The organism is Pseudomonas putida NBRC 14164 (assembly GCF_000412675.1).
In the GTDB taxonomy this organism is placed as follows: domain Bacteria; phylum Pseudomonadota; class Gammaproteobacteria; order Pseudomonadales; family Pseudomonadaceae; genus Aquipseudomonas; species Aquipseudomonas putida.
In genome coordinates this window covers 3,364,898-3,479,492 of record NC_021505.1, presented here as the reverse complement: position 1 = coordinate 3,479,492, position 114,595 = coordinate 3,364,898, and the positions used below count along the sequence as shown (strand labels likewise).

General features: G+C 60.6%; 104 protein-coding genes and 5 pseudogenes (2 of these 109 cut by a window edge). 65 read left to right on the top strand and 44 right to left on the bottom strand.

Annotated elements, in window-relative coordinates; all coding sequences use genetic code 11:
* The 4 genes from PP4_RS15475 to PP4_RS15460 form a co-directional block, all read left to right on the top strand.
* Positions 1-1,102, top strand: the 3' portion of a protein-coding gene (locus PP4_RS15475) for a mechanosensitive ion channel family protein (RefSeq protein WP_016500136.1). 527 nt of this gene lie to the left of the window's left edge; the window shows 1,102 of its 1,629 coding nt (coding positions 528-1,629); the start codon falls outside the window, past its left edge; its stop codon occupies positions 1,100-1,102.
* 197 nt (positions 1,103-1,299) lie between these two features.
* Positions 1,300-2,286: a DUF1852 domain-containing protein gene (locus PP4_RS15470; RefSeq protein WP_016500135.1), complete on the top strand. Its 987-nt coding sequence runs from the start codon at positions 1,300-1,302 to the stop codon at positions 2,284-2,286.
* Between the two features lie 24 nt (positions 2,287-2,310).
* Complete coding sequence (locus PP4_RS15465; RefSeq protein ID WP_016500134.1) at positions 2,311-3,354, top strand: methionine synthase; 1,044 nt, start codon at positions 2,311-2,313, stop codon at positions 3,352-3,354.
* Between the two features lie 16 nt (positions 3,355-3,370).
* On the top strand, positions 3,371-4,315 hold the full coding sequence (locus PP4_RS15460) for a LysR family transcriptional regulator (protein WP_016500133.1): 945 nt from the start codon (positions 3,371-3,373) through the stop codon (positions 4,313-4,315).
* 7 nt (positions 4,316-4,322) lie between these two features.
* On the opposite strand, the gene PP4_RS15455 is transcribed toward PP4_RS15460, so the two are convergent.
* Both PP4_RS15455 and PP4_RS15450 read right to left on the bottom strand, forming a co-directional pair.
* Positions 4,323-5,330 (bottom strand): zinc-binding alcohol dehydrogenase family protein, encoded by a 1,008-nt coding sequence (locus PP4_RS15455; RefSeq protein WP_016500132.1) that lies wholly within the window; start codon positions 5,328-5,330, stop codon positions 4,323-4,325.
* A gap of 173 nt (positions 5,331-5,503) precedes the next feature.
* Entirely contained in the window at positions 5,504-6,301 is a 798-nt protein-coding gene (locus PP4_RS15450; RefSeq protein ID WP_016500131.1) for an SDR family NAD(P)-dependent oxidoreductase, read from the bottom strand.
* Between the two features lie 106 nt (positions 6,302-6,407).
* Between PP4_RS15450 and PP4_RS15445 the strand changes: the two genes are divergently transcribed.
* Both PP4_RS15445 and ku read left to right on the top strand, forming a co-directional pair.
* Positions 6,408-7,358, top strand: a complete 951-nt coding sequence (locus tag PP4_RS15445) for a GlxA family transcriptional regulator (protein WP_016500130.1) — start codon at positions 6,408-6,410, stop codon at positions 7,356-7,358.
* A 141-nt stretch (positions 7,359-7,499) separates the two neighbouring features.
* Positions 7,500-8,336, top strand: a complete 837-nt coding sequence (gene ku / locus PP4_RS15440) for a non-homologous end joining protein Ku (RefSeq protein WP_016500129.1) — start codon at positions 7,500-7,502, stop codon at positions 8,334-8,336.
* A gap of 21 nt (positions 8,337-8,357) precedes the next feature.
* Here ku and PP4_RS15435 read toward each other — a convergent pair whose 3' ends face one another.
* The 9 genes from PP4_RS15435 to PP4_RS15395 form a co-directional block, all read right to left on the bottom strand.
* The gene (locus PP4_RS15435) at positions 8,358-9,017 is read right to left on the bottom strand and encodes a glycosyltransferase (RefSeq protein ID WP_016500128.1); all 660 of its coding nucleotides are present in this window, start codon (positions 9,015-9,017) and stop codon (positions 8,358-8,360) included.
* Positions 9,014-9,613 (bottom strand): class I SAM-dependent methyltransferase, encoded by a 600-nt coding sequence (locus PP4_RS15430; RefSeq protein ID WP_016500127.1) that lies wholly within the window; start codon positions 9,611-9,613, stop codon positions 9,014-9,016. Before PP4_RS15430 ends, PP4_RS15435 begins: the two co-directional genes overlap by 4 nt.
* Before the next feature lie 10 nt (positions 9,614-9,623).
* Complete coding sequence (locus tag PP4_RS15425; RefSeq protein ID WP_016500126.1) at positions 9,624-10,379, bottom strand: PIG-L deacetylase family protein; 756 nt, start codon at positions 10,377-10,379, stop codon at positions 9,624-9,626.
* The gene (locus PP4_RS15420) at positions 10,376-11,398 is read right to left on the bottom strand and encodes an acyl-CoA dehydrogenase family protein (RefSeq protein WP_016500125.1); all 1,023 of its coding nucleotides are present in this window, start codon (positions 11,396-11,398) and stop codon (positions 10,376-10,378) included. The genes PP4_RS15425 and PP4_RS15420 overlap by 4 nt, the downstream gene beginning before the upstream one ends.
* Positions 11,398-13,866 carry a DNA ligase D gene (gene ligD / locus PP4_RS15415; RefSeq protein ID WP_016500124.1) on the bottom strand — a complete coding sequence of 823 codons (2,469 nt, stop codon included), beginning with the start codon at positions 13,864-13,866 and terminating at the stop codon, positions 11,398-11,400. The genes PP4_RS15420 and ligD overlap by 1 nt, the downstream gene beginning before the upstream one ends.
* 110 nt (positions 13,867-13,976) lie before the next feature.
* The gene (locus tag PP4_RS15410) at positions 13,977-14,441 is read right to left on the bottom strand and encodes a DoxX family protein (RefSeq protein WP_016500123.1); all 465 of its coding nucleotides are present in this window, start codon (positions 14,439-14,441) and stop codon (positions 13,977-13,979) included.
* Positions 14,442-14,451: 10 nt separating this feature from the next.
* Complete coding sequence (locus PP4_RS15405) at positions 14,452-15,207, bottom strand: HvfC/BufC N-terminal domain-containing protein (RefSeq protein WP_016500122.1); 756 nt, start codon at positions 15,205-15,207, stop codon at positions 14,452-14,454.
* Positions 15,204-16,037: an MNIO family bufferin maturase gene (gene bufB / locus PP4_RS15400; RefSeq protein ID WP_016500121.1), complete on the bottom strand. Its 834-nt coding sequence runs from the start codon at positions 16,035-16,037 to the stop codon at positions 15,204-15,206. Before bufB ends, PP4_RS15405 begins: the two co-directional genes overlap by 4 nt.
* A 16-nt stretch (positions 16,038-16,053) precedes the next feature.
* The gene (locus PP4_RS15395) at positions 16,054-16,341 is read right to left on the bottom strand and encodes a BufA1 family periplasmic bufferin-type metallophore (RefSeq protein WP_016500120.1); all 288 of its coding nucleotides are present in this window, start codon (positions 16,339-16,341) and stop codon (positions 16,054-16,056) included.
* Between the two features lie 182 nt (positions 16,342-16,523).
* Between PP4_RS15395 and PP4_RS15390 the strand changes: the two genes are divergently transcribed.
* Together PP4_RS15390 and PP4_RS15385 are read left to right on the top strand one after the other, a co-directional pair.
* Positions 16,524-17,111 carry a sigma-70 family RNA polymerase sigma factor gene (locus PP4_RS15390; RefSeq protein WP_016500119.1) on the top strand — a complete coding sequence of 196 codons (588 nt, stop codon included), beginning with the start codon at positions 16,524-16,526 and terminating at the stop codon, positions 17,109-17,111.
* The gene (locus tag PP4_RS15385) at positions 17,098-17,739 is read left to right on the top strand and encodes a DUF1109 domain-containing protein (protein WP_016500118.1); all 642 of its coding nucleotides are present in this window, start codon (positions 17,098-17,100) and stop codon (positions 17,737-17,739) included. The genes PP4_RS15390 and PP4_RS15385 overlap by 14 nt, the downstream gene beginning before the upstream one ends.
* 23 nt (positions 17,740-17,762) lie before the next feature.
* Here the strand turns inward: PP4_RS15385 and PP4_RS15380 are convergent, their stop codons facing one another.
* The 3 genes from PP4_RS15380 to PP4_RS15370 form a co-directional block, all read right to left on the bottom strand.
* The gene (locus tag PP4_RS15380) at positions 17,763-18,782 is read right to left on the bottom strand and encodes an AraC family transcriptional regulator (RefSeq protein ID WP_016500117.1); all 1,020 of its coding nucleotides are present in this window, start codon (positions 18,780-18,782) and stop codon (positions 17,763-17,765) included.
* Positions 18,779-19,708 (bottom strand): GGDEF domain-containing protein, encoded by a 930-nt coding sequence (locus PP4_RS15375; protein ID WP_016500116.1) that lies wholly within the window; start codon positions 19,706-19,708, stop codon positions 18,779-18,781. The genes PP4_RS15380 and PP4_RS15375 overlap by 4 nt, the downstream gene beginning before the upstream one ends.
* 93 nt (positions 19,709-19,801) lie before the next feature.
* Positions 19,802-21,202, bottom strand: a complete 1,401-nt coding sequence (locus PP4_RS15370; RefSeq protein WP_016500115.1) for a purple acid phosphatase family protein — start codon at positions 21,200-21,202, stop codon at positions 19,802-19,804.
* Between the two features lie 370 nt (positions 21,203-21,572).
* Here PP4_RS15370 and PP4_RS15365 point away from each other — a divergent pair, with 370 nt between their 5' ends.
* The 6 genes from PP4_RS15365 to PP4_RS15340 all read left to right on the top strand — a co-directional run bounded on the left by PP4_RS15365 (position 21,573) and on the right by PP4_RS15340 (position 28,539).
* Positions 21,573-24,038, top strand: coding sequence for a TonB-dependent receptor (locus PP4_RS15365; RefSeq protein ID WP_016500114.1), 2,466 nt, complete (start codon positions 21,573-21,575; stop codon positions 24,036-24,038).
* A gap of 28 nt (positions 24,039-24,066) precedes the next feature.
* Positions 24,067-25,959, top strand: coding sequence for a phytase (locus tag PP4_RS15360; protein WP_016500113.1), 1,893 nt, complete (start codon positions 24,067-24,069; stop codon positions 25,957-25,959).
* Positions 25,960-26,026: 67 nt separating this feature from the next.
* Positions 26,027-26,737 (top strand): protein TolQ, encoded by a 711-nt coding sequence (tolQ, locus tag PP4_RS15355; protein ID WP_016500112.1) that lies wholly within the window; start codon positions 26,027-26,029, stop codon positions 26,735-26,737.
* Positions 26,738-26,750: 13 nt separating this feature from the next.
* Positions 26,751-27,194, top strand: a complete 444-nt coding sequence (gene tolR, locus PP4_RS15350) for a protein TolR (RefSeq protein ID WP_016500111.1) — start codon at positions 26,751-26,753, stop codon at positions 27,192-27,194.
* A gap of 2 nt (positions 27,195-27,196) precedes the next feature.
* Positions 27,197-27,952: an energy transducer TonB gene (locus PP4_RS15345; RefSeq protein ID WP_041167761.1), complete on the top strand. Its 756-nt coding sequence runs from the start codon at positions 27,197-27,199 to the stop codon at positions 27,950-27,952.
* A gap of 125 nt (positions 27,953-28,077) precedes the next feature.
* Positions 28,078-28,539, top strand: coding sequence for a hypothetical protein (locus PP4_RS15340; RefSeq protein ID WP_016500109.1), 462 nt, complete (start codon positions 28,078-28,080; stop codon positions 28,537-28,539).
* Positions 28,540-28,611: 72 nt separating this feature from the next.
* Here PP4_RS15340 and PP4_RS15335 read toward each other — a convergent pair whose 3' ends face one another.
* The 4 genes from PP4_RS15335 to PP4_RS15320 all read right to left on the bottom strand — a co-directional run bounded on the left by PP4_RS15335 (position 28,612) and on the right by PP4_RS15320 (position 32,160).
* Positions 28,612-29,571 (bottom strand): lysylphosphatidylglycerol synthase domain-containing protein, encoded by a 960-nt coding sequence (locus PP4_RS15335; protein ID WP_016500108.1) that lies wholly within the window; start codon positions 29,569-29,571, stop codon positions 28,612-28,614.
* Positions 29,571-30,773, bottom strand: a complete 1,203-nt coding sequence (gene clsB, locus PP4_RS15330) for a cardiolipin synthase ClsB (RefSeq protein WP_016500107.1) — start codon at positions 30,771-30,773, stop codon at positions 29,571-29,573. The genes PP4_RS15335 and clsB overlap by 1 nt, the downstream gene beginning before the upstream one ends.
* Entirely contained in the window at positions 30,770-31,543 is a 774-nt protein-coding gene (locus PP4_RS15325; protein WP_016500106.1) for an endonuclease/exonuclease/phosphatase family protein, read from the bottom strand. The genes clsB and PP4_RS15325 overlap by 4 nt, the downstream gene beginning before the upstream one ends.
* A gap of 200 nt (positions 31,544-31,743) precedes the next feature.
* Entirely contained in the window at positions 31,744-32,160 is a 417-nt protein-coding gene (locus PP4_RS15320) for a low affinity iron permease family protein (protein WP_016500105.1), read from the bottom strand.
* A 233-nt stretch (positions 32,161-32,393) separates the two neighbouring features.
* Here PP4_RS15320 and PP4_RS15315 point away from each other — a divergent pair, with 233 nt between their 5' ends.
* From PP4_RS15315 to PP4_RS15285, 7 genes are all read left to right on the top strand, one after another.
* Positions 32,394-33,245 (top strand): STAS domain-containing protein, encoded by an 852-nt coding sequence (locus PP4_RS15315; RefSeq protein ID WP_016500104.1) that lies wholly within the window; start codon positions 32,394-32,396, stop codon positions 33,243-33,245.
* 4 nt (positions 33,246-33,249) lie between these two features.
* Complete coding sequence (locus PP4_RS15310; protein WP_016500103.1) at positions 33,250-33,612, top strand: STAS domain-containing protein; 363 nt, start codon at positions 33,250-33,252, stop codon at positions 33,610-33,612.
* Entirely contained in the window at positions 33,609-34,013 is a 405-nt protein-coding gene (locus PP4_RS15305) for an anti-sigma regulatory factor (protein WP_016500102.1), read from the top strand. The genes PP4_RS15310 and PP4_RS15305 overlap by 4 nt, the downstream gene beginning before the upstream one ends.
* The gene (locus tag PP4_RS15300) at positions 34,004-35,020 is read left to right on the top strand and encodes an ATP-binding protein (RefSeq protein ID WP_016500101.1); all 1,017 of its coding nucleotides are present in this window, start codon (positions 34,004-34,006) and stop codon (positions 35,018-35,020) included. Before PP4_RS15305 ends, PP4_RS15300 begins: the two co-directional genes overlap by 10 nt.
* A complete protein-coding gene (locus PP4_RS15295; RefSeq protein ID WP_016500100.1) occupies positions 35,013-35,885 on the top strand; it encodes a sensor histidine kinase in 873 nt (290 codons plus the stop codon). Before PP4_RS15300 ends, PP4_RS15295 begins: the two co-directional genes overlap by 8 nt.
* Positions 35,875-37,821, top strand: a complete 1,947-nt coding sequence (locus PP4_RS15290; protein WP_016500099.1) for a response regulator — start codon at positions 35,875-35,877, stop codon at positions 37,819-37,821. The genes PP4_RS15295 and PP4_RS15290 overlap by 11 nt, the downstream gene beginning before the upstream one ends.
* A gap of 150 nt (positions 37,822-37,971) precedes the next feature.
* Positions 37,972-39,315, top strand: a complete 1,344-nt coding sequence (locus PP4_RS15285; RefSeq protein WP_016500098.1) for a cation:proton antiporter — start codon at positions 37,972-37,974, stop codon at positions 39,313-39,315.
* A 37-nt stretch (positions 39,316-39,352) separates the two neighbouring features.
* On the opposite strand, the gene PP4_RS15280 is transcribed toward PP4_RS15285, so the two are convergent.
* Positions 39,353-39,589, bottom strand: coding sequence for a hypothetical protein (locus tag PP4_RS15280; RefSeq protein ID WP_016500097.1), 237 nt, complete (start codon positions 39,587-39,589; stop codon positions 39,353-39,355).
* Between the two features lie 186 nt (positions 39,590-39,775).
* On the opposite strand from PP4_RS15280, the gene PP4_RS15275 reads away from it, so the two are divergent.
* Positions 39,776-40,048, top strand: coding sequence for a PepSY domain-containing protein (locus tag PP4_RS15275; RefSeq protein ID WP_016500096.1), 273 nt, complete (start codon positions 39,776-39,778; stop codon positions 40,046-40,048).
* A gap of 68 nt (positions 40,049-40,116) precedes the next feature.
* Here the strand turns inward: PP4_RS15275 and PP4_RS15270 are convergent, their stop codons facing one another.
* Positions 40,117-40,581 (bottom strand): hemerythrin domain-containing protein, encoded by a 465-nt coding sequence (locus PP4_RS15270; protein ID WP_016500095.1) that lies wholly within the window; start codon positions 40,579-40,581, stop codon positions 40,117-40,119.
* Between the two features lie 139 nt (positions 40,582-40,720).
* Positions 40,721-41,578: a glucose 1-dehydrogenase gene (locus PP4_RS15265; protein WP_016500094.1), complete on the bottom strand. Its 858-nt coding sequence runs from the start codon at positions 41,576-41,578 to the stop codon at positions 40,721-40,723.
* Positions 41,579-41,774: 196 nt separating this feature from the next.
* Here PP4_RS15265 and PP4_RS15260 point away from each other — a divergent pair, with 196 nt between their 5' ends.
* Positions 41,775-42,299, top strand: a complete 525-nt coding sequence (locus tag PP4_RS15260; RefSeq protein WP_016500093.1) for a hypothetical protein — start codon at positions 41,775-41,777, stop codon at positions 42,297-42,299.
* A 55-nt stretch (positions 42,300-42,354) separates the two neighbouring features.
* On the opposite strand, the gene PP4_RS15255 is transcribed toward PP4_RS15260, so the two are convergent.
* The 5 genes from PP4_RS15255 to PP4_RS15235 all read right to left on the bottom strand — a co-directional run bounded on the left by PP4_RS15255 (position 42,355) and on the right by PP4_RS15235 (position 48,115).
* Positions 42,355-42,894 carry a type 1 glutamine amidotransferase domain-containing protein gene (locus PP4_RS15255; protein ID WP_016500092.1) on the bottom strand — a complete coding sequence of 180 codons (540 nt, stop codon included), beginning with the start codon at positions 42,892-42,894 and terminating at the stop codon, positions 42,355-42,357.
* Positions 42,895-43,031: 137 nt separating this feature from the next.
* A complete protein-coding gene (locus tag PP4_RS15250; RefSeq protein WP_016500091.1) occupies positions 43,032-44,234 on the bottom strand; it encodes a zinc-dependent alcohol dehydrogenase in 1,203 nt (400 codons plus the stop codon).
* Between the two features lie 157 nt (positions 44,235-44,391).
* Positions 44,392-46,590, bottom strand: coding sequence for a xanthine dehydrogenase family protein molybdopterin-binding subunit (locus PP4_RS15245; protein ID WP_016500090.1), 2,199 nt, complete (start codon positions 46,588-46,590; stop codon positions 44,392-44,394).
* Positions 46,587-47,588, bottom strand: coding sequence for an FAD binding domain-containing protein (locus PP4_RS15240; protein WP_016500089.1), 1,002 nt, complete (start codon positions 47,586-47,588; stop codon positions 46,587-46,589). The genes PP4_RS15245 and PP4_RS15240 overlap by 4 nt, the downstream gene beginning before the upstream one ends.
* Complete coding sequence (locus tag PP4_RS15235; protein ID WP_016500088.1) at positions 47,585-48,115, bottom strand: (2Fe-2S)-binding protein; 531 nt, start codon at positions 48,113-48,115, stop codon at positions 47,585-47,587. The genes PP4_RS15240 and PP4_RS15235 overlap by 4 nt, the downstream gene beginning before the upstream one ends.
* 306 nt (positions 48,116-48,421) lie before the next feature.
* On the opposite strand from PP4_RS15235, the gene PP4_RS15230 reads away from it, so the two are divergent.
* From PP4_RS15230 to PP4_RS15220, 3 genes are read left to right on the top strand one after another with little or no spacing between them, the layout of a single operon-like run.
* Positions 48,422-49,018 (top strand): hypothetical protein, encoded by a 597-nt coding sequence (locus PP4_RS15230; protein ID WP_016500087.1) that lies wholly within the window; start codon positions 48,422-48,424, stop codon positions 49,016-49,018.
* On the top strand, positions 49,018-49,446 hold the full coding sequence (locus PP4_RS15225) for a phage holin family protein (RefSeq protein WP_016500086.1): 429 nt from the start codon (positions 49,018-49,020) through the stop codon (positions 49,444-49,446). Before PP4_RS15230 ends, PP4_RS15225 begins: the two co-directional genes overlap by 1 nt.
* On the top strand, positions 49,443-50,249 hold the full coding sequence (locus tag PP4_RS15220) for a DUF3618 domain-containing protein (protein ID WP_016500085.1): 807 nt from the start codon (positions 49,443-49,445) through the stop codon (positions 50,247-50,249). The genes PP4_RS15225 and PP4_RS15220 overlap by 4 nt, the downstream gene beginning before the upstream one ends.
* Before the next feature lie 127 nt (positions 50,250-50,376).
* Here PP4_RS15220 and PP4_RS15215 read toward each other — a convergent pair whose 3' ends face one another.
* The 3 genes from PP4_RS15215 to PP4_RS15205 form a co-directional block, all read right to left on the bottom strand.
* A complete protein-coding gene (locus PP4_RS15215) occupies positions 50,377-51,558 on the bottom strand; it encodes a PAS domain-containing sensor histidine kinase (RefSeq protein ID WP_016500084.1) in 1,182 nt (393 codons plus the stop codon).
* Complete coding sequence (locus tag PP4_RS15210; protein ID WP_016500083.1) at positions 51,548-52,363, bottom strand: alpha/beta fold hydrolase; 816 nt, start codon at positions 52,361-52,363, stop codon at positions 51,548-51,550. The genes PP4_RS15215 and PP4_RS15210 overlap by 11 nt, the downstream gene beginning before the upstream one ends.
* Positions 52,364-52,508: 145 nt before the next feature.
* Complete coding sequence (locus PP4_RS15205) at positions 52,509-54,296, bottom strand: thiamine pyrophosphate-requiring protein (protein ID WP_016500082.1); 1,788 nt, start codon at positions 54,294-54,296, stop codon at positions 52,509-52,511.
* A 146-nt stretch (positions 54,297-54,442) separates the two neighbouring features.
* Here PP4_RS15205 and PP4_RS15200 point away from each other — a divergent pair, with 146 nt between their 5' ends.
* Complete coding sequence (locus PP4_RS15200; RefSeq protein ID WP_041168057.1) at positions 54,443-54,967, top strand: cupin domain-containing protein; 525 nt, start codon at positions 54,443-54,445, stop codon at positions 54,965-54,967.
* Positions 54,968-55,481: 514 nt separating this feature from the next.
* Here the strand turns inward: PP4_RS15200 and PP4_RS15195 are convergent.
* The 4 genes and pseudogenes from PP4_RS15195 to PP4_RS15185 form a co-directional block, all read right to left on the bottom strand.
* Positions 55,482-55,943 carry a type II toxin-antitoxin system YhaV family toxin gene (locus tag PP4_RS15195; protein WP_016500079.1) on the bottom strand — a complete coding sequence of 154 codons (462 nt, stop codon included), beginning with the start codon at positions 55,941-55,943 and terminating at the stop codon, positions 55,482-55,484.
* The gene (locus PP4_RS15190) at positions 55,943-56,260 is read right to left on the bottom strand and encodes a type II toxin-antitoxin system PrlF family antitoxin (RefSeq protein WP_016500078.1); all 318 of its coding nucleotides are present in this window, start codon (positions 56,258-56,260) and stop codon (positions 55,943-55,945) included. The genes PP4_RS15195 and PP4_RS15190 overlap by 1 nt, the downstream gene beginning before the upstream one ends.
* A gap of 194 nt (positions 56,261-56,454) precedes the next feature.
* Positions 56,455-56,577: pseudogene (locus PP4_RS29715) on the bottom strand (peptidoglycan-binding domain-containing protein); the annotation flags it as partial.
* A 6-nt stretch (positions 56,578-56,583) separates the two neighbouring features.
* Positions 56,584-57,501, bottom strand: coding sequence for a LysR family transcriptional regulator (locus PP4_RS15185; RefSeq protein ID WP_016500077.1), 918 nt, complete (start codon positions 57,499-57,501; stop codon positions 56,584-56,586).
* 109 nt (positions 57,502-57,610) lie between these two features.
* On the opposite strand from PP4_RS15185, the gene PP4_RS15180 reads away from it, so the two are divergent.
* Positions 57,611-58,363 (top strand): SDR family NAD(P)-dependent oxidoreductase, encoded by a 753-nt coding sequence (locus PP4_RS15180; RefSeq protein ID WP_016500076.1) that lies wholly within the window; start codon positions 57,611-57,613, stop codon positions 58,361-58,363.
* Between the two features lie 39 nt (positions 58,364-58,402).
* Positions 58,403-58,882, top strand: a pseudogene (locus PP4_RS15175) (MMPL family transporter); the annotation flags it as partial.
* Between the two features lie 69 nt (positions 58,883-58,951).
* On the opposite strand, the gene PP4_RS15170 reads toward PP4_RS15175, so the two are convergent.
* Together PP4_RS15170 and PP4_RS15165 are read right to left on the bottom strand one after the other, a co-directional pair.
* Positions 58,952-59,335: a MerR family transcriptional regulator gene (locus PP4_RS15170; protein WP_003253954.1), complete on the bottom strand. Its 384-nt coding sequence runs from the start codon at positions 59,333-59,335 to the stop codon at positions 58,952-58,954.
* Between the two features lie 166 nt (positions 59,336-59,501).
* A complete protein-coding gene (locus PP4_RS15165) occupies positions 59,502-60,080 on the bottom strand; it encodes an NAD(P)H-dependent oxidoreductase (protein WP_003253953.1) in 579 nt (192 codons plus the stop codon).
* 751 nt (positions 60,081-60,831) lie between these two features.
* Between PP4_RS15165 and PP4_RS29550 the strand changes: the two genes are divergently transcribed.
* From PP4_RS29550 to PP4_RS15150, 3 genes are all read left to right on the top strand, one after another.
* Positions 60,832-61,011, top strand: a complete 180-nt coding sequence (locus PP4_RS29550) for a hypothetical protein (RefSeq protein WP_016500074.1) — start codon at positions 60,832-60,834, stop codon at positions 61,009-61,011.
* Complete coding sequence (locus tag PP4_RS15155; protein WP_016500073.1) at positions 61,011-63,761, top strand: DEAD/DEAH box helicase; 2,751 nt, start codon at positions 61,011-61,013, stop codon at positions 63,759-63,761. The genes PP4_RS29550 and PP4_RS15155 overlap by 1 nt, the downstream gene beginning before the upstream one ends.
* Before the next feature lie 322 nt (positions 63,762-64,083).
* Positions 64,084-64,968 carry a type I restriction enzyme HsdR N-terminal domain-containing protein gene (locus tag PP4_RS15150; RefSeq protein ID WP_016500072.1) on the top strand — a complete coding sequence of 295 codons (885 nt, stop codon included), beginning with the start codon at positions 64,084-64,086 and terminating at the stop codon, positions 64,966-64,968.
* Positions 64,969-65,262: 294 nt separating this feature from the next.
* Here the strand turns inward: PP4_RS15150 and PP4_RS28030 are convergent.
* The 4 genes and pseudogenes from PP4_RS28030 to PP4_RS28025 all read right to left on the bottom strand — a co-directional run.
* Positions 65,263-65,488 (bottom strand): annotated as a pseudogene (locus PP4_RS28030) (transposase); the annotation flags it as partial.
* A gap of 129 nt (positions 65,489-65,617) precedes the next feature.
* Complete coding sequence (locus tag PP4_RS15140; RefSeq protein WP_016500070.1) at positions 65,618-66,286, bottom strand: hypothetical protein; 669 nt, start codon at positions 66,284-66,286, stop codon at positions 65,618-65,620.
* A gap of 2 nt (positions 66,287-66,288) precedes the next feature.
* Entirely contained in the window at positions 66,289-66,846 is a 558-nt protein-coding gene (locus tag PP4_RS15135) for a hypothetical protein (RefSeq protein WP_172488780.1), read from the bottom strand.
* Between the two features lie 510 nt (positions 66,847-67,356).
* Positions 67,357-67,760, bottom strand: a pseudogene (locus PP4_RS28025) (type II toxin-antitoxin system YhaV family toxin).
* Between the two features lie 198 nt (positions 67,761-67,958).
* Between PP4_RS28025 and PP4_RS15130 the strand changes: the two are divergent.
* The 6 genes from PP4_RS15130 to PP4_RS15115 all read left to right on the top strand — a co-directional run bounded on the left by PP4_RS15130 (position 67,959) and on the right by PP4_RS15115 (position 74,368).
* On the top strand, positions 67,959-69,431 hold the full coding sequence (locus tag PP4_RS15130; RefSeq protein WP_016500068.1) for a DUF262 domain-containing protein: 1,473 nt from the start codon (positions 67,959-67,961) through the stop codon (positions 69,429-69,431).
* Positions 69,431-69,571 (top strand): hypothetical protein, encoded by a 141-nt coding sequence (locus PP4_RS29270; RefSeq protein ID WP_016500067.1) that lies wholly within the window; start codon positions 69,431-69,433, stop codon positions 69,569-69,571. Before PP4_RS15130 ends, PP4_RS29270 begins: the two co-directional genes overlap by 1 nt.
* Before the next feature lie 30 nt (positions 69,572-69,601).
* Positions 69,602-70,267, top strand: coding sequence for a DUF262 domain-containing protein (locus PP4_RS28020; RefSeq protein WP_016500066.1), 666 nt, complete (start codon positions 69,602-69,604; stop codon positions 70,265-70,267).
* Positions 70,246-71,388 carry an HNH endonuclease family protein gene (locus PP4_RS28015; RefSeq protein WP_049824897.1) on the top strand — a complete coding sequence of 381 codons (1,143 nt, stop codon included), beginning with the start codon at positions 70,246-70,248 and terminating at the stop codon, positions 71,386-71,388. Before PP4_RS28020 ends, PP4_RS28015 begins: the two co-directional genes overlap by 22 nt.
* A 248-nt stretch (positions 71,389-71,636) precedes the next feature.
* A complete protein-coding gene (locus PP4_RS28010) occupies positions 71,637-72,893 on the top strand; it encodes a hypothetical protein (RefSeq protein ID WP_016500064.1) in 1,257 nt (418 codons plus the stop codon).
* A 326-nt stretch (positions 72,894-73,219) separates the two neighbouring features.
* Complete coding sequence (locus tag PP4_RS15115) at positions 73,220-74,368, top strand: hypothetical protein (RefSeq protein WP_041167759.1); 1,149 nt, start codon at positions 73,220-73,222, stop codon at positions 74,366-74,368.
* Between the two features lie 361 nt (positions 74,369-74,729).
* Here the strand turns inward: PP4_RS15115 and PP4_RS15110 are convergent, their stop codons facing one another.
* Positions 74,730-75,188, bottom strand: coding sequence for a hypothetical protein (locus tag PP4_RS15110; RefSeq protein ID WP_016500062.1), 459 nt, complete (start codon positions 75,186-75,188; stop codon positions 74,730-74,732).
* 277 nt (positions 75,189-75,465) lie between these two features.
* Here PP4_RS15110 and PP4_RS15105 point away from each other — a divergent pair, with 277 nt between their 5' ends.
* The 5 genes from PP4_RS15105 (at position 75,466) to PP4_RS15085 (ending at position 85,146) form a co-directional block, all read left to right on the top strand.
* A complete protein-coding gene (locus tag PP4_RS15105; protein WP_016500061.1) occupies positions 75,466-76,611 on the top strand; it encodes a hypothetical protein in 1,146 nt (381 codons plus the stop codon).
* The gene (locus PP4_RS15100; protein ID WP_016500060.1) at positions 76,611-77,075 is read left to right on the top strand and encodes a three component ABC system middle component; all 465 of its coding nucleotides are present in this window, start codon (positions 76,611-76,613) and stop codon (positions 77,073-77,075) included. The genes PP4_RS15105 and PP4_RS15100 overlap by 1 nt, the downstream gene beginning before the upstream one ends.
* On the top strand, positions 77,072-79,090 hold the full coding sequence (locus tag PP4_RS15095; RefSeq protein WP_041167758.1) for a DUF3732 domain-containing protein: 2,019 nt from the start codon (positions 77,072-77,074) through the stop codon (positions 79,088-79,090). Before PP4_RS15100 ends, PP4_RS15095 begins: the two co-directional genes overlap by 4 nt.
* A 120-nt stretch (positions 79,091-79,210) precedes the next feature.
* Positions 79,211-83,704 (top strand): ATP-binding protein, encoded by a 4,494-nt coding sequence (locus PP4_RS15090; RefSeq protein ID WP_041168053.1) that lies wholly within the window; start codon positions 79,211-79,213, stop codon positions 83,702-83,704.
* Positions 83,704-85,146 carry a hypothetical protein gene (locus tag PP4_RS15085; RefSeq protein ID WP_041167757.1) on the top strand — a complete coding sequence of 481 codons (1,443 nt, stop codon included), beginning with the start codon at positions 83,704-83,706 and terminating at the stop codon, positions 85,144-85,146. The genes PP4_RS15090 and PP4_RS15085 overlap by 1 nt, the downstream gene beginning before the upstream one ends.
* A gap of 141 nt (positions 85,147-85,287) precedes the next feature.
* Here PP4_RS15085 and PP4_RS28005 read toward each other — a convergent pair.
* Positions 85,288-85,474, bottom strand: a pseudogene (locus PP4_RS28005) (IS5/IS1182 family transposase); the annotation flags it as partial.
* Positions 85,475-86,126: 652 nt separating this feature from the next.
* Between PP4_RS28005 and PP4_RS15080 the strand changes: the two are divergent.
* Together PP4_RS15080 and PP4_RS15075 are read left to right on the top strand one after the other, a co-directional pair.
* Complete coding sequence (locus PP4_RS15080) at positions 86,127-87,419, top strand: AAA family ATPase (protein WP_016500056.1); 1,293 nt, start codon at positions 86,127-86,129, stop codon at positions 87,417-87,419.
* On the top strand, positions 87,416-88,105 hold the full coding sequence (locus PP4_RS15075) for a hypothetical protein (protein ID WP_016500055.1): 690 nt from the start codon (positions 87,416-87,418) through the stop codon (positions 88,103-88,105). Before PP4_RS15080 ends, PP4_RS15075 begins: the two co-directional genes overlap by 4 nt.
* 308 nt (positions 88,106-88,413) lie before the next feature.
* On the opposite strand, the gene PP4_RS15070 is transcribed toward PP4_RS15075, so the two are convergent.
* Positions 88,414-89,328 (bottom strand): LysR family transcriptional regulator, encoded by a 915-nt coding sequence (locus tag PP4_RS15070; protein WP_016500054.1) that lies wholly within the window; start codon positions 89,326-89,328, stop codon positions 88,414-88,416.
* A gap of 206 nt (positions 89,329-89,534) precedes the next feature.
* Between PP4_RS15070 and PP4_RS15065 the strand changes: the two genes are divergently transcribed.
* From PP4_RS15065 to PP4_RS15055, 3 genes are all read left to right on the top strand, one after another.
* Entirely contained in the window at positions 89,535-90,557 is a 1,023-nt protein-coding gene (locus PP4_RS15065; RefSeq protein WP_016500053.1) for a zinc-dependent alcohol dehydrogenase family protein, read from the top strand.
* 515 nt (positions 90,558-91,072) lie between these two features.
* Positions 91,073-92,458: a hypothetical protein gene (locus PP4_RS15060; RefSeq protein ID WP_041167756.1), complete on the top strand. Its 1,386-nt coding sequence runs from the start codon at positions 91,073-91,075 to the stop codon at positions 92,456-92,458.
* Positions 92,458-93,813, top strand: a complete 1,356-nt coding sequence (locus tag PP4_RS15055) for an aminotransferase class I/II-fold pyridoxal phosphate-dependent enzyme (protein WP_016500051.1) — start codon at positions 92,458-92,460, stop codon at positions 93,811-93,813. Before PP4_RS15060 ends, PP4_RS15055 begins: the two co-directional genes overlap by 1 nt.
* Here PP4_RS15055 and PP4_RS15050 read toward each other — a convergent pair whose 3' ends face one another.
* Both PP4_RS15050 and PP4_RS15045 read right to left on the bottom strand, forming a co-directional pair.
* Positions 93,814-95,115, bottom strand: a complete 1,302-nt coding sequence (locus PP4_RS15050) for an MFS transporter (protein WP_016500050.1) — start codon at positions 95,113-95,115, stop codon at positions 93,814-93,816.
* A 66-nt stretch (positions 95,116-95,181) separates the two neighbouring features.
* Positions 95,182-96,495, bottom strand: a complete 1,314-nt coding sequence (locus PP4_RS15045; RefSeq protein ID WP_016500049.1) for an L-fuconate dehydratase — start codon at positions 96,493-96,495, stop codon at positions 95,182-95,184.
* Between the two features lie 101 nt (positions 96,496-96,596).
* Between PP4_RS15045 and PP4_RS15040 the strand changes: the two genes are divergently transcribed.
* From PP4_RS15040 to ureG, 17 genes are all read left to right on the top strand, one after another.
* Positions 96,597-97,544, top strand: coding sequence for a LysR family transcriptional regulator (locus tag PP4_RS15040; RefSeq protein WP_016500048.1), 948 nt, complete (start codon positions 96,597-96,599; stop codon positions 97,542-97,544).
* Between the two features lie 34 nt (positions 97,545-97,578).
* Positions 97,579-98,556, top strand: coding sequence for a LysR family transcriptional regulator (locus PP4_RS15035; protein ID WP_016500047.1), 978 nt, complete (start codon positions 97,579-97,581; stop codon positions 98,554-98,556).
* 287 nt (positions 98,557-98,843) lie between these two features.
* A complete protein-coding gene (locus PP4_RS15030) occupies positions 98,844-100,385 on the top strand; it encodes a UxaA family hydrolase (protein WP_016500046.1) in 1,542 nt (513 codons plus the stop codon).
* Positions 100,386-100,420: 35 nt separating this feature from the next.
* Positions 100,421-101,479, top strand: coding sequence for an Ldh family oxidoreductase (locus PP4_RS15025; RefSeq protein ID WP_016500045.1), 1,059 nt, complete (start codon positions 100,421-100,423; stop codon positions 101,477-101,479).
* A 20-nt stretch (positions 101,480-101,499) separates the two neighbouring features.
* The gene (locus PP4_RS15020; protein WP_041167755.1) at positions 101,500-102,717 is read left to right on the top strand and encodes a fumarylacetoacetate hydrolase family protein; all 1,218 of its coding nucleotides are present in this window, start codon (positions 101,500-101,502) and stop codon (positions 102,715-102,717) included.
* A gap of 99 nt (positions 102,718-102,816) precedes the next feature.
* A complete protein-coding gene (locus tag PP4_RS15015; RefSeq protein WP_049273226.1) occupies positions 102,817-104,124 on the top strand; it encodes an MFS transporter in 1,308 nt (435 codons plus the stop codon).
* 120 nt (positions 104,125-104,244) lie between these two features.
* A complete protein-coding gene (locus PP4_RS15010) occupies positions 104,245-105,894 on the top strand; it encodes a VRR-NUC domain-containing protein (RefSeq protein WP_016500042.1) in 1,650 nt (549 codons plus the stop codon).
* Positions 105,891-108,152, top strand: a complete 2,262-nt coding sequence (locus PP4_RS15005) for an ATP-dependent DNA helicase (RefSeq protein WP_016500041.1) — start codon at positions 105,891-105,893, stop codon at positions 108,150-108,152. Before PP4_RS15010 ends, PP4_RS15005 begins: the two co-directional genes overlap by 4 nt.
* Positions 108,153-108,458: 306 nt before the next feature.
* On the top strand, positions 108,459-109,373 hold the full coding sequence (locus tag PP4_RS15000) for a site-specific integrase (RefSeq protein ID WP_016500040.1): 915 nt from the start codon (positions 108,459-108,461) through the stop codon (positions 109,371-109,373).
* A 278-nt stretch (positions 109,374-109,651) separates the two neighbouring features.
* The gene (locus PP4_RS14995; protein ID WP_016500039.1) at positions 109,652-110,485 is read left to right on the top strand and encodes an urease accessory protein UreD; all 834 of its coding nucleotides are present in this window, start codon (positions 109,652-109,654) and stop codon (positions 110,483-110,485) included.
* Between the two features lie 9 nt (positions 110,486-110,494).
* Entirely contained in the window at positions 110,495-110,797 is a 303-nt protein-coding gene (locus tag PP4_RS14990) for an urease subunit gamma (protein ID WP_016486440.1), read from the top strand.
* 19 nt (positions 110,798-110,816) lie between these two features.
* On the top strand, positions 110,817-111,134 hold the full coding sequence (locus tag PP4_RS14985; RefSeq protein WP_016500038.1) for an urease subunit beta: 318 nt from the start codon (positions 110,817-110,819) through the stop codon (positions 111,132-111,134).
* A complete protein-coding gene (gene ureC, locus PP4_RS14980) occupies positions 111,131-112,834 on the top strand; it encodes an urease subunit alpha (RefSeq protein WP_016500037.1) in 1,704 nt (567 codons plus the stop codon). Before PP4_RS14985 ends, ureC begins: the two co-directional genes overlap by 4 nt.
* A 10-nt stretch (positions 112,835-112,844) precedes the next feature.
* On the top strand, positions 112,845-113,342 hold the full coding sequence (gene ureE / locus PP4_RS14975) for an urease accessory protein UreE (RefSeq protein WP_016500036.1): 498 nt from the start codon (positions 112,845-112,847) through the stop codon (positions 113,340-113,342).
* Between the two features lie 18 nt (positions 113,343-113,360).
* Positions 113,361-113,906 carry a HupE/UreJ family protein gene (locus PP4_RS14970; protein ID WP_016500035.1) on the top strand — a complete coding sequence of 182 codons (546 nt, stop codon included), beginning with the start codon at positions 113,361-113,363 and terminating at the stop codon, positions 113,904-113,906.
* Positions 113,906-114,580 carry an urease accessory protein UreF gene (locus PP4_RS14965; RefSeq protein WP_016500034.1) on the top strand — a complete coding sequence of 225 codons (675 nt, stop codon included), beginning with the start codon at positions 113,906-113,908 and terminating at the stop codon, positions 114,578-114,580. The genes PP4_RS14970 and PP4_RS14965 overlap by 1 nt, the downstream gene beginning before the upstream one ends.
* An 11-nt stretch (positions 114,581-114,591) precedes the next feature.
* On the top strand, positions 114,592-114,595 hold the beginning of the coding sequence (ureG, locus tag PP4_RS14960) for an urease accessory protein UreG (protein ID WP_010953755.1). Its footprint extends 620 nt past the window's final position; the window shows 4 of its 624 coding nt (coding positions 1-4); the start codon lies at positions 114,592-114,594; the stop codon falls past the right edge of the window.

Sequence of the window (114,595 nt, the reverse complement as noted above, 5' to 3'; positions counted from 1 at the left end):
GATGCGTGAGCGCGCGCGGCAGATCAAGGTAGGCCAGCTGCCATTGTTCGACATGCAGTACGTGTACTACCTCATCGACCGTCTGCTGCGCCTGATGTATTGGGTGATCGTGCTTTTGCTCAGCTACCAGTGGCTGAGCTTCGTGCTGTCGCAGTTCCCTTACACCCGGCCGTGGGGCGAAAGCCTCAACCTGCACCTGCTCGACCTGCTGCGCTACCTGCTCGACGGCATCCTGCACGCCATCCCCGGTATTGCCGTGGCCGTCATGATTTTCTTCATCGCCCGTGGCATCAGCGGTTTCAGCCGGCGCGTGCTGGAGCGGATGGCCCGCCCGGGCACATTGAAGTGGCTGACCGAAGAAACTCTGCGGCCCACGACACGGCTCACTTCGCTGGCGATCTGGCTGTTTGCCCTGGTCATGGCTTACCCGTACCTGCCCGGCTCTGGTACCGATGCCTTCAAAGGGCTTTCGGTGCTGTTGGGCCTGATGATTTCGCTGGGTGCCACAAGCGTGGTGGGACAGGCGGCGGCAGGGCTGATCCTGACCTACTCGCGCACACTGAAGGCTGGCGAATACGTGAGGGTAGGCGACAACGAAGGCACGGTGACCGAAGTCGGCATTTTCAACACCACCATTCGCACCGGCCTTGGCGAGGTGCTGACCCTGCCCAATTCAATGATCACCGGTTCGGTGACGCGCAACTATTCGCGGGTGGTGCAAGGGCAGGGCTACATTGTCGATACCGTGGTCACCATCGGCTATGACACGCCCTGGCGCCAGGTTGAGGCGATGCTGGTGGAAGCGGCGCAGCGCACCGATGGCATTCTGCAAAACCCCAGCCCGCAGGTGTTCCAGACCGGGCTTTCGGACTTCTACCCCGAATACCGCCTGGTGGCCCAGGCAGTGCCTAGCGCGCCAAGGCCGCGTGCGGAGTTGCTGAGCCTGCTGCACGCCAACATCCAGGACGTGTTCAACGAATATGGGGTGCAGATCATGTCGCCGCATTACCTGGGGGACCCGGTGCAGGAGAAGTGGGTGCCGCGGGACAAGTGGTTTGCCGCACCGGCGCGGGAGCCTGGCGGCGATGGCAACGATGCCTGAGCGCCGTTTGGAGCGCGGCGATCATCGAGTGGTGGTAGGGCACACATTAACCTGGCGAATCTTTCGCATTATTGCCCGCGCCCGTCATGAGGATGGCTAAAGGTTCTGTGAAATCAATTCAGTTCCCTCGGTCATGCCCCCAACCTAAAATACCGGCTAATTATAGAGAATATGGATATTTGAGCAGGCTCCCGGTCATGACGAATAAAGACTTCAAGTTTTCCATCAAGAGCATTCGCTTCGACGAGCACTATCACCCGTCCGAGAACACCCGCATTACCACCAACTTCGCCAACCTGGCGAGGGGCGCGAGCCGGCAAGAGAACTTGCGCAGCACCTTCGGGATGATAGATAACCGCTTCAACGCCCTGGCGCATTGGGATAACCCCAAAGGCGACCGCTACGCCGTCGAGCTTGACATCATTTCCGTCGAGATGAGTATCGATGCCGAGGGCAGCGATCAGGCGCTGCCGCTGATTGAAATATTGAAAACGACTGTTATCGACCGACAAACCGGCGAGCGCATCGCGGGCATGGTAGGGAATAATTTTTCTTCCTACGTGCGCGATTACGATTTCAGCGTAGTGCTGCTGGGGCACAATGCCAACCAGCCTGTGTTCAGCACGCCAGAGCATTTCGGAGAGCTGCACGGCAAGCTGTTCAAGCACTTCGTGAACTCAAGCACGTATCAGCGGCACTTCGACAAACCTCCGGTTATCTGCTTGAGTGTTTCCAGCAGCAAGACCTACCATCGAACGGATAATCAGCATCCTGTGTTGGGCTTTGAATATCAGCAGGATGAGTACTCCTTGACGGATACTTATTTCGAGAAGATGGGCTTGAAGGTGCGTTATTTTATGCCGCCCAACAGTGTTGCGCCGTTGGCCTTCTATTTTTCGGGCGATTTGCTCAGTGACTACACCAACCTTGAGTTGATCAGCACCGTTAGCACGATGGACACGTTCCAGAAAATCTATCGTCCCGAAATCTACAATGCAAATTCTGCCGCAGGGAAGTGCTATCGGCCCAGCTTGCAGCATCAGGATTACTCGCTGACCCGTATTGTTTATGACCGGGAGGAGCGTAGCCGGTTGGCCATCGAGCAGGGGCAGTTTGTCGAGGAGCACTTTATCAAACCGCACCACGCGATGCTTGAGCAGTGGTCCGCCAATTACGCCTGCTGATTAACTTATATAAGGTTTTACCTCGTGAAAAAGCTGTTACCCACCTCGACTGCCGGCAGTTTGCCTAAACCCTCCTGGCTCGCAGAACCCGAAACGCTCTGGTCACCCTGGAAATTGCAGGATGAGGCGTTGATCGAAGGCAAACAGGATGCCCTGCGCTTGTCGTTGCAGGAGCAGCAAAACGCCGGCATTGATATCGTCAGTGATGGTGAGCAAACGCGCCAACATTTTGTGACGACCTTCATTGAGCACCTGAGCGGCGTTGATTTCGAGAACCGCGAAACCGTCAGGATCCGTGACCGTTATGATGCCAGCGTACCGACGGTGGTGGGTGCCGTTGCCCGGAAAAACCCGGTGTTTGTCGACGATGCCAGGTTCCTGCGCCAGCAGACCAGTCAGCCCATCAAGTGGGCGCTGCCAGGCCCCATGACCATGATCGATACGCTGTATGACAGCCATTACAAAAGCCGTGAAAAACTGGCCTGGGAATTTGCCAAAATCCTCAACCAGGAAGCCAGGGAGCTGGAGGCTGCCGGTGTTGACATCATCCAGTTCGATGAGCCCGCCTTCAACGTCTTCTTTGATGAGGTAAATGACTGGGGGGTCGCCACTTTGGAAAGGGCCATCGAAGGCCTCAAGTGTGAAACCGCTGTGCATATCTGCTATGGCTACGGCATCAAAGCCAACACGGACTGGAAAAAGACCTTGGGATCAGAGTGGCGGCAATATGAAGAAGCCTTCCCCAAGCTGCAGAAGTCCAGCATCGATATCATTTCGCTGGAATGCCACAACTCCCATGTACCCATGGACCTGCTTGAGCTGATCCGAGGCAAGAAGGTGATGGTCGGCGCGATCGACGTGGCCAGCCACACCATTGAAACCCCCGAGGAAGTGGCCAATACCCTGCGCAAGGCCCTGCAATTTGTAGAGGCAGACAAGCTCTATCCTTGCACCAACTGTGGCATGGCGCCTTTACCGCGCAGGGTCGCCAGCGGCAAGCTCAGAGCGTTGAGTGCGGGTGCAGCAATCGTCCGCAGGGAACTCTCTGGCAACCTTGGCGTGGCCTGAGCGTTGCCTTCTGCTCATGATTGACTTGAGACACCTACGCACTCTGCATGCCTTGCGCGAAACGGACAGCGTGCCCGAGGCTGCCGAACGCCTGCACCTGACCCAGTCGGCGCTATCGCACCAGTTTCGGGAGCTGGAAACCCGCGTTGGCATGCCCGTGTTTGTGCGCAAGTCCAAACCCGTACGCTTCACCACCGCGGGGCTCAAGCTGCTGCAGCTGGCCGACCAGGTGCTGCCGCTGATCCGCACAACGGAGCGCAACCTGAGCAAGCTGGCAGGCGGCACGGCCGACCGGCTGCACATCGCCATCGAGTGCCACAGTTGCTATCAATGGCTGATGCCCTCGCTGGACGAGTTTCGCTGCGCCTGGCCGGAAGTCGAACTGGACCTGGCATCGGGGTTGTCGTTCGCGCCGCTGCCGGCCCTGGAGCGGGGTGACCTCGACCTTGTGGTGACGTCCGACCCGGTGACCCTGCCCGGTATCACGTACGTGCCGTTGTTCGGGTACGAGGCCATGCTGGCCATCGACAAACATCATCCCCTGCGCGAAAAGCCGTATCTGCAACCTGACGACATTGCCAGTCAGACCCTGATCACGTACCCGATCGAGCGCAACCGCCTGGACATCTTCACCCGTTTCTTCGACCCGGCCGACATCGAACCTGCCCAGGTACGTACTGCAGAAATGACCGTGATGATGATGCAGTTGGTGGCCAGCGGCCGTGGCGTTTGCTGCCTGCCGAACTGGGCGGTGCACGAGTACACCTCCCGTGGCTATGTGCTGGCCAGGCGCCTGGGCGAAGCAGGGTTGCAGGCCACCCTGTTCGCAGCAGTACGCAGCGACATGCTCGAAGTGCCTTACATGAGTGATTTCCTGCTCACGGCGAAAGACATTTCGTTTGCGACGCTGGAGGGCGTCAATGCGGTGTCTGGGCCCACTGCGTGGCCATCGGGCGCCTGATCCGGCTTCAGAAGCCTTCCAGCACGATCTTGCCGCGTGCCTTGCCACTCTCGATCATGGCGTGGGCACGCTTGAGGTGCTCGGCGTTGATCGTGCCGTAGTGCTCGCCCAGGGTCGTCTTGAGCGTGCCATCATCGACCAGCCGCGAAACGCGCTCGAGCAGTTGGTGCTGCTTGATCATGTCTTCGGTCTGGTACAGCGAGCGCGTGAACATCAGCTCCCAGTGCAGTGAAAGCGACTTGCGCTTGAGCGGCATCACATCCAGTTGCGCGGGGTCGTCGATCAGCGCGAGCTTGCCTTGTGGCCGCAGCACTTCCACCAGTTGCGCAAGATAGGTGTCGGTATGGGTCAGGCTGATGACGTAGTCGACCGGCCCCAGCTTGAGCGCTTCCAACTGAAGTGGAATCGATTCGGAGTGGTCGATCACATGATGGGCTCCCGCTTGCTGCACCCAGGCCTGGGTCTCGGGCCGTGAGGCGGTTCCAATGACTGTGAGCTGCGTGAGCTTGCGGGCAAGTTGAACCAGGATCGAGCCAACCCCGCCGGCAGCACCGACCACCAGAAGGCTTTGCTGCTTGCCACCGTTTTCTTCAACGCCCAGGCGGTCGAACAGCAGCTCCCAGGCCGTAATTGAGGTGAGCGGCAAGGCCGCGGCGCTGGCGTTGTCCAGGCTGCGGGGCTTATGCCCGACAATGCGTTCATCCACCACGTGAAGCTCGCTGTAGCTGCCTGGGCGGTCAATGGCACCGGCGTAGAAAACCTCGTCGCCCGGTTGGAACAACGTAACCTGTGGCCCCACCTCGCGGACGACGCCGACAGCGTCCCAGCCGAGCACTTGTGGTTGCTCACCACCGCGGCTTGCACGGATCTTGGTATCAACCGGGTTGACGGCAATTGCCCGGACTTCCACAAGCAGGTCACGGGCCCCCGGTTTTGGCGTGGGCAGCTGCGCGTCATACAGCGATTGTGGGTCGTGGATCGGTAGACCGGGCTGGGTGTAAACGACTGCCTTCATTGGCGTTGCCTCTTGGGGATGCGAAAAGTGGCTTCAGACTATTCGTTTCGATTCACTCAAAAAACAGCCTGAGTGGAGTAAGACTTTCTCGCTTGCAGTGAAAATGTGGTGAAGCGCCCGTGACCTGGCATGGTCGCCCCACACATTCTCGACTACGTTCCTTTCGCTGCTGATCACCTGGCGCTGTAGCGCTGCGCCAGCCGGTTGCTGGACAGCTGGCCGAACAAGGCTTGCCGGCTGGCCTCAAAGTGGTCGAAGGCTTGCAGGTCGTGCAGCGACGGCAGGGAGATCAGCACGCCGTTGTCGAAGTCCTGCAGGGCACCGTATACCAGGTCCTGGGCAGACATCACGATGCCTGGGTCCAGGTGCTCGACGGGCAAACCGCCGGTCTGCCAGAAATCGGTCGCGGTGGCGCCGGGCAGTACTGCCTGAACCTGGATGCCAGTACCCGCCAGTTCCTTGTTCAGCGACTGGGTGAACGCGGTGACGTAGGCCTTGCTACCACCGTACACGCCGTTGAGCAGTTCGGGTGCCAGGCTGACGACGGACGAGATATTGATGACCGCGCCTTGCTTGCGAGCGACAAAGCCGGGGACAGCTGCATAGGTAAGGCGGGTGAGGGCGGTGACGTTGAGGGTGATCATGTGCGCCATGCGCTCAACGTCGCTTTCCAGCAGCCCGGTATGGGTACCGATACCGGCGTTGTTCACCAGCAGGCTGATGCTGGCGTCTTCGCGCAGTTTGCGTTCTACCTTGGCCAGGTCATCGGCGTTGGCCAGGTCTGCCGGGAATACTTCCACGTTCTGTCGGGTTTCGGTGGTAAGCCGGCCAGCCAATGCGTTGAGGCGCTCCCGGTCGCGTGCCACCAGCACCAGGTCATGGCCGCGACGGGCCAGGTGCTCCGCGTAGATCGAACCGATACCGGATGAGGCGCCCGTAATGAGCGCGGTGCCCTTGCGTTGCTGCGTCATGCTGCTGCTCCGTTGGTTGGGTGTGGGGCCATCATGCAGCAGGTGGTGTTTGTCTCAAACGACGCATATAGTGCTGTTTTAGGACATTGCACAGAGGGCATCAGCGATGCACCGGGTCGGCTACCTCATCACCGAAGGCTTCCAGATCATGTCCCTGGCGACGCAAACCGTATTCGAGCTTACGAACATCATGGCGGGCGAAGCGGTTTACAGGGTCCAGAACTTTTCCATCGGTGGCGGCACGGTGTGCTCGTCACTGGGGATGCATATCGACACGTTGCCCTTGGGGGCGCCGGGCCTGGCCGACACCTGGATGGTCACCGGCACGCTGACGCCTCTGACGCCCCCCAGCGAGGAGGTGCTCGCCAGCGTGCGGGGCTTTGTCGACGGTGCGCGCCGTACTGCTGGCCTTTGCACCGGCTGTTTTGTGCTGGCGCAAGCGGGCGTACTGGATGGTCGGCGCGCGACCACTCACTGGGCTTATGCGAACAAGTTGCGAGAGCTGCACCCGAAGATCGACGTCGAGGAAGACCGGATTTACATCGTCGATGGGCCGATCTGGACGTCTGCCGGCATGACTGCCGCCCTGGACATGGCGCTGGGTATGGTGGAAAAGGACTTGGGCAGCGAAATGGCCAGGTCGGTGGCGCACAAGATGGTCATGCACCAACGCCGATCTGGCGGGCAGTCGCAACACTCCGAACTGTTGACGCTCTCGCCCAAGTCGGACCGTATCCAGAGCGCGCTGGATTACGCCCGCAAGCACCTCAACCGCCCATTGAGCGTGGAAGAGCTTGCTGAAGTGGTGCACCTGAGCCCACGGCAATTCACCCGCGTGTTCACCGCCGAGACCGGCCAGTCACCGGCCAAGGCTGTCGAGAGCTTGCGGCTGGAGTCTGCCCGGCTGATGATCGAGCAGAGCCTGCACAGCCTGGATGTGGTGGCCAGGGAAACCGGATTCAGGGACCGCCGGCATATGCGGGAGGTGTTCATCCGTGGTTTTGGGGTCCCCCCTCAAGCCGTGCGAAGGGATGCTCGGCGGCTGGCCTCCATCTGACGTTCGGCTGCTTGCAATCGGGTCAATTTATCCCGCATTGCAGACCCCCGTTGGCGTCGTGCAACCAAACTAAACCTTCGCACCCGTCGTCAGTCAGTTTCAGTAAGGGCTCTGTTCGCTGCTAACCCATAGGAGGTAGACATGGCGCGGGCTATCTGGAAAGGCGCGATCAGTTTCGGGCTGGTGCACATCCCGGTTTCGCTCAACGTTGCGGTGAGCTCCGAGCGCGTGGATTTTGACTGGCTCGACAAGCGCAGCATGGAGCCGGTGGGCTACAAGCGGGTGAACAAGGTAACCGGCAAGGAGATCGACAAGGACAACATCGTCAAGGGCGTGGAGTATGAGAAGGGCCGCTACGTGGTGATCAGTGAGCAGGAAATTCGCGATGCTCGCCCTGAAGCGACCCAGACCATCGATATTTTCTCGTTCGTGCAGGCTGGCGAGATTCCGCTTCAGCACTTTGACACACCTTACTACCTGAGCCCTGACCGGCGCGGCGGCAAAGTCTATGCGCTGTTGCGCGATACGCTGGAGAGCACCGGCAAGGTAGCCCTGGCCACCGTGGTGCTGCATACCCGTCAGCACCTCGCGCTGCTGCGGCCACTGGAAGGCGCCCTGGTGCTGATTACCCTGCGCTGGCCCGAGGAGGTGCGCAGCATTGAAACCCTGGAGCTGGACAAGAGCGTGACCGATGCCAAGGTCGACAAGCGTGAGCTGGGCATGGCCAAACGCCTGGTCGAAGACATGAGTGGGTCCTGGGCCCCGGACGAGTATCACGACGCATTTCGCCAGACCATTCTCGACCTGGTGGAAGAGAAAGCCAGCAAGGGCAAGATCGAGACAGTGGCCAAAGGGGAGGGCGCCAGCGCGGAGAAAGGCGCGGATATCCTCGACCTTACCGAACTGCTCAAACGCAGCCTCGGTGGCAAGGCCAAGGGCGCAAAACCGGCTAGCAAACGGCCGCGCAAGGCCTCCTGATGGTAGAGACTCGCCAGGTGGTCACACCTGGCCTTCCAGGCCACTGAGATAGTCGCCGAACCCCTGTTTTGCGCGGCTATCACGCCGGCTGCTGGTCGCCACGCTGTGTTCGGCGGTCCAGACGATCTGCGCCCCGCTGGCTTGCAGGGCCATCACCAGTTGAACATCCTCGTGGGCCGGCAGCGGCTGGAACCCGCCAACGCGTTCGTAGGCCTTGGCACACACACCGAGGTTGGCACCATGAATATGCCTGTGCCCCTCGCGGGCCTGGTAAAGGCTGCGGTACAACCGGCGCAGGGCGATGCTTTGCCAGGGTTGCCAGCGCTCGATGTGCACCGTGCCGCACACCACCTCGGCGCGCCATTGCAACTGCGATGTCAGCCAGTGCTGCGGGACGCGGCTGTCGGCGTCGGTGCATGCCAGCCATTGGGCGCCGCGGGCGATCATCCATGCCGCGCCCGCTCGCCGGGCGACGCCGACATTGCCAGCGTCCACTTCAAGGGTATGCACACCGTGGCGTCGGGCCACGAGCGCACTGGTGTCGGTGCAACGGTCCAGCACCACCAGCACCTCTACCGCCAAGCCTGCCGCCTCGGCTCGCGCACTTGCAGCCTTGACCGCCTTGAGGCAGTGCCCCAGGCGCCGGGCCTCGTTGTGGGCGGGTATGATGACGGCGATCATGGGCAGGGCTCATTCAGGTCGACGACGCTGGGCTGGCACGTCCAGTACTCGAGTAGAAAGTCGGCCTCCTCGTGACGCAACAGCGGATACAGCGGCAAGTGCCTTGCCAGCAGGGCATGAACCTCGCGGCCGTCCTGTGGGCAACCGGCAATGGGGTGGCGCCAGTGGCAGGCGAGCAGGCCGCCATCGGCCGTGAGGCTGGCCACCGACTGCTCGATCACCTGCAGCCAATCGGTGGGGTCGAGGTAGTAGCCGATTTCGCTGAGCACGATCAGGTCGAACTGCCCGCCTGGCCAGTCGCCCGGCAGATGCCCTTGCTCGACCTGGGCATGGTTCGCGGTCCCCAGGCGCTGGCGCGCCAGCCCCACGGCGGTCGGGTCGATGTCCTGGCACAGCAAGCTGACGCAACGCTCGGCCAGCAGCACGCTCAGCTCGCCGTTGGCACAGGCCGGCTCGAACACGCGCTCATAGCGCTGACGGGGCAGGCTGGCCAGAAGCAGGTCGCGCTTGCGCCGTTCGTACCAGCGGGTGCGAAACGCCCAGGGGTCCTCGCTGTCGGCGTACAGGTCGGCGAAGTATTGCGCGTCGAGGCTCATGGCGACTCCATCACAGGAAAACCAGTTCAAAGGGTTGCAGCAGGCACGCCTGCAAATGCGCAGGCAGCACGGGCGGGCGATCACCGTCTGGTTGCAATTGGCTGGCATGGGCAGCCAAGGCCTCGCGCTTGCGGGCCTGGCGCGTTTCGTCGACCTGCAAGCGATGCGCCCGCGACCAGGGCAGGCGTGGGTCGTCGGGTGCGGCCCAGTGCCAGGCCCACACCGGCGCTTCGGCCAGCTGTGCCCCGCGCGCCTGGGCTGCCTGGGCAGCGGCGCGGCCTGCAGCCTCGTGGTCGCAGTGGCCGTCGCCACGCCAGGTGGTCAGCAACAGGTCGTCGGGCTCCAGCAACTGTTCCAGGTGACGGACCAGGAAGGCCTCATCGCGGGGCAATGCGCCGTCCTTGAGGTTGAGCCGCCGCCAGTCCAGGCGGTTGAGGTCCAGGTCTAGCTGCTGCAAGGCATGCCGACTCTCCAAGGGGCGCTGGTGACGCAAGCGCTGCTCGGTCCAGTGTGGTGAGTGCGGATGGCTGCCCTCGCCGTTGGTGGCGGAAATCAGCACCAGGTCCTGTTCGCGTCCGCGAAAACTGGCAAGCAGCCCGCCGGCCATGAGCACCTCGTCGTCCGGGTGCGGCGCCAGCAGCACCAGGCGTCGGCCGGGTGGGCACAGCTGCTCGGGCGCAAGCCAGGTGGCGCGTGCCAGGTGCGCAGAATGCTGCCAGTCACTCCACGGCGTGCCCGTGGCCGCATCAATAAGGTTCTCGCTCATAGCTGCCATGCTCCTGTCGGTGTGCTGGTCACTTGCTGACCCAGTTCGGCCAAGTCGCGTTCAGCGTGGCTTTGGCGCAGGTACACCGGCAGGTCGGCGCTAAGCCGGGCGAAATGGCTGCTGCGGCAGAAGGGGGTAGCCCCCAGGGCTCGGCCAACATGCTGAATGACCTGTTCGACCGCCTGCTCGATCTGGGCGCGGGTGCGGCGTACCTCGAAACTGGCGTCGTCCTGGGGGTGCTGGTCGATCCACGCGGCGCACTCGCGAAGGGCGGCGCGGGCACCGTACAACGCCGCATCGACCGCCCCCAGGTGGGCATCGGCATGGGGGTCGGGCCGAGGTTTGTTGCAGTGCTCGCGCAGGTAACCTGCCAATGCCTCGGCCGCGCCGTACCAGCAGGCAGCGATACCTGCGCCGCCCTGCCAGAAGCCTGGGCGGGACAGGTACTGGCCGGGTGTGCCGATGGCCAGCCCCGGTGAGTTGTCGAACTCGATGGTGACACTGGCGGTGCTGGCCATGCCTACGGCCTGCCATTGCTCGGCCTGGATGCGCTGGCTGGGGTGTGACAGTTCAATGGCCACCAGCTGTGGCTGGTCATTCTCCCAGGCGGTCAGCAGCGCTCGATCGATCTGCAGCGCGCCCGAGCACCATGCTTTTCGGCCTTGCAGCTGAACCCGTTCGCCATGGCGCGCGACGATGTGGGCCCTGGCATCCGGCGGCTCCGCGGCCCACATGCCCCAGATACCGTCGTGAGCATGCTGGGCGGCGCCGCACTCGGCGAGGATTGCCAGGGCATCGGTGTGGCCTTCATACAGCTTGGCCAAGCCGAGATCGCAACCGGCAACCCGCGCCAAGGCCCGCCAGCGCTCGAGGGTGCGCCCGTGGCCGGGCAGGGGTAGCAGGTCTAGCTGTTCGGCTCGAAGTGCCTGCAACAGTTCAGGCAGCAAGGGGTCGAGATCGATGGCCCGCAAACGGGTACCGAAGCGGTGCAGCAGGCGGGCGAGGTGAGCGAAGTCCATCATGCGATCCCCAGTTGCTTGCGCATGCGCAGGGTGATCGATTGCCGGGTCGAGCCCAGCTCGGCCCAAGGGTCGTCCACCTGCGCAAGCCGCGCCTGCAAGTTGCCGATATTCCATTGGTTGGCACTCTTGAGTTTGGGCAGCTCCTCGCGCCAGATCGGCACCGACACTGGCAGGCCTTCGCGGGCGCGCAGCGAGTAGGCGGCCACGGTGGTAGCGCCCTTGCCGTTGCGCAGGTAGTCGATGAAGATGCGCCCGACCCGGTTCTTGGGCCCGGAGACCGCGCTGAGCCGGTCCGGGAACAAGTCTGCCATGTGTTTGACCAGGGCATGGCTGAAGTCCTTCACTTCCTCCCAGCCGGCCCGACGGGTGAGCGGCACGACCAGGTGCATGCCTTTGCCACCGCTGGTCTTGAGAAACACCTTCAGGCCCAGCTCATCGAGCAGGGTGAGGGGCAGCTGGGTGGCCTCGAGCATGGCCTTCCATGGCAATGCCGGGTCGGGGTCGAGGTCGAGGATGAAGCGGTCAGGCCTGTCGAAATTTTTGTCGGTGGCGTTCCAGGTGTGCAGTTCAAGCATGTTCATCTGTACTGCGCCCAATAGGCTCTCGGCGCTGTTGAGCACCATTGCCGCCTGGCCGGCCTGGGCCTTGGTGTAGCTGGTCAGCTTGGGCAGGTGCAACTGCCCCGCATGCTTCTGAAAGAACAGCTCGCCGTCCAGGCCCTCCGGTGCGCGCACCAGCGCCACGGGGCGGTGTTCGAGCTGTGGCAGCAGCCAGTCGGCGACTTGGGCGTAGTACTCCGCCACCTGTCGTTTGCTGGTGCCACTGGTCTTGTCGATCACGCGGTCGGGGTGGGTCAGGTGCAGGTTGCTCAAACCCTTGGGCTCTGCATGTGCTGCGTTCTTTACCGGCATTGCACGTTCCAGGGCAATGGCAGTGGCGGGCTTGTCGTCGCGCAACCCGTGAAAAACCGCATGGCGCACGATCCCTGTGCGGGTCATCTGGGCGTAGGCGACCTCGGCCAGCAGTTCTGGCTTGAGCCAGTGCACGCCCCGCGCATCGGCACCGCTGGGGGGCTCAGGCAAGGGTGGCTTGGCGGTGTGCAGGGGTTTCAGGCGGGTGAGGATGCTCGTCAGCGTGGCAGCACTGAAGCCGGTGCCCACCTTGCCGGCGTAGCGCAACTGGCCGCTGTCGGTGTCGTGCAGCGCCAGCAGCAGGGCCCCAAAGCCTTGGCGGCTGCCCTTGGGCGCGGTGTAGCCGACGATCACGAACTCCTGGCGTTGCGTGCACTTGAGCTTGACCCAGTCGCTGCTGCGCCGGCCAACGTAGGGGCTGTCGGCGCGCTTGCCGATCAGGCCTTCCAGGCCTAACCGGCAGGCGCTGTCGAGCAGCGCGTCGACCGGCTGGTTGAAGTCTTCGGAAAACTTCAGGATGGCCGATGCGTTGTGCTTCAGCAGTTTGGCCAAGGTCGCCCGGCGGTCTTGCACAGGCAATTCACGCAGGTCCTTGCCGCCGAGGTAGGGCAGGTCGAACAGGTAGTAGGTAATGTCATCGTCGTGCTCGTTGTCGAACGCGGCCTGCAAGGCCTGGAAGTCGGCCACGCCGTTCTCGTCAGTGACCACCATCTCACCGTCCAGCCATGCCGAGTCGAGCCCCAACGCTTTCAGCGCCTGCACCTGATGGGGCAGCTTTGCGCTCCAGTCGTGGCCATTGCGGGTAAACAGGCGCACATCGTCCCCGTCGATGCGGGCCAGCATGCGGTAACCATCGAACTTGACCTCGTATCGCCAGTCACCCTCGGGGGGGGAATCGGCCAGGGTTGCCAGCTGCGGCTGGAGCATCTCCGGCAGGGCGCCAGCGCTGGCCTTGCGCTTGCGCGTGGAGGTCGCCGCCCTGGCTGGGCGGCGGGGGACCAGTGTACGGTCGCTCAATACGCTGTCCGGCAGGGCTTCGACGATGCTGTAGTCCGCTTCGCTGCGGGCCTCGCCATCGTGGGACTTGACCAGCATCCACTGCTCTTTCTTGCCAGCCAGGTGGGTACGAAACAGGTTCCAGACCCCCGACAGCTTTTCACCTTGCAGGCGAAAGCGCAGCTTGCCCTTGGCATAGGCCTCGCGCGGGTCGCCTTCGGGCTCCCAGAGCCCCCGGTCCCACACGATCACGTCGCCGGCGCCGTAGTGGCCTTCAGGGATGTGCCCTTCGAAGCTGGCGTAGTCCAGCGGATGGTCTTCTACATGCACGGCCAGGCGGCGGACCTTGGGGTCGAGGGAAGGGCCCTTGGGAATCGCCCAGCTTTTCAGGGTGCCATCCAGCTCCAGGCGAAAGTCATAGTGCAGGTGGCTGGCGTCGTGCTTCTGGATGCAGTACTGCAACCCGTGAGCCGGCCGTGGGTGGGCACGCTTGCCGGCCGGCTCGGGTGTGGCGTTGAAGTCACGCTTGCGCAGGTACTCCTGCAGGGGCTTGGCCATGGCGGGCTCCGGGACAGTTCGCGGTCTCTTCATTGGGAGAGGGCGCCTGCGCATGGAGTTCAAAAAAAGCGTGGGGTCGCGGACCGACGAACCGGCCCACTGCCAGAGGCTCAACGCAGCCCCAGGGCCCGATCCAGCGACAACCTACCGGCGCCTCGCGCGATCAACAGTAGCAACAAGGCCGCCCACGTCAGATGGGTCGGCCAGGCATCCGGGTAGACGAAAATTTCGATCACCGTGGTCATGCCCAGCAGGGCCAGCGCCGACAGCCGGGTAAACAGGCCAAGCACCAGCAACAGGGGGAACAGGTGTTCGGCATAGGTGGCCAGGTGGGCCGCAAGCCAGGGCGAAACCAGCGGCAGGGCATATTCGCTCTGGAACAGGTCATAGGTACTGGGTGTGATGCTGAGAAACCCTTCGACCTTGGTGCGCCCGGACAGGAAGAAGGTCGAGGCGATGGCCATGCGCGCCACCAGGCACAGCAGGGTGTCGCTGAGCAGTAGCTGTGCACGATCGGCGAGGTGGTTCCAGCGTTGGCGCAGGCTGTCGGAGCGGGTGGCGTGGAGGGTGTCCATGGCGTTTCCTTCAGGCGAATGCAAGTGGACGGAATGCCTGGGCTGCCAGCAGCCTGCCGAGCAGGTCGGTAAAGTCCAGGTCGGGTTGGCGTGCGAGTGCAACCTGTGAGGCCTGCTCCAACGGCAGACCTTGAGCGCAGGCATCGAGAAAGGCATAGCCGCCGACCTCTAGCGCTTGCTGGGCGACACCTTCGGCGGTGCCACTGAACACAGCACCTTCGGCGACCCAGGGCTGGTCATGCGGCCACGCCTGGCCTTCGCGGCTGTGCTGCCACAGGCTGAACGCCGGGTGCCGTGCGAACCAGCGCCAGCGCACACTGCGGCGGGGGGCCAGGTAACTGTTCGCCAGGTCGGTGGCCGTCATGCCGGCCAGGTCGGCAAGCGCGAGGGAGGGTTCGCGGGGGGCGCTGAACGCCTCGCACCAGGCGAAATCCAGGCGTGCGACGTCGGCCAGGTATGGCAGGCCGTGCTGGGCCTGCATCTGCTCGAGAAAGTCGGCGAAGGCCGCGCCATAGTGGATCAGCCGCGGGTCGTCGGGGGGCGTTCGTTGCGCATAGGCGCTCGCGGCGTCCTGCATCCAGGCCGGGCCTGTCAGCGCTTCGACACTGGGGAAGTTTGCCCGCAGGGCATCGACGCAGCCCGCCAGCACGCTGTTGCGGTACACCGCAAAAGCAGCGTGCCCGGTCAGCGCGGCCAGCTGCGGGGCAGGGCGGTGATACAGCGCTTCGACGAAGGCGGCCTGAAACTGGCCAAGGGAAAGCGTCATGGTCGTGCTCCTGCGCTATCGAGCAGTGCCTGGGCGGTGTCGCGTTCGGCCAGCAACTCGCTGAACGCGGGCAGGTTGCCGTCACGCTCGATGAGGGTCGGGCGCGGGCCGATGCGGGTGATCAACTGCTGGTACAAGGCCCAGACCGGCGCGGCGATGGTGGCGTCGTGGGAGTCGATCAGCAGGCTGGCCTGGGCGTCGTGACTGTGGCCGGCCAGGTGGATTTCGCTGATGGCCTGGGCCGGGAAGCGCGCCAGGTACGCCGCTGCGTCGAACCCGAGGTTGTGGGCACTGACGTGCACGTTGTTGACGTCCAGCAACAAGCCGCACCCCGTGCGCCGCGCCAGTTCGGCTAAAAAGTCGATTTCGTCCCAGTCATGCCCTTCCATGGGCAGGTAGTGGCTGGGGTTTTCCAGCGAAATGCTGCGCCCCAGCGCATCCTGGGTGCGCTGCACGTTGTCGCTGATGCGGATCAGGGCCTCGTTGCTGCGGGGAAACGGCAGCAGGTCGGGCAGGTATTGCCCGCGCCAGCTCGACCATGCCAGGTGCTCCGATACCAGCGCCGGCTGCAGCTGGTCGATCAGCGCCCGCAGGCGGTGCAGGTGCATTTCGTCTGGCGCGATGTCCGCCGCCAACGACAGCGCGACACCGTGCAGCGACAGCGGATGGTGTTCGGCAATGCGTTGTAGCCAGGCCATGCGTGGGCCGCCGAGCATGTAGTTTTCCGGGTGCACTTCGAACCACAGCCCGCTGGCCCGGCACGTCCAGGCGTCGGCATAGTGCTCAGCCTTAAGCCCAAGGCCGGCGCCTGCTGAGTAAGTCCCGTTCATGATCGGCGGCCTGCGCTCAGGACTTGAGCGGGGTCAGCGAGCCCATGCCGTTGGGCGTCTTGATGGACGTGCAGGTACCGGCGGGCACGTTCTTCCAGTGCATGCCGTCGTAGTCCTTCTTGGCGCTACCGGCGCAGCTGGTGCCGGCGCCGGCCTTGCAGTCGTTCTTGCCAGCCATGGCGACGCCGTAGCATTTTTCCATCGCGGCGCCGGTGGTGGCTGTGTTGGTTGCGTCAGCGGCCAGGGCAACACCGGCCAGCGAAGCCAGGGCAAGTGCGGCAGTGGCGAGGGCGAGAGTTTTCATGATGCGTCTCCGGGAAGTGGGGCCGTGGTGGTTACCGGCGGCTCACGGAGTAGTTCGCAGCGTGGGTTGAACGGGTTACAGCAGCTTGAAAAATTTTTCCGGCGGTGTGCCAGTCGCCTAACGTATGAAGGCGGCACGCGTTGAATGGAAAACTTTCACGTTGGGTGTAACCCGGGTGGCCGATGCTACGAACTACTTCTCAGCAGGCGCTAAGCGCGCGCGAGGCCCAGTTGCAGGCACTGCTGCTCCAAGGCCTGGCGGGCGATGCAGTCGCCTATCGGGCGTTTCTGGCGGCGCTGGCGACGCATGTGCGAGGCTTTTTGCTGCGGCGCCTGGGGCAACGCCCCGCGGATGTCGAAGACATGCTGCAAGAGGTGTTGTTGGCGGTGCACAACGCCCGCCATACCTACCAGGCGCAGCAACCGTTGACCGCCTGGGTACAGGCCATTGCCCGCTACAAGCTGGCGGATCACTATCGCAGTTACGCTCGCCACGGCGCGTTGCACGAGGCGCTGAACGATGACAGCGACCTGTTCGCGCCCGGCGAGGAAGAAGCGGCCCAGGCGACACGCGACCTGGGCAAGCTCCTGGAGCAGTTGCCGGCGCGCCAACGGCTGCCCATCGTCCATGTCAAACTGGAGGGGTTGTCGGTGGAAGAGACCGCGCGCATGACCGGTCTTTCCAGTTCGGCGGTGAAAGTGGGCATCCACCGGGGCCTGAAGGCACTGGCCAAGCTGATTGGAGGCAAGGGCGACGATGAAGACCGATGACTTGATTGCCCTATTGGCGGCCGGGGAAGGGCCGGTGGACCGTCACGCGCTGGGCCGGCGCATGTTGTTGGCGCTGGTGGCTGGCGGGTTGGTCGCGGTATTGCTGACGGTGGCCATCTTCGGCGTGCGTGGCGACCTGGCGCAAGTGGCGCACACCCCGCTGTTCTGGGCCAAGCTGGCCCTGCCCGGCAGCCTGGCGTTGCTAGCGCTGTGGCTGACCCAGCGGCTGGCCAGGCCGGGGGTGAAGGGGGGGCTGCTGTGGGGCCTTTTGGGGCTACCGCTGCTGCTGGTCTGGCTGGGCGCGGCGATCAGCCTGCTGGGGGCGCCGGTGGACGCCCGGGCGGACCTGCTGTTGGGGCGCACCTGGCGCACCTGCCCGCTGAACATCACCTTGCTCTCGGTTCCCACCTTCATCGCGGTGTTCTGGGCATTGCGCGGCCTGGCACCCACCCGCCTGCGGCAGTCCGGGGCGGCGGGTGGCATGCTTGCGGGGGCCACGGCCACCCTGGCTTATTGCCTGCACTGCCCGGAAATGGCGGTGCCGTTCTGGGGGCTGTGGTACGTACTGGGGTTGCTGGTGCCGACCGTTGTGGGGGCGGCGCTAGGGCCGCGTTTATTACGTTGGTAATCCCGGCACGACGATCCTGGGCATCAGCCCCACAAGGCTTCCAGTTCACTTGGCACACGCCCGGTCCAGCGCTTGAACGAACGGCGGAAGTTGGTGCTGTCGCTGAAGCCCAGGTACTGCGCAACCGCGTCGTTGCTGTAGCCCTTGACCTGGTAGAGGTACAGCGCCTGGTCGCAGCGCACCTGGTCCAGTTGCTCCTGGAAGTTGGAACCATGACGGACCAGGCGGCGCTTGAACGAAGCGGGGCTGGTGGCGAAGGCGGCGGCTACCCGTTCCAGGTTCAGCGGCTGGCGAATCAGCCCGAGCAGGTGCTCGTAGACCAGGTCGAGAAAACTCGCCCGCCAGCCCCAGGCCGCCAGCTGTGCATCGCAGGCCTGGCGTGCCACGTGCTGGGCGGTCGACCCGGCACCCGGCCAGGCACGCAGCAGGTATTCCCGGGGCAGGCTCATCACCGTGGATGGGCAGTCGAAGGCCAGAGAATCGCCCAGGTGTACCCAGTACTGTTCGACGTAGGCCGGTTCGGCATGGCGGAACCGGAAACGCCAGGGCAGGTGCTCTTGCTGCTGGCGCCGCGCGAGGGCCACCACCGCTGTCATGCTGGCCTCCAGCAGGAAGCGGCGCTGCTCGTCGATGGCGCAGCTTTCCCGCCAGTACAGGTGCAGGTAGTGCTCATCGAGGCGCAGCACCGGGCTGAGCAACGGGGACAGCAGGGCGCGGTACTGCTCGATGCGCTCCAGGGCCTGCAGCAGGTGGTCGGCCTGCTCCAGCAACAAGCTGGCGGCACCGTGGTGCCCGGGCCACAGGCGCTGGCCGTAGAGAAAGCTGGTGTCGTCGGCATCGAGCAGCCGCTGCGCATTGCCGATCAGGCGAAGGAACTGCTGTGGGCTGACCAGCGCTTGGCCGCTGACCACGTCGTCGTAAAACAGCCCGCAGCCGCGTAGCAAGTGATGGGTGTCGATCTGCCGCGAACGCGCCAGGTCGATCAGCGCAGCGGGCAGGTGGTGGGCGGTGATGAAGCGGCTGTCGCCGTCATAGCCGTTCATGCCCGTTGTACCTGATGCGTCTGGCGGCTCTTGGCCTGGGCCAGGGCGTAGTTGAGGCGTTTCAGCAGGTGGTCTTCGTCTTCGTCCAGCGCCATCACGCTGGCCACCGTGGCGGTCAGGTGCAGGCGCTCGCCATGCCGGCCGGTGTGATGGGCGAGGTGGGCGATGCTCTGGCGCAGCGCCTCGGCCATGGCCTGGGCCTGGCGTTCCCCGGTATTGGGCAGCGCCGCGACGAAGCGGTCGCCGGCCAGGCGGCAGAGTATGTCGTGCTGGCGCAGGTTGAGCAGCAGCAGTTGGGCGACCACTTGCAGCACCAGATCGCCTTCTTCCTGGCCATAGCGCTGGTTGATCTGGTTGAAATCGTCCAGGTCGACGACGATCAGCGACAAGGCTTGCTGTTCGCGGGCGGCTTGGGCAATGGCCTGCTGCAGGTGCTGGCGCAGGTACCGGGCACCGGACAGCGGGGTAAGCTTGTCGAACAGGCGGTGCTCGCGGAACAGTTGCTCACGCTTGCGCATCTGTGCGGTGATGGCGTGCTGTTCTTGCTGCAGGTGGTACATGCCCAGGGTCAGCAGCAGCATGCCCAGCGGCATGGGCGCAGTCTCCAGCCAGTTGTCCCAGACCGCGTCGTCGGGCAGGCGGATGAATTCGTCGAGGGTGTCCATCCACATCGAGAAGGCGATGAAGCACAGGCCCAGCGAAAGCAGGCGGGTGACCCGGCCAGCAGGGCGCCCGCGTAGCAGCATCACCAGCCAGCCGCAGAGGATCAGGCAAGTGCCGCCCTCGCCGGCGACGTCCATCCAGTTGATCTCGGCCCAGGCTTTAAGCGTGCCGGCGGCGAGGTAGACGAGCAGGCCGGCGTTGGCGGCCAGTACCAGGCCGACCAGCGTAAGGGCGTGCTGTTTGAACAGGGGGTTGAGGCGCATGGGGTGTCCTGTGAGTGTGTCATTGCCTGTGCCGGCACTGTCGCCGGCACAGGCAGAGCAGCATGCAAGGCGTTTATCTCAATACGATGACGCTCATTTGCCGCGCGCCGTGCACGGCAGCCCGTCCGGCCCTACGCTGGCCTTGCAGTAACGTTCGTTGGCCAGCGCCAGCTTGGGTTCCTGCAGGAACTTGCGCCCTTTGGCATCACGCGTGATATCGAACGCGTCGTAAAGCTGTTCGTCAGCCGAATAGGTGCGCACCTGCAGGCGGTTCTGCTCGACCGTGATGGTCTGGTACAGCTGGGTGTCTTCGGCCGTGCGGTCCGGCTGGTGGCGGGCGCGGTCGTTCAGGCCATACATCTTCGAGCCGGTCACCGAGACCATGTACACCGGGCCGATCGGCTGTCTGGCCTGCTGTGCGGCACGCGTGGCCTGGCGCCCTTCGGCGTGGGTCAGGCGGCTGTAGCAGTGGTCGTGACCTTGCAGTACCAGGTCGACCTTGTAGCGCTCCAGTAGCGGTTGCCAGGCGGCCTTGAGCGGCTCGGTATCGTCGGGGCGGGCACAGGTGTAGACCGGCTGGTGCATGACCACGATGTTCCACTGTGCCTTGCTGCTTTTCAGGGTTTGCTCCAGCCAGTCGGTCTGCGCTTGCAGGGTGCCCAGATCGAGCGCCGAGGTGCCGTCCAGCACCACGAAGCGCACATTCTGGTAATCGCTGAAGTAGCTGGTTGCCGCCGCACCGGGGGCGCCGTTGCGCGGAAGGGCGAACTGCGCCGTTACATGGGGACTGAGGCTGCGGCTTTCGCTGCCATCGGGGTTGAGGGTTTCCAGGTACTCGTGGTTGCCGAACGCGGTGAGCTGTGGGATGGCAGCGTACGACCAGCCGCCGGCCTGGTTCCATTCACCCCATTCATCGTCGTGGGCGAGATCGTCGCGCGATGCCACCAGGTCGCCAGCGTGCACCACCAGGGCAGGGTGCGCCACGCTGCGCAGCGCCTGGCGAATGGTGCGCGAGGCGATGGCGAGGATGTCGTTCTGGGTGTCGCCCAGGTAGATGAACGAGAACGGCGCGAACGTGGCCTTGGCCGTGCGGAACTGGTGCCATTCGCTCCAGCCCGCGCTGCCCTTGAGCCGGTAGACGTAGGCGGTGTCTGGTTGCAGGTGTTCCAGGCGCACCTGGTGGTAGTTGGCTGGGCCGTTGTCGCTGTCCAGGCGCTGGGTGCTGCCACTCAATGGGCTGGCCTTGGCTGCCAGCGCAGGGCCGGCGAGGGCCGGGCCGAGCTCCAGCACCGCGTCGGCCTGGGCCAGGTCGGTGCGGTAACTGATGGCCATCTGCGTGGCGGCGTTCTGGCCGGGGGTGAGCACGATACGGTCGGCCAGCTTGCCGGCGGCGTAGGGCAGGCCTGCGGAGCGAGGGATCGGAGCAGGTTCATTGGCCTGGGCATGAGCCTGTGCGGCGCAGAGCAGGGCGGCCAGTAGCAGGGGGCGGTGCATGGGGTTTCCTCGATGAGCCCGGAAGGCGTGATGGGCGCAAAGGAAACAAAGGCGGATGACGGTTCTGTTACCGGGCGGGGGGTCGTTTTGGCTCAGCTGATCGTCAGGAAAAAACGCAATTTCAAGTGGTCGGTAACGGCCCAACGCCCCCAGACCGGCCCCACAGCTGCGCCACAGGTTTGCAGGGCATCGCCAGGGCCGCAGCAGGCCTCAGGTCATATCAGCTCAAATTGCGCCGAAAACGACGTGAAAGCCGCGTTTTCAAGCCGCCCAGCCCAGCGCTGTCACGCAAGTGCCACACACACTTTCTAGCTTTCGCAGCCATTCCCGGGTTCATCGGGTCACTGCAAGCGAGGGTTCCAAGGTGGCAATGCCGTTTCGTCACATCCGCAACGCCGGATTCCGGGTCAGCCTGCTGGCCGTTGCCATTACCACCGCCCCAGCCTGGGCGGAAGATGCGGTCGAGCGGGTCGAGGTGATCGGCCAGGCGGCGAGCATCGACAAAGCGCTGCGCGAGCAGAAAAGCGCCGATAGCATCAAGAGCGTGGTGCATGCCGATGGTGTTGGCCAACTGCCCGACGACAATGCCGCCGAAGCCTTGCAGCGCATCCCCGGGTTGTCGGTGGAGCGCGACCAGGGCGAGGGCCGCTTCGTCAGCGTCCGCGGTATCGCCCCAGATCTTAACAGTGTGACCATCAACGGCACCCTGGTACCGGCCCCCGAGGGCGACCGCCGTGCCGTGGCGCTGGATGTGCTGCCCGCCGAGCTGGTGCAATCGCTGTCGGTGGTCAAGACCCTGACCCCGGACATGGACGCAAACTCCCTCGGCGGCACCATCGAGGTCGAGAGCCTGTCGGCGTTCGACCATGACGGGCTGTTCTACACCCTTACCGGCGAAGCCAGCCACGACACCAACGTCAGCCGCGACAGCCCGAAGTTTTCCGGCGCGGTCAGCGACCGCTTCAGCCTGGGAGACGGCATCAACAACTTTGGCGTGGCTGCGGCGTTTAGCTGGCAGAAGCGCAAGTTTGGCTCGGACAACGTCGAAACCGGGGGTAACTGGGATTTCGAGGACGGCGCCCGGCTGGAAGAGGTCGAGGCCCGCGACTACCAGATTACCCGTGAGCGCACCGGCCTGGGCCTGAACTTCGATTACCAGCCGGATGACTTTTCCAGCTACTACCTGCGCACCCTCTACAGCAAGTTCAAGGACACCGAGACGCGCAACGCCCAAGGCCTGGAGTTCGTCGACCCGCAGGGTTCCGGCCAGCATGGCGAGGCCGAAGGCTGGCGCGACTTGAAATCGCGCGAGGACACCCAGGAAATCCAGTCCTACGTACTTGGTGGCGAGCGCATCCTCGACCAGTGGACCATCAGTGCCCAGGCCGGCTACAGCCAGGCCACCGAGCACGATCCGGGTGGCATTGCCGGCGCCAGGTTCGTCGGCGATTTCGACGAGGTCGGCTTCGACGGCACGCGCAAGCCACGGCTAAGCGTGGGCAACGACTTCTACGACCCGGCCCGGTTCACCCTCGACGAAGTGGAGTGGGAGAAGGTTGACGGCAAGGACCAGGAAAAGAACATCCGCCTGGACCTTGCCCGCGACTACGAATTCGCCGACGCCTCGCAGGTCAAGTTTGGCGGCAAGCTCAGCCGCCGCGACAAGACCAGCGACACCGAAACCTGGGCCTATGACGGGTTCGATGACATCAGCCTTGCCGATTATCAGGGCAGCAATGTCGACTACGCCCTGGGCAACTTCGGCAACGGCATCAGCGCCAGCGCAATCAAGGGCCTGATCGGTAACCTCGACCGTGCGGCCTACTACGATGAGGAAGCCTCGCGCATCAATGACTTCGACATGAGCGAGGACATCAACGCGGCGTACCTGATGAACACGCTGGACATCGGCGACTGGCGCCTGATTGCCGGTGTGCGTTACGAAGGTACCAGGTTCGAGGCCAAAGGTACTGGGCTGCGCGACGGTGTGTACGAGAACGTCAGCAGCAACAATCGCTATGACCACTGGTTGCCAGGCCTGCACGCGCGCTACCAGTTGTCGTCGGCCACGGCCATTCGGGCCGCCTGGACCAACACCGTGGTACGGCCAACCTTTGGCCAGCTGGCGCCGGGTTTTGTCATCGATGAGAACGATGCGTCGTTCGGCAACCCCGAACTCAAACCGCTGGAGTCGATGAACTTCGACCTGGGCATCGAGCACTACATGGGCCGCGCCGGCACCGCCTCGGCGTTCCTGTTCTACAAAGACATCGACCACTTCATCTACAGCACCGACCTGGCGGGCACTGGCGCCTGGGTGGACTTCGACGAAGCGCTCACCTTCGAGAACGGCGGGGGCGCCAAGCTGTATGGCCTGGAGCTGGCCTACTCGCAGAAGTTCGACTGGCTGCCGGCACCCTGGAACGGTTTGCTGCTGGGCGCCAACCTCACCCTCAGCAAGTCTGATGCAACCCTGCAAGGGGCCACCGGCAGGCGCAGCATCGACCTGCCCAATCAGTCCGACACAGTGGGCAACTTCATGGTCGGCTGGGAAAACGACCGCTTCAACATGCGCCTGGCCGCCAACTACAAGTCGGGCTACTTGCTGGAGCTGGGGGCCATCGACGACAAGGCCCACGACCAGTATGCCGATGACCAGCTGCACGTGGACTTCAAGGCAGGCTACTTCCTGACCCCCGAGCTGCAGTTGACCTTCGAGGCGCAGAACATCACTGACGAGTCCTATTACGTGTACAGCGGCCACCGTCGCTACAACGCCCAGTACGAAGAATACGGCCCGACCTACAAGGTCGGCCTGACGCTCACCCACTTCTGACCGCACCCTTCAGGGATATTGCCTGCTCATGCGTAAGTTCACTTTGTCCATGCTGGGGCTATACGTCGCCTTGGCCCACGCCGGTGCCAGCGCGGCGCCGAGCTTAACACTCGACCGCAACGTCATCGACAGCGAAACCAGCCAGTGGCTTGCTCCAACGCCGGCGCTCAAGCAGGCCGAACGCCTGCAACTGACCGCCAGGGCGCTGCAGCTGGTTGACCGCCAGGGCCGCGTACTTGGCGAGTTGCCGGGGCGCTTCGAAACCCTTGACCACCGCACGGATGGCACCGGCCTGATGGTCGCCACCGTCGACAAGAAGCGCCAACAGGCGTTGCTGGCCCGCTTCGATGCACAAAGCGGTTGGGGCGCCCCGCGCTACCTGCCCAATACCCGCTATGCCATCGAGGGCCTGTGCCTGTACCGCGACAGCGCCGCCAACGACTTCCTGTTCCTGGTTGGCGAGGAGGGCATCGGTGAGCAGTGGCTGGTCGCCGAGCATGGCCAGCCGCTGGCCGAGGCACGCCAGGTGCGCGCCCTGAGCCTGCCGCCGCAGAGCGCGTTCTGCCAGGCGGATGATGCAAGCCATAGCCTGTACGTAAACGAAGAAAACGTCGGCCTGTGGCGCTACGAAGCTGCTGCCGAAGCACCCCTGGTGCGCGAGCCGGTGGACCTGGTGGCACCGTTCGGAGGCCTGGCCAAAGCTGCCGCGGGCGTGGCCCTGGTGCCCGGGGGCCTGATGCTGCTGGACCCGGTCGCCAACGCCTTGCACCTGTACCAGCACCGCGCCGGGCAATGGCTGCGTGATGGAGCCCTGAGCTTGCAAGGGCTGAAAGAGCCGGCGCAGATCAGCGCCCGTGTGAACGACAAGGGCCTGGAACTGCTGCTGGCCGACGACCAGGGTACACACCTGGCGACGCTGGGCTGGAAGCCAACGCCAGCGCCGATTGCGCCTGCGGTGGTACAGATCAAGGCGCAGGTGCAGACCGATGGCGTGCCCAGCCTTGGCGATGCGGCGGACGACCCGGCGATCTGGGTCAACACGCGCCAGCCCGAACTGAGTCGGGTACTGGGTACCGACAAGAAAGGCGGGCTGCTGGCCTACGACCTGCACGGCAAGCAGCTGCAGGACTTGCGTGTGGGCCGCCTGAACAATGTGGACGTGCGCAAGGGGTTCCAGCTTGGCGAACGTAAGGTCGACCTGGCTGTGGCCAGCAACCGTGACCGCAACAGCCTGCACCTGTTTGCCATCGACCCGGCCAGCGGCCAGTTGAGCGACATCGGCCAGGTGCCGACGGAGCTCAAGGAAATCTACGGCCTTTGCCTTTTCAAGGATGCCGATGCGGCCATTTACGCCATCGCCAATGACAAGGATGGCCGCTTCGTTCAATACCGCCTCGACGGCAGTAGCGGCCAGGCAGGTGGCACCTTGGTGCGCAGTTTCAGCACCGCGACCCAGTCGGAAGGTTGCGTGGCCGACGACCGCAACCAGCGCCTGTTCATCGGCGAAGAAGACCTTGCGGTCTGGGCCCTGGACGCCCGTGGCGATGGCCCGACCCATCTGGACAACGTGATCGGCGTGGGCGGCCTGGTCAAGGACGACATCGAAGGCCTGGCGCTGTACCACGGCAAGGGGGGCGATTACCTGGTGATCTCCAGCCAGGGCAACGACAGCTATGTGGTGGTCGACGCCAAACCACCGTACCGGGTGCGTGGCAGCTTCCAGGTAAGCCTGGACGCCCAGCGCGGTATCGATGGCGCCTCGGAGACCGACGGCCTCGACGTGACCTCGGCCAACCTCGGTGGGCCCTGGGCAAAGGGCCTGCTGGTCGTGCAGGACGGTCGCAAGCGCATGCCCGAAGGTAACCAGAACTACAAGTACGTGCCGTGGGCGGCAGTGGCCGAAGCCTTGGGCCTGGAGTAACGGCCGCCTGTCATGCCACCGCAACGTGATTGCCTTTGACTAAGACTCACATTGAAAGGACACCCCCATGCAAACCCCAACTCCGCTCGAACACACCACCGTCTGGGGCCTGGTCAGCGAAGCCAGCCTGGTGGTCCAGGCCGTCATGCTGTGCCTGGCCCTGGCCTCGCTGCTCAGCTGGTACCTGATCATCCAGCGTGGCAGCCGTCTGCGGCGTAGCGAAGCGCACAGCCGGGCATTTCTCAAGCAGTTCCGCGAAAGCGAAGTCGGCCAGCTGTATCAGGGCATCAAGGCGCAACAGCCTCACCCCGATGCCGGGCTGCAGCAGCTTTTCGTTTCCGGCTACCAGGCGTTCCAGCAGCTGCAATCTGGCCAGCAGCCCGACAGCGTGCTGGAAGGCGTCGAACGCAGCCTGCTGGTGACCATCGCCGAGCAGGAAGAGCGCCTGGAGCAGGGCTTGCCGTTCCTGGCCACGGTCGGCTCGGTCAGCCCCTACATCGGCCTGTTCGGAACCGTGTGGGGCATCATGAATTCGTTCCTGGGTTTGTCCCAGGTGCAGCAGGCGACCCTGTCGACCGTGGCCCCCGGTATTGCCGAAGCGCTGATCGCCACCGCCATAGGCCTGTTTGCGGCGATTCCGGCAGTGATGGCCTACAACCGTTACTCGGCGCGCAGCCAGACCTTGATCAGCCGCTACTACGCCTTTGGCAACGAACTGCAAGGCCGCCTGCAACGGCGTTTGCAGGGCCACGCCAGCAACCTGGCGGCAGCGGCCTGAGGAGGAACACGCGATGCTCGCCAGACCCGTCCGTAAGCATGGCCTGAAGGCCGAAATGAACGTGGTGCCGTACATCGATGTGATGCTGGTGCTGCTGGTGATCTTCATGATCACTGCACCGATGCTGGTGCAAGGCGTGCAGATCGAGCTGCCCAAGGTGGCCGCCGAGGCGCTGCCGGCACCCGGCCAGCAGCGCATCGTCACGCTCTCGGTGAAGGCCGATGGCAGCTTCTACTGGAACCTGGGCAGCGAGGTCGACACCCGTAGCCAGACCGACAGCGCCGTCGACACCGCACAGATGCGCGACAAGATTGCAGCTATCGTCGCCCAGGACCCGCAGACCCAGGTGTACCTGCGCGCCGACCGCAACACCGAATACGCCGCAGTGGTGGCCGGTATCGCCGAGTTGCAACGCGGCGGGGTCAGCCGCCTGGGCCTGATCACCGAGGCGCCGTGACCATGAGCAACCTGACTTTTGACCCTGCCAGCTGGCGCGACCACGGTGTGGCGTTTGGCGTGGCGTGCGCCTTGCACGCGGGGTTGGCCTACCTGCTGTTCAACCTGTCGCATACGCCAGAGCTTGCGGCTGTACCAGCGGCCGTGATCCACACCCAGCTGGTGAGCTTGCCGGCACCCGTAGTGGTGCCTGAGCTGCCAGCGCCTGAGCCCGAGATCCAGCCTGTTGTCGAGAAACCTTCGTCGCCGCCACCAAAAGCCCAGGCACCGGTCGTGGATGAGGCAGCGTTGGCCCTCAGGCGTGTGCAGCAGCAAAAGCGCGACCTGCAACACAAGCGCGATCAACAACAGCGCCAGGAACAGGAGCAGGCCCGCAAGCAGCGCGAAGAGGCTGAGCGGCGCGAGCAGCAACTGGCGCAGCAAGAGCAGGCACGCCAGCAGCAGGCGCGAGAGGCTGCTGCCCAGGCCCGTGCGGCAGCCGAGGCGGCCAGCCGGCAGTACCTGCCCATCGCCAAGGAGGCCCCGGATTACCCGCAACGGGCGCTGGATCGCAATATCGAGGGGGAATGCACGGTCGCCTACACAGTCACGCCGCAAGGCCAGGTCAGTGACCCGCAGGTGGTCGGCCAGTGCCATCCGTTGTTCGTCAAACCGTCGCTGGCAGCGGCGAAGCGCTTCCGTTACCAGCCCCGGGTGGTGAACGGGCAGGCGGTGGCGGTGGCCAACGTGAAAAATACCTTCACCTACAAGATTCGATGAATCCCGGCGGGACGGGGCAGGTGCGTGGCGTTCATGAAGTGCGCGGTGGGCTTTGTTCAAGAAACTCTGAATCATTTTCCCCTGGCGGGAGTCGACCGAGTGAAGCCCACAGACGGAGAACGTTCATGTCCAAACCCGATGACCCAAGACCCCAAGGCGAGATCGACGACACCGAAGACCGCATGGGCTCAGTCCACGAGCTGGATTTCAGCGAGCGCCGCGATGAGCGCCAGGGCCGTATTGGCGACGAGCGTCCGGCTCGCGAGGTAAACGAGGAATTCCCGCCCCGGCGTGTCGCTGAAAGTGGCATGACCGGTGGCGAGGCCCTCAGCGACAGTTTGCACGAAGACAATGTCACCCTCGACGACATGAGCCCGGATACGTTGTTAGATGAGAGCGGCGCCCGTGATCCCTACGAGCCGGGAACGGATGATGGCCCGGCGGACAAGACCTTGCGCGAGGTAGGGGCCAACGAGATCGGTGGCGGCATCGGCCTGGACGAGGCTGAACTGGCTCGCTCCGCGCCATTGGATGGCGAACCCTGGACCGATGATGTGGCCTCTGAAGACGACCGCAGAGAGCCCTGATACACGAGCAACGCTGTTTCTGCTTGCACCGTGGGTGCTCGTGCCGTTGTCCGGCACGGGCACCCACGTCCATCAGCGTTTCTCGGCAGCCAGCCCGGCCTGCTGGCGCAACGCCTTGGCACGCTTTTCGAGGATCAGGTAGGTGACCACCGCCAACAGCAGCGGGATCAGGTAGTACAAGGTCCGATAGCCTAGCAGTGCCGCGACCAGGGTCCCCTGGCCGATCTGGCCGTGGAGCAGGGCAAGGAACACGGTCTCTAGCACGCCGAGGCCGGCGGGAATATGCGCCACTACGCCAGCCACGCAACTGATCAGCAATACGCCCAGCACGGAGGGATACATCAGCTCCGGCGGCAGCAGCAGGTGGATCAGTGCAGCCATCAGCGCCCAGTTGCTTGCGCCCAGCGTCACCTGGCACAGCGCAAGGCGCAGGCTCGGCAGGGTTACATCATGGCCGCGCAGGCTCCACGTGCGCCGCTTGGCGAAGGCGCATGCGAGCAGGTAAGCCACCGCGACCGCCACCATCAACATGCCAATCAGGCGCAAGCCGCCAGAACCCACCGCCCAGCTTTCGGGCAGCTTGACCAGGCCCAAGGCGAACACCGTGCCGGCCAGCAGCAAATAGCCCATCCAGTTGGTCAACAGGCCCAAGGTGAGGATGCGGGTGATGGTCGCGGTATCCAGCCCCAGCCTGCCGTACAGGCGGTAGCGCAGGGCCACGCCACCGACCCAGGTGGTGAAGCTGAGGTTGAATGCGTAGCAGACAAATGCCACTGGCAGCACCTGACGGGCAGGCAGGCGGTGGCCGGTGTAGGCACGGGCGAGCAAGTCGTAGCTGGCGAACACCAGGTAGCTGCACAGCGCCAGCAACAGGCCGAGGGCCAGGGTTGAGGGCCGGTATGCCAGCAGCGACTGGCGCACCTCGTTCCAGTCCAGATTGCGCGCCAGGGTGAACAGCAGCACCGGGATCAGTATCAGGAACAGCACGGTCAGAAGGCGTTTGCCCCAGGTCTTCCAATGTGGATTGGCCATCAGGTTTGGCCCTCGTGGTAGTCGGCCGGGATTTCGCTGTCTGCCTGCAGCGACTGCAGGTGTTGCCTGTGTGCAGGGAACCAGCCGGCGATGCGCGGAAAATAACGGGTTAGGTGGAAACCCAGGAAGATCAAGGGTGCACGCCACCAGTAGCCACGCACCGCACGTTCCAGGGTTACGGCCTTGCAATGCTCCTGGCTCAGCTCGCTCAAGTGGGTGTAAAGACCATGGTTGAAAGCGCGGTCACGGATTACCAGGTTGGCCTCGAGGTTGAACGACAGGCTCAGCGGGTCGAGGTTGCTTGAGCCCACGGTGGACCAGTCGTCGTCCACAAGCGCCACCTTGCCGTGCAGCGGGCGCTTGCAGTACTCGTGGATGCGCACGTCGTCACGCAGCAGGTAGTTGTAGAGCAGGCGCGAGAGCGCGCGGACCCAGCGCATGTCCGGTTGCCCCTGAAGGATCAAGGTCACCTCGACCCCGCGCCGGGCAGCGTTGCGCAGTTCGCGCAGCAGGCGATAGCCGGGAAAGAAGTAGGCGTTGGCAACCACGATGCGCCGCTGGGCCTGGCGGATGGCTTGCAGGTAACAGACCTCGATATCGTTGCGATGGCGACCATTGTCGCGCTCCACCAGCACGGCGCTGGACGGGCCGGCAGCGGCGTTGGTCGGCTCCACTGGGGCCACGCTTTCCAGAACCGGCGCAAGCATTCTGCAGCAGGAGGCGTGCACCTGGGCCACCACCGGGCCGACGACTTCCACCGCATAGTCCTGCTTGGCCTGGGGCCCGAAGTCGCCAAGGTGGTCGGCGCTGTAGTTGATACCGCCGATGAACGCGCGCTGCCCGTCGATCACCACGATCTTGCGGTGCAGGCGTCGGAACAGGTTGGTGCGCATGCCCGCCAGCCGTGGCTGCGGATCGAACGCGTGAAAGCGCACGCCGGCTGCGGTCATGGATGAAATGAAATCGTCGGGAAGGTCTGCAGTGCCGTAGCCGTCAACCGCCACCTCGACCCGCACGCCACGCTGGGCGGCTTCGATCAGTGACTGGCGCAAGGCCTGGCCGACCTTGTCGTCGAAGATGATGAAGGTTTCCAGGAGGATTTCTTCGCGAGCCTCGGCCATGGCCTCGAACACGCGGGGATAGTACTGCTCGCCATTGATCAGCAGTTCGACGTGGTTGCCGTCGCTCCAGGTCTGCTTCATAGCGTCACCTCGGCTACCAGTGGGGCATGGTCGGAGAGGTGCGACCAGGGGTAGCTGGACAACACCCGCGCCTTGCAGGTTTGCGCATTGCGCAGGTAAATACGGTCCAGGCGCAGCAGGGGCAGGCGGGCCGGAAAGCTGCGCGCCGGTTTGCCGAATGCTTCGATCAAGTGCCCCGAAAGCCGCGCATCGGCTTTCAGGCGCCAGTCGTTGAAGTCGCCGGCGACGATGACCGGCTCCTCTGGCGGCAGGCTCTCGAGCAATGCCATGAGCAGGCTGACCTGACGCTGGCGATGGTTTTCGCGCAGGCCCAGGTGTACGCAAATGGCATGGAGCTGTTCATGGCCCGGCACTTCGAGCTGACAGTGCAGCAGGCCGCGCTCCTCGTCGCCATGGACCGAGACGTCCAGGTTGTCGTAGGTGCGGATCGGGAATTTGGACAGCAGCGCATTGCCATGGTCGCCATGGGGGTAGGCCGCGTTGAGCCCGTAGGCGAACTGTGGCCACATGCTGTCGGCGAGAAATTCGTATTGCGGGGTTTGCGGCCAGGCGGAGTGGCGCTCGGCATGGTGTTGGTGGCTGCCATGCACCTCTTGCAGGAACACCAGATCGGCGCCGGTGGCACGCACCGCCTCGCGCAGCTCTGGCAGGATGAAGCGGCGGTTGAGCGGCGTGAATCCCTTGTGAACGTTGAGTGTGAGCACCGTCAGGCGGTGCACGGCGGTGACCTTGTCGATAATGCAGTTGGGGGTGGGCAGAGTCCCGTTCATGGCTGCGCCCCCAGCACCTTGCGGTAGGGCTTGTTGCGGGGTGGGCCATGGCGCCAACCGGAAATACCAATGCAGATTTCGCTCACGAGGGCTCCCTTTCTTTCGTGCACTCATCATTAGCGACCCGCGCAGTGGCGACAGGGTTCAGCAGGGTTGACGAGTGGAAGCGTGATGAAAGCGCTTCGACCTGCCAAACCACCCTAGCGCTGCAGGTTATCCCGGGCGGCAGAGCCCTCATCCTCTTCAACAACCGGTTGTGCGGCCGGTTCACAGCGGCTGCCCATCGCCTCATACGCCTTGCGAAGCTGATGAATCTGGCGGCTGTCGAGCGCTTCGAGATCCAGCACCGACTGCTCCGCAGATTTTGTAGCGCGGATGAGTTCGTCGAGCTTCACGTGGATCATGTCGTTGTCCCGGTTCTGGGTGTTCTGAATAAGAAAAACCATCAGGAAAGTGATAATGGTCGTCGACGTATTGACGATGAGCTGCCAGGTGTCGTTGTAGTGAAACCAAGGGCCGGATGCAGCCCACATGGCAATCAGCACTACAGCGATGAGGAAGGTGCTCGGTTTACCGGCGTGCTTGGCGAGCCATTGGCAGAATTGCGCGAATTTCATGACTTTTCTCCAGTGATCTATAGCGTGTGACCACAGTGGAGTGCTGAAAGCTCTGTAGATGAGGGTGTGCAGCCCACATACCCCATGAACTTGGCCTACAGTTAACGGCACAAAAGATGGCGCAATCAATTATCGCTAAGTGCCACAACTATTTTCATCGGTAGGTGTCATTTTCCAAGCTGGCAAAAACATCGATGAGCCGGCCAGGCCTTTTTTTCAGGAGCAAACCGTACATGGCAGCACTGCAGAACAGCTCGTTGGAAGCAATCGTCGGTAATCAGCCGCAGTTGTTGGCGCAATGGCTCAGCGCACTGGAAGCCAACGGGGCGACCCGCAATATCCGTGAGCATGACTTGCGCCAGGAAACCCGAGACTTCCTGCAGCTGGTGATCGACGCGCTGCGCAAGGAGGCAGGTACGCAGATTGGCGTAGAAGAATGGGAAGAAACGCGCCATTTCCTCGAAAAACTCTCTGCCAGCCGTGCGCAGGTTGGGCAGGAATCGCACCAGACAGCCAATTTCATCTTCGCCCTCAAAGGCCCGCTATTTACACTGCTGCAGGCCCATTACCGCGAACAGCCCGCGTTGTTGGCCGAACAGCTGTGGGAAATCTCCCAACTGCTCGACGCATTCGGCCTGCACACCATCCGTACTTATCAGAAAAACCGCGAAGCCGTCATCAAGCGCCAGCAGGAAGAACTGCTTGAGCTGTCCACCCCGGTCGTCAAACTCTGGGAGGGCGTACTGGCCCTGCCGTTGATCGGCACACTCGACTCGCAACGCAGCCAGACAGTGATGGAATCGCTGCTGCAGCGCATCGTCGATACCGGCTCCGAAATTGCCATCATCGATATAACCGGTGTGCCGACTGTAGATACCCTGGTCGCCCAGCACCTGCTCAAGACCGTGACGGCCATCCGCCTGATGGGCGCCGATTGCATCATCAGCGGTGTTCGCCCGCAGATTGCCCAGACCATCGTGCACTTGGGCCTTGACCTGGGCACGCTGACCACCAAGTCCAACCTTGCGGACGCCTTGAAGCTGGCGCTGTCGCGTCTGGGTACCAGCACTGGCGAGAAGGTGTGAGGCGATGGAGCGTATTCCCATTCTGCAAATGGGTGAATTCCTGCTGGTAACCATTCAGGTCGACATGCACGACCAACTGGCGCTGCGCCTGCAGGACGATCTTACCGACCGAATCGACCAGACGTCTGCCCGCGGCGTGCTGATCGATATTTCCGCGCTGGATATGGTCGACTCGTTCATTGGCCGCATGATCGCCAGTATTTCCGGCCTTTCACGAATAATGGATGCCGAGACGGTGCTGGTCGGCATGCAACCTGCGGTGGCCATCACCTTGGTGGAACTTGGCCTGACCTTGCCTGGGGTAAGCACGGCACTGAATGTCGACCGCGGCATGCATCTGTTGCGCCAGCGAGTAGGCCACTCATGAGCATCCGCCAAAGCGGCAGCCAGCCGGTTCGCCTGGAGCAGGACGTGGTACTGGCCCGTCAGCTGACCCGCAAGATTGCCAGCGACTGCGGCATGCGGTTGGTCGACCTCACCAAACTGGTCACGGCTGTCAGTGAGCTGGCACGTAACACCGTGGTATACGGTGGCGGCGGTGATATGGACTGGGAAGTCATCGAGGAAGCCGGGCGGGTTGGCCTGCGCCTGGTGTTTCGTGACGAGGGGCCGGGTATCGCCGACGTCAAACTGGCCCTCACCGATGGCTGGACGTCCGGCGGCGGGCTGGGCCTGGGGTTGACCGGCGCGCGCCGACTGGTAGACGAATTCGAACTGGACACCACCCCCGGGCAAGGTACCCGGGTAACGATCACACGATGGGCCTGAACCTGGCAGCGAGTTTGACCCAGGTGCTGCGCCTTGATGACCCCAGCCAGGTCGGCCATGCCCGGCGTGTTGCACAGAGGCTGGCCGAGCAGCTTGGTTTCAATGCTGCCGACGCCGGCCGGGCGGCCATTGTCGCCACCGAGCTTGCCAGCAATGTGCTCAAACACGCCGAGCATGGTGAATTGCATCTTCGCGTTCTTGCGCATGACGCCCACCCGGGTATGGAACTGGTGGCGGTGGACCGTGCACAAGGGTTCGACCTGGCCAACTGCCTGGCCGATGGCTACTCCACCGGCGGCACCCAAGGCATCGGGCTGGGGGCGGTCAGCCGCCTGGCGCAGGTATTCGATGTGCATGCGGACGCGAAGGGCGCTGTGGTACTGGCGCGCCTCTACCGGCAGGGCCATACGGGCAGGGACATACGCATCGGCGTGACCCAGCATTCGCTGCACGATGACCCGGCCTGCGGTGATAGCTGGCATGTGACGCTGGCCGAACAACGTATCAGCGCCGTACTGATCGATGGGCTTGGCCATGGCGAGGAGGCCGAGCGTGCGGCCAACGCGGGTATCCAGGCCTTTACCCTGGCGCCCTTCAGCGCGCCGGAGCACTTGCTTGGCGAGATGCATCATGCAATGGCCGGCACCCGCGGCGGTGCGGTTGCCATCGCCCGGTACGAAGGTGCTGCTGACCACCTGTCGTTCATCGGCATCGGCAATATCGGCGCAACCCTGGTCGGCACCGAACGGCCGCGCGGCCTGGCCTCGCACCCGGGCATCGTCGGCGGGCAATACCGCAAGGGCCAGGTGTTCGACTACGCTCACGTGAAAGGAAATCTGTTGATCATGTTCAGTGACGGCCTGCAGTCGCGTTGGAGCCTGCAAACCTACCCCGGCCTTGTGCACCGCCACCCGGCGGTCATCGCTGCCGTGTTGCATCGCGATTTCTGCCGTGGGCGGGACGACGTGACGGTGTTGGTCATCGACCTGGAGACCGTGCATGGCTGAATCATCCAGCAATAGCGTCGAGCAGGCCGACCTCATCGCCCGCCTGCAGGCGGAAAACCAGGCCTTGCGCGCCGAACTGGAGGACACCAACCAGGGGGTGCTGGCGCTGTATGCCGAGCTGGACACCCAGGCTGAGCAACTGCGCCAGGCTTCGGACCTGAAAAGCCGCTTCCTTTCCTACATGAGCCACGAGTTCCGCACGCCGCTGGGTTCGATCCTGAGCATCACCAGCCTGCTCGCCGACGAGGTGGACGGGCCGTTGAGCAAGGAGCAGCAGTTGCAGGTGGCGTTTATCAGCACGGCAACGCGAGAGCTGGGCGACATGGTCGACGACCTGCTCGACCTTGCCAAGATCGAAGCGGGCCGCATTACCATATCGCCTGCCTGGTTCGATATGCTCGACCTGTTCGCGGCTTTGCGCGGCATGTTCCGCCCGATCGTCGACACCGGCGCGGTGGACCTGATCTTCGAAGAGCCGCAAGGCCTGCCGAAGATGTATACAGATGACAAGAAGCTGGCGCAGATCCTGCGCAACTTCATTTCCAACGCCCTGAAATTCACCACCCGTGGCGAGGTGCGTGTTTCGGCGCAGCTGTTGGGTAGCGACCAGGTGCGTTTTGCCGTGAGCGACACGGGTATCGGGATTGCCCCCGAGCTGCTCGGTGGTTTGTTCGAAGATTTCGCCCAGATTGACTCGCCGCTACAGAAACGCTTGCGTGGCACGGGGCTAGGGCTGTCGCTGTGCAAGCGTTTTGCGGCGCTGCTGGGCGGCGAGGTGGGGGTTGAAAGTACGCCCGGCAGCGGATCATCGTTCTTTGTCATCCTGCCTATGGCGCTGGCCCAGGAGAGCGCTGATGAACGCTGACATCCGCCTGCTGATCGTTGACGACAATGTCGCCACACGCTATGCGCTGCGCCGTCGCCTGGCATTGCATGGATACACCGTGACGGAGGCAGGCACCGGTGGCGAGGGGCTGGCGCTGATCGGTAGCGAGCATTTCGATGCCCTGATCCTGGACGTCAACCTGCCAGACATGAGCGGCTTCGATATCGTCCGTCTGCTGCGTGCCAAGCCCGAGACCGCCTTGCTGCCGGTGATCCACGTGTCGGCGGCGTCGATCCAGACGGGGGACATCATTACCGGGCTCGACGCAGGCGCCGATGCCTACCTGGTTCACCCCGTGGACGCCGATGTGCTGGTGGCCACGCTGCGTACTTTGCTGCGGGTGCGCGACACCGAGCGGGCCTTGCGGGACAGCGAGGCCAGTTTTCGGGAAATCTTCACCAATGTGTCAGCCCCGATCGCCGTAATCGACGACAGGCTGAAGGTGCATGAATGCAACCATGCCTTCGAGCAGCTGACCCAGGACAATCACAACCCCGAGGCGCTGCAGGAATGCTTTGCCGAAGACCAGCAAACCGTCATCGCCGAGTTGCGTCAGCACCTGCTTGCGGGGCAGCGCTGGCGTGGTACGTTGGCCATGCACGTGGGCGGCATGCCCAGGGATACCGAATGGCAGCTATCGCCCTACCGGGCGCCTGGGTTGTGCCTGGTGTTCGTCGAAGACGTCACCGAGCATCGCCACCGCGAGCGCTCACACCTGGCGCGCCTTGAGGACGCCAACACCCAGTTGGCCCGGGAAACGGCCCAGCGCGAACAGACCGAGGCGCAGCTGCTGCAACTGCAGAAGATGGATGCCCTGGGCAGTCTTACTGGTGGCATCGCCCATGACTTCAACAACCTGTTGACCGGCATCATCACCAGCCTTGAGCTGATTCGCAAACGGGTGGCAGAGAGCCGTATCGAAAAGGTCCCTGCATACGCCGACGCGGCCCTGAGCTCTGCCATGAGCGCTGCCTCGCTGACCCATCGGCTGCTCGCCTTCGCACGGCAGCAGCCTCTGGACACGCGGCCGGTGGACATCAACGAGCGGGTACGCTCGCTGGAAGAACTGATCAACCGCACCATCGGTGAGAGAATCGTGCTGAAACTGGAGCTGTCCCGTGAGCCGACGATCGCACTGGTAGACCCGATCCAGCTGGAAAGCGCGGTGCTCAACCTGGTGATCAATGCCCGCGATGCCTTGGCCAAGGGCGGGCATATCTGGGTGAATACGGCGGCGAGCTTCTCACTCGGCGACCCCAACCTGCAGGACGGCCCTTATGTTGCGGTGACGGTACGCGATGATGGCTGTGGCATCGCGCCAGAGCTGCTGGAAAAGGTATTCGACCCGTTTTTCACCACCAAGCCGTTAGGGCAGGGTACCGGGCTTGGGCTATCGACCATCTACGGTTTTGCCCGCCAGTCGGGCGGACACGTGGCGATCCACAGCGTGCCGGGGCGGGGCACGGAAGTCATCCTGATGCTGCCCGCCAGCAACCAGCAGGAATCCTGCGAGCAGCGCATGCCGCAAGTCGATCAGCGAGGGGCCGGTGAACATGTGCTGGTGGTGGAGGACATGGCCTCGGTACGCCTGTCAGTGGCAGAAGTGCTGACCGATGCCGGGTACCGGTGCACCTTGGCCGAAACCATCGAGCAGGCACTTGATCATCTGCGTGAAGAGGCCGGCATCCAGTTGCTGCTCACCGATGTCGGTCTGCCTGGGATCAGTGGGCGCGAGCTTGCCGATATGGCGCGGGCCTACCGCCCAGGGTTACCGGTGCTGTTCATGACCGGCTATGCGGAGATGGCCCTGGACCGCCAGGCGTTTCTGGGCAGTGGAATGGACATGCTGATCAAGCCGTTCCAGGTCAGCGAACTGCTCGCCAAGGTACGCCGGGCACTTGATCAGGCGACATGAAGGGCATGGCTGATTGTTTCGGCGTTGCTTCGACTGTGTGAGCGCAAGCTGCGAATACCGGCCAGCCCGAGTCGGGTTATCGCAGTGGAACGACGCGTCGTAACGGAAAGTCAAAAGCTGATCGACAACTCTACCAGGCCACCTGCGCAGATGACCTTCATCGTCTGGTTCGCCATGCTGGGCATGGTCTTGCTGCTGCTCGCGCTTTCATCCTCCTATCTACGCTGGATGCCGGTGACATCCTCTGTGGTGTGCCTTGCGCTGGGCATCGGGCTCGGATCGTCCGGGCTGGGCTTTCTTCATCTGGATGTCAGCAAGTCCAGTGAGTGGATGGAGCACCTGACCGAGGTCGCAGTGCTTTTTTCGCTGTTCTTCAGCGGTTTGAAGCTGCGCCTGCCCTTGCATGACCGCCGATGGTTGGCCGCGTTTTACCTGGCAGGGCCTGTGATGATGATGTGCATCGGTGGCGTAACGCTGGTGTTGCACTACGGGCTGCACCTCGAATGGGGTGTTTCGGTGCTGATCGGGGCGATCCTTGCACCCACAGACCCAGTGCTTGCGACACTGGTGCAGGTGGCCGATGCCCAGGACGAAGACCCTGTGCGTTTCAGTTTGTCCGGGGAGGCTGGCCTGAACGATGGAGTGGCCTTTCCCTTTGTCATCCTTGGGTTGTTCCTGCAACAGAACACCGGGCAGGCCTGGCTCGCTGACTGGTTGATGAAGGACATGCTATGGGCAGTAACTGCTGGTTTGCTTCTTGGCTACTGGATGGGGCGCGGGCTGGGCAAATTTACGCTGTTCCTGCGGCTGCGCAACGACGACAGTACCGTATCGCCCAATGATTACCTGGCCTTGGCATTGATCGCGCTGGCCTATGTGCTCGCCGAATCGATTCAGGCCTACGGGTTTCTCGCGGTGTTTGCTGCCGGGCTGGGCTTGCGCCAGGCGGAGGTTCACACGTCCAGCGGCCCACAACAGCCGGCCGCCGAACACCTTGTGCAGCCGGTGGTAGGCCACCAGCATGTAGCGCCGGAGCTGGCCGTGACAGGTGATGTGAAAGGGCTGGACGATTCTCAGGTTGCAGCGGGGATCATGCTGGGGGACATGCTGGCCTTCGGAAGCCTGATCGAGCGGGCAATGGAGGTGTTCCTCGTGACCTTGCTGGGGGTGGTGCTGATAGAGCATTGGGACTGGCGGGCGTTACTGGTCGCCGGTGCGTTGTTCCTGCTGATTCGTCCCTTCAGCATTGCCCTGTTCCCCATTCGGGGACTGGTGGATATTCGGCAACGTGGGCTGCTTGGATGGTTTGGCATCCGCGGTATCGGCAGTTTCTACTACCTTTTCCATGCCCTTAACCATGGGCTTCTCCCAGGCCATGCGGTACTAAGCACCAACCTGGTGTTGTCAGTGGTGGCGTTGAGCATCCTGCTGCACGGGTTGAGCGTTCAGCCGCTGCTTGCCCGATACGAAGCATGGAAGAAGCGGGCGTCATGAGCACATGGACAGTGCCGGGTGGTTGCTGGCCGTAATATCAGCGAGCGCCACCGGCGTGAATCCACACTGCATATGCCGACTTCAATGCTTGTGGGAGGTGAGGCAGTTCCCGCCTCATCGCTGTCCGCCCTTGAGGTGTGGGTACCCACTCCGTCAACCATGCGACCAGCAATACCCGGGTAACGGGGCAGGGCGCCACCTGGCGTTCGAGCTCATCGGCGATCTCGCCGAGCCATTCGAGCTCTGCGTCCAGTTGCAGGATCGGATCAGTCATGAAAGTCGCTCCCTGGATTCAAGCGGTACCTGACAAGAACAGAGTGTTGTTCTGACAGTAAGGTTCAGTGGCCCCGTAATTATCTACTAGCGCTGGAACAGAACTGCCTTGGAATAGCGCTCCGACTGAACCTGCATCGTGTCGGCCGGGTCGCATGTTCACATTCACAGCAAAAGGAAGTTGGCGATGAAAGCGATGACTCGATTGTTCACTGGCTTGGCATTGGTAGGTGCCATGGGGGCTTCTTGCGCATGGGCTGATACGCCCGGTGCTGACTGGAAGGTCAGCAAGGATCAGGCTGAAGCCACGCTGAAAGGCGCCGGCTACACGCAAATTACCAAGATCGAAGCCGACGACGGCCACTGGGAAGGTGAGGGCATGAAGGCTGACGGCAAGCAGTACGAATTCCAGGTTGATCCGCACGACGGCAAGATCATCAAGGATGAACTGGATAACTGATCGCCTGGTAGTCAAGGGTTGCCCGCGCTCGCCTAGCCAGATCGCTGATCCGGCTAGGCGTGTTGGATTCAAGCGGCGGGCCGCTCGCTCTTGAGCACTTTTTTCTGGGTCTCCATGGCGCGCCCCAGCGCCTCTAATTGATCTTTACCGAGCAGCTTCTTCGCGGTGGGGAAGAGCTCGCCTTCCTCTTCCTCGATGTGATGCTCAAGCAGCTCTTTCATCACCTTCACTCGACCTGCGAATTCGAGCGTGCCGGTCTCCGTGTGAAGCAGGTCAGGGAGTACCAGTGAGTCAACTGTCCGGTGTTCTTCTTTGGCCTCGTAATACATCTTGGCCTCCTCTTTGCCACCGGCTTGCTTGATCGCTGGATAGAGAATGTCCTCCTCCAACGCAGTGTGGACTTGCAGTTCCCGCTCAATGCGGTGCAGCAAGTCAGCGCGTTTTTTTACAGCACGTTCAGTGGTCGATGAGAGTTCTTCCAGCAGTTTCTTGACCACTTTATGATCTTGACTCAGCAGATCGATGGCATTCATGGAGGTACCTCGTCACGGGCGGATAAATACTGGCTTCCCAGGAGTTGAGTGGCCGACAACGGCAGGGTTCAACGATGATGATGATTGGCGTAGGGCCGATCTGTTTTGAGGCCAGCCACAGCTGGCCTCGGTAATGTCATCAGAGGATGGGTTTCCCCCCGGTTACTCCGTACCGTGAGCCCGAGATGTAACTCGCCTCATCAGAGCCCAACAAGACGTAGATCGGGGCTACTTCCACCGGTTGCCCAGGCCGCCCCATCGGGTAGCCCGAACCGAAGTTTCTGACCGCTTCATCGGGCATGGTGGCAGGAATCAGCGGCGTCCAGATCGGGCCGGGTGCGACGCTGTTGACCCGAATGCCTTTCTTGCCCAGCAGTTGGGCAAGGCCTGCGGTGAAGTTGGCAATGGCCCCTTTGGTGGCGGCATACGCCAGCAGGCTGGGTGACGGGTCGTCAGAGTTGACCGAGCTGGTGTTGATGATCGAACCGCCTTTTGGCATCGAGGGCAACGCGCGCTGGCAGATGCGGAAAATGGCGGTGATGTTGGTATCGAAGGTCTTCACCCATTCATCATCGTCAATCTCGTCCAAGCCCTCATGAGCCATCTGGAACGCGGCGTTGTTGACCAGAATATCGATACGACCGAACTGCGCCACGGTCTTGTCGACGATGTCGTAGCAGTGCTGTTTCTGCGCAAGGTCGCCTGGCAGCAGCAGGCATTGGCGGCCAGCGGCTTCGACCCAGCGCGCCGTCTCCTGCGCATCTTCGTGCTCATTCAGATAGGCAATGGCAACGTCAGCCCCTTCGCGAGCGTAGGCAATCGCTACTGCACGCCCGATGCCGCTGTCGGCGCCGGTGATCAAGGCGATTTTGCCTTCGAGGCGGTTGTGGCCGGTGTAGGTTTGCTCACCACAATCCGGATACGGTTCCATTTTGCGTTGTGAGCCTGGCACGCTTTGCGGTTGGGACGGGAATGGAGGGGTAGGGTAGTCGATCATGGAAGATGCTCCTGCAGTTGGGAACGTTCATTACCGTTCGAAGCGTGCGCGAAGCGAGTGTTGAGGTGGATCTTCGGTCTGCGCGACGAGCGGTTGGCAAGCGCATTCCCAATGAATTTTCAGCAAGCAGAGGGCTCTATCACTGACGGGTCTTGCGCTGTAATGGGCGAGGCATACGATATCCAGGAGTATCCAGGTGCCTCGAATCATCACGCCCACCACGCCGGAACACGAAATCGACCAAAGGAATGCGAAGCTGTTCGGTACGCCGAAAGAGCGGCTGGATTTCTATCGGCGCGAAATCCAGTATGAAACCACCATTCTGGCCAACCGCACTGACGCTTACCTCGCTGCCCAGTCGTTCCTGGTGATCGCGTACGTATCGTCGATGAGCAACCTGAACCAGAGCTGGGGCGAAATGTTCACCTTGATGGTGCCGGCTTTTCTCGCACTGCTTGGCGTGCTGAGTACGTTGAATGCCTGGCCAGGCATCCGTGCCGCCTTCCGGATCATCGAACACTGGCAGATGAAACAGAGTCACTTGCTGCGCAGCGAGCCGATGATGGGCCTGGCCTATGACGAGTCGCCGTTGTTCTGCGAGGCAGAAACCTCTCAGGCGGGGCACCGCAAATCACTGCTGTTTTCCTTGCGCACGCCTTGGATCTTCCTGTGCTTCTGGATTTTGCTGGGCAGCTATTCGGTTTATATCCAGCTGGCATGACCAGCGCCTCTGGTCGGCGTCAAATGCGACCAGGGGGCGCTGGAAAGAAGCACACTCAGCCTGCCAGCGCCTTGATCAATTGCTCATTGAAGGCGGGGATATCATCTGGCTGGCGGCTGGTGATCAGGTTGCCGTCCACCACTACCTGTTCATCTACCCAAGTACCACCCGCGTTGCGGATGTCGTCCTGCAGTGTCTTGTAGCTGGTCATGCGCTTGCCTTTGGCCAAGCCACTGGACACCAGCAACCAGGCACCGTGGCAGATGACGGCCAGCGGCTTGCCAGCCGCGTCATGGCTTTTTACCAGATTCTGCGCGGCAGAAATAATGCGGATGGTGTCGGAGTTCTGCACGCCGCCAGGCAGCACCAAGGCGTCGTAGAGGTCGAGGTCGGCGCCCTCGAACGTCGCATCTACGGTGAAGGCGTCGGCGGGCTTGTCATGGTTCCAGCCCATGACCGTACCTTCTTTTTCGCCCAGAATATCGACCACCGCACCGTTGTTTTCCAGTGCCTCGCGCGGGCCGGTCAGTTCCACCTGCTCGAAGCCATCAGTGACCAGAAACGCCACACGTTTGCCGTTCAGTAGTGCACTCATCGTTTATCTCCTTTTACCGATAGACCTCAGATAGGGGCCGGCATGGCGAGGCAAAGTTCCAGCGCGGCGCTCAGCGGCTCACATCCGGTGTAGGCGTTGCGAGCGGGTGATGAAAAAACTTCGAGGCCATGTACCCTTCATATGTGGTCAGGGCCCAGGGTGCCCGGCGCAGCGCCTGGTACGAGGATGACCTTGCGGCAGTCGTCCTGCTTCTGATCGAACATCTTGTAGCCCATGGCCGCTTCTTCGAGTGCCAAGCGGTGGGTGACGATCAGTTCCGGTTGCAGGCGTCCTGCCTGGATGTGCTCCAGCAGCTCCGGTAGGTATTTCTGGACATGGGTCTGGCCCATCTTGAAAGTGAGACCTTTGTCGAAGGCGTCGCCGAACATGAAGGCATGGATGAAGCCGGCGTAAACACCTGGGACGCTGACAACGCCGCCACGACGCACGGCAGCAATGCTCTGGCGCAACGCCTTGCCGCTGCTGCCTTCGAGCTTCAGTGCCGTCATTACTGTTTCGGCAGTGCTGCCCTTGGCTTCAAAGCCGACCGCATCGATTACCGCATCAACGCCACGCATGCCTGGCGTGTGACGGATGATGCTGTCAGCGGGATCGTCGTCCTGCTCGAAGTTGATGGGGACAACACCGTAGGCTTTCTGGGCATACGCCAGGCGGTAATCGTTGTCATCGACCATGAAGATGATCTGGGCACCGAGCATTCGTGCACAGGCGGCACTCAGCAACCCCACTGGCCCCGCGCCGTAGATGGCAACCGATGAACCCTGGCCAATCTCGGCATTGATGACCGCCTGCCACGCGGTCGGCAGAATATCGGACAGGAAAAGGACCTTGTCATCGGCCAGGTCGGTGGGGACCTTGAACGGGCCGACGTTACCTTTGGGTACCCTGACGTAGTCAGCTTGACCGCCAGGGATGCCGCCATACAGATGGCTGTATCCAAACAGTGCCGCGCCCGGAGGAATGGCCTTCTTGTTGATCATTGAGCCGCGCCCGGTGTTGGTGGTTTCGCAGGCGGCAAACAGATCGCGCTGACAGAAGAAACAACTGCCGCAGGCGATAACAAAAGGAATGACTACCCGGTCGCCAATCTGCAGGTTAGTGACTGCACTTCCGGTGTCCTCGACGATTCCCATGAACTCATGGCCGAAAATATCCCCGGCCTCGGTTTCTGGAATCTTTCCTCGATACAGATGCAGGTCAGAACCGCAGATCGCCGTGGCGGTGACCCTGAGGATGATGTCGTCTGCTTCCTTGATAATGGGATCAGGGACGTTATCGACCCTGACGTCGTTTGCTCCGTGGTAGGTCAACGCTCTCATAGACGTCAGCTCCTGCAGCCGTAAGGTTTCTGGGCGGGTATGCAAGGGAAGCCATGTGGGGCATCAAAGTTCACACCAACAAGTCCGACGGCATGAAAGCTGAGGGGTTGGGTTCGATCCTGGCCGCCAGGACGCCTGGCTGCGAGCCCCCGCCGGATCACAGCACTTTGTCGAGTGTGATCGGTAACGCCCTTACACGCTTGCCCGTAGCATGGTAGACAGCGTTGGCCACCGCCGCAGCCACCCCGACCACGCCGATTTCACCCACGCCCTTGGAGCCTAGTTCATTGACGATGTCATCGTTCTCTTCAACGAAGATCACCTCGATATCCCCAATGTCTGCGTTGACCGGGATGTGGTATTGCGCCAGGTCGTGGTTGACGATGCGGCCCAGCCGATGGTCGGTCAACGCCTCTTCGTGAAGGGCCATGCCCACACCCCACACCACGCCTCCCAGGATCTGGCTGGCTGCAGTCTTTGGGTTGACCACCCGTCCTGCCGCCACTGCGCTGACCACCCGGGTCACCCTGATGGTGCCAAGGTCCTCGTCAACGTGGACTTCCACGAACACCGCCGAATGAGTGGCGGTGGAGAACAGTTGGCGCCTGGCGCCTGGCTCGGCATCGATCTGTACTTCGAAACCAGCACCCGCGGCGCTGGCCACGATGTCCCCCAAGGCCAGGCAAAGGCTGCCAGCGTACAGGTAGCCATCAGCAAAAACGATCTGCTCCGTGGGGGTATTGGCGAGCTCTGGGTATGTGTTGCGCGCGTGTTCCAGCACATTGCTACGTAGCACAAGGCAGGCTTGACGCACGGCCGAACCCACTGACGACACGGTGAACGATCCGCCCTGAAGTGGCGCAGTGGGCAGCGAGGAGTCGCCCAGCACGAAGGTGATATCCTGCACCCTGACCCCGGCAGCGTCGGCGGCGATCTGAGTCATGACGGTGTAGGTGCCGGTTCCAATGTCGGTGGTGGCGCTGCTGACAGTGAGCTGGCCCTGTGCATCGATGCGGGCCTTGGCGCTGGCTTTCATCTGCATCGCTTCCCAGACGCCGCCAGCCATGCCCCAACCCACCAACTGATGGCCATTGCGCATGCTGCGAGGCAGCGGGTTGCGGTTTACCCAGCCGAAACGGTCGGCGCCTTGCTGGTAACACGCCAGCAACTCCTTGCTGGAATAGGGCTTGCCCTCGTTGGCATTGTTGGCGGCGAAGTTGCGCCGGCGCAATTCGAGCGGGTCGATCTGCGCTGCGCAGGCGAGTTCATCCATGGCGCATTCCAGCGCTATCATCCCGGAGGCAGCGCCGGGCGCGCGCATGTCCAGCGGGGTGTACACATCCAGTGGGGCCAAGCGATAGCTGAGCGCAACGTTGTCACACTGGTAGAGCATGCCGCTCCATTCCACCAGATGCTCGGTGAAGTCCTCGAAGCGGGATGTCTGGCCAAGTGCATCGTGGGCAATCGCCAGCAGCCGGCCGTGCGCGTCTGCGCCCAGGCGCAGCCGCTGTTCGGTGCGGGGCCGGTAGCCGAAGGTGAACATCTGCTGGCGCGTCAGCGTGACGCGCACCGAGCGTTGCAGGTGCAATGCCGCCATCACTGCCAACGGCAGCTGGTACTGCGGGCGCAAGCCCGAGCCGAAGGCGCCACCGACAAATGCGGCACGCACCCTGATGTCGGCCTTTGGCAGGCCGAACACCTTGTGCAGATAGTCCTGGCAGTTTTGCGTACCCTGGGTCTTGTCGTGGATTTCCAGGGTGCCGTCCATTTTGTAGAGCACGGTCGACGCATGTGGCTCCATCGGGTTGTGATGCTCATTAGCGGTCAGGTAAGTGGCATCTACCTGCAGCGGTGCACCGGCGAACTGCGCGACAAAGTCGCCACGCGGTGCCGGTGTCTCGGCCGGTGCTTCATGCGATTGCGGGCTGGCACCCAGGTCTGTCTGGTGGGCCTCTTCTTCATACTCGATATTGATCAGCGACCCTGCATACCGCGCCAGTTGCAAGGTGTCAGCCACCACCAGGGCCAACGGTTGCCCGCTGTAGAGCACGCGGTCGTTGAACAGCGGCCGAAACGGCGACCCCTCGGCCGAGTCGGCGTCACTGTAGTCGTCGTCGTAACCGGAAATGTGCGGCCGGTGGCGATGGTCGAGCACAGCGATCACCCCGGGCACGCGGGTTGCCAGGGCACTGTCGATCTTGAGTACCCGGCCTCGGGCGATGGTACTGGACACGACACTGCCATGAAGCAGCCCGGCCTCGGGGTACTCACCCGCATAGCGTGCCTGCCCGGTGACCTTGGCCACGCCGTCCACCCGGTCCATGGGCATGCCGACCAACGGTGTGGTTCTGTTCATGGTCGTACCCCCCTGCCTGCAGCGCCCAGCGCCGCCTCGCTCAATGCCCGCACGCATGCCCGCTGCGCGAGCGTTACCTTGAAACCGTTGTGGCTCAGGGGCTGTGCACCTTGCAGCAGCATTTGCGCGGCTTGGGTGAAAAGCGCTTCACAAGGCACCTGGCCGATCAGCATGCGCTCCACATCCGGAACTCGCCAGGGCTTGTGGGCAACACCGCCCAGGGCCAGGCGAGCCTGCTGTATCACCTCGCCATCGAAGCGCAGGGCAGCGGCAACGGACACCAGCGCGAATGCATAGGATGCCCGGTCCCGAATTTTCAGGTATCGGTAGTGGTGCTCAAATAGCGGGGGCGGCAGCTCGATGCCTGTCACCAGTTCATCGACTGCCAGTTGATTGTCGCGCTCGGGGGTGTCCTCGGGCAGGCGATGGAAATCTGCGAAGGGTATCTGGCGTTCACCGGACGGCCCCTTTACATGCACCACGGCTTCGAGCGCTGCCAATGCCACGCACATGTCCGAGGGGTGGGTCGCGACGCAGGCAGCGCTGGCGCCAAGAATGGCATGGATACGGTTCAGGCCATCACGCGCGGGGCATCCGCTGCCGGGTTCACGTTTGTTGCAGGGGGTGCCGGTGTCATAGAAGTAGTAGCACCGGGTACGTTGCAGCAGGTTGCCACCGGTGCTTGCCATGTTTCTCAACTGCGGGGATGCCCCTGCCAGGATGGCTTCTGACAGCAGTGGATAGAGCTGCTGGATCATCGGATGCCAGGCCAGGTCGGCGTTGCTGACCAATGCGCCGATCAGCACGCCCGCGTTGGCGGTGGCGTGGATACCGTTCAGCCCAAGGCCTGAGATGTCGATCAGCCGTTCGGGCCGAACCACGTTTTCCTTCATCAGGTCGACGAGGTTGGTACCACCGGCAATAAAGCGCGAGCTGGGGTCTGCCAGGCTGACTGCCTCGCTGACCGATGCAGGCTTGTGGTAGCTGAAAGGCGTCATGGGCTCGTCCCTCCCTGTGTGGCTTGGGCCCGGTCGTTCATTGACGGCAGGGCTTCCTCCACTGCAGCGACGATGTTGCTGTAGGCACCGCAGCGGCACAGGTTGCCGCTCATCTGTTCGCGAATGGCCTGTGGGGTGTTGGCATGACCTTCGTTCGCCAGCCCCACTGCGGAGCAGATCTGGCCCGGGGTGCAGTAGCCGCACTGGAAGGCATCATGGCGGATGAAGGCGCGTTGCAGGGGGTGCAGTTCGCCGCCGCTGGCCAGCCCTTCGATAGTTACCAGGTGGGCGCCTTCGCACATGACGGCGAGGGTGAGGCATGCATTGATGCGCTTGCCATCACGCAATACCGTGCAGGCCCCACACTGGCCGTGATCGCAGCCTTTCTTGGTGCCTATCAGGTCCAACTGCTCACGCAGCAGGTCGAGCAACGTTGTCCAGGGAAGGACCAGCAGTGATCGGGGCTGACCATTGATGGTCAGGCCAATGCGGTGCTCTTCGGCACCCACGGGGGCGGTTGCGCTCATGGAAGCTCCTCACGGTCAGGGTTCGCACAGTTGGCTGTGTCTCTGTCGTGCGACCGGCCGGGCCGGAAAAACGTTCAACCTACTTGCCAGGCTGCAGGGCAGCACCCTCTCTCACGCTGATTACCATTGCGGTCCAAGCCTCGGCCCCGGGTTCAGTGCCTGCGGTTGATCGTGCCGTTTCATCTTGACCGCCAGGTAAACGTCATAGATCACACACGCTGAACTACCGCCGTCCCGCCTGCGTCCTCCGAATGAATGCCCGGTAATGACGGCATTCGCTCATTACTCAGTTACGAGGGCGTAACGATGGACAAGACCGATCAAGGCTCGACGTCTTCACCTGGCAGCACTCAGGAGCACGCGCAGGCCATCACCGAAGAGGCCGGTGCGCTGCTAGGTGAAGCCAGGCAGAAGGGCAGCGAGCAATTCGAGCACTACCGCGATACCGCAGCCGATCAGCTTGATTCGCTGGAGCAGGGCGCACGCTCAGCCGCGCAAGCACTGCAAGAAAACGACACCTTCGGGTTATCGCAGTACCTGAGCCATGCAGCAGGGTGCGTGGGCGACTTGGCCGCGCAGCTGCGCCATGAAAACGCCGAGAGCCTGCTGCAACGCGGTGCCCAGCTGGCACGGAGCAACCCGGCGCTGTTTTTGGCAGGTAGCGTCGCACTTGGCTTTGCCGTGTCGCGGTTCATGCGGGCCAGCGCCACTCATGGTCAGGCTCCCGCCGCGTCATCGGACGATTGGCGCCACCCGCGGCCTGCGCAGCCTGTGACGCCGGATCGCGGTAGCGACGTATCCACCCGCAAACCTTACACCCCCATCGACCCGATCGGGGCAGGCGCCGGTACGCCGGTCAGTGGTAGCCCGTTCGAGCGTCATCCACTCAAAGGAGGTGAATGATGAACAAGGACCCCTTGCAAACCACCCCGGGATTACGCTCGGCGGACGAAGATGCGGTCGGTGTCGGTGGCCTGCTGCGTCAGCTGATGCGGGAAGTACCGGAGCTGTTCACCAAGGAACTGGCGTTGGCAAAGGCCGAGCTACAGCACAACCTGGCTACCCTGAAAGCCGGGACGGCGGCCGTTGCAGCGGGTGCTGTGGTGATTCTGGCGGGTTTCATCATCCTCTTGCTGGCGGCAGTCTATGCCCTGGCAATGGTGGTCGAGCCCTGGTTGGCTGCGTTGATCGTCGGCGCAATTACCGTGGTGATCGGTTTCATCATGCTGCACTCGGGCAAGAAACAGTTCGAGCCCGCGCATCTGGCACCTGATCGCACCTTGCATGCCATGCAACAGGACAAGGACACGTTGAAGAGGAAACTGCCATGACCACTTCCTTCGAACATGACGCGCACACAGACCCGGACCTGCTCGAGCAGGAAATCAACGCCAGGCGCGAGCACATCAGCGATCTGGTGGATGCCCTCGAACAGCGCCTGAGCCCTGGCCAGATGGTCGATCGGCTATTGGCCTATGCAAAGGGCAATGGCGGTGAATTCTTCCAGAACCTTGGCACCACGCTCAAGAACAACCCCGTACCCGCTACCCTCACCGTACTGGGCCTGGCCTGGCTGGGCTTGAACCAGAACCGCCCCTTCAACCCCGGGCCCGCGCATCAGGGGCCTGGGTTGGGTGAGAAGATTGCAGACGCAGTGGACACGGTGAAGGATGCCTTTGCCCATGCAGGGGAGGCGGTGCACGATGCCAGCCACGCGGTGCACATGAAAGCCCATGATGTGCGTGACCGGGCAGGTGAGCTTGGCAGCAATGTGCGGGACTCGATGGGTGCTTCCGCGGATAACCTACGTCACTCAGCGCACAAGGTCGCAGACCAGACCACGGCGCTGAAAGGGCAGTTCGATCAGATGCTCCACGAGCAACCGCTGGTATTGGCCGCCTTGGGGATAGCGCTGGGCGCGGCATTGGGGGCGGCGTTGCCCAGTACCCGCAAGGAAGATGAACTGATGGGCGCCAGTAGTGACCGGTTGACCGACGCGCTCAAGACCAAGGGTAGCGAGTTGAAGACGTCGGTCGAAGAATCGATGGATCAGGCGGGTGGCAACGCATCGGCGCGGGCAGGGGGCAAACCGGAAGGCACCGACCTTTCTGAAGGGCTTGGCTTCACGCCTTGAGCCTGATGGATGTTCACAGGCAGCTCCATGGGTGGGGCCGTCCCTCACGAGGATGGCCCTCACCGCCAAGCAGGGGCAGGACCGGCTTGCCGCTGGCAGCAATTGGGCTCGGGCGCCGCCAGCGCTATCACCCGGCGGTACCGGTACGGGTGAAACTCACACAGAATGATGTACCCGTTTCGTTCGTGGAACTCACTGCCACATCGCCGCCATGGGCCCTGGCTATTTCCCGAACAATGAAAAGGCCAAGACCTACGCTTCTCAGGTCAGTGTCCAGCTCGCTCACTCTGGTCATTGGCTCAAAGAGGTTACCTAACGAAGATTCGGGTATGGCTGTACCCTCGTTATGCACCGAGAGCATGGCCGTCTCACCCTGCACGGTAGAAGTGACCGTGATGGGGTGGCCAGGATCCCCGTAAGCCACGCTGTTGGCCACCAGGTTCCCGATGATCTGATGCATCCTGTCAGCGTCGACCTCTGCCATACCTGCGCCTTCCTGCTTGTGGATCAGTTTTGCCTGCGGGAAGGCAACGCGTAGCTCCTTCACGCTTCGCTCAATGACCAGGTGCAGATCAACCTGCCTTCGGGTAATGCCGATTCCACGGCCTACCCTGGCCAATGCAAAATCCAGGAGATCCGCGATCATACGTTGAGCGCGCTCGGAGGATTGACTGATGTGGCCAAGTAATTCTGTATCTCTGGGTGTACGTTCGCCTCGGGCCAGCAAGTCTGCCGCCATCTTGATGGCGGTGAGGGGGTTCTTGAGGTCATGGCTTGCGATAGCGACCATTTGTTCCGCAAAAAAAGCCCGCTGCAGGGATTTTTCATAGGCCAGATCAAGCTCCACTTTTGCCTGCTGCAAAGCGGCCTCTGTGGTTGTTTTTTCCCATAACAGCTGTTCGGCACGCCGGCGCGCTTCCAGAATCTCGCGTTCATACTTGTCCCGATCAGTTGTCCCGAACAGCGCCAGTTCGTAATAAACGCCATTGACATGCTCGCGCCTCACGCCATTGAGCAGCGTGGTGACGGTGTGCCCACTGGCGTTTTTGAGCTCAAGTTTCACCTCCGCGACCGAACCCTGCATGCGCATCAGGGGAGCCCAGTGGGTCTGATGAAAGATCCTTCCACCCATAGTCAGCAGATCCTGAAACCGCCGCTGGGCAAGATCCTCCTGGCTGATGCCGATCCAGATGCTGAAAATCCGGTTACTGCGCAGAATGGTGCCGTCTTCGTCGGTGACAACCAGGCCACAGGGGGCACTGTCGAAAAGATCTTCGAATTCGGGCAGCAGAGGCTGATCAATCGACATTTTCGCCTACCCAGGGCTTGAGGAAATCGTCCATTGCTTCGGCACAGGCTGCTGGTGCGCTCATGTGCGGGCAATGGCCCACGTTGTCTACGAGATGGAAAACACTGTTGGGCAAGGTCGCATGCATGTACCGGCCCACTTCCAGAGGAGCGATCAGGTCATCGGAAGATTGCAGAATGAGCGTTGGAGTATCCAGGCCGGCGATGTCTTCGCGGTTATCGGATAAAAAGGTCACGCGTGCAAATTGCTTGGCGATCTCCGGTTCTGTGCGGCAGAAGCTGTTGGTAAGTTCATCGCCTAGTGCTGGCTGCCCTGGTGAACCCATGATGGCAGGTGCCATTGCACTGGACCATCCCAGGTAGTTGCTGTCCAGGGTGTGGAGCAGCGAGTGGATGTCTTCGAGCGTGAAACCTCCCACGTAACCCTCGCAATCGATATAGCAAGGAGAGGGCCCTACCATGACGTGCGCGGCGATGCGGTCCGGGTGAAGACGGTCGGCCAGTGCGCCGATCATTGCACTCACCGAGTGACCGACAACAATCACCGGGCCGCGCCCGAAGTGATCTATGACATCGTTAAGGTCTCGTGCGTACCCAGCCAGCGAACCGTATTTTGCGCTCTCATATGCATCCAGATCCGATCCGCCTGCGCCGACCAGGTCATATAGCACTACGCGGAAACGGCTGGTGAAGTGCTGGAACAGATAGTGCCACATGGTCTGATCGCAGCCGAAGCCATGAGAGAACACCAGTGTCGAAGTGCCTTCGCCATGGACTTGAACGTTGTTCCGGCGCTGAATGTCCATGTATCACTTCTCCGATCAGCCAAGACGTTTTGGCGCAGGGGAGAATAGTGCCGCTCGGACTATCGAAAGGGCAAGATGTCGAGTGCCTCTGCTGACACGCCTGGCAGGGCAGGAGCCCGTTGCAGGCGAACAGCAGAGGTGGCTATCACTTCTTGCCAGGCAGCACCGAGCTGAGCACCTGCTTGGCTGTCTGCACGATGATGCCCGCCTGGTCGGGGTCGCCCTTGAGCAAGGTAGTGGCAAACTTCTTCGCCTGCTCCAGCTTGATGTGGGGTGGCAGGGGCGGCACGTTCGGGTCGGTCTTGAACTCGATGAGGACTGGCCGATCAGCAGCCAGCGCGCGCTCCCACGCAGCGGCAACGTCCTCTTCGCGATCTACGTAGATACCTTGCAGGCCAATGGAAATGGCGAACAAATGGTAGGGCACGTCAGGGATCGACTGCGAAGCTTCGAACTTGGGGTCGCCCTCCATCACCCGTTGCTCCCAAGTGACCTGGTTGAGGTCTTCATTGTTGAACACGGCACAGATCCATTGTGGGTTGTCCCACTGCTGCCAGTACTTGGCCACGGTGATCAGTTCGGCGAGGTTGTTCATCTGCATCGCCCCATCGCCCACCAAAGCAACCACTGCCCGTTGCGGGTGGGCGAATTTGGCTGCAATGGCATAGGGCACGGCTGCGCCCATGCAAGCCAGGCCGCCGGACAGTGAACACTGCATACCCTGGCGAATCTGCAGGTCGCGGGCAAACCAGTTGGCACAGGAGCCGGAATCGCTGGTGATGATGGCGTGGTCGGGCAGGCGAGGGGACAGCTCATGGACCACGCGTTGCGGGTTGATCGGGTCAGCCTTGACCAGTGCGCGCTTGGCCACGGTCTTGTCCCACTGCGCACGCCAGGTCTCCACCTTGTCGCGCCAGCGCCGGTCTGTCTTGTGCTCAAGCAATGGCAACAATGTGCGCAGTGTTTCGCTGGCGTCGCCGACCAGGTTGACCTCCATCGGGTAGCGCAGGCTGAGCATGTCGGGTTGCAGGTCTATCTGCACGCCGCGCGCCTGGCCTTCCTTGGGCAGAAACTCGGAATAGGGAAAGCCGGAGCCAATCATCAGCAAGGTGTCGCACTCGGTCATCAGCTGATAACTGGGTTCGGTGCCAAGCAGGCCGATCGACCCGGTGACCCACGGGAGGTCGTCCGGCAACACAGCCTTGCCCAACAGCGCTTTGGCCACCCCGGCGCCGAGTATTTCGGCAATTGCTATCACCTGCTCTGTTGCCTGCAGTGCGCCGGCACCTACCAGTACCGCCACCTTTTGCCCGGCGTTGAGTACATCGGCGGCGCGCTGCAGGTCTTCGTCGAACGGCAACACCCTGGGCTTGCTGTAGCCGATGCCGGAATGCACCGTACCGTGAGCCCTCGGCGGTTCGTTGTAGGGCAGGTCCTGCAGATCATTGGGCAGGATGATGGCGGTAACGCGGCGCTCGCCGACGGCCGTGCGCACCGCACGGTCGAGCAGGTGGCGCACCTGCTCCGGTGTCGATGCCTGCTGGACGAACGCACCGGCCACGTCCTTGAACATCGACAGCAGGTCCAGCTCCTGCTGGTAGTGCCCGCCCAGTGCCGCACGGGCCTGTTGACCGACAATGGCCAGTACCGGCTGGTGGTCCATGCGTGCGTCGTACAGGCCAGTGAGCAGGTGCGAGGCGCCCGGGCCGGAGGTGGCCATGCAAACACCGAGTTCGCCGGTAAACTTGGCATGTGCGCTGGCCATGAAGGCGGCCATTTCCTCATGGCGGGCCTGGATGAATTCAATCTTGCCCTTGGCCCGGCTCAGCGCGCCGAACACCCCGTTGATGCCGTCGCCGGGGTAACCGAAGATGCGCCGTACTCCCCATTGATACAAACGTTCCACCAGAAAGTCGCCTACCGTGCCGGTCATTGCCTGCTCCCGTTCTGTCATCGATAGGTGTCTGGACTTGGCAGGTGTCGGGAAAGTTTCAACGGTATGTTCACCCGTCTGCCGGCTGGAACCTCGCAACAGCCGACGGGTTCGAAGGTGAACCGATGACCGCCAGGGTGCGCATCATGACGCTCATGAATACCGAAGATGCCAGCGTGCAGGCCTTGTATTTTGAAGACGACGGCGCCACGCCGAACAGCCGTTTTCCCGTGCTGTTCTACCGGTTGAAGCTCGATCCGTCGGGGGACAATGCCAGCGCATTCGAAGCGCTGTTTGCGGCTCACCAATGGACCCCGCTGTGGCGCGACGGAATCTTCGATTATCACCACTTTCACCCTAACGCTCATGAGGCGCTGGGCATTGCCTGTGGGCAGGCGCGGTTGACGCTTGGCGGGGAATCAGGGCAGAGCGTTAGCGTGGAGCGGGGCGATGTGCTGGTGCTGCCAGCTGGTACGGGCCATCGCTGCATCGAGTGCAGCGATGAGTTTCTGGTGGTCGGCGCCTATCCCTACGGGCAGGAAAACTACGACATCCAGCGTCCCGACAGCGCAGCGCACCCGCGTGCCGTCGCGCGCATCGCCAAAGTACCGCTACCTCAGCAAGATCCGGTCGGCGGCATGCGGGGTGCGTTGATGACGCATTGGCGCTGAGTGCGCTGCAGTCAGGCCGAGTGGTCCATTGCCATCGGCCATTTCACCTAACTGCCGGAACCTGCGCCGGATCCACTACCCGATGAGCCTCCGCTACCACTGCCCGAGCCTGTACCGCTGCCACCAGAGCCATTACCCCCGGTGCCCGAACCACTGTTGGTACCGTCTCCGCCCGTGTTGTCCGTCCCATTATCATCAGTACCGCCATTACCCGTACCCATGCCATCGCCTGGTGTACCTGAGCCCGTGGCACCGCCTTGGCCGTTCATTTGACCATTGTCGTGCGGTTGCACGCCCGGGGCGCGCTGATCGTTCAGGTCTGTGGCAGCCAGGGCAAGTGGTGCAGTCAAGCCCAGGCACAGGGTAAGCACAAACGTAGAGGGTTTTGTGGGTGTCATGGTGAAACTCCTTTCAGGGTTGTTCACCTACTGTTCGGCCAGCCGCTCGCGGGAGGGTGCCTGCTGAGCGACGGAAGGCGGTGTCAAACGTGTAATCCATCACCCCGTCGCGCAGCTTATGCGTTGGGCTCGTCCCAGCCGCTACGCGTTGCAGAAATTAGCGTATCCCAGTCATCAGGAGGGTTACCGCGGCCCAGCATCTTCTCGAATACGGCGTAGGGATCGGATTTGCTGCCTGCAGACCGGAGGGTATTTTCGTCGTTGACCCATGCATAGACGATGACCTTGGATCTTGAGTCGTAGCGAAAGAACAGCCGAAAGCGCCTACCGATCTTTGCCCGCCGCCAATGTCGGTAGGCGGTGCCCAGCGTGTTGCCTTGGCGGAACTCATCACGGCCTGGGTCGGCAGGCACAGCCTCCATGATCAGATGGCTCAATGCCCGAAACAGCTTTACGTTGGCATTGCTCTCAAACCCTTGCGGGTCGTTCTGCTCGGCTCGGGCGGCGGCTTCTTGTAACTTGCGTAGCTGTAAAGTCACACCTTCATGGAACAACAGTGTCCAGCCATGTCGCAGCATCAGATCGCGACCTCACCATCGATCTCTTCGTCCAGGTTCACGGAGTGGTTTGCGTTGGCGAGCATGGTTTGCGCCAAGTCTTCCTGCAGAGTCGTGAGGTTACGGCCGCTACGGATATCAGCCTCCAGCAAACCCAGGAATGCACCGATGGCAGGGTCTTCATGGATGGTTTCAACGCGGCTGACCACGATTTCACCGCCGCGCACGTCGAATGCGATCTTGCCACCTGTGTCAAGGCCCAGTAGCTGGCGAACGGATTTGGGCAGTGTGACCTGGCCCTTCGAGGTCAACGTGGCGATTTCGTGGATAGCAGGCATGAGCGTTCTCCCGGATGCTTGATTGAATGGTAAGGAATAATCCTTACGCGGTCAATTTCGACTTCCTGGCTGATCGCGCATAGGTGGGTCAAATGCTCATTAGCTCCGTAGGATGAATTACACCTCCGTGGACACGATCGCAGGCTGCGGTGTTGGCGGGCGCTTTTCTGGCGCACATGTTCCATCTGTGCCCTTTGAAAGGCCATCAAGGCACAACGTGTCGCCTTGCCCATCACTCCATCAATAGGGCCTTGTTGATAGTGGCGCACTATCAGCGCGGTTTGCACACAGGTGACCAAGTTGCTTTTCTGCTCGTTGGCCGGTTATCGAGGCCAGCGCCATGATGGTTCTGACAGCTGCTCGAAGAAGAAGTCTGAGAGTGCCTTGATCTTCACAGGGCGAGTACGCGCCGAGGGTGTCACGAAATAGAGACCACCACGCATCATGCTCCACTCCGGCAACAATGCGATCAGTCGGCCGTCGGCCAGGTATTCGCTGGCGATAAACTCCGGAAGCTCGGCAATGGCCAGCCCCTCGAGCAAAGCTGGCAATAAGGCATCTGAGTTAGTGACACGAAGTTGGCCGGTAGGCACCACATCTTCTTCGGTACCGTCCACGTGGGTGAATCGCCACACCTGGCTGCGCGCGCGGTACGCATAGCTCAAGCAGGGTCGTGCGGCTAATTCACGTGGATGGCTCGGGTATCCGTGTGCGCTTAGATAGGCAGGTGAAGCCACAAGGTATTGGGTGACGGCACAGAGTCGACGCGCGACTAGAGACGAGTCAGGCAGCACGGCAATGCGCAGTGCCGCATCAAAGCCCTCGGCGATCAGGTCTACGGACGCATCGGACAGGTGCAGGTCTATCGACAGCTCTGGGTACATGCGCATCAGTTGAGGAATGAGTGGCGCTACCCAGCGCAAACCGAACGACATCGGTACCGCGAGTCTTACCTGGCCTCGTGGCTGCACCGACAGTTCCTGGGCCTCACTTTCAACTTCCTCGGCCTGCCGATAAATGTCGCCGGCCTTGGCGGCCATGCTCGCGCCAAACTCTGTAAGCGCCAACTGGCGTGAGGTGCGGTTGAACAAGCGTCCACCCAGCCGCTCTTCAAGGCGCGCAACCGCTCGAGATACCGTGGGCACGGAAACCCCCATAACCCGAGATGCCGCAGCGAACGATCCCTCTTCAGCCACCTTGGCAAACATGGCCAACCCTTCGAAATCCGGAAGTTTGCTCATTTCATTTCTGCAACGATAGATTTCAGGCAATTCTATTTTGAAAAATAGATGCCGTCGATAAGCTTCTCCCACACCGCAGCAACTTACTTAACGTAACGGGAGAAACACCATGACTGGCAAGCTCGAAGGCAAAATCGCATTGGTCACCGGCGGCACAACTGGCATCGGCCTCGCCACTGCCAAACGCTTCGCTGAAGAAGGCGCCCACGTGTACATCACCGGTCGCCGCCAGATCGAACTCGATGCGGCAGTGGCCGCTGTCGGGAACGCCACCGGCGTGCAAGTCGACTCCACCAAACTCGACCAACTGGACGCGCTCTACAGTCAGATTGGCTCCGCGCATGGCCGCATTGATGTGCTCTTCGCTAACGCCGGCGGTGGTTCGATGCTGCCCCTGGGGGAAATCACTGAGCAGCACTTCGATGACACCTTCGACCGCAACGTCAAAGGCGTCCTGTTCACCGTACAAAAAGCCCTGCCCTTGCTGGCCCCCAAAGCCTCGGTGATCCTCACCGGCTCTACTGCGGGCACCTCCGGCACTGCCGCGTTCAGTGTTTACGCCGCTTCCAAAGCAGCCGTACGTGCTTTCGCTCGCAACTGGATTCTGGATTTGAAAGACCGCCAGGTACGGGTCAACACCATCAGCCCAGGTGCAACACGTACCCCAGGCCTGGTCGACCTCGCGGGGCCAGATGCTGCACAGCAACAAGGTTTGCTCGACTACCTGGCTTCGCTGATTCCAATGGGTCGTGTCGGTGAGGCGGAAGAAATCGCCAGTGCCGCGCTGTTCCTGGCATCGGATGACGCGAGCTTCGTCAATGGTATCGAATTGTTCGTTGACGGCGGCCAAGCTCAGGTTTGATGGCCAAAAGCGGCGCAGTGAAGTCGCCTACTTTGACAATTGTTCTGGCTCAAGTCAGTCCGCCTGGGCATCCTCGGCATGCTGACGTTGCTGACCACGTCGGTGACGGTGTACGGCAGCATGTACCTGTTGGATATCGAGCTGAACATCGGTACCACACTGGTGACGTTCCTGGTGGTGGGCGTCGTGGATTACGCCGTTCACCTGCTGTCACGGATCAAGATGCTGGTGCAGAAGGGCATCGAGATCGACGAGGCCATCCTGGCGGCCATGCAGGGCGTCGGGCGCTCGACGGTGGTCAACGTCGTGATCTTCTCGATGGGCTTTGTCGCGCTGCTGTTCTCCGCCTACAAACCCGTCATCGACCTGGGTGTGTTGGTGATACTGGCGCTGTCATCCAGCGGCTTCATGACCATTTTGTTGGTCACGCTGATTTCGCCGTGGTTCTTTGCCTCGATTGTGCCGCAGCCAGCAGTGCAAGAGGGCGAGCAGCCGCGGGGTGGGGCTGTGCCAGGCTAAATCGCCGGGGCGCCTGCGTGCTGAAAACGGCACGGGGCGCCATGGCCGTTCAGGGGCGGAGGAGCGGATTCAGCGGGCTTTTTCCAGGTGTTCGAACTGGCATTGCATCTGAGCATCTTTGAGGCTCAGCTCAAACTCAACCAAGCCGTCATGCACTTGCTGCAAGGCCTGGATTTGCCCCATCAATTCCTGCTTTTTGTTATCTATAGCCTGCATGGCCAGATCCCAGGGCAACTCCTGGCCGCGATGATCCTGCAGAATGGCCTGCATTTCCTTGAGCTTGAAACCGAGTTGCTGAGCGCATTTGATGAAGGTCAGCAGTTCTACGCTTTGCTGGCTGTAGATGCGGTACTTGCCTTCGCGTTGCGGGGGGGGCAACAGGCCGATTTCTTCGTAATGTCGAATGCTTTTGACGGTGGTGCCCGACAGCTGGGCAGCTTTGCCGATGTACATGAAAATCCCTTTTTATGACGCATCAGAAGCGAAAAGATGTCGCGTGCTCGTACAGGCGCGCGACATCTTTGCACAAGCGTCAGGGTGTGGGAAGCCAAGTTGGACAAGGTGTCACAGCAGGGAGGCCCGGCTGGGCAGCGCAGGGGCACGGCCCGACCGGGGCCGATCAACGGCTGGCGACTGCCTGGACTTGCTTGAGCCAGGCTTCACGCTGTTCCGGCTTGGAGCCCAATACCGGACCGAAGGTCAGGGTTTTCAGGGGTTTTATGCCGCAGAACTCCAGGGTGGTCTTGCGCATTTGGTGCAGGCCCGGCATGCGATACACCCACCGGTAGTACCACGGCGGCGTGTCCATGGTCACCAAAAGGTGAGCCGTGCGGCCCTTGAGCAGCTTATCCGGGAAGGGCGAGCCCTTGCGGTACTTGAAGGCAAAGCCGGGCAGAAACACGCGGTCGAAGAACCCCTTGAGCAACGCCGGAATGCCGCCCCACCAGATCGGGTACACCAATGTCAGGTGTTCGGCCCAGGTAATGTCGTTCTGTGCGTTGATCAAATCGGGCTCAAGCAACTGGATCTGGTTATAGCCATCGTGCAAGACCGGATCGAAATCCAGGGTGTCCAGGCGTAGCAGGCGCACCTCATGGCCTGCTTGCGTGGCAGCCTCGACATAACGTTCGGACACAGCGCCGCAAAAGCTGTCGTTCGAAGGGTGGCCGAGGATTACAAGCATGCGTTTGCGCTTCATGACAAACTCCAGGTAATGAAGTGCCAAGGGTAAAGTCTGCCCCTTACGGTAGAGTCAAGCCTTGCCGGTCAGTGGTAGAGACAAACAGTCCAGCAGCGCTCGGCAAACCGTCGAAGAGCGGGCGCAGAAACGCAATGTGCGTTGAGCCCGCACTCGCACTTGCAAGCTCCAACCGGCTTGAAGGGCTTGCGGCTCAAGATAGACGGCGAGGGCACTGTTGGCGTTGACGGCGACATAAGCGTGGCTGAGGGTGTCGTTGAACGTCAGGGGGGGCGAGCCCTGTCAAGGCATGCTCGACCGGCATCACCAACACTGACGGGTCGCGATCACGCAGGGGGCATGCCGACCTGGGTGGAAGAGGTCAACCCGCAATCGCTACGAAGTGATCTAGCAAAAAACCAATCCGACCGTCGAAAGTGGGTTAGAGACTGTCAGGGTCGCCGAAGAACATTTTTACTTGGCTCTAGGGCGGTAGTTTCAGGATGGAGTTTTGACGCTGTGCCCCCAATTTTGCCCCCAGTCGCGACGGGTGCGCAGACGATCAGCATTGGCGATTTCTGAAGCGGAGCAAGGTGGTCGTTGATGGCTTTCAGTGTACTGCAGGCTGGGATGCATAAGGGATAGCCGGATGATTGGTTAGCTAGGGCAGGGGATTGGTGTCTGGCAGGCCTACACCACGCCAGCTCTTCGCTGGTAGCATGTAGCCATTAGCTAGGCAGGCTAATCCTCATCCTCCAATCGGGTACCCGTAATGGTCGTTGAAGCAGGGAAGTACGCAGACGTCTATCGCAGTTGGCAGCAGCATCTGTTCAATTTCAATCTGGATGTGCGGGAAACCCAGACGCCGGGTTTGCGCAAGCCGCAACTGGCTGCGCTGTATGCCGCCCTGGGGCACTTGGTGATGGCCCCCCCACGACCGCAACAATCGTAATGCCGACCGGCACTGGCAAAACCGACACCATGCTCGGGTTGCTGGTCGCCGGGCGATTGGCGAGGACCCTTGTGCTGGTGCCCTCTGACGCGTTGCGTTCCCAACTGGCCGACAAATGCCATGAACTGAAGAAGTTGCGGGAGATCGGCGCCGTTTCGGCTACCGCACTCAACCCGGTGGTGCGGGCTATCGGCTCAGGTCTGGCCGCTGACGAGGTCCAACAGCTGGCTGATGCCAATGTGATCGTCGCCACGCCGCAAGCGCTACAGCGTTTCGACCAACCGGCCTTGGAGGCCTTGGCGGCGTTGTGTAGTCACCTGATCATCGATGAAGCGCATCATGTGGCCGCCCTGACCTGGGACAGGGTGAAAACTGCGTTCAAAGACAAGCCCTGCCTGCAATTCACCGCCACTCCGTTCCGGGAGGATAACCAGCCGTTGGATGGCAAGATCATCTACAACTACCCGCTGAAGGATGCCCAGATCGATGGCTACTTCAAGGCGATCGAGTTCCATCCGGTGCGCGAGTACAACCTGGAACTGGCCGACCAGGTGGTGGCTGACAAGGCGGTCGAGCTGTTGCGAAACGACCGCGCGCAGGGGTTCAACCACCTGCTGATGGTACGTGCCCGGTCGCAAAAACGTGCCGCCGCACTGTTTGAGCTGTATAAGCAGCATGAGGATCTTTCGCCCATCCTTATCCACAGCAAAGTGCCGAACCGGGCTAGGCTACTGGGTGAAATCGTCGAGAAGAAATACAAGATCATCGTCTGTGTGGACATGCTGGGCGAAGGCTTCGACTTGCCGGAGCTGAAGATTGCGGCCATCCACGACCAGCACCGCAGTCCCGCCGTTACTCTGCAGTTTATCGGTCGTCTAACACGAGTCGATGATACGCTCGGTGACGCCAAGTTCGTCTCCAATATCGCCAACCAGAAAGTCGATTACCAGATGGCGGTGCTGTACAAGGAAAGTGCCGACTGGAGTGCGGTGATTCGCGATGTCAGCCAGGACAAAATCGCCCGCGAGATCGAAAAGGAGACATTCACCGAACAGTTTCCTGAGGATGCCGATGCCGAGGACATTTTCGGCTTGAACCCCAACCCCAAGATCAGTGCGGTCGCCTACCACGTGGAGCTTGACGACTGGCGACCTGAGAAGGCCAAGCACTTCTCGCAGAAGAAAGAGCCGCTGCAGCTCCTGTCCATCAACGACGAGGCCGACACCATCATCATGGTGACGCGGCGCGAAATGCCCGTCGGCTGGGCGCAGACGTCGACGATCATGGACACCAACTGGATCCTCTGCCTGGCGTACTACCATGAGTCCGACAAGACGCTGTTCGTCCATTCTTCCGGGGATGAGTCGCAAGCGAACCGTTTCCTGAGCCTGATCGCCAAGGATTCCCGGCGCATCAGCGGCGAGTCGACCTTCCGCACCCTACACGGCATTAAACTCATGAAGCTGCAAAACGTGGGCCTTTCGCGCATGCGCAAGGATCTGCGTTTTACCATGCATGTTGGGCGCGACATTAATACCGTCATCAGTGAAATCGAGAACGGCACGGCGAGAAAGTCCAACATCTTCGCCACCGGCTACGAAGATGGCCAGCGCACTACCGTTGGCTGTTCGCACAAGGGCAAGATCTGGGAGATGAACGCTTCCAGCATCAACGACTGGATCGAGTGGTGCAAGCGTGCCTCGCACAAGCTCAACGACGCGACGATCAACCCGTCCGAAATACTCAAGGATGTAATTCGCTCGGAAAAGATTGAGGGGGCGTGGCCGACGGGGTTGTTCTATGCCGATTGGCCGGCGTCGATCTTGATTGAAAATGAGCAGAAGATTTCGCTGGCGTACGTGGCTGAGGTGTTCAACTTGCTGGATGTGGAATTGGGCAAGCCCCAGCGAGTAGATGCATTGACCATGCAAGTGCCCATCAGCGCAACGACAGTCGATGGTACGGCGCGTCAATTACCGGATATCACGATCCGACTGTTGGATGACGCCTACAAATTTTCCTGCCCAGGGGTCAAGATCGTCTCCGCTGAAGAGAGCTCGTTCGAGCAGTACCTGGATAGCAACCCGCTTGTACTACTGGCCGTCGATGGTTCGATGGTCGAAGGCAACTACCGCTACTACTCCCCCAACAGTTTGGACCTAAAGCTGCCGGTCGCCTTGATCGAACCGTGGGACTGGGGCACGACCCAGATCCACAGCGAGTCGATGAGGGCGGAACGCAACCCGGACACAGTTCAGGGGTTCACTTATAGCAAAATCGAGAACGATTACACGTTCATTTTCAACGATGATGGCGCCGGCGAGATCGCCGATTTGGTGGCGATCAAGGAAAGCAAGGATGCCATCTTTGTCGACCTGTACCACTGCAAGTACTGTTCTGGCGCGGATCAACCGGGCGCCCGAGTGTCCGACGTCTACGAGGTCTGCGGTCAGGCATCACGCTCCGTGAAGTGGCTGCACACCGAAGAAAAGTTCTTTAACCGATTGCTGGAGCGCTATCAGTACTCGTTGTCAAAAGGGTTTGACAGGATCCTCAAGGGCGAACCCGTCGATTTAGAGCTGCTGCGCAATAAGTGCCACGATCACGAGATGATTTTCCGTTTTGTGATCGTCCAACCAGCCATATCGGCAGCCAAAATCTCCGCTGATCAGCTAGCTGTGCTCGGCACCAGTTACTCGTACATTAAGAGCGTATCCGGCTCGGATGTGAGAGTTATCACCAATGGTTAAAGTAAGGTTGCTACCGTCTTGCAGTGGAGAGGCTTCACGTCAATTGCAATCTGGGGAGTTAAAGAAGGCTATGGAGTTCAAGCCTGTATGTGCGCTTGCTATCCGGGTTCGATGAGATCGATGCGGCTAAACACTCGAGAGAATAATTGGTTTAGGTGGCAAAGGACGTATGGCGAAATTGCCAGTTAGAATAAATTATTTGATGGTGTTTTTTGAAAGTAAGGGTAGGGGTTGACGACAAAAGCTTCGTCATTCGGCTCTCTGCGCTCCATTAAATGTCTGAATTATGACTATTTTGTAATGGCTGAAATTTGGAGGCTCGATGAGAATTGAGGAGAGTTTTAATCCGATCAAAGATTTTAAATTGGAGGAGCTTGATGATCCAGATTTCAAGGAGGACTCTGTTAGGGAGGAAATTATTCTTCCTATATTGAGGTGCCTAGGGTACTCAGCTAGTAAGCCATATAAAATTGTTCGCAGTAAGCCGCTTGTTCATCCGTTCGTATCGATTGGTAGCTCTCGAAAAAAGATTACCTGTATCCCAGATTACCTTTTTGAAGTAAGTGGTAGGTATTCATGGCTTCTTGAAGCAAAGGCGCCGGGCGAAAATATCACTTCAGGGGCTCACGTTGAACAGGCTTATTCTTATGCTATTCATAGTGAGATTCGTGTGCCAATGTTCGCATTGTGTAATGGCCGGGAGTTTGTGCTTTTTAATGTAAGTAAGCCGGACCCTATATTGCATTTTGCAATGGCTCTGTTGCCTCAGTATCTAGATGAGCTGAAGAGGATTTTGGGTCCAGAAAACTCATTGAATTATGAGTTTAAGTTAGCAAAGGACCTTGGTCTACATCTCAAGAGGCTTGGCTTTCATAAGGTCGAGCATCTAATCTTCCCAGATGTTCCCATAAGTTTCATTGCCCAGCTTGATGGCAATATGTTCACAACCGGAAGTAGTACTACGTTGCCTGGTGGTGACAGCTATGTTGTTTCGCTAGATTTCGGGCTGAGCGCCCTTGCACAGTTGAAAGCTAAATTGCCCGCAGACGCAATGAAAACTCTCCTTGAGCGAAAATCCGAAGGAAGGTCTTGCGTCAGGTTTATAAATGCGTCGATATATACAACTGTGGATTGTCGTGTTGGTGAGAAGCTAGAAGAAAATTCAGATGAGATTTTTATGCCTCTCATTGTAAATAATTTTATTTGACGTGTTCTGTTGCTGGTGACGCAACTGACCTCTTCGGTGTGGTATTGAATTAGAGGAAAATGTCCGGCAGTCCACGCAGTTTTCGGAGGTATGGTCGTTGTAGACCGTTGGTTGTTGACAAACAGCCACGTCGAGCGCCCGGTACGGGCGCTTTCTTCTGCATGATGTGGCGCTGATGCGGAATTGCCCTACCTGCTTGGGCAAGACTGACCGTGGCATGAGTAGGTAGATAGCCAGCACAGACGGCCGCAGCTTAAGGATTTGCTTTAGCGCATAGTTCAGCTCAGAGGCCTAAAGGACGGCTTCACCGGCGCTGACTGCCGACAAGCTGCCTCCTGGTACAGCTTGCTCCACAGGAAAAGCTGGTTGGCATTGATACCGTTGCGCCTGGCGGCTACCGAGACGCTCTGCCCAGGCTCCAGGCTCTTGCGCACCATGGCAGCTTCTGCTCGGGGCTCCAGCGCCGGCGCCGCTCTTGACCAAGCACTTCGCCGCCACCCTTGCCGTTGCTGTTAGTCATAAAGATACCCATTTGCCAATAGTGCTAGGCGGGATGGCGGACTACCTGCGCGACCACCGAATCGAGGTGTTTCAGCAGTAATGCACGAGGTGTTGATCCGCACCCCGCTTCATGACCACGGAACGGAGATCATCCGGCGCACTTGCCCAGCTTGATGGTTTTGCCTAGGGCGAACAGCGTGCTGTCGATGTGCATCAGGTAATCCGCTGACTCTTTCAGTTGCGGGTCGAAGCATTCGGTTTTCAGCCAGCTCTTGTAATCGTTGATCCCAGAGACCTGGTTGTTGAGCAACGTGATCCGGCGGATGGAGTCCATCTTTTTTTCGTCGTTGCGATCGGCGCGCCATAGCAGGAAAGCACGCAGGACATGCTGGTCGATGATGGGCTCGCGCTTGTCGGCAAGGTGGCGGCCAAACTGGTGGAACACCTGTCCTGGGCCGTTTTTCCGTGCAGTGTCGGCATGGACGCCGCGCACTCCTTCGACGATGTGCGTCACCTTCGGCAGGTCGCCGTTCTTCCAGGCGACGGAATAGAGCAGCTTTTCCAGCGGTGACAGCGTCCTGGCGCTGATTCGGGGGTGGAGCTCGCCCTCGTCGGTCAGCAGCCCGTCGGCTACCAGGGTGGCAATCTCATCGCTGTTGATCGAGAGCCGCAGTTCCGGGTAGTCCTTACGGTCCAGTCGATTGACATGAAGGTCGGGGCGCTGGGAGACGATGGCCGAAAAATCATCGGCAGAGCGTGCCAGTAGAATGTCGGCGAACACCGCATCGACCAGCTTCAGGGCTTGGACGTTGTTCACCTTCAAGCATCCTCGCCGACGTTGTTGTAGGTCTTGCGGTTGACCAGCCAGGGCAATGCTGGCTGGCTGCGAACGTGCTTGTAGCGGCCCCTGGCGAATTCGTAGGTTTTCAGTTCCTTGAAATAGCGACTGCGCCCGTGCCATTCATAGGTCACGAGAAATACCAGCAATGGCTTGTCCGCGTGTTCCCATACGCCGTGTATGCGCTCCAGCGCCATCTGCAGTTCATTGACCCTGGTGTAGCCGATGAAGGTCTGAAACACTGCATCATCGGCGCGTTTCAGCAGCTTTTCGAACTCATTAATATCGGTATGGGCGCGTTTCCATTCCCATTCCACATAGGCCAGGGTTTGTTCCGGAAAACGTATGACTGCATCGGTACGGCCGCCTTGCTCGAACAGTGCGCGAGCGCCGAGCAGGGTCGCGCATTGCCTGACCACCAGGCCGATATGAATAGTCCAGTTGGCAGGGTTGGCCATGGAGTGCTCCTCTGTCACGGGAAAGTCGCGATACCAGAGGCAGTTGAAGAGGGTTACGAAATCTCGTTGGATGCGTTTCACCGGCATTCCTTGCATGGGGCGGAGGAGGGGGCATTGACGAGGCATTATGCCGTCATATTTTTTTACATTCGCGCGCATTTGTTCAGTGCGGCTAGTGGCGCGCTCACTACGACTCGGCCATTGATACGGGGTAGGGCTGAGGGCCCATATCTTCTTCAGTCCATTCACCCTCATCAATAGCCTGCTTGGCCTCAGGCTGGGGACATTCTTTTCAAACCATCCAAACAATGCCCTCAAATTTGCCCCAAATGTAGCAATTAGCTGGAAGTAAATGGCTATTCGAGGCTAGAAAAAGGCAGAAATGATCAGCTAACAAGCATGCGCGAAGTTCCTAAAGACTGTCAGGGTCGCCAAAGAACATTTGGGCAACCATGCTAATCAACAAGTTACGAGTGAGAAATTCAATTTGAACCCCCAGAAGTACCCCTTTTTGCGGTGGTTCCGAGCGGACGATAGTGGACGCACTGAGGGGCGGTGTTGAACGTGCTATCACTCACCAAAGCGTGCCGTTTACGCTCTGGGCTCGCCCCAGTCGCTACGCGTCGCAGCAGTCAGTGCATCCCAGTCATCAGGAGGCCTACCGCGGCCCAGCATCTTCTCGAATACGGCGTAGGGATCGGATTTGCTACCTGTGGACCACAGGGCATTTTCGTCGTTGACCCATGCATAGACGATGACCTTGGACCTTGAATCGTAGCGAAAGAACAGCCGAAAGCGCCTACCGATTTTTGCCCGCCGCCAATGTCGGTAGGCGGTGCCCAGCGTGTTGCCTCGGCGAAATTCATCACGGCCCGGGTCGGCTGGTACAGCTTCATGATCAGATGGCTCAGTGCCCGAAACAGCTTCACGTTGGCGTTGCTTTCAAAACCGTGCGGGTCGTTCTGCTCGGCTCGAGCGGCGGCTATACCGCCCATAAACCGTAGACCAAGGGCCAAATCGCTCAGGCATATCTAGCCAAGCCTCACATGAACTCTGTTCCCACCCGGTGCGGAGCTGGACCGCGCAGCTGCTCTGATAGCGCTTTTGAATGAAATGGCCGTGTGCCATTATCGCGTCCTTTAATCGTTCTCTCCGGGGACGCTGGCCGCCGGATCCAGTACAAGGACTGTCGTATGAACCAAGCCGTGAGTGAACGGCCGCTTGCCCCGCAATTGCCATTGGACGTGCAGGGCATTGCTGTCGCCTCCACGAGCCTCGACAACGTGTTCAATGGCAAGCGCATCCCCTGCAGCGACGGAGGGGTCATCTTCGGCCGGCTGCATCTGCCGGAGTATCAGCGTCCCTACCGCTGGAGCGAGGAGCAACTTGGGCGGCTGCTCGACGATTTGCGCAGCTTCTTTAGCAGCGATGCGCCTACGCATGATTTCTACCTGGGTAGCATCATTTTGCACCAGGAAGGGGGCGACGGACGCCAGCGCGGTCTGCTCAATATCATCGACGGACAGCAGCGAATCACCAGCCTGGCCTTGTTGCATTACCTTCAGCACGGCGAGAAGGGCTCGCCTGAGCTGAAGTTCAACGCGCCGGAGAGCCACCGACGCATCCAGTTGAATCTTCGTTGGCTGGAGCAGCAACGCCTGCCGCGGATCGACTTCACCCGTATCAACGTGACCCTGGTCGTGACTCGACGTGAGGACGACGCCTACCGCTTCTTCGAAACCCAGAACACCTCGGGCGTGCGCCTGGGCGGCGCCGACATCGTCAAGGCTTATCACCTGCGCAGTGTTGCCGCCGCAATGCAAGACGATTTCGCCCGGACCTGGGAGTCGCTCGGCGACCTCAAGCCGTTGGTCGCGTCCTTCATGAAGTCTCGGCACTGGCAAAGTTTGTGTTGGCGCAACGTCGCCAGTGATCGGGATCCGCTGCAAGAGCGCAAGCAGATCGTCACTGAGCTTGCCGAACGCACGCTCCCCGGTATCGGCGACATCGCTTATCGGTCTCTGCAAGTTCACCGTGATGCCTGGGGCAAGGAAACACAGGTTGTCCAGCCGGGCTATGCCATGCGCCAGCCTCTGGGCACCGGGGTCAATACCATGCGTGTTGTGACCTACTTCCAAGGCTTGCGCAAGACCTTGCTCGAGGTCGACAAGACGGCCAAGAAACCCACGTTTTCCTACTACTACAAGCGCTTGGTCCATGACGCGTGCGGCAGCGTGTTTCTCAGCCGTGCTTTTGATTGTGCGCTGCTGATGTACGCCAGCCAGTTCGGGACTTCCCGTTTGCTTGAAGCCAGCCTGTGGATGTTCCGGATGATCTTCTCCTATCGCCTGATCAAGGACGTCAGCGTCCGGGAAGATGGCGTGCAGGCGCATCTTAGGGACAACTCGTTGCTGGACTGGATTGCCAGTGCCCACACCCACGAAGAGCTGTTGAATTACTTACGTGACTACACCTATACGGTCAGTGCTGAACAACTGGACAAGAGCAGCATCAAGAAGCGCTTCGTGGAGTCGGTAGACTCGACGCTCAACCTGCATCTGCGCTGGCCTGACCCGCAGCGGGTGGCTGGTGAATATGACGCGCAGTTGCGCAGTGCCATCGAACGCATCAGCTGCGATAGACTCGCCTGCCAAGGAGGCAAGTAATGAACGCCCAAGTTCAGTCCCATGTCCAATCTGCCGCCACGCTGTGCGCGCAGGGCATATCGCTGGCCATTCCCTGCTACCAGCGCCCCTACGTCTGGCCCGGCGATGCCGTGGAAGAACTGCTCGAGCAGATCATCTAGGCCAGCGAATCGGACACGGACGGCCAGCCGGTGCAGGCTCATTACTTCATCGGGACGGTGCTGAGCAGCGTTGTGCCATCCAGCGCCAATCCTGCCGCAAGCATGACTTACGAACTCATCGATGGTCAGCAACGAATGACCACCCTAATGATCCTGGCGCTTGCCTTCTGTGCGTTGAAAACCGGCTCGCCGCTGCGATCGCTGGTGGTGCTTGGCGATGTTCCGCGCCTCACCTTCAATATCCGCGACGAAGTCCAGGCCCGGTTGAGTGCCTGGGCGGGCTTGACCGAGGAAAAGTCGCTGGACAAGGAGGATGCTGCCAATCCTTATCTGGTGCATCTGAGCGCCGCGCGCAAGGTTGCCAGTGATCGCCTCAAACGGTTGCGCGCCACCGGAGGTGAGCAGGCCTTGGAGCGGGTGGGCGACTACCTGTTCAACCAGGTAACGTGGGTCAACAACGTTATGCCGGCTGGCATGGACCTGAACAAGCTGTTTGCCACGCTCAACACCAGCGGCGTTCAGCTTGAGCAGACGGATATCCTCAAGGCTCGCTTGATGTCGCGGATCAATCATCACCGCACTACGTATGAAGGTATCTGGCAGGCCTGCGAGGACATGGGCAACTACTTCGGAGGAACCTGCGTGATGTATTCGCCGATGTCCGCTGGAACCTGGTGGGCATCAATGACCTGCTGAGCCACTCCTTCGATATCTTCTCTCTGGATCGTCCTGCTGCTGGTCACACCAGAGGCCGGTCTATCGACGAAATCTCGTCGATGAGAATCCAGGCCGAGCAAATGGACGAAACCGGGGGCAAGGATGAGGCGCGCTATCAATCAATCGTCAATTTTGGCCTGTTGCTGATGCACGCCTACCGGATCTACCGCCACGCCCAGGGGGCTGAAGACATCGGTTTTCGTGTAAACGACGGTAACCTCAACGCCTGCTTCTCGCGCTTTGTTGAAACTGCCAGCGCAGCGCAAGCCAAGAAATTCATGGAATGCCTGTGGAGCGTGCGCTTTCAGTTCGACCGTTGGGTAGTCAAGTGGGTGCGCCTGGGCGAGGACGATGAGCGGACCTTGCGCCTGAGTTCGCTCAGCCCACGCAGGCGCGCCATTTCGGAATGGCGCACGCATATCGAGACGTCCGACATGAGCCAGTTACAAAGTGTGCGTTACTTCACCGGCGAGCGCAGCGCCCAGTACTGGCTGACACCCTTCTTGGGCAAGCTGATAAAAACGCCCGGCATAGGTGAACAGCAGGTGTTGAAATTGCTGGAAAACATCGACAACCAGCTTTCTCTCACGGAAATGACTCAGAAGGAGGCGAGTTATAAACTACTCTCCAGCGACACCGCCGAGCCCTTGCCAATCAAGGACAAGATCGTCTATCTGAAGGAGCACCACGGCACGAGCTTCGAGCACTACTGGTTCCAGAAGCTGGAATATATTCTTTGGCGGGAGCGGCGCTCGTTCGATTGGTTGCACTCGGGACGACTGCACTCGTACCGGATCACATCGAAGAACTCGGTCGAGCATGTGCACCCTCAGAACGAAGAATTCGGCAGCACATTGGACGACCACCTACTGCACGGCTTTGGCAATCTGGTACTGCTCAGCCCGGGGGAGAACTCGTCGTACAGCAATCTGGCGGTGATCAAGAAGCAGGCGGCCTTCCGCGTCAAACCGAAGTACGACTCCTTGAAACTGGCCCACATGTTCCATGTACTGGGCAATGGAGACGACTGGGGTCACACTCAGATCAATGACCATATTGACGCGATGCTGGCGCTTATAGAAGCGCACTACCGCGGCTGAGCCCGAAGTAGTGGATGCTGGTAACGATGATGTTCTTGAGGGTTGCAAACGGATGCACCGCAACGGCCTATGAGTGGAACTCAGTCACTGACTCTCAGGGATCGCCAAAAAAACATTTGGACTAGGCACACCAAGCGGCTATTCCATGATGGAAAATTAGTGCAGGCGATTTTCTATGGAGGGGGAGTGATTTTAATGCGCCTTTATGGCGATGGACCGAATAGAATTTCGAGGGGGGGAGTGGGTTGATGGTGAATGAATACGCTGAGTATGAAGTCCAGCGGGCATTGCATTACGTGTGTTCTGCAAATAATCCAAAGGATGCGTTGGAGCGCTTTCAGGAGAGAATCGAGCTGCTAGGCGATTGGCGGGTCATGTATGCGGCAGCTGAGTCGGGTGGGCCGTTTAGCTTGGTGCGGGAGCAGTTCTCCAAGAAAGGGTTTGTCTCGACCATGTTGCGCGGCAAGTCCGTCTGGATTCTGGACAAAGCCTTTGTCTTGTCCAAGACGCAAGTGAAATACACATTGGGCGGTTCGCTTTTTTTGGATTCGAATGCGGCCAGCTATATTCGAAAGCTGTCATATGCGGAGCGTATTTCTCCTGAGCTCGATGCAGTGCGTGCTGATCTGCATCGGACGTTTTCCGTAGATGATCTAGCTAGATTGAATTCTTACATCTATCTGTGTGAGGCGCAGAAAAAGTGGTCGCCTGAAACCCGCCAGTTCTGCAAAGAAACGATTGCCGCAGTGCACGCACTGTCGCTTGATAATTCCCCACTGAGTAAGGGTTGGGGGGAACGGTATCGCAGCTTATATCAAGAACAAGCCGAGGCGTTCGCCGAGGATTGGATTGAAGGATTTTCGCGTAGCTTGGAGGGCGGTTTGGGCGTCGCCTTAGCTCAGCAAGCCGCGGCTGCGGAGTGCATGATTTTGCGGGCCAGGATTTTAGAAAGCAGCGTCAAGGCATCACCGGAAGCGAAGATGGAGGCGTTGCTCAACTTCATACACGATGAGTTGCAAATCTTCATGCTACGCGAACTGATTGTTTGCGCCGACATCCTCTTCCACACAAAAAAAACGACGCTCTCGAAGAAACTGAACTCGGTCTTGGACAAGGAAGAACCTCTTCGGATCATCAATAACTGCGCCTGGGATTTGTACATGCTCAGAATCATGGAGTCGCTGTCAAATCCTAAAGACTTGAAGGGTGTAGATTTCTGCCTGGATCGATTGATCACCTTTGATCAGGATCTCGCGGATGTCATTTGTCTGACTGAGCTGCGCGCAGTGGCGGTTCATCTCGGTTCAAATCGTGCATACCCCTTCTTTAATAATGAGTTGACCGGCTGGCTGGCGGGGTTGATCGGGCACAAGCGGATGGTGGCTTTTTCTGAAAGCTTGCAGGAGGAAGCCTTTAATAAACGAGCGGATCAAAGAAGCCTGGATAATGTGCAGAGAATTCTAGCGGCAGATCGGCGTCGCCTACTGCAACTGGCAAAACGGTAAGTGATGGTTTGACTGGCGCTGGCTTAACTATCGTGTGATTCCCGGCGCATGTAAACAGGCCTAGGTTAAGTACGGCGGAGCCAGTAGTGATCACTCATAACCAGCCCAGCGGCGAAGCATCGCAGTGTTTTTTTTGTCGTTGCATCGGTTCAATACAGCGCAGTTTTTTCCGCTTATTTTTCCATGGAATGACTCTGTACAAAAAAGAATTGCGGTCTATCGAGCGATATGGAAGCAAATTACATCAACAGCAAGTTGTCTCCTTCATGCACGTAAGACGGCTAGATAGTTTCAGCAGCGATGCTGAAGGACATCTGACAAATGACATGGAAAGACTGGCTTGCGCAGCAAAGCCAATTAACGCGAGGGCAGCAAAGATGTTCGATCACGCCGAATTCCTGAAGAAAGAAGAACAGCAATCACACTCTTTCATATTTTTCGATCAAGGCCCACCCTATTGCGAGCTAGGATGGAAAAAATATAGACAATTCAATGGCCTGATAAATGAGTTCCTCCAGGAATTTGGAAAAATACATGGCGTAAAGGTCTATGTATATGAGTACGAGATAATTTTTGTTGAGGGTGCATTTTTATGGGGCTTCAGCTTTCTTGAATCGGACTGTAAGAAAAGAGCCGAATTAACCAATCTCCTATTAAGTGGGGTCAGGAAAATTATAGACTCATTCCCAAATATGAAAGGAAGGGGTATGTTAAATAATCATAGCAAAAACTTTTCACTACACCCCGATCTGGCAATGCACTATTCCGGCTTGGTTTTAAATGCTGAGTTTTCACTAGAAGCTTCGTACCGGCCACCAAAAGAAAAATCATATGAAAAAGACGATATCGATCTTGGTGTATTCAAGAAACCGATATCTGTAGTTGAATTCAAGAGGTTGATACAGGGTCCCCTATCTATAAATTCAAGCAGCGATTTAAGCTACATCCATGCGCCAGATGGGTTTTTCTCAAACAAATATCGGGCAAATAAATACCTGAGAGAAGAATTTTTGCCTATTAATTATTTTTTGATGAGGAGATCGATACCAGATCATGCCATTTTTGAACTTGGCACAGAAAAAGAGAATTTCGATGCTAAAATCACTGATGATGAAAGCAATCAAGAAATAATAATAGAGATCACCCTAGGGTGCCCGAAAAACGATTATCTTTTGCACTCGCTAGCTAGCCAGACGCACGACGGCACATTTCCACTAAAGACAATGGCGTACCTGAAGCAGGAGACCGATACTCTTGCCGCCAGGATTACAAAAGCCATCGAAGATAAACACGATAAAAACTATCAAGACAAACGTATCTTAATGGTAGTTGTGCCAGGTGAATACACATACCAAGGCGAGGAGTGCATAATCGAAGAGGTCATTGATGAAGTGCGCGATTCTGTAAAATTAAAGAAAGGAAATTTTACGGAGATAATCATGCTGTGCAGAATGAAATTCTTCACCCTTTTCTGAAATTAATTCATGAAAATCCTGGGGGAGATTTCTAGCATTGGCAGCGCACCGACCTCATGGTAAAGACAGTTGATTCAACGGATCAGCAGGCACTTTGGCGCACTTTGATCAAAGAGTCGTTATTCCCTGCAACAGGACATTGACGTTCTGCAGAGGTGGTAGGAAGACACCAAAAGCCGCCAGCTCAAAGGAAGGCGCAAACGCGCCCGTCTGCTCTGTGACATGACAAGGCAAACGACAGCATAGGTGACTGGGGATGCAGGCATGGCTAAAAGAACTACAAGCGATTGAAGTCGGCGGACATCCGCAATCGGAGGGGCGATTACATGTGCAGGGGTACTTTTGTACTGCTGTGTAAATTTCATACATTAGTGACTTCATGCGCTTCCCGCCATGCTCGTGCGAAGAGCTGCGACCATGTCTTTTCATACAGCTCGGGGCTATGAAAGCCCACGCCTGCGTCAAGCTTGCTGCCTCTGCCGAAGTCACCGCTCATGATCCATAGAGTCTTGGGTGCAACGAAGATGGCTTTGGCACCCAGGCCAGGATGCAGCGCGATGCGTATATCCGGGAGCGCCTGTTTGATCTTCTTCGCAGCTGATGCTGCGTTCAAGTGAGCGACGATGTGGACATCTGTCGGGCGTTTGCTAAGGACTCCAATGGCGTAGTCGGGATCCGGAAGGTCGGCGGTGAGAATACTCACTCGCCCGGTCATCTTGCGAAGCTGGCTCAGTCGGGTTGACCATGTGCTGGAGCCGAGTGACATCTTCGCGGCTTTGCAATCAAATTCGAACCCACCGTTATCCGTCGAAAAAACCATGCACCTTCGTCCTCGTTGCTGACAGCCAGAAAATTAGAATATCAGGATTAGATCGGAGCATGGCTTTTTGCCAACAAAATGCCATCACGCTACAATCGCGAAGCTATCGCCTTCTATAGCTGTATATAGATACAGTTGTGTGGCCTGGCTACACAAGGTACAGGGTTTTCGTGCCTGAATAGATTTTGCCGCTTTGGTAGGCGGATTGGCCAGGACGGCGCTCGATCTCCTCGCGAATCTGCACGCCGCAACGGTGAACCAAAGAGCGGAGTATGTTGTGGCTAAGCTTGCCAACGATGCAACCAGATTGCTGGAGGCCATCGATTACCAGTTGATCGTGACACTTGAGTACTGCCACCAATTGGTCGAGGGGCAGACCCTCTGGCTTGAGGTGTATGGTGATGTCACTGTCAGTGGTAGTGTCCAGGTCGAAGTCAAAAACTTCATTGATGATCTTACTGATGGACACATCAATTTCTGGAATACCCTGAAGAATTGGTTGTCACCGAAGTTCAAGCAAGAGAAGTATGCCGAGCTCATCTTGCTCACGACCCAGTCCTACGGCGCAACGGCAGAGCTGCGCCATTGGAACGACCTCAGCGGTGATGATCGCCTGGCATTGCTTGACAAAGTACTGGCTGACAGTGAGGCGCGTATAACTGAATCCCGGAAGAAGCCTTCCAAGGCCGTTCAGGCTCAGCAGTTCGTCATGGCGGATGAAAGAAGATCTGTTCTGCAGGACGTGATCGAAAAGGTCAAGATACTCTCTGATGAGCCTGGCCTCAAATCGCGTGCACTTGATGCTCGAAGCCGCTTTGGTAAAGGGATTGATCCCACACAGCGTGATGAGTATTTCCAGGCGCTGTTGGGCTACTTGATCGAGCCTTGCCTTGCCAAGGACGGATGGAAGATCACCTACGAAGATTTCGATATTAAGTTTGCTAAGTTGTTCTCGCGGTACGGAAGAAACTCGCGAAAGTTTCCTGTGGTCGATCCGGCGCTCTTCGAAAGCGAGGATAAGTCCGGCTATGCTGATCGGCTGTTTGTGAAGAAGCTTTATGAAATAGAGTATGCCGACAAAGTATCCTCTGCAATACTAGAGCACATGGTGGCCGTGCACACCATCTCCAACGAATTTAAGCGATTCACCGTCGAGAAGATTGACGTAGATAATTACAAACATGATCAGCTGAAACGGCATAAAAGTTTAAGGTCGGTCGAGATGAGGCGCTGCTCCCGAAAGCCTGAAGGGGAGTGGTGTTTCGAATCGCAGAACTTCTTTGATGCCCGTTGCGGTGAACCCGTCGATGGGATGTCAGCATTCGATGGCACCTCGGTGGAGTTTCGGAATGGGGTCTGGCACATGTTGGCAGACGATGAGGATGAACAGGGTAATGAGAAGTTACATTGGAGGCTTTGGTGATGAACTTTACAACCATTGACCACATTCATACCCTGCAGCGCAGTCCGTTGATCGTGGCACCCATTCTCCACGGGTTCTACAGCGAGCTACAGGAAACGCAGAAGAACATTCTCTTCAGCTATCTTGTGCTGCCTTTTGTGCTGCATGAGGCGACGTCTACATACCTGCAGCGTATCAGCGAGCGGAATACCTGGCGCACAATGGTAGGCGATAAAACGCGGATCGCGGGTGTTCATAAACGGATCCAGTCGTTGCGAGAGGTCACCAACGTTACATTGATGAGTCTGGTGAGCGCGGAGTATCTGACGATCGATGATGACATGATCGTCAGGGTCACAAAAAAAACGTATCCACCCCTGAAGGGTTTGGGGCAGAAAGTGGCGTCTGCGCGCAATCTGGCAAGGCTCTTGCAGGATCGAGAAGCTCCTCGGGTATTCAAGTCGCTAGGGATTGTGCAGCTATGAAATGTTACGTCAAATCTGTCGGTGTGGTGGATCGTGATAATGAAGTGCATCAGGTCACGTTCAAGGCTGGCCTGAACATCATCACAGGCAAGTCTTCGATGGGCAAAAGTGCGATTATTGAAATATTCGATTTTTGCTTTGGTAATAGCGACGACACGATTCCGAAAGGTGTCATTACCAGCCGGGCGAAGATGTATTTCACCATTCTGCAGCTAGAGGCTGAGCTTCTGTGTCTGGCGCGAACACGCGATACAAATAAGATTTTCATCAGTGAGGTCAGTGGCTCGCTTGATGAAATTTTCCAGCGGATGAAGAATATTAACGCATTCTTCACGCCGAATATGTTTTTATCAGTGCGAGACTTTAATAAAGAGTTAGGTCGCTACTTCGCTGTCACCATGACGGATATTGATGAAGACGACTCGCCGCGTGAGTATGGGAAGTCGAAGAGCGCAACGCCTTCAGTACGAAGCTTTGCCTCGTACATGCTACAACATCAAAATTTGGTGGCGAACAAGCATGCACTCTTCTACCGGTTCGATGAAAAAGAGAAGCGTGACCAGGCGATCGAGCACCTGAAGATATTCATGAGCTTTGTCGATCAGGATTACTTCTATCTGTCCCAAGAGCAAAATCATCTCCGGGCTGAGCAGAAGAAGATCGAGGCGCAGCTGCCTAAGACAAAGGACGAGAAAGAGCGTTTTATTAAGCGCATCGACGGCCTGCTGGCCGAGTACAGGGCGATCAGTGGCACGGATCTGACCCCGCTTACGGGCGCCCAGATTGCGGGTAGTCTCAAGCCGTCTTTCCGCAAGATCCACGACGCGAACGTTCGAATCGACAGTCAGGCAGACGCCTACTCGCTGCGCAAAAAAGCGCTCGAAGACGAGCGGTCGAAACAGACGATCATCGTTCGTGAACTTCAGGACAAACTCCACGCGGTGCAGTCCTCGATCAGCCTCACAGAAGATTTCGGCAAGAACATCGCCGAGATTCCGGTGCCGGAGTACGCCGAGGTTAGCGACGCGTATTGCCCATTCTGCGATGCGCCCCATGATCAAGTGGAGGTGGAGGCGAACAAGCTGACCGCCGCGATTGGCTGGATGAACCGTGAGCTCAAAACCACGTCCTACGCGCGGGAGAGTTTCAGAGATGAGGAAAACAAACTCATCAAATCGCTGGCCAAGGAAAAGGATGTCCTTTCGGGTATCCAGACCAGCATCAACCAGTTGACCAAGCAGGTCGAAGATCTCAAGAAAAGCAAGACGGTTGATGAGATTGCGCTGCGCGTGAAACACCGCATCGAGGGGGTTATCGAGGACTACGATAGCAAGCCTAAAACCGAGTATGAGGGTACTCTCCAATTCATCAAAGACAGATTGGCCGTGATCAAGCCGCTCCTGGATGCCTACAACGTCAGCGGAAAAATGGGCGACCTGAGCGACCTGATCAACAGTGAGATGGCCCGCATTGGTGCCGGGTTCGATTTTGAAGAAGCTTACCAGCCGATCAACCTAAAGTTCGATCTGCACACTTTCGATCTGTGGCACGAGAGTGCCGACATGGGTAACGTTTACCTCCGTTCGATGGGGAGTGGGGCGAACTGGCTTTATTCCCACCTGACACTGTTCCTTGCACTCCACTCGGTGTTCGCGCTGAAGCATGAAGAGGGCTGCAAAATTCCTCCTATCCTGTTCCTAGATCAGCCCACCCAGGTCTATTTCCCGACCAAAATTGACCATGGCCAGGCGTTTGACGCTAAGGCGCTAGCTGAGATGACTGCAAGCACTGATCGTTTGGACGACGACTTAAGCGCGGTAACGAACATGTTTAACAAGCTGGTCGAGTTTTGCGAACAGACTGAAGCGGCTACCGGGATGATGCCGCAAATCATCGTCACAGATCATGCTGACGATTTAAAACTCAAGGGGAAGGCTAATTTCCAGTCATTCGTACGTGCAACTTGGCGTAAGAGAGGCTTCATCGCTGAGCGGCGCCTCGATGCGCTGGTGTAGCCAACCGGGCGCCTATGCCGACCGCTTACCTGAAACGTCAGTTGATGATCTGATTGGCGCCGGTTTTGTGCCGCACGGACATGGGCTCACCTGAAATCGCGGCACAAAGGACCGCAAATGATGACTGAGAACATCAAGAACACGGCGATCACCGCAGCCGGCTATATCTATCAGAACCGGCAAGGGTTGCGGGTGTTGTGCGATTGGCTAGATGCGCCGAGTCGCTACGCAATGGTTAAGTTCGAATGTGACGTCGAGGCGGACGCACCGATGGGGCTGGATGACATCGTGGTGGAGCGTTCAGACGGTATGCAGGATCTCAAGCAGGTAAAGTTCACGGCAAACCCTGATGCACATCCGCTGTCCTGGGATTGGTTGCTTGAGAAGTCAGGCAAGACAGAGCGATCCCGGTCGATGTTGAAAAAATGGTATGACGCATACCGGTCGCTGGACCCCGCGCGGATCGGAGAGATCTCTCTGCTGACCAATCGCCGACCAGACGCCGAGATTGAAGTCTGTCTATCGAACGGCAAGATTGATTTTTCCAAAGTTGTTGGTCCGAGGCGCGCGGCGCTTATCGCCGAGCTTGGCGACGAGAACGACTGCAAGAAGTTTCTCGACCAGTTGCAGATCACGCACAGCGATAAGGGTTACGAAACCCTTGAACACGAGATTGACGCAAGGTTACGCGCGCATGGCACGCCGGAGGGTATCGCCGTACTCAAAACTCTTGCTTTGAACTGGGCTACTCAGAAGGACTCTCCGCCGCCGTCAGGCTGGATTACGTTGCCAGAGCTTCGCGCGATCCTTCAAGCGACGCCGCCTGCACCGCTGCCCGAGGATTTTGCAGTCCCTAAGGGGTATGAGGTACCCGATGCAGTCTTCCATCGCGAATTCGTCGAGGAAGTCATGCGCTCGGCCGGTAAGGCGATTGTCTTGACTGGGCCGCCAGGCCGTGGCAAGAGCACCTACCTCAGCGCTCTGTGCGACACGTTTGCCGAAAAAGATATTCCAACTGTACGCCACCACTACTTTTTGTCCACGACGGAGCGTGGTCGGGATCGCGTACACAGCCACGTTGTCGAGGAGTCTATCCGGTCGCAGATCAAACGATTTCATCCGAACGTTCCTTCTACCTCAGGCAGCCTACGAGCTTTATTGGAAGCCGCTGCATCCCACTACAAGTCGCTCGACAAATCGTTCGTGCTGATCTTGGACGGTCTTGACCACGTATGGCGCATCCATGCTGGAGACAAACAACCGCTTGAGGACTTGTTTTCTCAGTTGGTGCCTTGCCCTGAGAACTTGGTGCTGCTGGTGGGTACGCAGCCAGTGGACGACACTCAATTGCCTGCCGACCTTTTGGTAGCGGCACCTAGGGCAAATTGGAAGATGCTCCCGCCCATGTCCGGCGACGCCGTCCTTTCGTACCTGCAACAGGCAGTGCAGGCCGGTCGGTTGAGCACGCGTTTTGAGCCCGTAGAGCTTGAGGAACCGGAACCTCGTGGGGAGGAGAGTAAGGTTGAAACGTCTAGAGCTTCCGCAGTATATGAGGCTGCTATCGAGCAGGAGTTGCAAAGTGCTGCTGCCGCGCTCCGCGCCAGGACCAATGGGCATCCGCTGCATGTCATCTACGCAACTTCTGCACTGGTGCTTGCTGGCGGCAAGGTCACGCGATGGGACGTCGAGCAACTCACTGGCGATCTGAGCCAAGAGGCGAAGTTCTACTACGGATCACTGTGGGAGCGTCTTTCTCCTAGTTCAAAGGATGCCCTGCGACTGGTATGCACCTTTCCGTTCTTCTGGCCGCGAACCGCATTCGCTGAGATCGCTACCGCGATGGGGCTGGCTGCGCCGGAAATCGAGAAGGTGGCACATATGCTTCATTCGTCGGCCGCTGGGCTGAAGGTTTTTCACGAGAGTCTGGCCGTATACGTGCGCTCGACCGATGGCTACTCCAATCGTATCGCCGAACTGAGGCCGCAGGTTGCGAATTGGCTAGAGACTTTGGCGCCCGACGCGTTGAGGGTGAACTGGCTCTGGACGATCCAGGCGCAGCTCGGTGATCCAGGCAATCTCATCGCCGGTTTGACCCGTGACTGGGTGCTACAGCGCCTGGAAGAGGGCTATCCGCAGTCGCTATTCGACACATTGATCACCGACGCTGTAACTGCAGCGCTTGATCGGGCTGAGTTCGCGCAGGCCTATCGCCTTCAGCACTTGAAGGACCGCATGATTGAGGGCAGCAAATACCAGATGCCGGACGAGGACATGGCTCGACTGGCTTCCTATACGTGGATGCTGGCGCCGGACGATGGAGTGATCCAAGAAATCGTTGCTTCCAGGCACGAGACGGAAATAGAACTTGTAGCGGCGTTGGGACTGGCGCTGCAATTGCGCGGCGACCATATCGTGGCTGAGATGTGTGGTGAAGAAACACTGCGACGCTTCCGAGGTGCGAGTCGGTTCTCGAGCCAGTATGCGACAGGGAGCGGTTTGGATGCTTTCAGATTCCTGGCTGGTGCGTTTGCGCAGTTGGGTGCAGTAGGGAACACCCCGGAGTGGCTCAAGCAGCTTGCAACACGGGCTCATCCGGAATGGTGGTTGCCGTGCGTACGGTTGATGGCCGCAGAGGGGCAACTGGACGAATTGATGTCACTCGCAGCGTCGATGGGTGACGGCTGGCGCAAGCATGTGGTCAGCGATGCCTGCCTCCGAGCTGCGGCTCAAGTCAATGTCAGCATTGTCGAGCGTCCCGACTTCAAAGAGCTCTCGACGACACCCTTTGTTGCTGCTATCAGGGCTGGCTGCACACGGTCTGTGACGCCCTTGAGCGCGGATATCCCGATTGATTGGCTGGAGCTGGACTACCGTAAACGGAGGGTGGGGCTGGCGAGGTTGGTACACCACTGGTTTTTCAGTACCGTGCATTTGAGTTTTTGCATGGCCGCAGAGGCGCAAACTGAATTCAGCATTGTACGCGCACCAATCTATGCGGACCGAGAAAACATTACAGACTTCCTGAATGCCCTCTCGGGCGTCGCGACACAGGTTGCGAATCGCTGGTGGCGAGGAGAGTTTGTGGATTTCCACGACCTCTATGAGTTACTGGAGCCGCTCGAGTACCGACATTTTCGACAAAGCTACGACTGGCAATCGTCGGCTGATGATTTTCGGGCAGCGCTGCATCGCGTGGCCTGTGATGTCCGACTCGGCAGCATCCTGTTAGGACATGACGTCGAAGCTGATCTGACCGAAGCTACGTTGTTTGCCTCACGTACCTTCAAATGGTTCGATGCCGTGTCCTTCCGTGAGCAGTATGCCTTTGGACGTTTGACGAAGATGTCTCATGAGGCCGCCGCAACCTTTGTGAGATCCCAACACGAGCTTTTTGATGCGGAAGTTCGTCAGGAGACCAGCGTGCATTTGCAGACGCCGCTGCAACTGTGTGGAATCGCCGTTGCGCATGGTTTGGAGGACCCCGCGCGTAAACTATGTCGACAGACCTGGGAGCTGGCAACTGGCTTTTCGCATCGCAAAGACCCGACGTTGAGCAAGACTCTTGATGCGATAGGCTTCCTGGTCGACCACGCGCCAGAGGCTGCACGCCAACTGCTGGCGCAGGTGGCTTCTCAAGTCCACTCGGTGCTCGACTACACGGACGGCAGTGGTACCCGACATGTGTTGGCCGAGGCAGACGTGTTGCTGGCCAAGCTGGCTCCTGCCGCATTAGTGACCAAGTATGAGGAGCATCTGAGCGCGGGGCAGTGGACTGCGGCTGAGAATAGTCTGAGTGCTTACATTGAGCAGGGAGTGAAGTCTGGCTGGCAGCTTGACGCGCTTATGCGCACAGGGCTGCATCCGAATGTTGGCAACGTGCTGCAGCGCCTTTCCAAGGAGGGTATTCCGGGTGCCGCTGAGCGACTGCAGGAACTCATCGCTCACGGAGGATGGGATATCGGTGTGCTGGATCGCGAGGAACATCCTCGTTCTAACACCGATCGAAAACCTTTTGATGGTGACGTCTCAGCCTTCGAACCCGAACAACTGGAGGCTTTGCTGGATCGTCTCTCGGGTCGTGGCTACGACGACGAAGCGGTGCTACAGGACTGGTATCGGTATTGGGAGGGTAACGGTCAAGGGAAGCGGCTTATAGAGGCGCTCGATGTTCCGTTGTTGTCGGCCCGGGGGCTGGGCCGTGGTTTACTTCATATGTCCGGTCACGCCTTCCACACCAGACGCAAAATGAGTGGTCTGAGGGCGGCTTGGAAGTATCTCGTGGAGGCACAGATCAACAGTGGCGGGTGGATGAACTTCATGGAAGGCGAAGAGAAGACGCTGGCACGGTTGGACCTTGTGGCGAAGCATTACCCGAAGCGGTGCGACGAATTCGTAAGTGAAACGACCTATTCCATGTTCGGTGAGCCAGAGCGGCCGAGATTGGCTCCGGGCGAAGCCATGGTCTATTTCTATGCGAAGCAAAAGCGCATTGATGAAGCGGTCGCATTTGCGCAGGTGATGGTCGATTGCGTGCTCGAAGATACTCGAACGCTACCCCTGACTATACCGTGCTGGGGAGTCGAACTGGCGACAGCAGACCTTCAGGAGGAGTGATGGACGATCTTCGAATTCTCATTGCTCGTCTCGGATGGCCAATACCTGCAGGCCGATGGTGGACAATGCAGGAGTTGGCAAAACGACTGGGCGCCCCTGCCACAGCGGCAGAAACCGAGGCTGCGCTCCTGAGATTGCTGAACTCGTGCAAGCTTGAGGCGGAAGTCGTCGAGGCGCTTTGCATTTTCTGGATTGCTGCGGCGGTGGAGGGATACGTTGCCAATCTGGACTTGTTGAAGCGCACACCCAAACCGTCCCTGCTGTCCAACCTGTTCTTACAGGCCCTCGGTTTTGAGGCGCAGGCGCTCGATGTCGACCTTAAAGTGGCGCCGCCAGACTTCGAGATCCCTGCTGACTTCGATGGCATGCAGGGGCTGCAACTGGCCAGGAACTTACGAACGAATCTGAGCCGGCTAGAGAATCGGACCTCGCTCCCGCTAATCCGCCAGATGGCGTTCGAATGGACTCAGAACCAGACGGCTTATCCTGAGTCGCCCATACAGGGGGACTTCTGGCACTTTGCGCGGTCGCTGGGCGAAGGATTCGTGGGGCCGTACTCGAGTCGTGCCGCCCTTCGTGGGATTTCTGCCTATCTGCGTACCTTGGTGGTAGCAGAACAGTTGTGGGGGCTGCCGGCCGGCGTCGTTCGCCATTACGCGCTTAAAGCACTGCCCGTTCATCCAGCGCTGGCAGCGCTGAGTCCGTCACGTCCGGCATGGGGGCTGATTCGGGGGGACTTCAGCGGGGGCTCAAAGGTGATTGAGGAAATCCTGCGAGGTGTCGTCGACCGCGTTGCAGCCGAGCGGCCCGGTGATGAATTAGTTGCGCTCAGCTCTCCCGTAGAGATGACGATGGGGCGTTGTGTTGAGGTATCGCTGGTGCGTTGGTTGCAGGTCGGTGACAGTGAGGTGGCGGATCAGGACTTGGCAGTACATCTCGACCCCTACTGGCACGACATGCCTACGCTGTCGAGCGTTCCTACGAAGCCACTCGACGGAAAGATATGGCTGCGTAGAATGCCAATTGATGAGCTCCTGGACGACCCGTCGGCGTCTTTGCCTTTGGCGGGACGGGTTGACTTTGATCGCATGGGATACCTGCAACTGAACCTCTATCCATCTAGATTATTTGTGCCTACTCTCGTGCATACTGCTCAAATCGAGGTGCGCCAAGAAGGCGTTATGCTTGAGGTCCTAGAGGGTGAACAAGTGGCGGGGGATTATTACCATTGGAACTCGGGCTGGGGGCCGGTGCGGCCGACGCAGCTGAGTGGGGCCTGTGGTGCAGCCTTGGTGTCGCGCGGAACTACCTATCGCGAGTTTGCGGCTTCCGAGGGCCAGAAGGTTCGTTCATTCTATCTCTGGCAAGCTCGGATACTTCAGCGGAGCAACACGCACGAAGCGTTCGATGAGATCTTGAAGGGCGGAGTTTTCTTTGTTTAATCAGCTGTCGCTTCCACGCTGACAGGGTACGGCGGCGGTGATACCGGAACGCGACGCCGTTAAGCTGGGCGACCCACCAGCGCGAGGCTGACTCAATCAATCTAAGCGAACGGGCGGCATCGATACTGCTGCAGCTTTGGTCTAGGCGCTGTACGAAGAGAGTTGTCGTAAACACCGCCGGCGGCAGGCCAATGTGACCATGGCCATATAACTTGTTGTGAGCTTGCAGTACGCGTGGCTGGCCGGCAGTGCTCTCTGAGCCAGCCAAATAGATGCTCGATGGCATCCCGCTCCCGGTACTTGGGCTGTCGAATAGCCGCGGTAGGCCGGACTCGGTAATCTCTGGGCGTTGGTCAGCGCCGATAATCCTCTGCGCCAGTCTGTTGGGAAGACTGGTTTTTGAAGATGGTGAGCTTAAGCGGCGGTCTTACTTTCCGGAGCACTCTGGAAAGCGAAAAATCACTGCGAAGACAGTCATCCTCGGTGAGTTGGAGGTGCGTGACTCACTCGTCAGTCGTGGAGATGGGGCAGGCTTTCCCCCAATCACTGTCGGACCGGCAGCTCACAAGCTTTTGCATAGCCTTCGGGGAGGCGAGGTTGAGGGCTTTCGACGAATTTGTCTCGATGCGTTACATTAGGCACATGTGCCTACGAGGCTTTCCATGTACCCTAAAGAAAAGCTCCTGTGGCTTATTGAGCAGTCAGGCGTCACCCAAGCCCGAGCGGCTGAGCTCATTGCCCAAGAAACTAAGCGTCCGTGTAGCGTACGCAGTGTACGCGCTTGGCTAGCGGCTTCAGATAAATCCAGCGCAAGGACATGCCCAGCATGGGCGGTCATCGCATTGGAGGCGCGACTACTTTTCCTCAAAATGATTGCTCGATGATAGATATGTGCCTTGCTTGCCGGACAGCACCCAACGGTTTTGGGTGCATCTTATTGCGCCTATGGGCTGGCGCCCGAATGATTGGAGACACCGCCCATGCTTAAAAACCTGACGTTTGAAGGTGTTGGTCCTGCAGAGAGGCTCGCCATCGACTTCAAACCGCGCCTGAATTTTCTGACAGGCGACAATGGCCTGGGAAAAAGCTTCGTTTTGGACATTGCCTGGTGGTCACTAACGCGTACTTGGCCCAGAGATGGCCTAGCCACTCCGCGTAAGGGCGCCAGTCAGTCGAGTATCGCGTACTGCTATGAAGGAAGCACCGGAGAGTTCGCGTACAAAAGTAGTTTTGACCATGAATCCCAGCAATGGTCGGTCAAGCAGAGCCGTCCGGCGATACCAGGAGTGGTGATCTATGCCGGCGTTGATGGCAGCTTCTCAGTCTGGGACCCGGCGCGTAACTACTGGAAGGGCGATAGGGGAGAGCCCGCCGCACCGAACCGTCCACGTAGTTTCGACTTTTCACCTGATGCGGTTTGGAATGGCTTGCTTTCCAGCGACGGTAAAACCCAGCTCTGTAACGGGCTGATCAGTGATTGGGTTCTGTGGCAGGAAGGTAGCAAACCCGCTTTCGATGATTTGGTCAAAGTTCTGGAAGCACTGTCACCGTCTGGTGTAGAAAAAATGAAGCCAGGGGAGCCGATGCGCGTGGGCGATAGTGTGCGTGACATTCCCTCACTGCGCATGCCTTATGGACAGGATGTACCGTTGACACAGGCCTCGGCTGGAATGCGTCGTATCGCGGCATTAGCCTACCTGCTGGTATGGACCTGGCGAGAGCATCAACTGGCTTACGAGCGTTACCGTGTACAACCGGCTAGAGAGATCATCTTTCTCATTGATGAAATTGAGTGCCACCTGCATCCGGAATGGCAACGCCGTATCGTCCCTGCGTTGCTAAATGTCATGAATGCGCTGACCGGCAGTCGTGAGGTACCTGTACAGCTATTGGCGGCGACTCACTCGCCATTGGTGCTAGCTTCGGTCGAACCTGATTTCGATGGTTCGCGCGACTGCATTTGGGATTTCGATCTTGTCGGGACCGAAGTGCAAGCATCACTCTATCCGTATTCGCGTAAAGGGGATGTGAATGCCTGGCTATCTTCCGATGTTTTCAACCTGAAGGAGCCAAGCTCTGTGGCTGCCGAAGAGGCGCTCGGGCGTGCCCGGACATTCTTGCGGGAAGTCAGTCTACAGAAGGTGCCTTTGACAGCTGAGCAGAGAAGCACCCTTAGTGATATTGACTCGGCGCTTCGAAATAGCTTGAGTGATGTCGATTCTTTCTGGGTCCGCTGGAGCAACTTCCGCGAGCAGAGGTTGGGCAACGCATGATTCGAGTCGAGCCGGCGGATGAGCCTGAGAGCTTTGATGAGATAGTCAGAAAACCTGGTCATCGAGCCATTGCCGAACTGGTAGGTGAGGAGGGCTTGCCCGCGCGTAGAGGGCGGCCCAGGACGGTAGTGGCGCTAACACGCGAAGATATTCCGGCTGACAAGTTTCCACCTGTGTGGACTCATGCTCTACCGGACTTGATGGAGGCCTACGGCCGTCTCTGCGCCTATGTTTGTATCTATATCGAGCGAGTCACAGGTGGCGGTTCAGTGGACCATATGCTAGCTAAATCCCGCGCGTGGCAGGACGTGTACGAATGGCAGAACTATCGCTTGGCCTGCACGCTAATGAATGCCCGCAAGAACAACTACCAGGATGTCCTAGACCCTTTCGAGGTCGAGGATGGGTGGTTTCGTCTCGAACTGGTCAGCTACCAGGTTATACCCGGCGAGGGTCTTGATCCTGTGATTGAGGCGCGGGTGCTGGCTACCATCAAACGCCTGAACCTGAACGATCATGATTGCCTGAAGGTCCGTGAAGAGTATGCAACAGCATTTTTCGATGGCGATATCAAATTGGACTATTTGCGGCGACGCGCTCCATTTTTGGCAAGGGAGATCGAATGGCAGGGTGCAGATGCCCCTATGGAGAGACAAGTGGAGTTGGGGCGTAACCACGTCGATTGATGCGTCGTTTTGTTGTCAGGTGAAGGTTAGCGGCAGGGCTTTGTGAAGAGCAAGCTTACGGACAAATCTATTGATGGCTGTGGGCCGTGATCACTCGACGATCCAATAGCATTCAACGGCGATAGGGAACTGTTGCAGGTGATTTTTCGAGAAGATGATTGTTGAGCCTCAAGCTGGGGGTATCCTTTTCAAACCCTCGAAAGCATGCCCTCAAATATGCCCCAAATGTAGCAATTAGCTGGAAGTAAATGGCTAGTCGAGGCTAGAAAAAAGCAGAAATGACCAGCTAACAAGCATGCACGAAGCCCCTAGAGACTGTCAGGATCCCCAAAAAACATCTGTATCCGCGACCGCAACCACCGCTCCGCCGGGTCGTTGTCCTGCGCCCCGCGCCAGGCCATGTGCAGTTCGAAACTGCGCACGGGTATCGGCAAGTCTTCGGCCCGCAGCCCGCCCGCAGCAGTCAGCACATCGGCGGTGTAGTCCGGCACAGTGGCCACGATATCCGTCCCCGCCAGCAAGCTGCCCAGCCCGTTGAACTGCGGCACCGCCAGCACCACGTGGCGCTTGCGGCCGAGTTCTTCCAGGGCTTCGTCGATGAAGCCGGACAGGTCGCCGGCAAACGACACCAGCGCATGCGGCCGCGCGCAGAAGTCGTCCAGGGTGATACCGCCGGGCACGCTGTCGGCGCGCAGTAGCTTCGGCATGCTGCGGCGCAGCACCTTGCGCTTGGCGTTGGCCGGCAGGTCGCTGGTGTAGCTGACCCCCACCGAAATTTCCCCCGAGGCCAGCAGGGTTGGCATCAGCAGGTAGTTGACCCGCCGCACCACCAGCACAATGCCCGGTGCTTCGGCGCGGATACGCTTGAGCAACTGGGGCAGCAGGGCGAACTCGGCGTCGTCCGACAGGCCGATGCGGAACACCGCATTGCTGGTGGCAGGGTCGAACTCGGCGGCGCGGCTGACCGCAGTGGAAATCGAATCCAGTGCTGGCGACAGCAGGGCGAAGATCTCGTGGGCCCGTGCGGACGGCTCCATGCTGCGGCCGGTGCGCACGAACAGCGGGTCGTCGAACAGGTTGCGCAGGCGCGACAGGGCCGCGCTGATGGCCGGCTGGCCGAGGAACAGTTTTTCCGCGGCGCGGGTCACACTGCGCTCATGCATCAGTGTTTCAAACACGATCAGCAGGTTGAGGTCTACACGACGCAGGTCGTTTCGATTCATCGGTGCGCTTCGCCTAAAGTGGGGCAGGGGTGAATCTTACGGCCAAAGGCTGTTACCCTGCACGGGTTTAGGGGGACCAATTGCAGGGAAAGTCAGGTGCCCAATCGATGACAAGCATGTCGACTATTAATGACCACTGATGGTCTAACCGCCAAAGCCCGGATAAAGTCAGTGGTAATTAGAGGTTCACAAAGGCGAGGTATGCGATGTCCCGCATGATCCGTTTCCACAAGTTCGGCGCTGCCGATGTGCTCCGTTGCGAGGAGCAGGCCGAACCGTCACCCGCTGCCGACGAGGTACAGATCCGCGTCGAGGCGATTGGCGTCAGTTGGTATGACGTGCTTTGGCGCCAGAACCTGGCGCCGTCCCAGGCACGCCTGCCGGCGGGCATCGGCCACGAAATGGCCGGGGTGGTGACTGCGGTCGGTGAAGGGGTCGAGGACATTGCGGTGGGCGACCGGGTCGCCAGCTTCCCGGCCACCAGTGCCAATGACCACCCGGTGTACGGTGATGTCATCGTGCTCCCGCGCACCGCCATTACCCGCTACCCGGATGTGCTCACCCCGATCGAGGCCAGCGTGCACTACACGCCCTTGCTGATCGCCTATTTTGCCTATGTTGATTTGGCACGTGCCAAGGCCGGGCAGACCGCGCTGGTGACCGATGCCAGCCATTGTGCCGGCCCCGCCTTCGTGCAATTGGGCAAGGCCTTGGGGCTGAAAGTGTTCGCGGCTACCAAAGAGGCTGAGCAGCGTGAGTACCTGCTGGGCCTGGGTGCCGACAAGGTGATTGTCACCGAGGAGCAGGACCTGTTACTGCAGGTAGGCAAGTATACCGATGGCCGCGGCGTGGACATGGTCCTCGACGGCATGGGCGGGCCGCAGATGTCGCTGCTGGGCGATGTGCTGGCGCCGCGTGGCAGCCTGGTGCTGTATGGCCTGCAGGGCGGTAACCAGACGCCTTTCCCGGCCTGTGCAGCCTTCCAGAAGAATATCCAGTTCTACGTTCATTGCATCGGTAACTTCACCGGCAAACCGGAACTCGGCATCAGCCAGGACCAGGTGGCGTTGCAGCGTGCCTTGCGCGACATCAACCAGTTCACCGCTGACCAGCTGCTGACACCGCAGATCATCAAGGTGTACCCGTTCGAGCAGGTGGTGGAGGCACATCGTTACATGGACCAATGCCCGTGCGGTGGGCGAGTGGTGCTGGACATGGCGCAACACTGACAGCGGTTCGCAATGCCGACAAACCCGGGCAGAGTCCCGGGTTTTTTGTGGGCGAGCAGAATTGTTTCAGTCCCAATAAAAAGACCATTCCTACATTGAAGTCAGACGTGGACTACATATAAGGCAATGGCCTGTGATTGCGTGGAAATATTCCGCCAACTATTCAGCCTTGAACGCTTCCTGCTAGAGGCTCAGTGTGTCTCTGCAATCTTGCTGAATGGTTTTTTTACCTCGATCTGTATCTTCTATTCGCTCTGCATCCCCCGATAATAGCCCCATGATAGTTTGCGCAAGGAGCGTGGGATGAGCATGGCTATGCCTGAGGATCGGCTATGTGTGGTAGCGACGGGCCGTCGCGGCATTGATGTTTTTTCGATGGTCTGGCGACAGTGATGCGTTACGTCATTACTTCAATTTGGTTGTAGGGAATTTCTTCGGGGTAAGCACAGGACGTATTGAAACTTGAACACAAGATTCAGCACGCGTTGGCTGCATGAAGTTGATGAGGTGATTTCGTGACGGCTATTCACGATCAGGCAATGCACTATATCTACCAGCAAGTGCTCGAGCGCTTGTTGAACCAGATGTCGCAGGCGCAGCGGGCATCATTGCAATTGCTGATACAGCGATTGCTGGTGGCGGCAGGTGGGCTCGAGTGCATCGGTACGTTCCGCGTGCTGGTGCTGCAGGGCGGCGATTGCCGCAGTGTCCGGCTGCTGGCCATGCTGCGTGCGGCGCAACTGAGCATCGCCCTGCGTGCGCCGGTAACCTTTCAGTTGAGGGTGCTGGTGGTCAGCCTGCCGGTGGCCGCCAGCGATACGCTCGAAGGCCACGAGCGGAGTTTCAGTGCCCTGTTCATGCAGGATGACCCGCGGGTTCAGTTGCAGATGATCGAAGGGCGCGACGTGGTGCCCTTCAGCCGTCGGCCTTCGGCTGCGCCCGAACGTGGGCTGCTGGCGAGGAACGGCATGCTGATGTTTGGTCACATGGTCGATGCCAGGCCCGAAGCCCTGCTGGGTAGCCGCCTGCATCTGGAGCTGGCGGATGCCGTGTGTTGTGCATTGCAGGCACCGACACCGGCCGACGTCTTGATCACCGCCATTCCCGTGCGCCAGCGGCGCCGATACCTGGCCTGGGCCCGGCGCAGCCTGCGCCTGGCAGGGGAGCGCGGCCCTCATGTGTTGCATCAGTGCCTGGCGACGCTGGCCCACGGGCTGAGCCGGTTGCAGGCTGTTATCGAAGTCTCTCCGGGCAGCCTGGCGAAGCCGACACAGTGCGCTGTCACGGAGGAGGATCCGTTGCGGGTGATTGCCATGGATGACCTGCTGCCGCAGCTGCTTGAAGGGCAGCAACTTGACGCGATGCTGGGCGGTGGACTCGAAACGACCGAGGATGCCTGGCCTTTGTCGGCATTCGTCGACCCGTATGCGCCGGCACAATTGCGCGAGCTGCGTGCACGCAGCCTTGAGCTGCCGGCTGCTCGCCCGGCGTTGCGGCTGGCAGACCATTCGGCCGACAGCAAGCCTCGCGATGTACAAACGCTACCGCTGGGTAAAGCCTACGGTATCAACCAGACCCAACTGGTGTGCCTGCTGTTCAGCCCGTTCGCCCGGCAGGGGAAGAAGCTTGAGCGGTTTCTGCAATGCCGGCATGCCGACATGCTGGTAGCGTTGCCGTACCTGCACCGGGCCTTGCAAGGCAAACCCTGCCCCGATGCGGTGAGGGACTGGCTGGTGAATACCAGTGGCCTGCCGCTGGGGCAGTTGCGGGCGATCTATGAAGGGCGCACGCCGCTGACGGCCTGGCGCTTGCAGAGCCACCTGGCCCGCCGCGACGTGCACCTCAGGCTGCTGCCAAGACCGTCGTCGGGGCGCCGCCGTGGCCCAGCGGCGTTGCCTTGATGGGGCAAGCGGTTCCTGGCGAGTTCGCCTATCGCAAGGTGTATCGCTACCTGGAAGCGTTGATCGAGCAGGCCTCAGGCGGTGGCCCCTGCAAGTTGCCGTCGCTGCGTGCAATGTCCCGGCGGCTGCGGGTTTCATTGGCGACCGTGCAGAGTGCCTACAACCTGCTGGAGGAAGAAGGCCGCGTCCAGTGTCTGCCAAGGTCCGGCTATTACGCTCAGGTCGCTTCCAAGGCAGCGGCAGCGCCCATGCACCCGCAGTCACCTTTGCCGGTGCAGCCATTGCTGGAGCGTATGCTGCTAGGCCACGAGCGGCGCTTGGCCCGTCAGCGCGCCAGCGGTGTTGCACAGTGGGAAACGTTCGGCGATACCCGTTTGCGCAATGCCGTGGCTGAGTCTTATACCCGTTCCTCCAGCCTGTACTGGCGTGCCGAGGACGTTCAACTGGCCCCTGATGTGCAAGCGTTGCTGGATACAGTGCTCGCGGGGCTTGCCTTGCAGGGCGGAACGGTGCTGGTGCAGTCGCCCTGTTGCTGGCAGGTGCTGCACGCTTTGGCACGTGCCGGCATGCGGGTGCTGGAAGTACCTGCAGATAGCCGCGGCAACCCGAACCTGCGGGCCTTGGCCCGGTTGCTGGGCGCCGAGCCGGTGTGCATGCTGGTCATGCCGTCTTGCCTGGGCATGCCGCAAGGGCGGCTGGTGTCGCCGCACTATCAGCAGCAGCTTGGTCAGCTACTGGGCCAGCACCCTGTATGGTTGCTGGAAAACGACCTGGACAGTGAACACTGTTACAGCGGGCCGCCACGCACGCGCTTGCGCGACTGGGTCGACCCTCGCTCGCTGTTGGTATTGGGGGCATTCGAGACCGCAGTGGGGGCCGAGGCACCTTACGCCTATGTGCTAAGCCATGACGCGGCATTGGCAAAGGCATTTGCCGAACGGGCCTTTCGGCTTGCGCCGCTGCGCCTGCAAGCGCTTGCCCTGATGTTGGGTAAAAGGCAGATCGAGATACACCTGGTAGAGCTGCGTACCGAGCTGGAAAGGCGCACGCAATATCTGGTACGCGCGCTGGCGTTGCAGTTCGGTCAGCAGGTGGCGATGCAGACGCCCCAGGGGGGGCGCATGCTGTGGGTGCGTTTTCGCCAACCGTTGCGGTGGGATTGCATCGTTGCGGCGCTGGCAGGTTCCGCCTTGCATGCACTGCCGGGCAGGCAGTTCAGCCTGCAGGGGCGTTACCAGCAGTGCATGGCACTGGTCTGGCTGGGCGACCAGCCAGATGACCTGCAACAGGCGGTGAGGCGCCTGGCACAGGCACTGGAGCCGCGCTGCGGGCGACCTGCTAGCGTTTCACGCTGACTATGCCTGCTCTTGCCCCTGGCGCAAGCGGGTGCTGAGCACCGCTGCCAGCACCAGCAATGCGGCAATGATCCACAGGCCGTTGCGGGTGCTGCCGGTGGCCTGCTCGATCAGGCCCATCACCGACGGCCCGACGAAGCCACCCAGCAGGCCGCAGGTGGTGACAAACGCAAGGCCCGCCGCCAGGGCGTTGCCACTCAGCCGGCTGGACGGGAAGACAAACAGGATCGACTGCACCACGAACAGCATCAGGGCGGTCAGTGAAAACCCGATCAGGCCAATGAACGTGTTGGCCAGGGACGCCAGCAGCAACCCGGTCGCCATGGTCAGCAAGCCGCAGAACAGCAGGGTGCGGCAACGGCGTGGCGAGGTGGCCAGGCGTGGGAAGGTGGCAGCACCGATGGCAGCCGCAATCCACGGCACGGCAGTCAGCAGGCCTATCTGGAAGGGGGATAGCGCAGCGTAAGTGCCGATGATACCCGGCAGGAAGAAAATCACCGTGTAGATGGTGATCTGGTGCACGAAGTACACCGCGATTGCCAGCCAGATCTGCCGGTCGCGGAACATCTGCCCCAGTTTGTTCTGCTGTGGCGCGGCAGCCCGTTCGGCGGCCAGGCGGCGTTCGATGTCCTGGGCGTCGGCGGCCGACAGCCAAGGCGCCGAAGCCGGGCCATCGGGCAGCTTCTTCCATACCACATAGGCCAAGGCCACGGCAGGCAAGCCTTCGAGCACGAACAGCCACTGCCAGCCATGCCAGCCCAGTACGCCGTCCATTTCCAGCAGCGCACCGCCCAGCGGGCCGCTGAGGATGTTGGCCAGGCACACGCCCAGCAGGAAGTAACCCGTGGCGCGGGCGCGCTGTTCGCGGTCGAACCAGTAGGTGAGGTACAGCATCACCCCGGGGAACAGGCCCGCTTCGGCCACCCCCAGCAGCAGGCGCATGATGTAGAACGACGTTTCTCCCTGGACGAAGGCCATGCCCGCCGAGAGCAGGCCCCAGGTGATCATGATGCGGGTGATCCAGAAGCGCGCGCCCACCCGGTGCATGATCAGGTTGCTGGGCACTTCGGCCAGCGCATAGGTCAGGAAGAACAGGCCGGCACCCAGGCCATAGGCCGCTGCCGACAGGCCCAGGTCGATGCCCATGCTGGCTTTCGCCAGGGCGATGTTGGTGCGGTCAAGAAAGCTCATCACGTAGACGACGATGAGCAGTGGCATCAATTTGCGCAGTAGCAGGCCGTTCAGGCGCTGCTCGGTGGTGGCGGCAGGGGCCGAAGCCGCTGCGCTGGTGAGGGTTGTCATTGTTTTTTTCCCCGTGAAAAGTGCTGGTGGTGTGCCCCTGGTTGGGAGCACACCCAGGCCTGTTGTTCAGGAACGGTTGATATCGAGCCACACCGCGCCGTTGGGGTACTGGTAGCGCTCCAGGGTCTCGGCATGCATTTCGATGCTGTAGCCTGGGCGTTGCGGCGGCATGTAACGCCCACGGCGGATCACCACCGGGTCGATGAAGTGCTCATGCAGGTGGTCGACGTACTCCAGTACCCGGTTGTGCAGCGAGGCAGACACGGCGATGTAGTCGAACAGGGCGATGTTCTGCACATATTCGCACAGCCCGACGCCGCCGCCGTGCGGGCACACCGGCACGTCGTACTTGGCCGCCATCAGCAGCACGATCAGCACCTCGTTCAGGCCACCCAGGCGGGCGGCATCCAGCTGGCAGAAATCCAGCGCACCGGCCTGGAACATCTGCTTGAACATGACCCGGTTGTGGCAGTGTTCACCGGTGGCGACACCAATCGGCGCGATGCGTTGGCGAATGGTGGCGTGGCCGAGGATGTCGTCCGGGCTGGTCGGCTCTTCGATCCACAGCGGCTCGAAGGCGGCCAGGCGGCGCATGTTGGCAACCGACTCCTCCACGCCCCACACCTGGTTGGCATCCATCATCAGGGTGCGCTCCCAGCCAATTTCGTCGCGCAGGATGCTGGCGCGGCGGATGTCTTCTTCCAGGTCGGCGCCGATCTTCTGCTTGATGTGGGTCCAGCCATCTTCCACGGCCTCGCGGGCCAGCTTACGCATCTTTTCTTCGCTGTAACCCAACCAGCCTGGCGCGGTGGTATAGCCGGGGTAGCCTTCGCGCAGCATCTGCGCCTCACGCTGGGCCTTGCCTGGGGCCTGGCGGCGAAGCAGGGCAATGGCTTCCTCGGGGGTGAGCACGTCTGTGACGTAGCTGAAGTCCAGGCAGCGCACCAGTTGCTCGGGCGTCATGTCGGCCAACAGTTTCCACACCGGCTTGCCTTCGCGCTTGGCCCACAGGTCCCACACCGCGTTGATGATGGCCGCAGTGGCCAGGTGGATCACGCCTTTCTCCGGGCCCAGCCAGCGCAGTTGGCTGTCGCTGACGGTAAAACGGTGCCAGAAACCGCCCATGTCGGCGGTAATCTCTTCGAGGCTGAGGCCGACGATCAGGGGGGCCAGTGACTGCACCGCTGCCGCGCAGATCTCGTTGCCGCGGCCAATGGTGAACGTCAGGCCGTGGCCTTCAAGGCCCTCGGCGTCGGTGTGCAGCACCACATAGGCTGCCGAATAGTCGGGGGCGCTGTTCATGGCGTCGGAGCCATCCAGCGACAGCGAAGTAGGAAAACGAATGTCACGAACGCTCAGGTGGGTAATACGTATGCTCATGGTCGACTCTTGTTCTGCTCAAGCGCTGGGAGACCTGACTGTAGGTTGTGGAGCGATACAGGCATAATCGCCAATTCTTAATCAGCGATACCGGATTCGATATGTCTCGCTTGCCAATCGACCCAACCCAGGCGCCTGCCAGCCTTGGTGCATTGAGAATCTCCAGCCGCCAGATCACGCTGCTCAATGCGCTGGGCGAGTTCGGCAACCTGCGCCGCGCCGCTGCGGCGATGCACACCACGCAACCGGCGGCCAGCCTGTTACTGCAGCAGCTTGAGGAACGCCTTGGCGTGCGTTTGTTCGAGCGCTTGCCGCGCGGCATGCAAGCAACGCTCTACGGTGAGGTGATGATCCGCTATGCACAAAGCGCGCTGCATGAGTTCGAGCATGCCCAGGCGCAAATCGCCGAACTGGCGCGCGGGGCCTCGGGCCTGGTGCGGGTGGGCAGCGTCATGGGCCCGGTGCCGGGCGTGCTGACCAAGGCGGTACTGGCCTACAAGCGCGACCACCCCAAAGTGCGTATCTCGCTGGAAGTGGGCACCAGCGATACCTTGCTGCCCGCGTTGCTGCGCGGCGATTTCGACATGGTCGTGGGCCGCCTGCCAGACCAGAGCGACAGCCAGGACCTGAACATCGAGCTGTTTGAGGGCGGTGAGCAGATGCGCGTGATTGCCCGCGCAGGGCACCCTCTGGCGGCGGCTGTCGGGTTGCAATTGAGTGACCTGGTGGCCCTGACCTGGATCCTGCACCCCATCGGCAGCCCGATGCGCCGCCGCGTCGAAAGTGCGCTGCAGGCCGGAGGCATGGTGCAGTCACTGGACATCGTTGAAACCGCCTCGATCCTGGCCACCACCGCCATGCTCGAAGCCTCCGAAATGATTGCGGTGGTACCCAATGACGTGGCCGAGCATTATGCCCGCTATGGCATGGTTGCCATCCTGCCGGTAGAGCTGCCGCTGACCATGGCCAACCTGGGCGTGCTGACCCTGCGCTCGCGGCCCAACTCGGTTGCCCTGGATACCTTGCTGCGCTACCTGCGGGCGCAATAACCCTGCCTTTTCACCTGCCTGAGGCCTGCTGCCGATGTCGCCGGACCTGACCCATTCCAGCTTTTGCAACTGGATCCGCTACAAGCACCTGGTGCTGATCGACACCCTGGCGCGCACCCGCAACATGCACGCAACCGCTACGCGCATGAACCTCAGCCAGCCGGCCCTGAGCAAGATGCTGCGCGATCTCGAAGAGCAGTTCGGCTTTGCCCTGTTCGAGCGCCTGCCACGCAGCATGCCGCCCACCGAGCTGGGTGAATACGTGGTGCGTTATGCCCAGGGTGCGTTGGCCGAGTCGCAGCAATTCGTCGACCAGGTCAACCGCCTGCGCAACGGCGGGCACGGTTTTATCCGCGTCGGCGGCATCTTTGCCGCCACTGCGCTGGTACTGCCGCAGGCCATTGCCGCGATCAAGGCGCGCAGCCCACTGCTGTCGATCGAAGTGGTGGAGCATTCCAGTGATCACCTGCTGACCATGCTGGAGCAGAACAAGCTCGACATCATGATTGGCCGCTTCACCGAAGAGCGCTTCAGCCAGCTGTTCGACTTCCAGCCCCTCGAACCCGAACCGTTCAGCCTGGTGGTCAACAGCGAGCACCCGCTCAACCAGCTGGAAAGCCCGCCACTGTCGGCGCTGGGCGACTGGCCGTGGGTGCTGTACCCGGTGGGCACGCCGATCCGCAACCGCCTGGAACAGGCGTTCCGTGTGGCCGGTATTGCCACGCCCGTCGACAGCGTCGAGACCATCTCCATGCCGATGTTCCTGCAGCTGCTGCAATCGGCGCCGATGATTGCCATGTTGCCGCGTTCGATGGTTGCCGCGCAGCTGGCCAGCGGGCAGTTCAAGGAGCTACGCAGCCCCTTGCATGTACCCGCGCTGGAGTATGGCGTGGTCACCCGCAAGGATGAACCGCTGAGCGCTTCGGCCCGGGCGTTTGTCGAGATTTTGCTGGAAGGCGCCAAACAGCGACAGAAGGAAGGTACGGCTGCAACTGCCTTGGACAAGACCTGATGGTTCACGGGGGTCTCCTGTGGGAGCGGGTTTACCCGCGAAGCAGTCGACGCGGTGCATGGCACCGGCTGCGCCGGTGTTCGCGGGTGAACCCGCTCCCACAGGATATGTGCTGGCTTGAGCACTTGGGCAGTCTATTGGGCGATCAAGGATCACCGCCCGATTACAACTTCCGATAACCACTGGTTATCGCTTGATCGGATCATCTCATTGGGAATGCTGCGCAAGGCTTCTTACAGTGGCAACAGCCATAACAAGAAGCCCGCCGCACCGCCCTGAGAGGTCCCATGCAACTGATTGCCAAGTCCGGTGACCTTGCCGTCATCCGCCTCAACCCGCTGGACAACGTGCTTATCGCCCGCCAGGCCTTGCCGCAAGGCCTGCACCTGGATGCCGAGGCGATTACCGTGCGCCAGCCGATTCCTTCGGGCCACAAGCTTGCGACCGAACGCGTGGAGCAGGGCCAGCCGCTACGCCGTTACGGGCAAATCATCGGTTTTGCCTCGCAGGCCATCAATGCCGGCGATCACGTGCATGTGCACAACGTGCAAATGGGCGATTTCGCCCGTGACTATGCCTTTGGTGTCGACACTCGCAGCCAGCCTGGCAGCGAAGCGCAGTTCCAGGGCATCGTGCGCGCCGATGGGCGGGTTGCCACCCGTAATTACATCGGCATTCTCACCTCGGTGAACTGCTCGGCGACCGTCGCCAGGGCTGTGGCCGACCATTTCCGCCGTGACATTCACCCCGAGGCACTGGCCGACTACCCGAATATCGACGGCGTGGTCGCCCTGACCCACGGTGCCGGCTGCGCAGTAGACCCCAGCGGCGAAGCCCTTGGCTTGCTGCGCCGCACCCTGGCCGGGTACGCCGTGCACCCCAACTTTGCTGCCGTACTGATCATTGGCCTGGGCTGCGAAACCAACCAGATCGAAAGCCTGCTGGAAACCCAGGGCCTGCAAGCCAGTGCGCAGCTGCGGGCCTTCACCATCCAGGGCATCGGCGGTACGTCAAAAACCATTGCTGCCGGCATCGAGCAGGTCAAGAGCCTGCTGGCCGAGGCCAACCACGTGCAGCGCCAACCGGTCAGCGCACGGCATCTCGTGGTCGGCCTGCAATGTGGCGGCTCCGATGGCTACTCCGGCATCACCGCCAACCCGGCACTGGGCAACGCCGTGGACCGCCTGGTGGCGGCCGGTGGTACCGCCATCCTGTCCGAAACCCCGGAAATCTACGGCGCCGAGCACCTGCTGACCCGCCGCGCGGTCAGCCGTGAGGTGGGCGAAAAGCTGGTGGCGCGCATCCGCTGGTGGGAAGACTACTGCCAGCGCATGAACGCCGAGCTGAACAACAACCCTTCGGCCGGCAATAAAGCCGGGGGCCTGACCACCATCCTCGAGAAGTCGCTGGGCGCAGTGGCCAAGGCGGGCTCCAGCAACCTGGTCGATGTGTACCAGTACGCCGAGACCGTGCGTGCCCAGGGCCTGGTGTTCATGGACACCCCTGGTTACGACCCGGTCTCGGCCACTGGCCAGGTGGCTGGCGGGGCCAACCTGATCGCCTTCACCACCGGGCGTGGTTCGGCTTACGGCTGTGCCCCGGCACCGTCGATCAAGCTGGCGACCAACAACCGGGTGTTCGAACACCAGGAAGAGGACATGGACGTCAATTGCGGCGGTATTGCCGATGGCTCCACCAGCATCGAGGAACGTGGCGCGTACATCTTCGAGCAGATGCTGCGCATTGCTTCCGGGGAACGCAGCAAAAGCGAACAGCACGGATACGGGCAGAACGAGTTCGTGCCTTGGCAGATCGGCGCCGTGACCTGATTGACCGCTCCCGCCCCGCTTACGAGATAACAACAATGACTCAAGCCACACATCACAACGTGCAAGCGCTCACCACCTTTGTCGAGCAACTGTTCGAAAAAGCCGGTGCCGATACCGAAGTCGCCCAGGTGGTGACCCGGGTTCTGCTCGAAGGTGAACTGCTCGGGCACCGTACCCACGGCCTGAACCTGGTCAGCCGCTACATCGGTGGCATGCAGGAAGGCAAGGTCAAGGCCCGTGCACAGGCACTGGAACAGGTGTCGGACAGTGGCATCGCCAGCGTGTTCGATGGCCATTACCTGCTGGGGCCCTACTGCGTCAGCCGTGCCCTGGACTGCGCGGCAAAAGGTGCGACCGCGCAGGGCATCGGCATTGCGGTGGTGCGCCGTGCTTCGCACATTGGCTGCCTGGCCGCCTATCTCAAGCCCTTTACCGACCAGGGCCTGGTGGCCATGCTCTATTCATCGGACCCCTCGGTGGGGCTGGTCTGCGCCCACGGTGGCATCGACCCCATCTACACCCCCAACCCGATTGCTGCCGGTATCCCGACCCTGGGCGAGCCGATCCTGCTGGACGTGAGCATGTCGACCGTTACCCTCGGGCTGGTTGGCCAGTGCCGCGATGCCGGCAGCCGCCTGCCGCACCCGGTACTGGTGAGCAATGACGGGCAGCTGAGCGACGACCCGGTCGATTTCTTTACCCGCCCGCAAGGCAGCATCCTGCCCCTCGGCGGCCAGGCCTTTGGCCACAAAGGCTTTGCCCTGGCGCTGCTGGTCGAAGCCCTGACGTCCGGCCTGGCCGGCCATGGGCGCAAGGATGCCCCTGAGCAGTGGGGCGCCTCGGCCACTGCCGTGGTCATCGACCCGCGCTTCTTCGGCGGCCTGGAAGCGTTCACCGATGAAACCAGTTTCCTGGGCCGACTGGTACTCGCCAGCCGCCCGCTCGACCCCGCTCGCCCGGTGCGCTTGCCTGGGCAGGCTGGCCTTGCGCTGCGCCGCCAGGCCCTGCAGCAGGGCGTGAGCCTCTCGCCACAGCTGCTGGCTGACCTTGATCGCCTGGCCGGCCAATTGCAACTGCCGGCACTTTCCCAATGATGCACAGTAAGGGTACACAGATGACTGACCGATCGAACGCCAATCAACCGCTGCCGCTGAGCCAGGATGCCAGTATGTTCGACAGCGGCAGCTGGGTAGGGCGGGTGTGGCTCGCGGACCAGGGGCCGGCGGTGGTGCTGGTGAAAGCCGGCGCGGTCTACGACATCAGCACCCACGTGGCGACTGTCTCGGCCCTGCTGGAAGTGGCCGACCCGGTGGCCTACCTGCGCGCGTTGCCGCTGGCCGAGCCGCTGGTGGCGCTATCGGTGTTGCTGGACAACAGCGACCCCACCCAGCGCGACCCGAGTCAGCCATGGCTGCTGGCGCCTGTCGACTTGCAGGCGGTGAAGGCCGCTGGCGTAACCTTCGCCACCAGCCTGCTGGAGCGTGTGGTGGAAGAGCAGGCCAAGGGCGACCCGGCCAAGGCCGATGCCATCCGTGACACCCTGGCCAGCCGCATCGGCGCCGACCTGTCGCAGATCGTGCCAGGCTCGGCCCAGGCCGAAGCGCTGCGCAAGGTGCTGGTGGAGCAGGGCCTGTGGTCGCAATACCTGGAAGTGGGCATTGGCCCGGATGCTGAAGTGTTTACCAAGGCCCAGCCGCTGTCGGCAGTTGGCCACGGTGCCGATATCGGCATCCACCCCAAGTCCAGCTGGAACAACCCTGAGCCGGAAGTGGTGCTGGCAGTATCCAGCGATGGCAGCATCAAGGGCGCTATGCTCGGCAACGACGTCAACCTGCGCGACTTCGAAGGGCGTAGCGCCTTGCTGCTGTCCAAGGCCAAGGACAACAATGCCTCCACCGCACTGGGCCCGCTGCTGCGGCTGTTTGACGAAAGCTTCGGCCTTGACGATGTGCGCAACGCCGAAGTGGACCTGCGGGTTGAGGGCGAGGACGGTTTTATACTGTCTGGCCGCAGCTCCATGCGCCAGATCAGCCGCGACCCGCAAGACCTGGTGCAGCAAACCCTCAACGAAAACCATCAGTACCCCGACGGCATGGTGCTCTTCCTCGGCACCCTGTTTGCCCCCAAGCAGGACCGTGACCAGCCGGGCAATGGCTTTACCCACAAGCCGGGTGATGTGGTGACCATCAGCAACCCGCAACTGGGTACCCTGTGCAACCGCGTGACCACCAGCGACCAGGCACCGCAGTGGGCGTTTGGCCTGCGCGCGTTGATCGACAACCTCGGCCGGCGTGGCCTGCTGGAGGTTGCAGCTACCGCACGCCAGCCTTGAGCGACACGCTGCGCAAGGGAGGGGCGCAGGCACATCGATGGATCGCCAAAGCGCTGACAGCGCGGCAACAATAATAATAAAGGTCGACAGATGAACCCTATGAAGAAGTACCAGCGCATCACAGTTGTGTTTCTGCTGCTGATCGGCATCGTCAACTACCTGGACCGTAGTGCGCTGTCGATCGCCAACACCTCCATCCAGAAAGACATGATGATCAGCCCGTCGCAGATGGGCATCCTGTTGTCGGCGTTTTCCATTGCCTACGCCTTTGCCCAGTTGCCAATGGGCATGATCATCGACCGCCTGGGCAGCAAGGTCGCGCTCGGCGCCTCGCTGCTGGGCTGGTCGGTGGCCCAGGCGGCGTTTGGCATGGTCAACAGCTTTGCCGGTTTCATGGGCCTGCGGGTGCTGCTGGGGATTGGCGAGGCGCCCATGTTCCCGTCGGCGGCCAAGGCCCTGTCGGAGTGGTTCGATGCCAATGAGCGCGGCACGCCGACCGGCGTGGTCTGGTCGTCGACCTGCCTCGGCCCGTGCCTGGCGCCGCCCTTGCTGACGTTGTTCATGGTCAATTTCGGCTGGCGTGGCATGTTCATCATTACCGGCGTGATCGGTATGGTGCTGGCGGTGTGCTGGCTGACGTTCTACAAGAGCAAGGCGCGTTACCTGGCGGAACTGGAGGCCGAAGGCAAGCCGCTGCCAGCGGAACACAAGGCGCCTGTGGCCTCGGTGCAAACGCCGAAGGCTTCGTACTTCGCTGGCTGGCTGGACCTGTTCAAGCACCGCAGCACATGGGGTGCCGTGCTGGGTTTCATGGGTGTGATCTACATGCTGTGGCTGCACCTGACTTGGTTGCCGGGCTACTTCGAGCGTGAACACGGCCTGGACCTGTACAAGACCGCCTGGGTCGTGTCGCTGGCCTACGGCTTTGGTGCGGCGGGTACAATCGTTGCCGGGCGCTTCTGCGACCGGCTGGTGAAGCGTGGCATGACTGTGCTGGGTAGCCGCAAGTTCAGCGTCATTACCGGCCTGGTGCTGGCGGCGCTGTTCACCTTGCCGCTGTCGTTCGTCACCGGCCTGACAGGCTGCGTCATCCTGCTGTGCCTGGCACTGTTCAGCATCAACATGGCCAGTGCCACTGCCTGGATGATCGTCAATACCATCGTGGACAGCCCGCGCGTGGCCTCGTTTGGCTCGATCCAGAACTTCGGCGGCTACATTGCCGGCTCCGTGGCGCCGATCGCTACTGGCTTCAGCATCCAGTACTCGGGCTCGTTCACCACAGCGTTCATGATCAGTGCGGTGGTGGCATTGTGCTCGGCGGTGGCGTACTTCCTGTTGCTGCAGGCGCCGATTGGCAGTGCCAAGGACGAAGCAGGGGAGATGACTGGAGCGACTGAGCAGGCATAAATCCTGGGGGCGCTTTGCGCCCCAAGCGGATCGTTGATCGTGACGCGACCCACGGCTCTTGTCAGGCATGGTTATCTGTATGTATAAACAGTGCCTGTTACCGCAACCTGACCTCCGCCAGTGATCGCCCATTCCGTCGACGACCCGTTCTACTACCTGCATAACTTCCGCCAGGTAGTGCTGTGGGTCGAACAGCGCTACCAGGACCTGCTCGATGACCAGGAACTGGCCTTCATCCGTGCCTTCAATCAACTGCAAGCGCCAACCCAGGCCTTGATGGTGCGCATGGTCATGCGCAAAGGCGAGCTGTTTCGCAGCGACCGGCTCGACTACGCCGAAATCGGCGATACGGCGCTGGCGCTGCACCCTTTGCAGAAGCTCGGCTGGGTGCGGGAACCCGAGCAACTGAGCCTGGAACAGCTGTTCGCCTTGCTGCGCAAAGACGAACTGGCCCGCTGCTTCGCCCTGCAACTGAGCCGCCCGCGTGCCGCCAAGCATGAGCTGTTGGCACAGCTGCAACCGCTAGGGCTGATGGGCCGGTCACTGGCCGAATGGTTTCCCGACAGCGAGGTGCGCATCCTCCAGTGGTGCCTGCAACCTTTGTGCGACCGCATGCGCCTGTTGTTCTTCGGCAACCTGTACCAGGACTGGTCAGAGTTCGTCCTCGCCGACCTCGGTGTGTTGCGTTACGAGCAGGTGCCATTCAGCACGGGCTCGCGAGCCCTGCAGCAACGTGCCGAAGTCGACTTGGCCATGGCCTTGCACCAGTGTGCCGAGCGGCTGGAGCAGGGCGACGAACCCGTGTCGATTCTGGGTACCCTGCAGGGCCTGCACAGTGACAACCCGTGGCTGGCCCGCCGCCATGCGCGCCTGCAGTTCGCCCTGGGCCAGCAATGCGAGCGCCTGGGGGAGTGGGACCAGGCCATGGCAGTGTACGGCCAGTGCAGCCATGCCCAGGCACGCATTCGCCAGGTGCGGGTGCTTGAGCGCACTGAGCAGTGGCCCCAGGCCCATGCGCTGGCACTACAGCTCGCGGCGGCACCGGCCAACGCGCTGGAAGTGCAGGCACTGGAACGGATGCTGCCACGCCTGGCGCGCAAGCTTGGCGGCCCGCCACAGCGGCGCCAGCGTGCCACACCGCTGGAGCTGATCGAGCTCGAGCTGCCCCGCGAGTACGCTGCGTTGGGTGTGGAGGAAGCTGTGCGTCAACACCTGGCGCAAGAGGGCGGCCAGGCGCATTACGTGGAGAACACGCTGTTCAACAGCCTGTTTGGCCTGTTGTGCTGGGAGGCCATCTTCGCCCCTGTGCCTGGCGCATTCTTCAACCCGTTCCAGGCCGCGCCACAGGACCTGCACGACAGTGACTTCCAGCAGCGGCGCAGTGCGCTATTCGATCTTTGCCTGGGGCGGCTCGACGATGGCAGCCATCGTCAGGCGATTCTCGAGTGCTACAAGGGCAAGCAGGGCCTGCAGTCGCCGTTCGTGTTCTGGTCCATGCTCAGCGAGGAACTGCTGGAACAGGCCTTGGCTTGCTTGCCGGCTGCCCAGCTGAAACAGTGCTTCCTGCGCTTGTTGCAGGACATTCGCAGCAACCGCGCCGGCATGCCCGACCTGATCCAGTTCTGGCCCGAGCAGGGCCGTTATCGCATGGTCGAGGTCAAGGGGCCCGGTGACCGTTTGCAGGACAACCAGCTGCGCTGGCTGGAGTTCTGCAGGCAACACGGCCTGCCCGTTGCGGTGTGCCATGTGCGCTGGAGTGAAACGCCTTGAGCTACAGCGTGGCGGTGCGTGCCTTGTGCGAGTTCAGCGCCAAGGTCGGCGACCTGGACCTGCGCTTCACGCCGTCGCCCACCGCCCAGGAGGGCATCGAAGGGCACCAGCGGGTGGTGGCACGGCGTGCTGCGGGCTACGAGTCGGAAATCACCCTTGAAGGCCAGTTCGAAACCCTCAAGGTGCGAGGCCGCGCCGATGGTTATGACCCTGGCAGCAATCGCCTGGAAGAGATCAAGACGCACCGTGGCGATCTGGCGCGTCAGCCGGCCAATCACCGCCAGTTGCACTGGGCCCAGGCCAAGGTCTATGGCTGGTTGATGTGCCAGGCACGGCAATTGCCAGCCATCGAGGTGGCGCTGGTGTACCTGGACGTGGACAGCGATGACCAGACGCTGTTCAGTGAGCACTACACGGCTGCTGAATTGCGGGCCTTCTTCGAAACCCAGTGCCAGCGCTTTCTGGGCTGGGCCCAATTCCAGCAACGGCGTCTGGCCGAGCGTGACCAAGGGCTTCAGGCGCTGCGTTTCCCCTATCCACAGTTCCGCCAGGGCCAACGGCAGCTGGCCGAAACCTTGTACAAGGCGGTAAGTACCGGGCGTTGCCTGATGGCCCAGGCCAGCACCGGCATTGGCAAGACCCTCGGTACCTTGTTCCCGCTGCTCAAAGCCATGGTGCCGCAGCAGCTGGACAAGCTGTTCTTTCTCACTGCCAAGACCCCGGGCAGGGCGCTGGCCCTCGATACCATGAGCCAGATCACCGATGCCACGCCACAACCTGCCTTGCGCACCCTGGAGTTGATCGCCCGCGACAAGGCCTGTGAGTACCCCGACAAGGCCTGTCATGGTGAATCCTGCCCACTGGCCGCAGGCTTCTACGACCGTTTGCCGGCAGCGCGTGAGGCTGCGGCAGCACTGCCTTTGCTTGACCGTGCCAACCTGCGCGAAGTGGCCTTGGCGCATCAGGTTTGCCCGTATTACCTGGGGCAGGAGATGGCGCGCTGGGTCGACGTGCTGGTCGCTGACTACAACTACTACTTCGATGCGCATGCCTTGCTGTTCGGCCTCACTCAGCTCAACCAGTGGCGCGTGGCAGTACTGGTGGACGAAGCGCATAATCTTGTCGAGCGTGGGCGCAGCATGTACAGCGCCACCCTTGACCAAGGGCAGCTGCTGGCCCTGCGTCAGAGCAAACCGCCAGGGCTGGTCAGTGCGCTGGACCGCCTTAACCGGCAGTGGAACGCCATCTATAAAGAACAGCGCGCGCCTTATCAAGCCAGCGAGTCGCTGCCAGACGGCCTGCTGCGCGCCCTTCAGCAATGCATCGGGCTGATTCAGGAGCAGATCAACCAGACGCCTGCGCAAATGGACCCGCAGGTGTTGCAGTTCTTCTTCCAGGCCTTGCAGTTCAGCCGGGTTGCCGAGCTGTTCGATGAGCATTTTCTGTTCGACATCAGCCAGCGTCAGGGCCCGCGCAAGCGTCGGCTGGCTACTCTGTGCCTGCGCAATGTCACCCCGGCACGCCTGTTGGCCCCGCGCATGCAGGCGGCCCGCAGCGTGACACTGTTTTCCGCCACGTTGAGCCCGCGGCATTTCTACAGCGACTTGCTGGGCATGCCGGCCGATACCGCGTGGCTGGAAGTGGCTGCGCCGTTTCGCGCAGAGCAGCTGGAGGTAAGGATTGCCAGCCAGGTGTCCACCCGTTACCAGCAGCGCCACGCCTCCCTGGCGCCGATCGTCGAGCTGATTGCCCAACAGTACGAGCGCATGCCGGGCAACTACCTGGCGTTCTTCAGCAGCTTCGAATACCTGCAGCAAGTGGCCGGTCTGCTGGCCGAGCGGCATGGGCAGATTCCGCTGTGGGCCCAGGAACCGGGAATGGACGAGGCGGCCCGCCAAGGGTTTCTTGACCGCTTTGTCGCCGATGGCAAAGGCGTGGGCTTCGCCGTACTGGGCGGTGCGTTCGGCGAAGGCGTGGATTTACCAGGTACCCGGTTGATCGGCGCGTTTGTCGCCACCTTGGGTTTGCCGCAGGTCAACCCGGTCAACGAACAGTTCAAACAGCGGCTGGGGCAGCAGTTTGGGGCGGGCTTCGATTACGCCTACCTGTACCCTGGAGTGCGCAAGGTGATCCAGGCGGCGGGCCGGGTTATCCGTGGTGACCAGGATCGAGGCGTGCTGGTATTGATAGACGAACGCTTTGCCGAACCCCGCGTGCAGCAGATGTTTCCGACATGGTGGCCGGCAGCCATCCTCTAGCAATCCCTGTCTCGCGCTGCCACAAATGAACGCCTCAGCCGGGCATGCCGTCTGTCTGGGCTACAGTAGGAACGATGGGTTGCACTTGCCATGGGCGATCCTCGGTTCGTTCGGTAGGCTTCAATTGGGGTAAGATTACGAACCGTGCCAGTTGCAAAACTCTTGAATATCAAGGTGATGGCACCGTTCAGGGTCCTGATGGCATGCGCGCTTGCCGGTCATTGGGACTTGTTCGCAGGTCGTTTTGACTCGCTTGAGCGTTTGCCGGTTCGCTGCCGGCGACCGCTTCGCTACAGGATTCACCTTTTGTCCGATCTCTCGAAAAATCCGCTGCTGCAGTACATGGCCCGTCTGGCCCCATCCAGCCAGCAAACCATGCGCTACATCCTTCAGGACGCCGCCGACCGGCTGGGCTTTGTCGACTGCAATGTCGTCGACGTGCCCTGGCATCGGCTAGAGCCCGGCCACGTGATCGCCTTGGTGTCGGCCCTGCGTGCCGACGGTTACGCGCCCAACAGCTCGTCGCTGTACGTCAACGCCATTCGCGGGGTGATGAACGAGGCCTGGCGCCAGGGCCTGATCGACCATGAGCAGCTGTTGCGCATTCGCGAGGTCAAACCGGCCACTGGCAGCCGCCTGCCGCCAGGGCGCAACCTGCGCCGCAGCCTGATTCGCGAACTGATGGATGTGTGCGCATCCGACCCGCGGCCGCAGGGGGTACGCGACGCGGCGATCATCGCCTTGCTGTACGGCACCGGCATGCGCAAGTCGGAGTCGGTGGACATCGATCTGGCCCAAGTCGATTTCGAGGCGCGCAGCCTCCAGGTGGTGGGCAAGGGCAACCACCAACTGATCAAGTACGCCCCGCCATGGGCGTTCGAAAAGCTGCAGGCGTGGCTGGATTTGCGCCGCCAGGACCTGCCAGCCGGGGCAGAAGACGACTTGTTCCTGTTCAACCGTATCCGCCGCGGTAGCCACATTACCCGGGCGCGTATCACCAAGCATGCGATTTACTACATTGCCCGCCAGCGCGGTGCGCAAGTGGGGGTGAAAATCATGCCGCACGACTTCCGCCGGGCGTTCATCACCCGGGTGATCGAAGAGCATGACCTGTCGATTGCCCAGAAGCTGGCGCACCATGTCAACATTCAGACCACAGCCATCTATGACCGGCGTGACGACAACGAACGTAGGCGTGCGGTCGACCGTTTCGATTACTGAGGTTTGATGTTTTGGGGCCGCGTTGCGGCCCTTTTTGCACTTATGCCGGCACCGAAACAGGGCCAACCTCCGCCCCCGCTTTGTGCGCCATCCCCCCGTATGCCCGATGCCAGAGCGGCCGTAGCGAAAGTTTCATTTGCCTTCACCTGCGGAGTTGGCCCGCAACCTGCTATATCCAGCCTGCGAATTTGATCGAGTGGTCAGGCCGCGCGTGCTAGCTGCTGCCCGCGCCGGACCCTCTAAACGGCCAGCAGGCCACGGATTTCAGGGGCCGCAGGATGTCGCTCGCGGAGCAGATCGAACAACAACAAGACGATGCAGGCTGGAGCGCCCACCTGCAGTTGCGCTTTGTCAGGCGCGACGATGTGACCCGCCTTGGTGCGCGTAGGCATTTCGGACCTCTTTTGGTGCAGCGGCCTTTCTACCCGGAAGGTGCACCGTGCCATGTCTATGTACTGCACCCGCCGGGTGGCATCGTCGCCGGCGACTGCCTTGACCTGGATATCCATCTGGAACCCGGCAGCCATGCGCTGCTGACCATGCCGGGTGCCAGCAAGTTCTACCGCAGCATCGGCCCCACCGCGCGGCTGACCCAACGTTTTAAGCTGGCCGCCGGCAGCACCCTGGAATGGCTGCCGCAAGACAGCATCTTTTTTTCCGGCGCCCGCGCCAGCCTGCACAGCCGTTTCACCCTCGAACCCGGGGCGCGCTTGCTGGCCTGGGAAACCCTGTGCCTGGGGCGCCCTGTGATGAACGAGCGTTTCGAGCAGGGCGCTCTGGACAGTCGTTTGCATATCGAATTACCCGACGAAGTCGGCCTGCATGAACGCCTGCGTATCGAAGGCGGGCGCCTGGACAAGCTTGGCGGCCACCCGCTGCTTGCGACGTTCTGTGCGGCACCGGCCGACCAGGCGGTGCTGGAGCAGGTACGTCCACTGCTCGACGAACTGGCCAACCCGGCCGGCGCGACCCTGCTGGGCTCGTTGCTGGTTATCCGTGTGCTTGACCATGACAACCAACACCTGCAACGCACCCTGCAACGCCTGTGGCACGTGCTGCGCCCGGCCGTCCTCGGCCTGCCAGCCTGCCCACCGCGTATCTGGGCTACCTGAGAGAGCGCCATGGAGCTGACCCCGAGAGAGAAAGACAAACTGCTGCTGTTCACTGCCGCATTGCTGGCCGAACGGCGCCTGGCCCGTGGCCTTAAGCTCAATTACCCGGAGGCCGTGGCGCTGATCAGTGCTGCCGTACTGGAAGGCGCCCGCGATGGCCGCACCGTTGCCGAACTGATGAGCCAGGGGCGCGAAGTGCTGACCCGCGAGCAGGTGATGCCCGGCATCGCCGAGATGCTCCACGACGTGCAGGTCGAAGCGACCTTCCCGGATGGCACCAAGCTTGTAACCGTGCATGACCCCATCGTCTGAAACAGCCCAGGAGCCCCGCATGATCCCAGGTGAAATCCAGGTCGCCGCTGGCGATATCGAGCTGAACAGTGGCCGCGAAACGGTCAGTGTCAGTGTGGCCAACCACGGCGACAGGCCGGTGCAGGTTGGCTCGCACTACCACTTCTACGAAGTCAACGACGCGCTGGTGTTCGACCGTGCGCCAACTCTGGGTTTTCGCCTGGATATCCCGGCCGGCACCGCCGTGCGTTTCGAGCCGGGCCAGGCACGCACCGTGCACCTGGTTGCCTACGCCGGCAAGCGTGAAGTCTATGGCTTCCAGGGCAAGGTGATGGGCCCGCTGGAGGGCAGGGTATGAGCCGCATTTCCCGCCAGGCCTATGCCGACATGTTCGGTCCCACCGTGGGCGACCGTGTGCGGCTGGCCGACACAGCGTTGTGGGTAGAGGTGGAGAAGGACTACACCATCTACGGCGAAGAGGTGAAGTTTGGCGGTGGCAAGGTCATCCGCGACGGCATGGGGCAGGGCCAGATGCTGGCCGCCCAGGCCATGGACCTGGTGCTGACCAACGCCTTGATCATCGACCACTGGGGTATCGTCAAGGCCGATATCGGCATCAAGCACGGGCGAATCGCAGTCATCGGCAAGGCCGGCAATCCGGATGTGCAGCCTGGCGTCAACGTACCGGTGGGCCCCGGCACCGAAGTGATCGCGGCCGAGGGCAAGATCGTCACCGCCGGCGGTGTCGACTCGCATATCCACTTCATCTGCCCGCAGCAGGTGGATGAGGCCCTGAACAGCGGAGTCACTACCTTTATCGGCGGCGGCACCGGGCCTGCCACCGGCACCAATGCCACCACCTGCACGCCCGGCCCCTGGTACCTGGCGCGCATGCTGCAGGCCGCCGACAGCCTGCCGATCAACATCGGTCTGCTGGGCAAGGGCAATGCCTCGCGGCCAGACGCGCTGCGTGAGCAGATAGCGGCCGGTGCGGTGGGCCTGAAGCTGCATGAGGACTGGGGCTCGACCCCGGCGGCTATCGACTGCTGCCTGGGCGTGGCCGAGGAAATGGACATTCAGGTAGCGATCCATACCGACACCCTCAACGAGTCCGGTTGTATCGAAGACACCCTGGCGGCCATCGGCGACCGCACCATCCATACCTTCCACACCGAAGGTGCCGGTGGTGGTCACGCGCCGGACATCATCCGCGCTGCGGGGCAGGCCAACGTGCTGCCATCCTCGACCAACCCGACCCTGCCGTACACGGTAAACACCGTGGACGAGCACCTGGACATGCTCATGGTCTGCCACCACCTGGACCCGAGCATCGCCGAGGACGTGGCCTTTGCCGAATCGCGCATCCGCCGCGAAACCATTGCTGCCGAGGACATACTTCACGACATGGGCGCCTTTGCCATGACCTCGTCTGATTCCCAGGCGATGGGCCGGGTTGGCGAAGTGGTGCTGCGCACCTGGCAGGTTGCCCACCAGATGAAGCTGCGCCGTGGGCCTTTGGCGCCAGACACGGCCTACAGCGATAACTTCCGGGTCAAGCGCTACATCGCCAAGTACACCATCAACCCGGCGCTGACCCACGGCATCGGCCACGAAGTGGGCTCGTTAGAGGCAGGCAAGCTGGCCGACCTGGTGCTGTGGTCGCCGGCGTTCTTCGCGGTCAAGCCGGCCCTTGTGATCAAAGGCGGCATGATCGTCACCGCACCCATGGGCGACATCAACGGCTCCATCCCCACGCCGCAGCCGGTGCACTACCGGCCGATGTTCGGCGCCCTCGGTGCCGCGCGACATGCCACGCGCATGACCTTCCTGCCCCAGGCGGCAATGGACCGTGGCCTGGCCGAAGAGCTGAACCTGCGCAGCTTGATTGGCGTAGTCAACGGCTGCCGCCGGGTGCGCAAGCCGGACATGGTCCACAACACCCTGCAACCGCTGATCGAGGTTGATGCGCAGACCTACCAGGTGCGCGCCGATGGCGAATTGCTGGTATGCGAGCCTGCCAGCGAACTGCCGCTGGCCCAGCGTTACTTCCTGTTTTGAAGGAGCACCCATGATTGTCTTGAACCGCCGTATCACCGAAACCGGCACGCTTGCTGTAAGCGGCACCGTCACCCTGGACGTGGACAGCCGCATCAAGAGCCGCCTGCGGGTAACCCTGGACGATGGGCGCGAAGCCGGGCTTATGCTCGAGCGCGGCCACCTGTTGCGTGGCGGTGAACTGCTTGCCGATGCCGAAGGCAGCCAGCTGATTCGCGTACTGGCGGCGCCCGAGGCTGTGTCGACGGTGCGCTGCGCCGATCCGCACCTGCTGGCCCGCGCGGCCTATCACCTGGGTAACCGCCACGTGCCGCTGCAGATCGAGCCTGGCCTGTTGCGCTTCCAGCATGACCATGTGCTGGACGACATGCTGCGTGGCCTGGGCCTGACGGTAGAAGCGGAACAGGCACCATTCGAGCCTGAAGCGGGGGCGTACCAGAGCGCACCGCACGGCCACAGCCATGCCCACGGCCACGATCACCCGTTCGTGCGCCTGCCTGCCCATTCCTGAACTGCCTCGGAGCAACCTATGAAAAAGACGTTCGCCGTGTTTCTGCTGATGCTGGCCCTGCCAGCCTTCGCCCACCCTGGCCATGACAGCAACCCGCTGCAGGACGGCCTGCTGCACCCGCTGACCGGCCTTGACCACCTGCTGATGCTGCTGGGCACCGGGGTACTCGCGGCATTGACCGGGCGCAGCCTGACACTGCCCCTGGCAACCCTGGCAGCGATGTTTGGCGGGGCAGTGTGTGGCCACCTGTTTGGCGACGTGCTGGGCATGGAAACCTTGATCGCCCTGTCGCTGCTGGTGGCTGGCGGGGCGGTATTGCTGCCGAGCCGTCAGTTGCTGCTGGCCATGGCCATGCCGGTGTTCGCCCTGTTCCATGGCTGGGCCCATGGCGTAGAAGCCACGCCAAGTGCGTTCTGGCAATTCAGCGCCGGCTTTGTCGCGGTCAGCGGCCTGCTGCTGGCGGCGGGCTTTGCGGTCGGTTGCCTGTTGCGCCGTCACAGTGGCCTGCAGAAGGCCTTTGGCGGCGGCTTGCTGGCCAGCGCCGCGCTGGTGCTGGCCGGTTGATGAACAGCGACATGGCGTTGCTGCGACTGCTGCAGCTGGCCAGCCCCGGCCTGCCGGTGGGGGGGTTCACCTACTCGCAGGGCCTGGAGTGGGCGGTGGAGGCGGGTTGGGTAAAAGGCGTGGACGGTTTCGCTGCCTGGCAGCGCGAGCAGGTCGACGACACCCTGGCCTGCCTCGACTGGCCGCTGCTGGCGCGCCTGTACCACGCTTGCCAGGCCGAAAATGCCGAGACGTTCGCCCACTGGAGCCGCTACCTGCTGGCCAACCGCGAGACCACCGAGCTGCGCCTTGAAGAGCAACAACGTGGCGCGGCGTTTGCGCGGCTACTTGATGGCTGGCAACTGGGCCAGGCCCCGGCCTGGCGCGCCAGCCTTGAACTGACTCAGCTGGGCGGTATGGCCTGGTTGGCAGTGCACTGGGCAATTCCGCTGCGTCAGCTGGCCCTTGGCTATGCCTTTGCCTGGTTGGAGGGCGCGGTCATGGCCGGGGTCAAGCTGGTGCCTTTCGGCCAGCAGGCTGCCCAGACCTTGCTGCGCGACCTGAGCATCGGCTTGCCCGCGGCCCTCGACCAGGCATTGGCCCTGGGCGACGACCAGATCGGTGGCGGCCTGCCATTGCTGGCCATTGCGTCATCACGTCACGAAACCCAATACACCCGTTTGTTCCGTTCCTGAGGACTGCCTTCATGC

Coding starts and splice junctions, on each gene's coding strand:
- PP4_RS15265 (WP_016500094.1), bottom strand. CDS start 41,578: ATGATCGACTACCCTACCCCTCCATTCCCGTCCCAACCGCAAAGCGTG.
- PP4_RS15345 (WP_041167761.1), top strand. CDS start 27,197: ATGAGCAACCTGACTTTTGACCCTGCCAGCTGGCGCGACCACGGTGTG.
- PP4_RS15205 (WP_016500082.1), bottom strand. CDS start 54,296: ATGACCGGCACGGTAGGCGACTTTCTGGTGGAACGTTTGTATCAATGG.
- ureE (WP_016500036.1), top strand. CDS start 112,845: ATGATTGTCTTGAACCGCCGTATCACCGAAACCGGCACGCTTGCTGTA.
- PP4_RS15040 (WP_016500048.1), top strand. CDS start 96,597: ATGTCTCGCTTGCCAATCGACCCAACCCAGGCGCCTGCCAGCCTTGGT.
- tolR (WP_016500111.1), top strand. CDS start 26,751: ATGCTCGCCAGACCCGTCCGTAAGCATGGCCTGAAGGCCGAAATGAAC.
- PP4_RS15080 (WP_016500056.1), top strand. CDS start 86,127: ATGCTTAAAAACCTGACGTTTGAAGGTGTTGGTCCTGCAGAGAGGCTC.
- PP4_RS15250 (WP_016500091.1), bottom strand. CDS start 44,234: ATGAGAGCGTTGACCTACCACGGAGCAAACGACGTCAGGGTCGATAAC.
- bufB (WP_016500121.1), bottom strand. CDS start 16,037: ATGAACGGGACTTACTCAGCAGGCGCCGGCCTTGGGCTTAAGGCTGAG.
- PP4_RS15460 (WP_016500133.1), top strand. CDS start 3,371: ATGATTGACTTGAGACACCTACGCACTCTGCATGCCTTGCGCGAAACG.
- PP4_RS15025 (WP_016500045.1), top strand. CDS start 100,421: ATGACTCAAGCCACACATCACAACGTGCAAGCGCTCACCACCTTTGTC.
- PP4_RS14965 (WP_016500034.1), top strand. CDS start 113,906: ATGAACAGCGACATGGCGTTGCTGCGACTGCTGCAGCTGGCCAGCCCC.
- PP4_RS15410 (WP_016500123.1), bottom strand. CDS start 14,441: ATGGACACCCTCCACGCCACCCGCTCCGACAGCCTGCGCCAACGCTGG.
- PP4_RS15280 (WP_016500097.1), bottom strand. CDS start 39,589: ATGACTGATCCGATCCTGCAACTGGACGCAGAGCTCGAATGGCTCGGC.
- PP4_RS15165 (WP_003253953.1), bottom strand. CDS start 60,080: ATGAAGCGCAAACGCATGCTTGTAATCCTCGGCCACCCTTCGAACGAC.
- PP4_RS29270 (WP_016500067.1), top strand. CDS start 69,431: ATGAACGCCCAAGTTCAGTCCCATGTCCAATCTGCCGCCACGCTGTGC.
- PP4_RS15050 (WP_016500050.1), bottom strand. CDS start 95,115: ATGACAACCCTCACCAGCGCAGCGGCTTCGGCCCCTGCCGCCACCACC.
- PP4_RS15015 (WP_049273226.1), top strand. CDS start 102,817: ATGAAGAAGTACCAGCGCATCACAGTTGTGTTTCTGCTGCTGATCGGC.
- PP4_RS15245 (WP_016500090.1), bottom strand. CDS start 46,590: ATGAACAGAACCACACCGTTGGTCGGCATGCCCATGGACCGGGTGGAC.
- PP4_RS15405 (WP_016500122.1), bottom strand. CDS start 15,207: ATGACGCTTTCCCTTGGCCAGTTTCAGGCCGCCTTCGTCGAAGCGCTG.
- PP4_RS15035 (WP_016500047.1), top strand. CDS start 97,579: ATGTCGCCGGACCTGACCCATTCCAGCTTTTGCAACTGGATCCGCTAC.
- PP4_RS15295 (WP_016500100.1), top strand. CDS start 35,013: ATGGCTGAATCATCCAGCAATAGCGTCGAGCAGGCCGACCTCATCGCC.
- PP4_RS15425 (WP_016500126.1), bottom strand. CDS start 10,379: ATGAGCGAGAACCTTATTGATGCGGCCACGGGCACGCCGTGGAGTGAC.
- PP4_RS15305 (WP_016500102.1), top strand. CDS start 33,609: ATGAGCATCCGCCAAAGCGGCAGCCAGCCGGTTCGCCTGGAGCAGGAC.
- PP4_RS15225 (WP_016500086.1), top strand. CDS start 49,018: ATGAACAAGGACCCCTTGCAAACCACCCCGGGATTACGCTCGGCGGAC.
- ureC (WP_016500037.1), top strand. CDS start 111,131: ATGAGCCGCATTTCCCGCCAGGCCTATGCCGACATGTTCGGTCCCACC.
- PP4_RS15430 (WP_016500127.1), bottom strand. CDS start 9,613: ATGAGCCTCGACGCGCAATACTTCGCCGACCTGTACGCCGACAGCGAG.
- PP4_RS15180 (WP_016500076.1), top strand. CDS start 57,611: ATGACTGGCAAGCTCGAAGGCAAAATCGCATTGGTCACCGGCGGCACA.
- PP4_RS15380 (WP_016500117.1), bottom strand. CDS start 18,782: ATGAACGGCTATGACGGCGACAGCCGCTTCATCACCGCCCACCACCTG.
- PP4_RS15215 (WP_016500084.1), bottom strand. CDS start 51,558: ATGTCGATTGATCAGCCTCTGCTGCCCGAATTCGAAGATCTTTTCGAC.
- PP4_RS15185 (WP_016500077.1), bottom strand. CDS start 57,501: ATGAGCAAACTTCCGGATTTCGAAGGGTTGGCCATGTTTGCCAAGGTG.
- PP4_RS28010 (WP_016500064.1), top strand. CDS start 71,637: ATGGTGAATGAATACGCTGAGTATGAAGTCCAGCGGGCATTGCATTAC.
- PP4_RS15100 (WP_016500060.1), top strand. CDS start 76,611: ATGAACTTTACAACCATTGACCACATTCATACCCTGCAGCGCAGTCCG.
- PP4_RS15075 (WP_016500055.1), top strand. CDS start 87,416: ATGATTCGAGTCGAGCCGGCGGATGAGCCTGAGAGCTTTGATGAGATA.
- PP4_RS15210 (WP_016500083.1), bottom strand. CDS start 52,363: ATGGACATTCAGCGCCGGAACAACGTTCAAGTCCATGGCGAAGGCACT.
- PP4_RS15420 (WP_016500125.1), bottom strand. CDS start 11,398: ATGGACTTCGCTCACCTCGCCCGCCTGCTGCACCGCTTCGGTACCCGT.
- PP4_RS15020 (WP_041167755.1), top strand. CDS start 101,500: ATGACTGACCGATCGAACGCCAATCAACCGCTGCCGCTGAGCCAGGAT.
- PP4_RS14985 (WP_016500038.1), top strand. CDS start 110,817: ATGATCCCAGGTGAAATCCAGGTCGCCGCTGGCGATATCGAGCTGAAC.
- tolQ (WP_016500112.1), top strand. CDS start 26,027: ATGCAAACCCCAACTCCGCTCGAACACACCACCGTCTGGGGCCTGGTC.
- PP4_RS15325 (WP_016500106.1), bottom strand. CDS start 31,543: ATGAACGGGACTCTGCCCACCCCCAACTGCATTATCGACAAGGTCACC.
- PP4_RS15085 (WP_041167757.1), top strand. CDS start 83,704: ATGGACGATCTTCGAATTCTCATTGCTCGTCTCGGATGGCCAATACCT.
- PP4_RS15320 (WP_016500105.1), bottom strand. CDS start 32,160: ATGAAATTCGCGCAATTCTGCCAATGGCTCGCCAAGCACGCCGGTAAA.
- PP4_RS15045 (WP_016500049.1), bottom strand. CDS start 96,495: ATGAGCATACGTATTACCCACCTGAGCGTTCGTGACATTCGTTTTCCT.
- PP4_RS15390 (WP_016500119.1), top strand. CDS start 16,524: ATGCTACGAACTACTTCTCAGCAGGCGCTAAGCGCGCGCGAGGCCCAG.
- PP4_RS15090 (WP_041168053.1), top strand. CDS start 79,211: ATGACTGAGAACATCAAGAACACGGCGATCACCGCAGCCGGCTATATC.
- PP4_RS14995 (WP_016500039.1), top strand. CDS start 109,652: ATGTCGCTCGCGGAGCAGATCGAACAACAACAAGACGATGCAGGCTGG.
- PP4_RS15395 (WP_016500120.1), bottom strand. CDS start 16,341: ATGAAAACTCTCGCCCTCGCCACTGCCGCACTTGCCCTGGCTTCGCTG.
- PP4_RS15315 (WP_016500104.1), top strand. CDS start 32,394: ATGGCAGCACTGCAGAACAGCTCGTTGGAAGCAATCGTCGGTAATCAG.
- PP4_RS15365 (WP_016500114.1), top strand. CDS start 21,573: ATGCCGTTTCGTCACATCCGCAACGCCGGATTCCGGGTCAGCCTGCTG.
- PP4_RS15445 (WP_016500130.1), top strand. CDS start 6,408: ATGCACCGGGTCGGCTACCTCATCACCGAAGGCTTCCAGATCATGTCC.
- PP4_RS14990 (WP_016486440.1), top strand. CDS start 110,495: ATGGAGCTGACCCCGAGAGAGAAAGACAAACTGCTGCTGTTCACTGCC.
- PP4_RS15170 (WP_003253954.1), bottom strand. CDS start 59,335: ATGTACATCGGCAAAGCTGCCCAGCTGTCGGGCACCACCGTCAAAAGC.
- ku (WP_016500129.1), top strand. CDS start 7,500: ATGGCGCGGGCTATCTGGAAAGGCGCGATCAGTTTCGGGCTGGTGCAC.
- PP4_RS15285 (WP_016500098.1), top strand. CDS start 37,972: ATGACCTTCATCGTCTGGTTCGCCATGCTGGGCATGGTCTTGCTGCTG.
- PP4_RS15385 (WP_016500118.1), top strand. CDS start 17,098: ATGAAGACCGATGACTTGATTGCCCTATTGGCGGCCGGGGAAGGGCCG.
- PP4_RS15110 (WP_016500062.1), bottom strand. CDS start 75,188: ATGGTTTTTTCGACGGATAACGGTGGGTTCGAATTTGATTGCAAAGCC.
- PP4_RS15190 (WP_016500078.1), bottom strand. CDS start 56,260: ATGCCTGCTATCCACGAAATCGCCACGTTGACCTCGAAGGGCCAGGTC.
- ligD (WP_016500124.1), bottom strand. CDS start 13,866: ATGGCCAAGCCCCTGCAGGAGTACCTGCGCAAGCGTGACTTCAACGCC.
- PP4_RS15200 (WP_041168057.1), top strand. CDS start 54,443: ATGACGCTCATGAATACCGAAGATGCCAGCGTGCAGGCCTTGTATTTT.
- PP4_RS15435 (WP_016500128.1), bottom strand. CDS start 9,017: ATGATCGCCGTCATCATACCCGCCCACAACGAGGCCCGGCGCCTGGGG.
- PP4_RS29550 (WP_016500074.1), top strand. CDS start 60,832: ATGGTCGTTGAAGCAGGGAAGTACGCAGACGTCTATCGCAGTTGGCAG.
- PP4_RS15340 (WP_016500109.1), top strand. CDS start 28,078: ATGTCCAAACCCGATGACCCAAGACCCCAAGGCGAGATCGACGACACC.
- PP4_RS15300 (WP_016500101.1), top strand. CDS start 34,004: ATGGGCCTGAACCTGGCAGCGAGTTTGACCCAGGTGCTGCGCCTTGAT.
- PP4_RS15235 (WP_016500088.1), bottom strand. CDS start 48,115: ATGAGCGCAACCGCCCCCGTGGGTGCCGAAGAGCACCGCATTGGCCTG.
- PP4_RS15270 (WP_016500095.1), bottom strand. CDS start 40,581: ATGAATGCCATCGATCTGCTGAGTCAAGATCATAAAGTGGTCAAGAAA.
- PP4_RS15150 (WP_016500072.1), top strand. CDS start 64,084: ATGAGAATTGAGGAGAGTTTTAATCCGATCAAAGATTTTAAATTGGAG.
- PP4_RS15230 (WP_016500087.1), top strand. CDS start 48,422: ATGGACAAGACCGATCAAGGCTCGACGTCTTCACCTGGCAGCACTCAG.
- PP4_RS15030 (WP_016500046.1), top strand. CDS start 98,844: ATGCAACTGATTGCCAAGTCCGGTGACCTTGCCGTCATCCGCCTCAAC.
- PP4_RS15095 (WP_041167758.1), top strand. CDS start 77,072: ATGAAATGTTACGTCAAATCTGTCGGTGTGGTGGATCGTGATAATGAA.
- PP4_RS15255 (WP_016500092.1), bottom strand. CDS start 42,894: ATGAGTGCACTACTGAACGGCAAACGTGTGGCGTTTCTGGTCACTGAT.
- PP4_RS15375 (WP_016500116.1), bottom strand. CDS start 19,708: ATGCGCCTCAACCCCCTGTTCAAACAGCACGCCCTTACGCTGGTCGGC.
- PP4_RS15470 (WP_016500135.1), top strand. CDS start 1,300: ATGACGAATAAAGACTTCAAGTTTTCCATCAAGAGCATTCGCTTCGAC.
- PP4_RS15220 (WP_016500085.1), top strand. CDS start 49,443: ATGACCACTTCCTTCGAACATGACGCGCACACAGACCCGGACCTGCTC.
- PP4_RS15195 (WP_016500079.1), bottom strand. CDS start 55,943: ATGCTGCGACATGGCTGGACACTGTTGTTCCATGAAGGTGTGACTTTA.
- PP4_RS15290 (WP_016500099.1), top strand. CDS start 35,875: ATGAACGCTGACATCCGCCTGCTGATCGTTGACGACAATGTCGCCACA.
- PP4_RS15360 (WP_016500113.1), top strand. CDS start 24,067: ATGCGTAAGTTCACTTTGTCCATGCTGGGGCTATACGTCGCCTTGGCC.
- clsB (WP_016500107.1), bottom strand. CDS start 30,773: ATGAAGCAGACCTGGAGCGACGGCAACCACGTCGAACTGCTGATCAAT.
- PP4_RS15240 (WP_016500089.1), bottom strand. CDS start 47,588: ATGACGCCTTTCAGCTACCACAAGCCTGCATCGGTCAGCGAGGCAGTC.
- PP4_RS15310 (WP_016500103.1), top strand. CDS start 33,250: ATGGAGCGTATTCCCATTCTGCAAATGGGTGAATTCCTGCTGGTAACC.
- PP4_RS15455 (WP_016500132.1), bottom strand. CDS start 5,330: ATGAAGGCAGTCGTTTACACCCAGCCCGGTCTACCGATCCACGACCCA.
- PP4_RS15115 (WP_041167759.1), top strand. CDS start 73,220: ATGGAAAGACTGGCTTGCGCAGCAAAGCCAATTAACGCGAGGGCAGCA.
- PP4_RS15155 (WP_016500073.1), top strand. CDS start 61,011: ATGCCGACCGGCACTGGCAAAACCGACACCATGCTCGGGTTGCTGGTC.
- PP4_RS15450 (WP_016500131.1), bottom strand. CDS start 6,301: ATGACGCAGCAACGCAAGGGCACCGCGCTCATTACGGGCGCCTCATCC.
- PP4_RS14970 (WP_016500035.1), top strand. CDS start 113,361: ATGAAAAAGACGTTCGCCGTGTTTCTGCTGATGCTGGCCCTGCCAGCC.
- PP4_RS15070 (WP_016500054.1), bottom strand. CDS start 89,328: ATGAATCGAAACGACCTGCGTCGTGTAGACCTCAACCTGCTGATCGTG.
- PP4_RS15130 (WP_016500068.1), top strand. CDS start 67,959: ATGAACCAAGCCGTGAGTGAACGGCCGCTTGCCCCGCAATTGCCATTG.
- PP4_RS15370 (WP_016500115.1), bottom strand. CDS start 21,202: ATGCACCGCCCCCTGCTACTGGCCGCCCTGCTCTGCGCCGCACAGGCT.
- PP4_RS15275 (WP_016500096.1), top strand. CDS start 39,776: ATGAAAGCGATGACTCGATTGTTCACTGGCTTGGCATTGGTAGGTGCC.
- PP4_RS15055 (WP_016500051.1), top strand. CDS start 92,458: ATGGGGCAAGCGGTTCCTGGCGAGTTCGCCTATCGCAAGGTGTATCGC.
- PP4_RS15065 (WP_016500053.1), top strand. CDS start 89,535: ATGTCCCGCATGATCCGTTTCCACAAGTTCGGCGCTGCCGATGTGCTC.
- PP4_RS15335 (WP_016500108.1), bottom strand. CDS start 29,571: ATGGCCAATCCACATTGGAAGACCTGGGGCAAACGCCTTCTGACCGTG.